At 34.9% G+C, this 99,379-nt stretch carries 102 protein-coding genes, 1 rRNA gene, 2 pseudogenes and 1 other annotated feature (1 of these 106 cut by a window edge); of the genes and pseudogenes, 77 read left to right on the top strand and 28 right to left on the bottom strand.

From position 1 onward, the window contains the following. Position 1 precedes the first annotated feature (1 nt). Positions 2 to 116, top strand: a 5S ribosomal RNA gene (rrf, locus tag ACP7BT_RS06725). A gap of 273 nt (positions 117 to 389) precedes the next feature. Here the strand turns inward: rrf and ACP7BT_RS06720 are convergent. Then, positions 390 to 1,769: a PLP-dependent aminotransferase family protein gene (locus ACP7BT_RS06720; RefSeq protein WP_041079567.1), complete on the bottom strand. Its 1,380-nt coding sequence runs from the start codon at positions 1,767 to 1,769 to the stop codon at positions 390 to 392. A 100-nt stretch (positions 1,770 to 1,869) separates the two neighbouring features. Here ACP7BT_RS06720 and pdxS point away from each other — a divergent pair, with 100 nt between their 5' ends. Both pdxS and pdxT read left to right on the top strand, forming a co-directional pair. Then, positions 1,870 to 2,757: a pyridoxal 5'-phosphate synthase lyase subunit PdxS gene (pdxS, locus tag ACP7BT_RS06715; protein ID WP_011303857.1), complete on the top strand. Its 888-nt coding sequence runs from the start codon at positions 1,870 to 1,872 to the stop codon at positions 2,755 to 2,757. 1 nt (position 2,758) lies between these two features. Next, on the top strand, positions 2,759 to 3,334 hold the full coding sequence (gene pdxT / locus ACP7BT_RS06710) for a pyridoxal 5'-phosphate synthase glutaminase subunit PdxT (RefSeq protein WP_011303856.1): 576 nt from the start codon (positions 2,759 to 2,761) through the stop codon (positions 3,332 to 3,334). A gap of 62 nt (positions 3,335 to 3,396) precedes the next feature. Here pdxT and ACP7BT_RS06705 read toward each other — a convergent pair whose 3' ends face one another. Continuing rightward, positions 3,397 to 4,611, bottom strand: a complete 1,215-nt coding sequence (locus ACP7BT_RS06705) for a NupC/NupG family nucleoside CNT transporter (protein ID WP_011303855.1) — start codon at positions 4,609 to 4,611, stop codon at positions 3,397 to 3,399. A gap of 156 nt (positions 4,612 to 4,767) precedes the next feature. Here ACP7BT_RS06705 and ACP7BT_RS06700 point away from each other — a divergent pair, with 156 nt between their 5' ends. The 29 genes from ACP7BT_RS06700 to tuf all read left to right on the top strand — a co-directional run bounded on the left by ACP7BT_RS06700 (position 4,768) and on the right by tuf (position 36,273). After that, positions 4,768 to 5,229 (top strand): CtsR family transcriptional regulator, encoded by a 462-nt coding sequence (locus tag ACP7BT_RS06700; protein ID WP_002484181.1) that lies wholly within the window; start codon positions 4,768 to 4,770, stop codon positions 5,227 to 5,229. Between the two features lie 16 nt (positions 5,230 to 5,245). Next, positions 5,246 to 5,797 carry a UvrB/UvrC motif-containing protein gene (locus tag ACP7BT_RS06695; protein WP_011303853.1) on the top strand — a complete coding sequence of 184 codons (552 nt, stop codon included), beginning with the start codon at positions 5,246 to 5,248 and terminating at the stop codon, positions 5,795 to 5,797. Continuing rightward, on the top strand, positions 5,790 to 6,800 hold the full coding sequence (locus ACP7BT_RS06690; protein ID WP_069819507.1) for a protein arginine kinase: 1,011 nt from the start codon (positions 5,790 to 5,792) through the stop codon (positions 6,798 to 6,800). The genes ACP7BT_RS06695 and ACP7BT_RS06690 overlap by 8 nt, the downstream gene beginning before the upstream one ends. A gap of 11 nt (positions 6,801 to 6,811) precedes the next feature. Further along, positions 6,812 to 9,274: an ATP-dependent Clp protease ATP-binding subunit gene (locus tag ACP7BT_RS06685; protein WP_002484178.1), complete on the top strand. Its 2,463-nt coding sequence runs from the start codon at positions 6,812 to 6,814 to the stop codon at positions 9,272 to 9,274. Positions 9,275 to 9,621: 347 nt separating this feature from the next. After that, positions 9,622 to 10,992, top strand: a complete 1,371-nt coding sequence (gene radA / locus ACP7BT_RS06680; protein ID WP_037539109.1) for a DNA repair protein RadA — start codon at positions 9,622 to 9,624, stop codon at positions 10,990 to 10,992. 61 nt (positions 10,993 to 11,053) lie between these two features. Then, a complete protein-coding gene (locus tag ACP7BT_RS06675; protein ID WP_069821684.1) occupies positions 11,054 to 12,112 on the top strand; it encodes a PIN/TRAM domain-containing protein in 1,059 nt (352 codons plus the stop codon). Positions 12,113 to 12,529: 417 nt separating this feature from the next. Continuing rightward, positions 12,530 to 13,984, top strand: a complete 1,455-nt coding sequence (gltX, locus tag ACP7BT_RS06670) for a glutamate--tRNA ligase (RefSeq protein WP_002484175.1) — start codon at positions 12,530 to 12,532, stop codon at positions 13,982 to 13,984. A gap of 346 nt (positions 13,985 to 14,330) precedes the next feature. Beyond that, on the top strand, positions 14,331 to 14,972 hold the full coding sequence (gene cysE / locus ACP7BT_RS06665; RefSeq protein ID WP_037539113.1) for a serine O-acetyltransferase: 642 nt from the start codon (positions 14,331 to 14,333) through the stop codon (positions 14,970 to 14,972). Next, entirely contained in the window at positions 14,956 to 16,356 is a 1,401-nt protein-coding gene (gene cysS, locus ACP7BT_RS06660) for a cysteine--tRNA ligase (RefSeq protein ID WP_002484173.1), read from the top strand. The genes cysE and cysS overlap by 17 nt, the downstream gene beginning before the upstream one ends. A gap of 1 nt (position 16,357) precedes the next feature. Then, complete coding sequence (locus tag ACP7BT_RS06655; protein ID WP_011303846.1) at positions 16,358 to 16,744, top strand: Mini-ribonuclease 3; 387 nt, start codon at positions 16,358 to 16,360, stop codon at positions 16,742 to 16,744. 7 nt (positions 16,745 to 16,751) lie between these two features. Beyond that, positions 16,752 to 17,501, top strand: a complete 750-nt coding sequence (rlmB, locus tag ACP7BT_RS06650) for a 23S rRNA (guanosine(2251)-2'-O)-methyltransferase RlmB (protein WP_041079562.1) — start codon at positions 16,752 to 16,754, stop codon at positions 17,499 to 17,501. Next, positions 17,498 to 18,019, top strand: a complete 522-nt coding sequence (locus tag ACP7BT_RS06645) for an NYN domain-containing protein (RefSeq protein WP_011303845.1) — start codon at positions 17,498 to 17,500, stop codon at positions 18,017 to 18,019. The genes rlmB and ACP7BT_RS06645 overlap by 4 nt, the downstream gene beginning before the upstream one ends. A gap of 74 nt (positions 18,020 to 18,093) precedes the next feature. Continuing rightward, positions 18,094 to 18,669, top strand: coding sequence for an RNA polymerase sigma factor (locus ACP7BT_RS06640; protein ID WP_002484169.1), 576 nt, complete (start codon positions 18,094 to 18,096; stop codon positions 18,667 to 18,669). 130 nt (positions 18,670 to 18,799) lie between these two features. After that, on the top strand, positions 18,800 to 18,943 hold the full coding sequence (gene rpmG / locus ACP7BT_RS06635) for a 50S ribosomal protein L33 (protein ID WP_011303843.1): 144 nt from the start codon (positions 18,800 to 18,802) through the stop codon (positions 18,941 to 18,943). A gap of 129 nt (positions 18,944 to 19,072) precedes the next feature. Beyond that, positions 19,073 to 19,252, top strand: a complete 180-nt coding sequence (secE, locus tag ACP7BT_RS06630; RefSeq protein ID WP_002484168.1) for a preprotein translocase subunit SecE — start codon at positions 19,073 to 19,075, stop codon at positions 19,250 to 19,252. Between the two features lie 14 nt (positions 19,253 to 19,266). Next, positions 19,267 to 19,815 carry a transcription termination/antitermination protein NusG gene (gene nusG, locus ACP7BT_RS06625; protein WP_041079558.1) on the top strand — a complete coding sequence of 183 codons (549 nt, stop codon included), beginning with the start codon at positions 19,267 to 19,269 and terminating at the stop codon, positions 19,813 to 19,815. Further along, the gene (locus ACP7BT_RS06620) at positions 19,802 to 19,951 is read left to right on the top strand and encodes a hypothetical protein (protein WP_160279500.1); all 150 of its coding nucleotides are present in this window, start codon (positions 19,802 to 19,804) and stop codon (positions 19,949 to 19,951) included. Before nusG ends, ACP7BT_RS06620 begins: the two co-directional genes overlap by 14 nt. 319 nt (positions 19,952 to 20,270) lie before the next feature. Continuing rightward, complete coding sequence (gene rplK, locus ACP7BT_RS06615) at positions 20,271 to 20,693, top strand: 50S ribosomal protein L11 (protein WP_002484165.1); 423 nt, start codon at positions 20,271 to 20,273, stop codon at positions 20,691 to 20,693. Between the two features lie 231 nt (positions 20,694 to 20,924). Continuing rightward, positions 20,925 to 21,620, top strand: a complete 696-nt coding sequence (rplA, locus tag ACP7BT_RS06610; protein ID WP_002484164.1) for a 50S ribosomal protein L1 — start codon at positions 20,925 to 20,927, stop codon at positions 21,618 to 21,620. A gap of 83 nt (positions 21,621 to 21,703) precedes the next feature. Then, positions 21,704 to 21,851: a sequence feature (ribosomal protein L10 leader region), on the top strand. Between the two features lie 78 nt (positions 21,852 to 21,929). Further along, the gene (gene rplJ / locus ACP7BT_RS06605) at positions 21,930 to 22,439 is read left to right on the top strand and encodes a 50S ribosomal protein L10 (RefSeq protein ID WP_002484163.1); all 510 of its coding nucleotides are present in this window, start codon (positions 21,930 to 21,932) and stop codon (positions 22,437 to 22,439) included. Between the two features lie 41 nt (positions 22,440 to 22,480). After that, a complete protein-coding gene (gene rplL / locus ACP7BT_RS06600) occupies positions 22,481 to 22,849 on the top strand; it encodes a 50S ribosomal protein L7/L12 (RefSeq protein WP_002484162.1) in 369 nt (122 codons plus the stop codon). Positions 22,850 to 23,074: 225 nt separating this feature from the next. Continuing rightward, complete coding sequence (locus ACP7BT_RS06595) at positions 23,075 to 23,683, top strand: class I SAM-dependent methyltransferase (protein WP_011303840.1); 609 nt, start codon at positions 23,075 to 23,077, stop codon at positions 23,681 to 23,683. A 198-nt stretch (positions 23,684 to 23,881) separates the two neighbouring features. Then, positions 23,882 to 27,433: a DNA-directed RNA polymerase subunit beta gene (rpoB, locus tag ACP7BT_RS06590; RefSeq protein WP_041079556.1), complete on the top strand. Its 3,552-nt coding sequence runs from the start codon at positions 23,882 to 23,884 to the stop codon at positions 27,431 to 27,433. A gap of 166 nt (positions 27,434 to 27,599) precedes the next feature. Next, positions 27,600 to 31,196 (top strand): DNA-directed RNA polymerase subunit beta', encoded by a 3,597-nt coding sequence (rpoC, locus tag ACP7BT_RS06585; RefSeq protein WP_002484158.1) that lies wholly within the window; start codon positions 27,600 to 27,602, stop codon positions 31,194 to 31,196. Between the two features lie 157 nt (positions 31,197 to 31,353). Then, positions 31,354 to 31,608 (top strand): ribosomal L7Ae/L30e/S12e/Gadd45 family protein, encoded by a 255-nt coding sequence (locus ACP7BT_RS06580; protein WP_002484157.1) that lies wholly within the window; start codon positions 31,354 to 31,356, stop codon positions 31,606 to 31,608. Positions 31,609 to 31,702: 94 nt separating this feature from the next. Beyond that, positions 31,703 to 32,116 carry a 30S ribosomal protein S12 gene (gene rpsL / locus ACP7BT_RS06575; protein ID WP_002484156.1) on the top strand — a complete coding sequence of 138 codons (414 nt, stop codon included), beginning with the start codon at positions 31,703 to 31,705 and terminating at the stop codon, positions 32,114 to 32,116. A 70-nt stretch (positions 32,117 to 32,186) separates the two neighbouring features. Next, positions 32,187 to 32,657: a 30S ribosomal protein S7 gene (gene rpsG, locus ACP7BT_RS06570; protein WP_002484155.1), complete on the top strand. Its 471-nt coding sequence runs from the start codon at positions 32,187 to 32,189 to the stop codon at positions 32,655 to 32,657. Between the two features lie 119 nt (positions 32,658 to 32,776). Next, positions 32,777 to 34,867 carry an elongation factor G gene (gene fusA, locus ACP7BT_RS06565; protein WP_002484154.1) on the top strand — a complete coding sequence of 697 codons (2,091 nt, stop codon included), beginning with the start codon at positions 32,777 to 32,779 and terminating at the stop codon, positions 34,865 to 34,867. A 218-nt stretch (positions 34,868 to 35,085) separates the two neighbouring features. Continuing rightward, on the top strand, positions 35,086 to 36,273 hold the full coding sequence (gene tuf, locus ACP7BT_RS06560; protein ID WP_002484153.1) for an elongation factor Tu: 1,188 nt from the start codon (positions 35,086 to 35,088) through the stop codon (positions 36,271 to 36,273). Positions 36,274 to 36,847: 574 nt separating this feature from the next. On the opposite strand, the gene ACP7BT_RS06555 is transcribed toward tuf, so the two are convergent. Beyond that, on the bottom strand, positions 36,848 to 38,026 hold the full coding sequence (locus ACP7BT_RS06555; RefSeq protein ID WP_206260883.1) for a M20 family metallopeptidase: 1,179 nt from the start codon (positions 38,024 to 38,026) through the stop codon (positions 36,848 to 36,850). A 192-nt stretch (positions 38,027 to 38,218) separates the two neighbouring features. On the opposite strand from ACP7BT_RS06555, the gene ACP7BT_RS06550 reads away from it, so the two are divergent. Both ACP7BT_RS06550 and ACP7BT_RS06545 read left to right on the top strand, forming a co-directional pair. Continuing rightward, the gene (locus ACP7BT_RS06550) at positions 38,219 to 39,409 is read left to right on the top strand and encodes a glycine C-acetyltransferase (protein WP_002484151.1); all 1,191 of its coding nucleotides are present in this window, start codon (positions 38,219 to 38,221) and stop codon (positions 39,407 to 39,409) included. Positions 39,410 to 39,536: 127 nt separating this feature from the next. Then, positions 39,537 to 40,025, top strand: coding sequence for a kinase (locus ACP7BT_RS06545; RefSeq protein WP_041079815.1), 489 nt, complete (start codon positions 39,537 to 39,539; stop codon positions 40,023 to 40,025). 73 nt (positions 40,026 to 40,098) lie between these two features. On the opposite strand, the gene ACP7BT_RS06540 is transcribed toward ACP7BT_RS06545, so the two are convergent. Beyond that, on the bottom strand, positions 40,099 to 40,551 hold the full coding sequence (locus tag ACP7BT_RS06540) for a hypothetical protein (RefSeq protein WP_041079814.1): 453 nt from the start codon (positions 40,549 to 40,551) through the stop codon (positions 40,099 to 40,101). A 270-nt stretch (positions 40,552 to 40,821) separates the two neighbouring features. On the opposite strand from ACP7BT_RS06540, the gene ACP7BT_RS06535 reads away from it, so the two are divergent. The 8 genes from ACP7BT_RS06535 to ACP7BT_RS06500 all read left to right on the top strand — a co-directional run bounded on the left by ACP7BT_RS06535 (position 40,822) and on the right by ACP7BT_RS06500 (position 46,749). Next, complete coding sequence (locus ACP7BT_RS06535; RefSeq protein ID WP_041079813.1) at positions 40,822 to 41,388, top strand: GNAT family N-acetyltransferase; 567 nt, start codon at positions 40,822 to 40,824, stop codon at positions 41,386 to 41,388. 30 nt (positions 41,389 to 41,418) lie between these two features. Further along, positions 41,419 to 41,925 (top strand): GNAT family N-acetyltransferase, encoded by a 507-nt coding sequence (locus ACP7BT_RS06530; protein ID WP_041079812.1) that lies wholly within the window; start codon positions 41,419 to 41,421, stop codon positions 41,923 to 41,925. Positions 41,926 to 42,104: 179 nt separating this feature from the next. After that, entirely contained in the window at positions 42,105 to 42,809 is a 705-nt protein-coding gene (locus ACP7BT_RS06525) for a CoA transferase subunit A (RefSeq protein WP_426303753.1), read from the top strand. Next, the gene (locus tag ACP7BT_RS06520; protein ID WP_426303752.1) at positions 42,802 to 43,449 is read left to right on the top strand and encodes a 3-oxoacid CoA-transferase subunit B; all 648 of its coding nucleotides are present in this window, start codon (positions 42,802 to 42,804) and stop codon (positions 43,447 to 43,449) included. The genes ACP7BT_RS06525 and ACP7BT_RS06520 overlap by 8 nt, the downstream gene beginning before the upstream one ends. 9 nt (positions 43,450 to 43,458) lie before the next feature. Beyond that, entirely contained in the window at positions 43,459 to 44,235 is a 777-nt protein-coding gene (locus tag ACP7BT_RS06515; RefSeq protein WP_002484138.1) for a 3-hydroxybutyrate dehydrogenase, read from the top strand. 103 nt (positions 44,236 to 44,338) lie between these two features. Further along, positions 44,339 to 44,755, top strand: coding sequence for a hypothetical protein (locus tag ACP7BT_RS06510; protein ID WP_041079809.1), 417 nt, complete (start codon positions 44,339 to 44,341; stop codon positions 44,753 to 44,755). A gap of 18 nt (positions 44,756 to 44,773) precedes the next feature. Beyond that, positions 44,774 to 45,727, top strand: a complete 954-nt coding sequence (locus tag ACP7BT_RS06505) for an ornithine cyclodeaminase family protein (RefSeq protein WP_041079808.1) — start codon at positions 44,774 to 44,776, stop codon at positions 45,725 to 45,727. Positions 45,728 to 45,948: 221 nt separating this feature from the next. Then, complete coding sequence (locus tag ACP7BT_RS06500) at positions 45,949 to 46,749, top strand: ABC transporter permease (RefSeq protein ID WP_041079807.1); 801 nt, start codon at positions 45,949 to 45,951, stop codon at positions 46,747 to 46,749. A 110-nt stretch (positions 46,750 to 46,859) separates the two neighbouring features. Here the strand turns inward: ACP7BT_RS06500 and ACP7BT_RS06495 are convergent, their stop codons facing one another. Then, positions 46,860 to 47,711, bottom strand: coding sequence for an NAD-dependent epimerase/dehydratase family protein (locus tag ACP7BT_RS06495; protein ID WP_041079818.1), 852 nt, complete (start codon positions 47,709 to 47,711; stop codon positions 46,860 to 46,862). 174 nt (positions 47,712 to 47,885) lie between these two features. On the opposite strand from ACP7BT_RS06495, the gene ACP7BT_RS06490 reads away from it, so the two are divergent. Together ACP7BT_RS06490 and ACP7BT_RS06485 are read left to right on the top strand one after the other, a co-directional pair. Further along, complete coding sequence (locus ACP7BT_RS06490; protein WP_041079806.1) at positions 47,886 to 48,722, top strand: sialate O-acetylesterase; 837 nt, start codon at positions 47,886 to 47,888, stop codon at positions 48,720 to 48,722. Positions 48,723 to 48,839: 117 nt separating this feature from the next. After that, positions 48,840 to 49,316, top strand: a complete 477-nt coding sequence (locus ACP7BT_RS06485; RefSeq protein ID WP_041079805.1) for a DUF1440 domain-containing protein — start codon at positions 48,840 to 48,842, stop codon at positions 49,314 to 49,316. 75 nt (positions 49,317 to 49,391) lie between these two features. On the opposite strand, the gene ACP7BT_RS06480 is transcribed toward ACP7BT_RS06485, so the two are convergent. Further along, positions 49,392 to 49,697 carry a monooxygenase gene (locus tag ACP7BT_RS06480; protein WP_041079804.1) on the bottom strand — a complete coding sequence of 102 codons (306 nt, stop codon included), beginning with the start codon at positions 49,695 to 49,697 and terminating at the stop codon, positions 49,392 to 49,394. A 205-nt stretch (positions 49,698 to 49,902) separates the two neighbouring features. Between ACP7BT_RS06480 and ACP7BT_RS06475 the strand changes: the two genes are divergently transcribed. Further along, positions 49,903 to 50,982 (top strand): aldo/keto reductase, encoded by a 1,080-nt coding sequence (locus ACP7BT_RS06475; protein ID WP_041079803.1) that lies wholly within the window; start codon positions 49,903 to 49,905, stop codon positions 50,980 to 50,982. A gap of 127 nt (positions 50,983 to 51,109) precedes the next feature. Here the strand turns inward: ACP7BT_RS06475 and ACP7BT_RS06470 are convergent. Together ACP7BT_RS06470 and ACP7BT_RS06465 are read right to left on the bottom strand one after the other, a co-directional pair. Then, positions 51,110 to 51,993, bottom strand: a pseudogene (locus tag ACP7BT_RS06470) (hypothetical protein). An 80-nt stretch (positions 51,994 to 52,073) separates the two neighbouring features. Continuing rightward, positions 52,074 to 52,490 carry an SLC13 family permease gene (locus tag ACP7BT_RS06465; protein ID WP_268747311.1) on the bottom strand — a complete coding sequence of 139 codons (417 nt, stop codon included), beginning with the start codon at positions 52,488 to 52,490 and terminating at the stop codon, positions 52,074 to 52,076. Positions 52,491 to 52,977: 487 nt separating this feature from the next. On the opposite strand from ACP7BT_RS06465, the gene isaB (ACP7BT_RS06460) reads away from it, so the two are divergent. The 3 genes from isaB (ACP7BT_RS06460) (at position 52,978) to cidR (ending at position 55,550) form a co-directional block, all read left to right on the top strand. Then, on the top strand, positions 52,978 to 53,562 hold the full coding sequence (gene isaB / locus ACP7BT_RS06460) for an immunodominant staphylococcal antigen IsaB family protein (protein WP_041079802.1): 585 nt from the start codon (positions 52,978 to 52,980) through the stop codon (positions 53,560 to 53,562). Positions 53,563 to 53,745: 183 nt separating this feature from the next. Beyond that, on the top strand, positions 53,746 to 54,618 hold the full coding sequence (gene bla / locus ACP7BT_RS06455) for a class A beta-lactamase (protein WP_115343923.1): 873 nt from the start codon (positions 53,746 to 53,748) through the stop codon (positions 54,616 to 54,618). Positions 54,619 to 54,674: 56 nt separating this feature from the next. Beyond that, positions 54,675 to 55,550, top strand: coding sequence for a cidABC operon transcriptional activator CidR (gene cidR, locus ACP7BT_RS06450; protein WP_041079801.1), 876 nt, complete (start codon positions 54,675 to 54,677; stop codon positions 55,548 to 55,550). An 845-nt stretch (positions 55,551 to 56,395) separates the two neighbouring features. Here the strand turns inward: cidR and ACP7BT_RS06445 are convergent. Further along, the gene (locus ACP7BT_RS06445) at positions 56,396 to 57,340 is read right to left on the bottom strand and encodes a LacI family DNA-binding transcriptional regulator (protein WP_041079800.1); all 945 of its coding nucleotides are present in this window, start codon (positions 57,338 to 57,340) and stop codon (positions 56,396 to 56,398) included. Between the two features lie 74 nt (positions 57,341 to 57,414). Here ACP7BT_RS06445 and ACP7BT_RS06440 point away from each other — a divergent pair, with 74 nt between their 5' ends. Then, positions 57,415 to 57,612, top strand: a complete 198-nt coding sequence (locus tag ACP7BT_RS06440) for a hypothetical protein (protein ID WP_002484124.1) — start codon at positions 57,415 to 57,417, stop codon at positions 57,610 to 57,612. Continuing rightward, positions 57,582 to 57,845 (top strand): annotated as a pseudogene (locus ACP7BT_RS06435) (transposase); the annotation flags it as partial. The gene ACP7BT_RS06440 and the pseudogene ACP7BT_RS06435, both read left to right, overlap by 31 nt. A gap of 151 nt (positions 57,846 to 57,996) precedes the next feature. Here the strand turns inward: ACP7BT_RS06435 and ACP7BT_RS06430 are convergent. From ACP7BT_RS06430 to ACP7BT_RS06420, 3 genes are read right to left on the bottom strand one after another with little or no spacing between them, the layout of a single operon-like run. Next, entirely contained in the window at positions 57,997 to 58,779 is a 783-nt protein-coding gene (locus ACP7BT_RS06430) for a DeoR/GlpR family DNA-binding transcription regulator (protein ID WP_041079799.1), read from the bottom strand. Positions 58,780 to 58,818: 39 nt separating this feature from the next. Continuing rightward, complete coding sequence (locus ACP7BT_RS06425; RefSeq protein ID WP_037539073.1) at positions 58,819 to 60,060, bottom strand: MFS transporter; 1,242 nt, start codon at positions 60,058 to 60,060, stop codon at positions 58,819 to 58,821. Between the two features lie 26 nt (positions 60,061 to 60,086). Beyond that, entirely contained in the window at positions 60,087 to 61,151 is a 1,065-nt protein-coding gene (locus ACP7BT_RS06420; RefSeq protein ID WP_041079798.1) for an alcohol dehydrogenase catalytic domain-containing protein, read from the bottom strand. A 198-nt stretch (positions 61,152 to 61,349) separates the two neighbouring features. On the opposite strand from ACP7BT_RS06420, the gene ACP7BT_RS06415 reads away from it, so the two are divergent. Then, complete coding sequence (locus tag ACP7BT_RS06415; RefSeq protein ID WP_041079797.1) at positions 61,350 to 62,978, top strand: ribulokinase; 1,629 nt, start codon at positions 61,350 to 61,352, stop codon at positions 62,976 to 62,978. A gap of 124 nt (positions 62,979 to 63,102) precedes the next feature. Continuing rightward, positions 63,103 to 63,570 carry an SRPBCC family protein gene (locus ACP7BT_RS06410; RefSeq protein WP_041079796.1) on the top strand — a complete coding sequence of 156 codons (468 nt, stop codon included), beginning with the start codon at positions 63,103 to 63,105 and terminating at the stop codon, positions 63,568 to 63,570. 132 nt (positions 63,571 to 63,702) lie between these two features. On the opposite strand, the gene ACP7BT_RS06405 is transcribed toward ACP7BT_RS06410, so the two are convergent. The 3 genes from ACP7BT_RS06405 to ACP7BT_RS06395 all read right to left on the bottom strand — a co-directional run bounded on the left by ACP7BT_RS06405 (position 63,703) and on the right by ACP7BT_RS06395 (position 67,482). Continuing rightward, positions 63,703 to 64,923: an Nramp family divalent metal transporter gene (locus ACP7BT_RS06405; RefSeq protein ID WP_041079795.1), complete on the bottom strand. Its 1,221-nt coding sequence runs from the start codon at positions 64,921 to 64,923 to the stop codon at positions 63,703 to 63,705. A gap of 17 nt (positions 64,924 to 64,940) precedes the next feature. Then, positions 64,941 to 65,885: an agmatinase family protein gene (locus ACP7BT_RS06400; protein WP_041079794.1), complete on the bottom strand. Its 945-nt coding sequence runs from the start codon at positions 65,883 to 65,885 to the stop codon at positions 64,941 to 64,943. Positions 65,886 to 66,237: 352 nt separating this feature from the next. Next, positions 66,238 to 67,482 carry a Glu/Leu/Phe/Val family dehydrogenase gene (locus tag ACP7BT_RS06395; RefSeq protein ID WP_041079793.1) on the bottom strand — a complete coding sequence of 415 codons (1,245 nt, stop codon included), beginning with the start codon at positions 67,480 to 67,482 and terminating at the stop codon, positions 66,238 to 66,240. A gap of 289 nt (positions 67,483 to 67,771) precedes the next feature. On the opposite strand from ACP7BT_RS06395, the gene ACP7BT_RS06390 reads away from it, so the two are divergent. The 4 genes from ACP7BT_RS06390 (at position 67,772) to ACP7BT_RS06375 (ending at position 72,381) form a co-directional block, all read left to right on the top strand. Continuing rightward, complete coding sequence (locus ACP7BT_RS06390) at positions 67,772 to 69,109, top strand: amino acid permease (protein WP_041079792.1); 1,338 nt, start codon at positions 67,772 to 67,774, stop codon at positions 69,107 to 69,109. Next, positions 69,110 to 70,015, top strand: a complete 906-nt coding sequence (gene mmuM, locus ACP7BT_RS06385) for a homocysteine S-methyltransferase (protein ID WP_002484113.1) — start codon at positions 69,110 to 69,112, stop codon at positions 70,013 to 70,015. Positions 70,016 to 70,432: 417 nt separating this feature from the next. Continuing rightward, the gene (locus ACP7BT_RS06380; RefSeq protein WP_041079791.1) at positions 70,433 to 71,824 is read left to right on the top strand and encodes an amino acid permease; all 1,392 of its coding nucleotides are present in this window, start codon (positions 70,433 to 70,435) and stop codon (positions 71,822 to 71,824) included. An 80-nt stretch (positions 71,825 to 71,904) separates the two neighbouring features. After that, complete coding sequence (locus ACP7BT_RS06375; protein WP_002484111.1) at positions 71,905 to 72,381, top strand: SRPBCC family protein; 477 nt, start codon at positions 71,905 to 71,907, stop codon at positions 72,379 to 72,381. 93 nt (positions 72,382 to 72,474) lie between these two features. Here ACP7BT_RS06375 and ACP7BT_RS06370 read toward each other — a convergent pair whose 3' ends face one another. Then, a complete protein-coding gene (locus tag ACP7BT_RS06370; protein WP_002484110.1) occupies positions 72,475 to 72,606 on the bottom strand; it encodes a hypothetical protein in 132 nt (43 codons plus the stop codon). A gap of 272 nt (positions 72,607 to 72,878) precedes the next feature. Here ACP7BT_RS06370 and ACP7BT_RS06365 point away from each other — a divergent pair, with 272 nt between their 5' ends. Then, positions 72,879 to 73,232, top strand: coding sequence for a zinc ribbon domain-containing protein YjdM (locus ACP7BT_RS06365; protein ID WP_011303800.1), 354 nt, complete (start codon positions 72,879 to 72,881; stop codon positions 73,230 to 73,232). A 112-nt stretch (positions 73,233 to 73,344) separates the two neighbouring features. Here ACP7BT_RS06365 and ACP7BT_RS06360 read toward each other — a convergent pair whose 3' ends face one another. After that, the gene (locus ACP7BT_RS06360; RefSeq protein WP_041079790.1) at positions 73,345 to 74,529 is read right to left on the bottom strand and encodes an MFS transporter; all 1,185 of its coding nucleotides are present in this window, start codon (positions 74,527 to 74,529) and stop codon (positions 73,345 to 73,347) included. A 124-nt stretch (positions 74,530 to 74,653) separates the two neighbouring features. On the opposite strand from ACP7BT_RS06360, the gene ACP7BT_RS06355 reads away from it, so the two are divergent. Beyond that, the gene (locus ACP7BT_RS06355) at positions 74,654 to 75,544 is read left to right on the top strand and encodes a LysR family transcriptional regulator (protein WP_041079789.1); all 891 of its coding nucleotides are present in this window, start codon (positions 74,654 to 74,656) and stop codon (positions 75,542 to 75,544) included. 279 nt (positions 75,545 to 75,823) lie between these two features. Here the strand turns inward: ACP7BT_RS06355 and ACP7BT_RS06350 are convergent, their stop codons facing one another. Beyond that, complete coding sequence (locus ACP7BT_RS06350) at positions 75,824 to 76,465, bottom strand: FusD family fusidic acid resistance EF-G-binding protein (protein WP_041079788.1); 642 nt, start codon at positions 76,463 to 76,465, stop codon at positions 75,824 to 75,826. A gap of 380 nt (positions 76,466 to 76,845) precedes the next feature. Between ACP7BT_RS06350 and ACP7BT_RS06345 the strand changes: the two genes are divergently transcribed. Both ACP7BT_RS06345 and ACP7BT_RS06340 read left to right on the top strand, forming a co-directional pair. After that, entirely contained in the window at positions 76,846 to 77,808 is a 963-nt protein-coding gene (locus ACP7BT_RS06345; RefSeq protein ID WP_002484105.1) for an NAD-dependent epimerase/dehydratase family protein, read from the top strand. A gap of 306 nt (positions 77,809 to 78,114) precedes the next feature. Then, positions 78,115 to 79,191: a branched-chain amino acid aminotransferase gene (locus ACP7BT_RS06340; RefSeq protein WP_041079787.1), complete on the top strand. Its 1,077-nt coding sequence runs from the start codon at positions 78,115 to 78,117 to the stop codon at positions 79,189 to 79,191. An 87-nt stretch (positions 79,192 to 79,278) separates the two neighbouring features. On the opposite strand, the gene ACP7BT_RS06335 is transcribed toward ACP7BT_RS06340, so the two are convergent. Then, positions 79,279 to 79,497, bottom strand: coding sequence for a hypothetical protein (locus ACP7BT_RS06335; RefSeq protein ID WP_037539066.1), 219 nt, complete (start codon positions 79,495 to 79,497; stop codon positions 79,279 to 79,281). 52 nt (positions 79,498 to 79,549) lie between these two features. Then, on the bottom strand, positions 79,550 to 79,819 hold the full coding sequence (locus tag ACP7BT_RS06330; protein WP_228481216.1) for a hypothetical protein: 270 nt from the start codon (positions 79,817 to 79,819) through the stop codon (positions 79,550 to 79,552). Positions 79,820 to 79,979: 160 nt separating this feature from the next. Here ACP7BT_RS06330 and ACP7BT_RS06325 point away from each other — a divergent pair, with 160 nt between their 5' ends. Both ACP7BT_RS06325 and ACP7BT_RS06320 read left to right on the top strand, forming a co-directional pair. Further along, the gene (locus tag ACP7BT_RS06325; protein ID WP_041079786.1) at positions 79,980 to 80,672 is read left to right on the top strand and encodes an HAD family hydrolase; all 693 of its coding nucleotides are present in this window, start codon (positions 79,980 to 79,982) and stop codon (positions 80,670 to 80,672) included. Positions 80,673 to 80,757: 85 nt separating this feature from the next. Then, positions 80,758 to 81,147 carry a hypothetical protein gene (locus ACP7BT_RS06320; RefSeq protein ID WP_041079785.1) on the top strand — a complete coding sequence of 130 codons (390 nt, stop codon included), beginning with the start codon at positions 80,758 to 80,760 and terminating at the stop codon, positions 81,145 to 81,147. 71 nt (positions 81,148 to 81,218) lie between these two features. Here ACP7BT_RS06320 and ACP7BT_RS06315 read toward each other — a convergent pair whose 3' ends face one another. After that, entirely contained in the window at positions 81,219 to 81,881 is a 663-nt protein-coding gene (locus ACP7BT_RS06315) for a deoxynucleoside kinase (protein WP_002484099.1), read from the bottom strand. Next, positions 81,874 to 82,491, bottom strand: coding sequence for a deoxynucleoside kinase (locus ACP7BT_RS06310; RefSeq protein WP_041079784.1), 618 nt, complete (start codon positions 82,489 to 82,491; stop codon positions 81,874 to 81,876). The genes ACP7BT_RS06315 and ACP7BT_RS06310 overlap by 8 nt, the downstream gene beginning before the upstream one ends. 64 nt (positions 82,492 to 82,555) lie before the next feature. Here ACP7BT_RS06310 and tadA point away from each other — a divergent pair, with 64 nt between their 5' ends. The 3 genes from tadA to ACP7BT_RS06295 all read left to right on the top strand — a co-directional run bounded on the left by tadA (position 82,556) and on the right by ACP7BT_RS06295 (position 84,605). Beyond that, positions 82,556 to 83,047, top strand: a complete 492-nt coding sequence (gene tadA, locus ACP7BT_RS06305; protein WP_041079783.1) for a tRNA adenosine(34) deaminase TadA — start codon at positions 82,556 to 82,558, stop codon at positions 83,045 to 83,047. Positions 83,048 to 83,147: 100 nt separating this feature from the next. Further along, a complete protein-coding gene (locus ACP7BT_RS06300) occupies positions 83,148 to 84,020 on the top strand; it encodes an HAD family hydrolase (RefSeq protein ID WP_041079782.1) in 873 nt (290 codons plus the stop codon). Positions 84,021 to 84,038: 18 nt separating this feature from the next. Then, a complete protein-coding gene (locus tag ACP7BT_RS06295; RefSeq protein WP_041079781.1) occupies positions 84,039 to 84,605 on the top strand; it encodes an NADPH-dependent FMN reductase in 567 nt (188 codons plus the stop codon). Positions 84,606 to 84,678: 73 nt separating this feature from the next. Here the strand turns inward: ACP7BT_RS06295 and ACP7BT_RS06290 are convergent, their stop codons facing one another. From ACP7BT_RS06290 to ACP7BT_RS06275, 4 genes are all read right to left on the bottom strand, one after another. Next, positions 84,679 to 85,017: a transcriptional regulator, SarA/Rot family gene (locus ACP7BT_RS06290; protein WP_041079780.1), complete on the bottom strand. Its 339-nt coding sequence runs from the start codon at positions 85,015 to 85,017 to the stop codon at positions 84,679 to 84,681. A gap of 427 nt (positions 85,018 to 85,444) precedes the next feature. Next, complete coding sequence (gene folE2 / locus ACP7BT_RS06285) at positions 85,445 to 86,323, bottom strand: GTP cyclohydrolase FolE2 (protein ID WP_002484093.1); 879 nt, start codon at positions 86,321 to 86,323, stop codon at positions 85,445 to 85,447. A gap of 14 nt (positions 86,324 to 86,337) precedes the next feature. Then, positions 86,338 to 87,003, bottom strand: coding sequence for a bacillithiol biosynthesis deacetylase BshB2 (gene bshB2 / locus ACP7BT_RS06280; RefSeq protein WP_002484092.1), 666 nt, complete (start codon positions 87,001 to 87,003; stop codon positions 86,338 to 86,340). A 12-nt stretch (positions 87,004 to 87,015) separates the two neighbouring features. Next, entirely contained in the window at positions 87,016 to 87,381 is a 366-nt protein-coding gene (locus ACP7BT_RS06275; RefSeq protein WP_162483072.1) for a YojF family protein, read from the bottom strand. A 371-nt stretch (positions 87,382 to 87,752) separates the two neighbouring features. Between ACP7BT_RS06275 and nagB the strand changes: the two genes are divergently transcribed. The 11 genes from nagB (at position 87,753) to ACP7BT_RS06220 (ending at position 97,553) form a co-directional block, all read left to right on the top strand. Then, entirely contained in the window at positions 87,753 to 88,481 is a 729-nt protein-coding gene (nagB, locus tag ACP7BT_RS06270) for a glucosamine-6-phosphate deaminase (protein WP_037539056.1), read from the top strand. A 119-nt stretch (positions 88,482 to 88,600) separates the two neighbouring features. Next, on the top strand, positions 88,601 to 89,233 hold the full coding sequence (gene hxlA / locus ACP7BT_RS06265) for a 3-hexulose-6-phosphate synthase (protein WP_037539054.1): 633 nt from the start codon (positions 88,601 to 88,603) through the stop codon (positions 89,231 to 89,233). Position 89,234: 1 nt separating this feature from the next. Then, positions 89,235 to 89,783, top strand: a complete 549-nt coding sequence (hxlB, locus tag ACP7BT_RS06260) for a 6-phospho-3-hexuloisomerase (RefSeq protein ID WP_002484088.1) — start codon at positions 89,235 to 89,237, stop codon at positions 89,781 to 89,783. A gap of 380 nt (positions 89,784 to 90,163) precedes the next feature. After that, positions 90,164 to 91,528, top strand: a complete 1,365-nt coding sequence (locus ACP7BT_RS06255) for an AMP-binding protein (protein ID WP_052463670.1) — start codon at positions 90,164 to 90,166, stop codon at positions 91,526 to 91,528. Between the two features lie 3 nt (positions 91,529 to 91,531). Continuing rightward, positions 91,532 to 92,674: a thiolase family protein gene (locus tag ACP7BT_RS06250; protein WP_002484086.1), complete on the top strand. Its 1,143-nt coding sequence runs from the start codon at positions 91,532 to 91,534 to the stop codon at positions 92,672 to 92,674. After that, the gene (locus ACP7BT_RS06245; protein ID WP_041079777.1) at positions 92,646 to 93,008 is read left to right on the top strand and encodes a hypothetical protein; all 363 of its coding nucleotides are present in this window, start codon (positions 92,646 to 92,648) and stop codon (positions 93,006 to 93,008) included. Before ACP7BT_RS06250 ends, ACP7BT_RS06245 begins: the two co-directional genes overlap by 29 nt. 1 nt (position 93,009) lies before the next feature. Further along, positions 93,010 to 93,273 (top strand): hypothetical protein, encoded by a 264-nt coding sequence (locus ACP7BT_RS06240; RefSeq protein ID WP_041079776.1) that lies wholly within the window; start codon positions 93,010 to 93,012, stop codon positions 93,271 to 93,273. Between the two features lie 189 nt (positions 93,274 to 93,462). Further along, complete coding sequence (locus tag ACP7BT_RS06235) at positions 93,463 to 94,875, top strand: MFS transporter (protein ID WP_002484084.1); 1,413 nt, start codon at positions 93,463 to 93,465, stop codon at positions 94,873 to 94,875. 220 nt (positions 94,876 to 95,095) lie between these two features. Continuing rightward, positions 95,096 to 95,518, top strand: coding sequence for a MarR family winged helix-turn-helix transcriptional regulator (locus ACP7BT_RS06230; RefSeq protein ID WP_041079775.1), 423 nt, complete (start codon positions 95,096 to 95,098; stop codon positions 95,516 to 95,518). 109 nt (positions 95,519 to 95,627) lie between these two features. Continuing rightward, a complete protein-coding gene (locus tag ACP7BT_RS06225; protein ID WP_041079774.1) occupies positions 95,628 to 96,983 on the top strand; it encodes an MATE family efflux transporter in 1,356 nt (451 codons plus the stop codon). A 123-nt stretch (positions 96,984 to 97,106) separates the two neighbouring features. Continuing rightward, complete coding sequence (locus tag ACP7BT_RS06220; protein ID WP_002484081.1) at positions 97,107 to 97,553, top strand: ASCH domain-containing protein; 447 nt, start codon at positions 97,107 to 97,109, stop codon at positions 97,551 to 97,553. A 254-nt stretch (positions 97,554 to 97,807) separates the two neighbouring features. Here the strand turns inward: ACP7BT_RS06220 and vraX are convergent, their stop codons facing one another. Beyond that, positions 97,808 to 97,978 carry a C1q-binding complement inhibitor VraX gene (vraX, locus tag ACP7BT_RS06215; RefSeq protein ID WP_002484080.1) on the bottom strand — a complete coding sequence of 57 codons (171 nt, stop codon included), beginning with the start codon at positions 97,976 to 97,978 and terminating at the stop codon, positions 97,808 to 97,810. 291 nt (positions 97,979 to 98,269) lie between these two features. Between vraX and isaB (ACP7BT_RS06210) the strand changes: the two genes are divergently transcribed. Then, positions 98,270 to 98,779, top strand: a complete 510-nt coding sequence (gene isaB, locus ACP7BT_RS06210; RefSeq protein ID WP_041079773.1) for an immunodominant staphylococcal antigen IsaB family protein — start codon at positions 98,270 to 98,272, stop codon at positions 98,777 to 98,779. A 72-nt stretch (positions 98,780 to 98,851) separates the two neighbouring features. Here isaB (ACP7BT_RS06210) and thiD read toward each other — a convergent pair whose 3' ends face one another. After that, positions 98,852 to 99,379, bottom strand: partial view of a bifunctional hydroxymethylpyrimidine kinase/phosphomethylpyrimidine kinase gene (gene thiD, locus ACP7BT_RS06205; RefSeq protein WP_002484078.1) — the 3' portion only. 303 nt of this gene lie beyond the right edge of the window; the window shows 528 of its 831 coding nt (coding positions 304-831); its start codon lies off the right edge, out of view; its stop codon occupies positions 98,852 to 98,854.

Below are 99,379 nucleotides of genomic sequence, written 5' to 3'. Positions count from 1 at the left end.
GTCTGGTGACAATGGCAAGGAGGTCACACCTGTTCCCATGCCGAACACAGAAGTTAAGCTCCTTAGCGCCGATGGTAGTCGGACTTACGTTCCGCAAGAGTAGGACGTTGCCAGGCAATCAGAGACCCAAGCGGGTCTCTTTTTTTATGTTAAAAAAGCTTAACTTCCAGTTCGAAGAACTGAAAAACCTAAAATAAGCTATTATGAGAAAGCGTTTGAAGCTGACGAACTGAGCAAAAGACGAAGCGAGCTACAAGTTAATTTCGAATAAACAAGTGCTAAAGCACTTGCATAAGTGTTACTAATTTCAATAAATTGAAAAGTAACACGTTATCGAAATGGTAAAAAAATGTTAGGGAAATTTGAGCAATAAAAAATTAATAATCATATTATAGACATAGACTATTTATTAATGCGTTGGTATGATCATTTAATTTTGAAAAGGGTATCCCTCCAAAACCTAAAATAAATTTCACAGATGTTTGGTTTTTATCATAGTGATAAAAAGGTAGAATTTTCAATTGGTTGTTTGCAGCGTTTTTAAGGCACTGATCCATTGAATAGCCGTTTTTTACAGTTAAAGTGAAGTGCATGCCAGCAAGTGCACCATCTATTTGTAATTGATCTTCATACGGTTTTAGTTTTTCTAGAATGAATTTTAGTTTTCTGCTATATACTTTTCTCATTTTGTTAAGATGCCTTTCGAAACTACCTGATTCCATAAAATTAGCTACTATTTTTTGTAAATGTGCAGGTACGGTGTTACCTTCTTTGTTTTTTAAATGTTCATATTGTGCTAACAATTTTTTTGGTAAAACTAAATAAGCTATTCTACAACTTGGGAAAAGGGATTTAGAAAATGTACTTATATAGATCACTTTGTCTTTGGTATCTAAACTCTGTAACGCAGGTATTGGTTTTCCGAAGTAACGAAATTCGGAATCGTAGTCATCTTCAATAATATATCTATATTCATTTTGATGTGCCCAATTTATAAGTTGGGTTCTTTTTTTTAAATTCATTACGTAGCCTGTAGGGAACTGGTGAGACGGTGTGACATAGGCAATATTATTATTGGTTTGGCTAAAATAGTTTAAGTCAATCCCTGTTTTATTAACAGGTGTCTGAAGATAAGGGATTTGCTTCTTATCGAGTACTTGTTTGATTGGTGGGTAACTTGGGTTTTCAATAATAAACTGTTCTTTACTTAACATATCTGTGAGCAAATTAATAAGCTGTTCTGTTGAGGAACCAATGATAATTTGCTCTGGATGACAAGTAACACCACGACTGTTAAAAAGGTAATGAGCGATTTCTTGACGCAATGACCACTCTCCTTTGGGATTTGTGTGTTGTAGTAAACCGAGTTGATCATCTTCAAAGACATCACGTGCATACTTTCTAAATTGTAGCATGGGAAAGTATTCGGCATCAATTTCAGATAGATTAAAAGCATATTGATATGATTGGTCATTATGACGATTGTTAGAAATCATGTCTAAAGATGGTCCATTTAACTGACTATGATTTCTTTTAATGATAGGTAATGTTTCAATATCTGAAACGAAATAACCAGAACGTGGTTTGGAATATATATAGCCTTCATCTAATAAAAATTGATACGCGTGCTCGATTGTTGTATTACTTACGGATAAATGTTGGCCAAGGGCACGTTTAGAAGGAAATTTATCACCAGATTGATATTGTCCTTCTATAATTTGTTGCTTCAAGTTTTCATATAATTCTATATATAGATGTCGTTTTTCCATAAAATCTGACCCCTTAAATTATTTTGAAATTGTACCTTTTTAAATACCAGTTTATCTCTTAAAATGAATTTAATCAACTAAGTAAAGGGGTAATACAGATATGTCTAAAGTTACTGGATCAGAGAGAGTTAAAAGAGGCATGGCAGAAATGCAAAAAGGCGGCGTCATTATGGACGTTGTAAATGCAGAGCAAGCTAAAATTGCGGAAGAAGCAGGAGCGGTTGCTGTCATGGCGTTAGAACGTGTACCATCTGACATCAGAGCAGCAGGTGGCGTAGCGCGTATGGCTAATCCAAAAATTGTAGAGGAAGTAATGAATGCTGTTTCAATACCAGTCATGGCGAAAGGACGTATCGGTCATATTACGGAGGCACGTGTACTTGAGTCTATGGGTGTAGATTATATCGATGAGTCTGAAGTATTAACACCTGCTGATGAAGAATATCATTTAAGAAAAGATACATTTACAGTACCATTTGTCTGTGGATGTCGTAATTTAGGTGAAGCAGCTCGTCGTATTGGTGAGGGTGCAGCGATGTTACGTACGAAAGGTGAACCTGGTACTGGTAATATTGTGGAAGCAGTAAGACATATGAGACAAGTTAATTCTGAAGTAAGTCGTTTAACTGTTATGAATGACGATGAGATTATGACAGAAGCTAAAAATATTGGTGCGCCATATGAAGTATTAAAAAATATTAAAGAAAATGGTAAATTACCAGTAGTTAATTTTGCAGCAGGTGGTGTTGCGACACCTCAAGATGCCGCTTTAATGATGGAATTAGGCGCAGATGGTGTGTTTGTAGGATCAGGTATTTTTAAATCTGAAGATCCAGAAAAATTTGCAAAAGCCATTGTTCAAGCAACAACACATTATCAAGATTATGAATTAATTGGTCGTTTAGCAAAAGAGCTAGGTATAGCGATGAAAGGTTTAGATATCAATGACCTGTCTTTAGAAGAACGTATGCAAGAGCGTGGTTGGTAATATGAAAATTGGTGTATTAGCACTTCAAGGTGCAGTCAGAGAGCATATACATCACATAGAATTAAGCGGTCACGAAGGCGTTGCAATTAAGCGAATTGAACAATTAGAAGAGATTGATGGTCTGATCTTACCTGGTGGAGAATCCACAACATTGCGTAGATTAATGAATTTATATGGTTTCAAAGAAGCCTTACAGCAATCAACATTACCAATGTTTGGCACATGTGCAGGTCTTATTGTAATGGCTAAACAGATTTCTGGGGAAGATGGCTACTTAGATAAACTCGATATCACAGTTCAAAGAAATTCATTTGGACGACAAGTAGATAGTTTTGAAAGTGAATTAGATGTAAAAGGCATTGCGGAAGATATCGAAGGCGTATTTATCAGAGCACCTCATATTGAAGCGACACATGGTGATGTTGATGTACTTAGTACAGTTGGTGATAAAATTGTTGCCGTTCAAGAAGGACGTTATTTAGGTGTATCATTCCATCCTGAATTGACAGATGATTATAGAGTGACACAGTATTTTATTGAAGCAATTGTCAAACCGACACTTACTGAAAAAGTTTAAAAATAAATATAGTAAAAAGCAGTCATGTATTTTAAATATACATGACTGCTTTTATGTTTAAATTAGATAAAGAATCCTGCAATAGCTGCTGAAATAAATGAAACTAAAGTTGCACCGAATAATAGTTTTAATCCGAAACGTGCAACCATGTCACCTTTTTCATTGTTCAATGATTTGATAGCGCCTGAGATGATACCGATTGAACTGAAGTTCGCAAATGAAACGACGAAGACTGAAATAACACCTTTCGCATGTTCACTCATATCTTTCACTTGGCTTAAGCTTTGCATGGCAACGAACTCGTTAGATAATAATTTTGTCGCCATAATAGAACCAGCTTGTACAGCATCGTTCCAAGGAACACCAACTAAGAAGGCAAATGGTGCAAATACGAAACCGATAAGTGTTTGGAAGTCCCAAGTAATGCTACCTCCAGAAATACCAGTGAATATTGCACTGACAAGACCGTTAAGTAACGCGATAATTGCTATGTAACCAATTAACATTGCTCCTACAATAACTGCTACTTTAAAACCGTCTAAAATATACTCGCCTAACATTTCGAAGAAAGATTGCTTCCCTGCTTCACTTTCTTGAACGATTAGTTTATCCTCTTTGGCATCTACTTTATAAGGATTAATGATAGAAGCGATAATGAAACCGCCAAATAAGTTCAATACGACTGCCGTAACAACGTAACGTGGCTCGATTAAGGTGAAATAGGCACCAATAATGGAAGCTGATACTGTAGACATCGCTGAAGCCGTCAAAGTATAAAGGCGTTGTTTAGGTATATGAGCTAATTCTTTCTTTAATGAAATAAACACTTCAGATTGTCCTAAAATGGCTGCCGCAACAGCATTGTAAGATTCTAAACGACCCATACCATTTATTTTAGAAATAGCTAAACCAAGTACATTAATAATCCATGGTAGGATTTTCGTATATTGTAAAATACCAATTAATGCAGAAATAAATACGATTGGTAATAATACATTAAAGAAGAATGGAGGGTTCTTTGGATCTACAAATTCAAAACCACCAAAAACAAAGTTTACACCTTCTGCTGCTTTTGCTAATAAATAGTTAAAGCCATCTGATATGCCGCCAATGACTGTGATACCGAATTTCGTTTTAAGTAAAATAAATGCGAATACAAGTTGTATGACTAACAATAGTCCGATATATTGCCATCGGATGTTTTTTCTATCTGAGCTAAATAGAAACGCTAATGCAAGAAACACTACTATCCCAATTAAACCGATAATTATATGCATAAGTTATTCATCCCTTTTAAATTTTCTTAACTTCTATAATACAATAAAATTGATAGCACTTACATGTTTAATTTAAAAATTTTAAAACATATTGGTTGAAAAAGGTCAAAGTTGGTCATATAATATAGTCAAAGAAGGTCAAAAGAGGTGATAATCATGCACAACATGTCCGACATCATAGAACAATACATTAAAAAATTATTTGAAGACACCAATGAAGACGTTGTTGAAATTCAACGAACCAATATTGCGCAGCGTTTTGACTGTGTGCCTTCTCAGCTTAATTATGTAATCAAAACACGTTTCACAAATGAACATGGCTATGAAATTGAAAGTAAAAGAGGTGGCGGTGGTTACATTCGAATCACTAAAATTGAAAATAGAGACGAAACAGGTTACATTAATCACTTACTTCAATTAGTAGGGCCATCTATTTCACAGCAACAGGCATATTACATTGTGGATGGTTTGTTAGATAAATCATATATTAATGAGCGAGAAGCAAAAATGATATACGCTGTAATAGATAGAGAAACATTGAAGATGGATATACTATCTAGAGATATTATCCGAGCAAATATAATTAAAAGATTGTTACATGTTATAAATTATTATTAAAGCGAGGTGTTGCGTCGTGCTATGCGAAAATTGTCATTTGAATGAAGCAGAAGTGAAATTGGCAGTGAAAGGGCAAGATGGTATAAATGAAAAATGGGTATGTTCCACGTGTGCACAAGGCGGTAATCCTTGGACACAAAATCAACAAATCCAAGCCCAAGATGATATCGAAGGTGCGTTTGTAGTCAAACAAATCTTGCAACATCTAGCTGCTAAACATGGTATCGATTTTGATGAAATTGCTTTTAAAGAAGAGAAACGCTGTCCAACTTGCCATATGACATTAAAAGATATTGCACATGTTGGTAAATTTGGTTGTGCAGACTGCTATGCGACATTTAAAGATGACATAGTCGATATTGTACGACGCGTACAAGGTGGTCAAATTGAGCACATTGGAAAAACACCGAGATCTTCACATAGAAAATTGGCTTTAAAAAAACAAATTGAGGAAAAATCTTCTTATCTAAATCAATTGATAGAAGAGCAAAATTTTGAAGAAGCTGCCGTTGTTCGTGATGAAATCAAGGCATTAAAAGAGGACAGCGAGGTGAAACATGATGAGTAAAAATGATATTAGTGCATATATGAGTGAATGGATGAGAGATAGAGAAGAAAGTCCCATCGTTATGTCATCAAGGATTCGTTTAGCACGAAATCTTGAAAACCATGTGCACCCACTCATGTTTCCGTCTGAACAAGATGGTTTTAGAATTATTAATGAAGTACAAGATGCGCTTCCCGATTTAGCTGTCCAACGATTAGACGCAATGGATCAGCAAAGTAAATATAAACTTGTCGCGAAACATCTTATTAGTCCAGAATTAATCAGACAACCTGCATCGGCAGTGCTACTGAACGAGGATGAATCGTTAAGCATTATGGTAAATGAAGAAGACCATTTGCGTATTCAAGCGATGGGAAATGATTTATCTTTATCTTCATTATATGAAAAAGCTTCAGAGATTGACGATAAACTAGACAGTGAATTAGATGTAAGTTTTGATGAAACTTTAGGCTATTTAACAACTTGTCCAACAAACATTGGTACAGGCATGCGAGCAAGTGTTATGTTGCATTTACCAGGCCTAACGATTATGAAACGAATGAATCGAATTGCACAAACAATCAATCGTTTCGGTTTTACAATTAGGGGCATTTATGGAGAAGGTTCGCAAGTTTATGGTCATATCTATCAAATTTCAAATCAACTTACATTAGGAAAAACTGAAGAAGACATCATTGAAAGTTTATCAGAAGTCGTTCAACAAATTATTAATGAAGAAATGCAGATTCGTGAACGCTTAAACCGACATAACTATACTGAAACATTAGATAGAGTGTATCGTTCGTTAGGTATATTAAAATATAGTAGACTGATATCTATGGAGGAAGCTTCACTAAGATTAAGTGAGGTCAAACTGGGTATTGATTTAGAATACATTGAATTAGAAGACTTCAAGTTTAATGAACTGATGGTTGCGATACAATCACCATTTTTATTAGATGATGAAGATGATAGAACTGTTAATGAAAAAAGAGCAGATATATTAAGAGAACATATAAATTAGGAGGTTGCGCTATGCTATTTGGAAGACTTACAGAAAGAGCACAACGTGTATTAGCACATGCTCAAGAAGAAGCAATTCGTTTAAACCATTCAAATATAGGAACAGAACATCTACTTTTAGGTTTAATGAAAGAACCTGAAGGTATTGCTGCCAAAGTTTTAGAAACTTTTGAGATTACTGAAGAAAAAGTTGTTGAAGAAGTAGAAAAATTAATTGGCCATGGTCAAGAACAAATGGGTGCATTGCACTACACACCTCGTGCGAAAAAAGTTATAGAATTATCAATGGATGAAGCAAGAAAATTACATCATAACTTTGTTGGAACAGAGCATATTTTGCTTGGTCTAATCAGAGAAAATGAAGGTGTCGCAGCACGCGTATTTGCAAACTTAGATTTAAATATAACAAAAGCACGTGCACAAGTTGTTAAAGCGTTAGGTAGCCCTGAAATGAGCAACAAAAATGCACAAGCAAACAAATCAAATAACACACCAACATTGGATAGTCTTGCACGTGACTTAACTGTTATCGCTAAAGACGGTACGTTAGATCCAGTGATTGGCAGAGATAAAGAAATAACAAGAGTCATTGAAGTGTTAAGTCGTCGTACTAAGAACAACCCTGTATTAATTGGTGAACCAGGTGTTGGTAAAACAGCAATTGCGGAAGGTTTAGCACTAGCAATTGTTAATAATGAAGTACCTGAAACATTAAAAGGAAAACGTGTAATGTCATTAGATATGGGAACAGTAGTGGCTGGAACGAAATATCGTGGTGAATTTGAAGAACGTTTGAAAAAAGTTATGGAAGAAATACACCAAGCAGGTAATGTGATATTATTCATTGATGAATTACACACACTAGTTGGTGCTGGTGGCGCAGAAGGTGCGATTGATGCTTCAAATATTCTTAAACCAGCCTTAGCACGTGGCGAGCTACAATGTATCGGTGCGACAACATTGGATGAATATCGTAATAATATTGAAAAAGATGCAGCACTTGAACGTCGTTTCCAACCTGTTCAAGTAGATGAACCTACAGTAGAAGACACTATTGAAATCTTAAAAGGTTTACGTGATCGCTATGAAGCACATCACCGTATCAATATTTCTGATGAAGCATTGGTATCAGCTGCTAAATTGAGTCATCGCTATGTTTCAGACCGTTTCTTACCAGATAAAGCGATTGATTTAATTGATGAAGCTAGTTCAAAAGTAAGACTGAAAAGTCATACAACACCACCAAACTTAAAAGAAATTGAACAACAAATTGAACAAGTCAAAAATGAAAAAGATGCTGCAGTACATGCTCAAGAATTCGAAAATGCGGCAAATCTTCGTGATAAACAAACTAAATTAGAAAAACAATATGAAGAAGCTAATACGAATTGGAAGAATACTCAAAACGGTGATAACACATCATTATCTGAAGAAGATATCGGTGAAGTGATCGCTGGTTGGACAGGTATTCCATTGACTAAGATTAATGAAACAGAATCAGATCGTCTGCTTAACTTAGAGGATACACTACACAATAGAGTGATTGGACAAAAAGACGCAGTGACATCCATTAGTAAAGCAGTGAGACGTGCAAGAGCTGGATTGAAAGATCCTAAACGTCCAATCGGTAGCTTTATTTTCTTAGGACCTACGGGTGTAGGTAAGACTGAGTTAGCACGTGCGTTAGCAGAGTCTATGTTCGGTGAAGACGATGCTATGATCCGCGTTGACATGAGTGAGTTCATGGAAAAACATGCTGTCAGCCGTTTAGTTGGTGCTCCTCCAGGCTATGTAGGACATGACGATGGTGGACAATTAACTGAAAAAGTAAGACGTAAACCTTATTCTGTTATTTTATTTGATGAAATCGAAAAAGCACATCCAGATGTATTTAACATCTTGCTACAAGTGTTAGACGATGGTCATCTAACAGATACCAAAGGTCGTCGTGTTGACTTCCGTAATACGGTAATTATTATGACATCAAATGTTGGCGCGCAAGAATTACAAGATCAACGTTTTGCTGGTTTTGGTGGCGCTACAGAAGGTCAAGATTATGAATCAATTCGCAAGACAATGATGAAAGAATTGAAAAATGCTTTCCGTCCAGAGTTCTTAAACCGTGTTGATGATATCATTGTATTCCACAAACTTTCTAAAGATGAGTTGAAACAAATTGTGACAATGATGGTTAACAAACTTACTAATCGACTTTCTGAACAAGATATTAATATATCGGTTACAGAAGCGGCTAAAGAGAAAATTGCCGAAGAAGGTTACGATCCAGAGTATGGTGCAAGACCACTTATTCGTGCTATTCAAAAAACAGTTGAAGATAACTTGAGTGAATTGATTTTAGACGGTAACCAAATTGAAGGTAAAGAAGTTAAAATTGATCACGATGGTAAAGAATTCAAATATGATATTACGGAAAGACAAGATTCAGCTAAAGATAAAGAAACATCTGAATCATAATATCAATAAAGTTAATGTTAGGACCTAGGACATCATCGCATGTCCTAGGTTCTTTTTCTGTATAAAGGGTTAAATTATCAAATTATCATTGGAAACTAACTTACAACATGATGCATTCATACTATTATTTGTAAATTCAAGCTATAATATGATTGGTACTTAAACGTTAGACGTGGTATTTTATAAAAATAGCTTATATCAATATGAGAAACGTTGAAATGATACATAATTTTAATTTAAGAAATATACATATTAATTGAGAGAATTATTATTGCTGAGAATAAAATTTGTTTTTAAATAGTCAGAGGTTTAAAATAGATTTGTTCAATGAAAGGTGGAGGTGCTGTTTGGCTAAAAAGAAAGTGATTTTTGAATGTATGGCATGTGGTTATCAGTCACCGAAATGGATGGGGAAATGCCCAAACTGTGGCGGTTGGAATCAAATGGAAGAAATTGTCGAACAAAAGGCAGCCAGTCCAAAACATGGCGTACGCAGTCGAGACAATGTATCTAAAGTACAAAAATTAAATGAAATTAAACATGAAACAACACCTAGGGTTAAAACAAATTCAAACGAATTTAACCGCGTACTAGGTGGAGGTATTGTTAATGGTTCACTTGTCTTAATTGGTGGTGATCCTGGTATTGGGAAATCGACATTACTATTACAAATTTGTGCATCATTATCCCAATCTAAAAACGTATTATATATCACTGGTGAAGAATCATTGAGTCAAACGAAATTAAGAGCGGAAAGATTAGATGAAGATTCTAGTGAATTAAATGTATTTGCCGAAACAGATTTAGAAGTAATCCATGAAACGGTTAAACAAATTAAACCAGATTTACTTGTTGTGGATTCTATACAAACAATATTCCACCCTGAAATCAGCTCGGCACCAGGCTCGGTGTCACAAGTTAGAGAAAGTACGCAGAGCTTAATGAATATAGCTAAACAGATGAATATTGCGACGTTTATTGTCGGACATGTAACAAAAGAAGGTCAAATCGCTGGGCCGCGTTTACTTGAACATATGGTGGACACAGTGCTTTACTTCGAAGGTGATGAACACCACGCATATCGTATTTTAAGAGCTGTGAAAAACCGTTTTGGTTCTACAAATGAAATGGGTATCTTTGAGATGAAGCAAACAGGTTTGAAAGGCGTTAAAAACCCTTCGGAAATGTTTCTTGAAGAACGTTCAGCCAATGTACCAGGTTCTACGATTGTTTCTACCATGGAAGGTACGAGACCTTTATTGATTGAAGTACAAGCATTAGTGACACCGACAACTTTTAATAATCCGAGACGTATGGCAACGGGCATAGATCATAATCGATTGAGTTTGCTCATGGCCGTATTAGAAAAGAAAGAAAATTATCTCCTTCAGCAGCAAGATGCTTATATCAAAGTTGCGGGTGGTGTGAGACTTACTGAGCCAGCAGTAGATTTAGGTATCATTATTGCGACGGCTTCAAGCTTTAAAGATTTAACGGTGGACGGCTTGGACTGTTTCATCGGTGAAGTAGGTCTTACTGGAGAAGTCAGACGTGTTTCTCGAATAGAACAACGTGTCCAAGAAGCTGAAAAATTAGGGTTCAAACGTGTGATTATCCCTGAGTCCAATATCGGGGGATGGCAATTTCCTGAAGGTATAAAAGTAATTGGGGTTAAAAGTGTTCATGAAGCTTTAAAATACGCATTAACAAAACATTAAAAATAATTATGCTTTAATAATATAAGGTTGAATAATTGTCGGAAGAAAGGAGCGTTAACTTGTGAACATGATAAGACTTATTGTTATCTTGTGCTATATCATTTTAGGTGCAAGTATAGGTGTATACCTTTTGCCAGAAATCTTTGATGATATAGGGCTAGGTAATATATCATTATTAACTAATACGTATTTTAATGGACTACTAGGTATTATAATTTTCTTTTTAATATTTGGTTGGTTTATTAAAAAAGCAACACTTGCTTTAAAAGAATTAGAACGAACAATTATGCGTCAAAGCGCAGTAGAAATTTTATTTGCTACAATTGGACTAATGATAGGCTTACTGATTTCAGTTATGATATCTTTTATATTCCAAATTATCGGCAACAACATCATCAATCATTTTGTACCAATCATTATTACAATTATTTTAGGTTATTTCGGCTTCCAATTTGGTTTGCGAAAACGTGACGAAATGTTGCTATTTTTACCAGAAAATATGGCGCGTTCTATGTCTATCAATGCACGAAACGCAGTGCCAAAGATTATAGATACAAGTGCAATTATAGATGGCCGAATTTTAGACATTATTGAATGTGGATTTATTGATGGTGAAATATTAATTCCTCAAGGTGTAATCAACGAACTTCAAGTCGTTGCGGACGCCAATGATAGTGTGAAACGTGAGAAAGGTCAACGTGGTTTAGATATATTAAACTCTTTATATGATACAAATCATCCGACTAGAATTATTCATCCGACGAAAACGCATAGCGATATTGATGCATTGTTAATTAAATTAGCGCAACATTATAGAGCGCACATTATAACGACAGATTTTAATTTAAATAAAGTATGTCATGTGCAAGGAATCCAAGCACTTAATGTGAATGATTTATCTGAAGCAATCAAGCCCTCTGTACATCAAGGTGACCGATTCAGTCTATTACTTACAAAAATGGGTAAAGAGTCTGGGCAAGCAGTTGGTTATTTAGACGATGGAACGATGGTTGTTGTGGATAACGCTAAAAAACACATTGGCGAACATATCGATTTAGAAGTGATTAGCTTATTACAAACTTCATCGGGTAGAATTATTTTTGCGAAAAAATTAAATTAAAATGTAGGGTTTCATGTGAAACTGTAGCAAATGTTGTTACAGTTTCGTGTGGAGCCTTTTTTATATTTAAAAATATAGACAAAGTCATGGTTAATTTAAGCACAGCAATATCATATTAGCGGTTAAAGTGCTACAATAGATAGCGAAATTGTATTTCTAAAAAAGGAATGTCACATAATCAATTATTGTGTGATGCTTGGAGCAGACTTTGGTAAGAGATACTTTAAAAAATAATAAGCTATGGTATGATTAATAAGCGATAAATAATAAACTTATTAATGGTTGAGCGGTATTTTTTTATAAATGATAAGTAGATAAAAGATATGCGTTCGGCTTATTTATTGCGTTTGTGAAACGCATTTTACATTAATAACGTATGTTGAAAATAATTAATATGATAAAACGGGAGTGAACATAATGAGTGATCGTGTAAGAGTGAGATACGCACCAAGTCCAACTGGATATTTGCATATCGGTAATGCAAGAACTGCATTATTTAACTATTTATTTGCTAAACATTATGATGGTGATTTTGTAATTCGTATTGAAGATACGGATAGTAAGCGTAATTTAGTTGATGGAGAATCATCGCAATTTGATAACTTAAAATGGTTAGGTATCGAATGGGATGAATCTGTTGATAAAGATAAAGGTTATGGACCGTATCGTCAGTCTGAACGTGCAGAAATTTATAATCCGCTGATTCAACAATTATTGGATGAAGACAAAGCTTACAAATGTTATATGACTGAAGACGAATTAGAAGAAGAGCGTCAACAGCAAATTGAACGTGGTGAAATGCCGCGTTATGGTGGTAAACATGCACATTTAACTGAAGAAGAACGTCAACAATTTGAAGCGGAAGGTCGCAAACCTTCAATTCGTTTCCGTGTACCTAAAGATACGACATATTCATTTGATGATATGGTTAAAGGTGAAATTTCATTTGATTCAAATAACATGGGTGACTGGGTCATTGTTAAAAAAGATGGTATCCCAACGTATAACTTTGCGGTAGCTATCGATGACCATTACATGGAAATTTCAGATGTTATTCGTGGTGATGACCATATTTCAAACACACCAAAACAATTAATGATTTATGAAACATTTGGTTGGGAAGCACCAAGATTTGCACATATGTCACTTATCGTAAACGAAGAACGTAAAAAATTAAGTAAACGTGACGGTCAAATCCTACAGTTTATCGAACAATATCGTGATTTAGGATATTTACCTGAAGCATTATTTAACTTTATTACATTGTTAGGTTGGTCACCAGAAGGCGAAGATGAAATTTATTCTAAAGAAGACTTTATTAAAATCTTTGATGAAAAACGCCTATCTAAATCGCCAGCATTTTTCGATAAACAGAAACTTGCATGGGTTAATAATCAATATATGAAACAAAAAGATACTGAAACAGTATTTGAATTAGCTTTACCTCACTTAATTAAAGCTGAATTGTTACCGGAAAATCCAAGTGAAGCGGACCTAGATTGGGGACGTAAACTTGTTTCACTTTATCAAAAAGAAATGAGCTATGCTGGAGAAATTGTACCGTTATCGGAATTATTCTTCCGTGATGAACAAACATTAGGTGACGATGAGCAAGAAGTTATTGCAGGTGAGCAAGTACCAGAATTGATGAACCATTTATATAGTAAATTAGAAGCACTTGAACCATTTGAAGCTGCTGAAATTAAAAAAACGATTAAAGAAGTTCAAAAAGAAACGGGTATCAAAGGTAAACAATTATTTATGCCTATCCGTGTTGCTGTTACTGGTCAAATGCATGGCCCAGAATTACCAAATACAATTGAAGTATTAGGTAAAGATAAAGTATTATCACGTTTGAAAAAATATGTATAAATAAGCGTTGAATATTGTAAAGGTTGTGTTAAATAGATAACACTTGAAAAATTACAATAAACAACCTATGATTAACATTGAAATCAGCAAAGGATTAGTATGTGATGGACGGTGTCAAGAGAGTGTGCGGTAGCTGTGAGCACATCACTTAAATTACAGAATGCACCTTTGTGCAAATAAAGTGAATAACTTAAATGAGAATTATAAGGAATAGACTTGATATCAATCAGTACAAAGTTTGATTTAGGCAATTGCTTATATAAAATGAGAGTGGAACCGTGCAAAAGCACCTCTAACAATAAAGTTAGGGGTGCTTTTTTATAAGGAGGTAGCAACCTTGTTTAAGATGTTGAAAAGAATAAAAGACGATGTAAATATGGTGTTTGAACAAGATCCTGCAGCACGTACAACTTTAGAAGTTGTTACTTCATATGCAGGCGTGCATGCGGTCTGGAGTCATTTGATTGCACATGGACTATATAAAAAGAAAAAATATGTCTTAGCGAGATTAATTTCACAAATTACACGCTTTTTTACAGGTATTGAAATTCACCCAGGCGCTCAAATCGGTAGACGTTTATTCATTGACCATGGCATGGGCGTAGTGATTGGAGAAACTTGTCGAATTGGAGATAATGTAACGATTTATCAAGGCGTTACATTAGGCGGTACGGGTAAAGAAAAGGGAAAACGCCATCCAGATATAGGGGATAATGTACTTATTGCTGCGGGAGCAAAAGTGCTTGGTAATATTACGATTAATTCAAATGTGAATATCGGTGCGAACTCAGTCGTACTTAATACTGTACCTAGTTATTCAACTGTAGTCGGTATTCCAGGACACATTGTAAAACAAGATGGCAGACGTATTGGCAAAACATTTGATCACCGTAATTTACCTGACCCAATCTACGAGCAATTAAAAGAACTTGAAAAACAACTTGAGAAAACAAGAAATGGAGAGATACAAGATGATTACATTATATAATACATTAACGCGTCAAAAAGAGACGTTTGAACCAATTGAACCAGGTAAAGTTAAAATGTATGTTTGTGGACCAACTGTATATAATTATATTCATATCGGAAATGCACGACCAGCTATCAATTACGATGTAGTAAGAAGATATTTTGAATATCAAGGCTATGAAGTCGTATTTGTTTCAAATTTTACAGATGTAGATGACAAATTAATTAAACGCTCAAAAGAATTGGACGAATCAGTTGAAACGATTGCTGATCGCTACATTGATGCATTCTACGAAGATGTAGGTGCGTTAAATGTAAAAAAAGCAACGTCTAATCCACGTGTTATGAATCATATGGATGACATCATTAACTTTATAAAAGACCTCGTTGATGAAGGTTATGCTTATGAAAGTGGCGGCGATGTTTATTTTAGAACACGAAAATTCCAAGATTACGGTAAATTAAGCCATCAATCTTTAAATGATTTAAAAGTAGGCGCACGTATTGAACAGGGTGAACAGAAGGAAGATGCATTAGATTTTACGTTATGGAAGCAAGCTAAACCAGGTGAAATCAGTTGGGAAAGCCCATTTGGTGAAGGTAGACCTGGCTGGCATATTGAATGTTCAGTAATGGCTTATCATGAATTGGGTGCCACAATTGATATTCATGCGGGTGGTACAGATTTACAGTTCCCACACCATGAAAATGAAATTGCGCAATCAGAGGCGCATAACCACGCGCCGTTTGCGAACTACTGGATGCATAATGGTTTCATCAATATAGATAATGAAAAAATGAGTAAATCATTAGGGAACTTTGTTTTAGTACACGACATTATCAAACAAATTGATCCAGATGTATTACGCTTTTTCATGATTAGTGTACATTATAGAAGCCCTATTAATTATAACATGGAACTTGTCGAAGCGGCTAAAAGCGGTTTGGAACGTGTGCGTAACAGCTATCAAGCGATTGAAGAACGTGAAGCAATTGCTACAGATATTGAAGCGCAAAGTGATTATATTGCTGAAATAGATAAAATTTTAGAGCAATTTGAAACCGTTATGAATGATGATTTTAATACAGCGAATGCTATTACTGCTTGGTATGATTTGGCTAAATTAGCAAATAAATACGTGCTAGAAAACACAACGTCTACGAAAGTACTTGGACGTTTTAAAGAAGTTTATCAAATCTTTAGTGATGTACTAGGAGTGCCTTTGAAAGGCAAAGATAGTGATGAACTACTAGATGAAGAAGTCGAAGCGCTGATTGAAGAAAGAAACAATGCAAGAAAAGATAAAGATTTCGCTCGAGCAGATGAAATACGTGATCAACTAAAAGAACAAAATATTATATTAGAAGACACGCCTCAAGGTGTGAGATTTAAACGTGGCTAATATGAATAATAAATTATTAAATCCGTTGACACTTGCTTACATGGGTGACGCTGTCTTAGATCAACACGTGAGAGCATATATCGTTTTAAAATTAAAAGCAAAGCCTAATCGTTTACATCAAGAAGCTAAACGCTACGTTTCAGCTAAGAGTCAAGCGCTGACGCTAGAGTCATTAATGGAAAATGAATGGTTTTCAGAAGAAGAATTAGATATCGTGCGTCGAGGTAGAAACGCTAAAAGTTATACCAAAGCAAAAAATACAGATATTCAAACATATAGAAAAAGTTCTGGGCTAGAGGCAATCATTGGTTATTTATATTTAGAAAAAGAAGATGCACGTTTAGCGGCACTATTAGAACAAATTGTACAAATCGTAGACGAAAGGTAGTGATACTATGGAAGAGATTGTAATTGTTGGTCGACATGCAGTAAAAGAAGCTATTGTCTCAGGACATACTATTAATAAAATTCTGATTCAAGATACTATCAAAAAAGGCCAAATCAACGAAATTTTAAAATTAGCGAATAGTAATAAAATTATAGTTCAATCTGTACCGAAATCTAAAATAGATGGATTGTCAGATTCACCTCACCAGGGTGTTGCTGCTTACATTGCTCCATATGAATATGCGGACTTTGATGCATTTGTTGCGCAACAAAAAGCACAAGATAAATTATCAACAGTATTAATTTTAGATGGTTTAGAAGACCCACATAACCTAGGATCAATCTTAAGAACCGCAGATGCTTCAGGTGTTGATGGTGTCATAATTCCTAAGAGACGTTCAGTTGCTTTAACACAAACGGTTGCCAAAGCATCGACGGGCGCTATTCAGCATATACCAGTAATGAGGGTGACTAATTTGGCTAACACGATTGAAACGCTAAAGGATAACGGCTATTGGATTGTTGGTACTGAAGCTGAAAATTCAACGGACTATAGAGAAATGGATGCTGGCATGCCACTAGGTATTGTGATAGGTAGTGAAGGTCAAGGTATGAGCCGTTTAGTTAAAGAAAAATGCGATTTCTATATCAATATTCCAATGGTAGGTCATGTTAACAGTCTAAATGCATCAGTAGCGGCAAGTTTAATGATGTATGAAGTTTTCCGCAAACGTAATCATATCGGAGATAAAGCATGAAAGATCGTTATTTAATCATTGATGGATATAATATGATTGGACAATCGCAGGAATTAAGTCGTATTGCACAAGATAACCTTGAAGAAGCACGTGAACAATTGCTCATTGCTATAGCGAACTATAACGCAGTCATTGCGGATGAAGTTGTCTGCGTATTCGATGCTTATGAACAATCCGGAGCGCCTACAGAATATATGTATCATGGTGTTAAAACGATTTTTACAAAAGAAAAAGAAACTGCAGATAGCTACATTGAACGTTATGTATATGACTTATATGACAAACATACAAGACATATTACAGTGGTTACGAGCGATATGAGTGAGCAACATGCTATTTTTGGTGCAGGTGCATATCGTGTGTCTTCAAGAGAAATGTGGAGAGATTTAAGAGAAAATGAAATTTCTGTATCGAAAAAGCTAGATGGATTTAATGAACAGAAACCCAGAACGCGTATCGAACTTTCAAATGAAATTCTTGAAGAATTTGAAAAATTAAGACGCGGCGATAATCATTAATTATTATAGCGGAGTTTGATTTTTTCAGTCCAACTGCTGTAATCTTTCTTTACTTCAAGGAAAGGATAACAGTAATGACAAGAAATAACCGCATTCCAACTAACACTTTAATTAATGGAGAAAAGAGAACCAAACCAATCGATGTGCCTGAAATTTTTAAAGTCTTAAGCCCAATGATTCGTAGACGTTTATATCACTTTGCTATACATCCAAACGACCAAGAAGATTTGTGTCAAGATGTGCTCGTAAGATTATACTGTGCATTTAAAAAATTTGATTTCACTGATGACACACCTATTGAGCATTATATAAACCGTGTGATTAAAAATGTAAAAAATGATTATATCCGTAAAAAATGCTATGGCAACCAACGACAAGAAATGCTGGTCAATGAATTTATAGTCAATTATCAAAATAGTAAAACAGAACACCCACTTGATAAACATATATTAGCTTTAGAGATAGGAAGTCAATTACAACAGGGATTAATGAAACTGACGGTCTTAGAAAAAAGTATCGTAATCTGTTTACTAAATGACTTTAAGCCGAAAGAAATTGCTGAAACACTAAATATACAAATCAAAGTGGTTTACAATGCGATACATCGTTGTAAAATGAAATTAAGACGCTATTTAGAAAATGAGAAATAGCGCGTGTTTAATTTAATTGTAACGGTCTGAATATATAGCATATCACGTACAAAGACGTTATTGCCGATTGACAATTGACTTAGAAATTATGTATAGTAGATTGGTATTATAATGAGTAAGGGGAAGACGAATGAAAAAAGTACCATTGAATTGTGAAGTGTGTGGTAATCGAAATTATAACGTTCCCAAACAGAGTAATCTTGCATCTAGACTGGAATTGAAGAAATATTGTCCGAGATGTAATGCACATACGTTGCATAAAGAATCGAAATAACAAACGACATATTAAATTTACAATTGAGTGAATATGCCCTTCCATTTTAAGTTGAGTGTATTGTATTTGCTTGATTTGTTGCATGGAATAAGCAAATAAGGAATAACGAAATATACGGAGGTCTTATAAATGGCTAAAAAAGAGAATTTCTTCCAAGGCGTAAAGTCAGAAATGGAAAAGACAAGTTGGCCAACGAAAGAAGAATTATTTAAATACACAGTCATTGTTGTAGCTACAGTAGTATTTTTCTTAGTATTCTTCTATGCCTTAGACTTAGGAATTGGTAGAATTATAGAGTTAATTAAATAGATAGGAGTGACGACATGTCTGAAGAAGTTGGCGCAAAGCGTTGGTATGCTGTGCATACTTATTCTGGTTATGAGAATAAAGTGAAAAAGAATTTAGAAAAACGTGTTGAATCTATGAATATGACTGAACAAATATTCAGAGTTGTTATACCAGAAGAAGAAGAAACACAAGTTAAAGATGGCAAAGCCAAAACATTAACTAAAAAAACATTCCCAGGATACGTGCTAGTCGAGTTAGTAATGACTGACGAATCGTGGTATATCGTAAGAAATACACCTGGTGTAACAGGGTTTGTTGGTTCAGCTGGTGCTGGATCAAAACCAAATCCATTACTTCCTGAAGAAGCACGCTTCATCCTTAAACAAATGGGCATGAAAGAAAAAACAATCGATGTTCAAATTGACTTAGGTGAACAAGTAAGAATTAAATCAGGTCCATTTGCAAATCAAGTTGGTGAAGTTCAAGAAATTGAAGCGGATAAATTCAAACTTACTGTTCTTGTAGACATGTTTGGTAGAGAAACGCCAGTAGAACTAGAATTTGATCAAGTTGAAAAACTGTAAGGCATATCAGAACGATGGTACTGGTAGAGGTCATACACAACTTGCAAAAGTTAGAAGTATGACTTTATATACATTATGTACAGCTGATTACAGAATTAATTTAGAAGAAAAAGATGAATTTGGCCTCACGTATTAACAGAAGCTAAAAGCTATAGCATTTTTGGTCTTTGCTAATAGTTAAGGAGGCAGTTGCTGGCTAGTTTAAAAAGCCTTTAAAATTAGGGCTCATTAACACTAGTCATCTTTCTCATGTGGGATACGGGCTTTATTGTAGTGATATTAGATTTATGTTCCGTTCCCAAAATTTTACAAATTACCATTGCTTTATGTAATGGGTTAATGTTATAATACTGTGGTCGCGCTCATAGAGCGTTCATTTCGTCACGAAATGTAGAAGAGTGGGAGGACAAAACTGAGTCCTGTGACCACATCACGATATCAAGGAGGTGCACATCGTGGCTAAAAAAGTAGAAAAAGTTGTTAAATTACAAATTCCTGCAGGTAAAGCAAATCCAGCACCACCAGTTGGTCCAGCATTAGGTCAAGCAGGTGTGAATATTATGGGATTCTGTAAGGAATTCAACGCACGTACACAAGAAGACGCAGGTTTAATTATTCCGGTAGAAATCAGTGTTTATGAAGACCGTTCATTTACATTTATTACAAAAACTCCACCGGCGCCAGTACTACTTAAAAAAGCAGCAGGCGTTGAAAAAGGTTCAGGCGAACCTAACAAAACAAAAGTTGCTACAGTAACTAAAGATCAAGTACGTGAAATTGCAAACCAAAAAATGCAAGATTTAAATGCTGCAGACGAAGAAGCAGCTATGCGTATTATCGAAGGTACTGCTCGTAGTATGGGTATCACAGTTCAATAATATAAATTAGTAATGAAAACATAGATTGACGATAGAAGCAGATGACAGAAATGACAAACATGATGACAGCGTTCAATATTGTCGTAATATGAGGAGAAATGTCATTTATTAAGGAATGTTAATTCCTAAGATAAAATACAATTTTGACCTCACTGTTATCTGCTCTTAACTTGTGAAAGCAAGTAAATGTGGGAGGAAATTCCGCTAAAACCACTAAAGGAGGAACATGAAATGGCTAAAAAAAGCAAAAGATATCAAGAAGCAGCTAGCAAAATCGATCGCTTAAAACACTATAATGTTGAAGAAGCTGTTGAACTAGCTAAAGAAACAAACATCGCTAACTTTGATGCATCAGTTGAAGTAGCATTCCGTTTAGGTATTGATACTCGTAAAAATGATCAACAAATCCGTGGAGCAGTAGTGCTTCCAAACGGTACTGGTAAATCACAACGTGTATTAGTGTTCGCAAAAGGAGACAAAGCAGCAGAAGCTGAAGCAGCAGGTGCTGATTTCGTTGGCGAAGGCGAATATGTAGAAAAAATCCAACAAGGTTGGTTTGACTTTGACGTAGTAGTAGCTACACCAGACATGATGGGCGAAGTTGGTAAACTTGGTCGCGTATTAGGACCTAAAGGTTTAATGCCTAACCCTAAAACTGGAACAGTAACTATGGACGTTAAAAAAGCTGTTGAAGAAATCAAAGCTGGTAAAGTAGAATATCGTGCTGAGAAATCAGGTATTGTTCATGCATCAATTGGTAAAACATCATTTGATACTGACAAACTTGTTGAAAACTTCAAAACTTTACAAGACGTATTAACTAAAGCAAAACCTGCTTCAGCTAAAGGTACGTACTTCAAATCTGTTGCTGTAACTACAACAATGGGTCCTGGAGTTAAAGTTGATACTTCAAGCTTCAAACTATAATCTATAAATAAATGAAAAAGGCTGAAAGGTTTACTTTCAGTCTTTAAAAAAATATTGACATTGTACATTAATTTAGTTATATTGGTTAATGTATTATTTTACCTAAGACAGTAGGAGTTAGTAATAACTTAAAATTTGATCCTACCGAGGCTAAAATTGACTTGAACGTGAAGATTTTAGATCTTTCAAGCACTTTTTGCCGTGGGTAGAAAGTGCTTTTTTTATTGGATAATCTGAGGAACTGACGAACGTCAATCAACAGAACTTCAAAATTAAAAGCACCAAACTAAAATCTATGGAGGTGTCTAAATGTCTGCAATCATCGATGCAAAAAAACAAGAAGTTGATATTATTGCTGAACAACTTAAAAACTCAGTATCTACAGTTATCGTTGACTATCGTGGTCTAAGCGTTGCTGAAGTAACTGAATTACGTTCACAATTACGTGAAGCTGGTGTTGAATACAAAGTATTGAAAAACACTATGGTTCGTCGTGCAGCTCAACAAGCTGGTATTGACGGTTTAGATGAATTCTTAGTAGGTCCTACTGCAGTTGCTACTTCAACAGAAGATGTTGTTGCTCCAGCAAAAGTTATCGCAGGATTTGCAAAAGAACATCAAGCATTAGAAATTAAAACAGGTGTTATGGAAGGCAATGTTATTTCTGCTGAAGAAGTTAACACTGTTGGTACATTACCATCACACGACGGTCTTGTTTCTATGCTTTTATCAGTATTACAAGCTCCAGTACGCAACTTCGCTTATGCAGTTAAAGCTGTTGGAGAAGACAAAGAATCAAAAGAAGAAAGCGCTGAATAATTGCGCATAAACTAATTAAAATTAATGGAGGAATATTAAAAATGGCTAATCAAGAACAAATCATTGAAGCAATTAAAGAAATGTCAGTTTTAGAATTAAACGACTTAGTAAAAGCAATTGAAGAAGAATTTGGTGTAACTGCAGCAGCTCCAGTAGCAGCAGCAGGCGCAGCAGCAGGCGGAGACGCTGAAGCTGAAAAAACTGATTTCGATGTTGAATTAACTTCAGCTGGATCATCTAAAATCAAAGTCGTTAAAGCTGTTAAAGAAGCTACTGGCTTAGGATTAAAAGATGCTAAAGAATTAGTTGACGGAGCTCCTAAAGTAATCAAAGAAGCTTTACCTAAAGAAGAAGCTGAAAAACTTAAAGAAGCATTAGAAGAAGTTGGCGCTACAGTAGAATTAAAATAATTCTAGCTTGCTAACAATTCATAATTATATATTGAGGCTTATCTGCGTTGCTTAATGCGACAACTACTTCGGTACGTTGGGATTGAGTGCGCTATAGATAGGCTGATATCTTTGAGAAATGAAAACCCCGTTATCCATATAACGGGGTTTTATCTTATTTGATCAATATCCAATCAAACGGGTATAGTATTAATCTAAGAAGAATTAGATTAAAGAGGTGTAGTCATGAATCATTACTATGATGAAAATCCTGAAGTAGAAAGTGATGAGTTGCTTTTTACGTACTCCTACGATAACCATGATTTAGAACTAATAACAGATTCAGGTGTATTTTCTAAAGGGAAAATAGACTTCGGCTCTGATTTATTAGTGACAACATTTTTGAAAGCATATCCCCCTGGTCCCACGAAGAAAATTATAGACGTTGGTTGTGGCTATGGCCCTATCGGTTTAATGATTGCAAAAGTTTCCCCACATCACGAAGTGACAATGGTTGATATTAACCAAAGAGCACTATCATTATCAAGAAAAAATAAAAAAAGAAACCGTATAGACAATGCTGAGATTATTGAAAGTAATGGTTTATCACAAGTAGAAGATAACACTTATGATTTTGTACTGACTAATCCGCCGATTAGAGCAGGGAAGCAAGTCGTTCACAGTATTTTAGAAGATGCTTTTAATAAATTGAAACAAGGCGGCGCCTTGTATGTAGTAATTCAGAAAAAGCAAGGTATGCCGTCAGCAAAGAAAAAAATGCAAGAAACATTCGATAACGTGGAAGTATTAGAAAAGAGCAAAGGCTACTACATTTTAAGAAGTGTAAAAGGTTGATTAAACAGCTGTATTCTGATATAGTAATAGAATGTAAAAAATTATGTTCAATAAGTGTGTACTTTTACGTATAAATTAACAATGTATATAAAGTGAAATAGAAAATGGTGTCATGAGTATGCTACCGTTTTCTTTTTGTCTAATTATATTGGGTGATTTAGTAAAAGTAAACACGCAATTTTTGAGGGGTGAATCTGTTTGGCAGGTCAATTTGTCCAATATGGAAGACATCGTAAACGTAGAAACTATGCGAGAATTTCAGAGGTATTAGAATTACCGAATTTAATTGAGATTCAAACTAAGTCTTACGATTGGTTCTTAGAAGAAGGTTTATTAGAAATGTTTAGAGACATTTCTCCGATTGAAGATTTCACAGGCAATCTATCTTTAGAGTTTGTAGATTACAGACTTGGAGAACCGAAATATGATTTAGAAGAATCTAAAAACCGTGATACAACGTATTCTGCACCTCTACGTGTTAAAGTGCGTTTGATTATCAAGGAAACTGGCGAAGTAAAAGAACAAGAAGTGTTTATGGGTGATTTCCCATTAATGACAGATACAGGTACATTCGTAATTAACGGTGCTGAACGTGTTATCGTTTCACAATTAGTTCGTTCACCATCCGTATACTTCAATGAAAAACTAGATAAAAATGGTCGTACCAACTTCGATGCTACAATTATTCCAAACCGTGGTGCTTGGTTAGAATATGAAACAGATGCAAAAGATGTTGTTTACGTACGTATTGATAGAACTAGAAAATTACCATTAACAGTATTATTACGTGCTTTAGGTTTCTCTACAGATCAAGAAATCGTTGATCTTTTAGGTGACAATGAGTACTTACGTAATACTTTAGAAAAAGATGGTACAGAAACAACAGATCAAGCGCTATTAGAAATCTATGAGCGTTTACGCCCTGGTGAACCACCTACAGTAGAAAATGCTAAGAGTCTTTTATATTCTCGTTTCTTCGATCCGAAACGTTATGACTTAGCAAGCGTAGGTCGTTACAAAGCAAACAAAAAACTTCATTTAAAACACCGCTTGTTTAATCAAAAATTAGCAGAACCTATTGTTAATACTGAAACAGGTGAAATTGTTGCTGAAGAAGGTACTGTGCTTGATCGTCGTAATCTCGATGAAATCATGGATGTACTGGAAGCAAATGCTAACAGTGAAGTCTTTGAGTTAGAAGGTACAGTGATTGATGAACCTGTTGAAATTCAATCTATTAAAGTTTATGTTCCTAACGATGAAGAAGGACGTACAACGACAGTGATTGGTAATGCATTCCCTGATTCAGAAGTGAAATGTATTACACCAGCAGATATTATTGCATCAATGTCTTACTTCTTTAACTTATTTAGTGGTATTGGCTTCACAGATGATATTGACCACCTTGGTAACCGTCGTCTACGTTCAGTAGGTGAATTGTTACAAAACCAATTCCGTATTGGTTTATCAAGAATGGAACGTGTTGTACGTGAAAGAATGTCTATCCAAGACACTGATTCTGTAACGCCACAACAATTAATCAATATTCGTCCAGTGATTGCATCTATCAAAGAATTCTTTGGTAGTTCACAATTATCACAATTCATGGACCAAGCGAATCCGTTAGCTGAGTTAACGCATAAACGTCGTTTATCAGCTCTAGGACCTGGTGGTTTAACGCGTGAACGTGCTCAAATGGAAGTACGTGACGTTCACTATTCTCACTATGGCCGTATGTGTCCAATTGAAACGCCAGAGGGTCCAAACATCGGACTTATTAACTCGTTATCTAGTTATGCGCGTGTAAATGAATTCGGCTTTATTGAAACACCTTACCGTAAAGTGGATTTTGAAACGAATTCAATCACGGATCAAATTGACTATTTAACAGCTGATGAAGAAGATAGCTATGTTGTAGCACAAGCAAACTCAACATTAGACGAAAATGGCCGTTTCACAGCAGACGAAGTTGTTTGTCGTTTCCGTGGTAATAATACAGTTATGGCCAAAGAAAAAATGGATTATATGGATGTCTCACCTAAACAAGTTGTTTCTGCAGCGACAGCATGTATTCCTTTCTTAGAAAACGATGACTCTAACCGTGCATTGATGGGTGCGAACATGCAACGTCAAGCAGTGCCATTGATGAATCCAGAATCACCATTTGTAGGTACAGGTATGGAGCACGTGGCAGCACGTGACTCTGGTGCAGCAATTGTTGCAAAACGTAAAGGTCGCGTTGAGCACGTTGAATCTAATGAAATTCTTGTTCGTCAACTTATCGAAGAAGACGGTCAAGAATACGAAGGCGAATTAGATCGCTATCCATTAGCTAAATTCAAACGTTCAAATACGGGTACTTGTTATAACCAAAGACCTATCGTTGCTTCTGGTGACGTAGTAACTAAAGGTGAAATTTTAGCCGATGGTCCTTCAATGGAACTTGGTGAAATGGCATTAGGTAGAAACGTAGTTGTTGGTTTCATGACTTGGGACGGTTACAACTATGAGGATGCTGTTATTATGAGTGAACGCCTAGTTAAAGATGACGTATATACGTCTATTCATATTGAAGAGTATGAATCAGAAGCGCGTGATACGAAACTAGGACCTGAAGAAATCACTCGCGATATTCCTAACGTTTCTGACAGTGCACTTAAAAACTTAGATGACCGTGGTATTGTATACGTCGGCGCTGAAGTTAATGATGGTGACATCTTAGTAGGTAAAGTAACGCCTAAAGGTGTAACAGAATTAACTGCAGAAGAACGTTTACTACACGCTATCTTTGGTGAAAAAGCACGTGAAGTTCGCGATACATCATTACGCGTACCTCATGGTGCAGGTGGTATTGTTCTAGATGTTAAAGTCTTTAACCGTGAAGAAGGAGACGATACATTATCTCCAGGTGTTAACCAATTAGTGCGTGTTTATATCGTTCAAAAACGTAAAATTCACGTAGGAGATAAAATGTGTGGTCGTCATGGTAACAAAGGTGTTATTTCTAAACTTGTTCCTGAAGAAGATATGCCATATCTTCCAGACGGCACACCAATCGATATCATGTTGAACCCACTTGGTGTTCCTTCACGTATGAATATCGGACAAGTATTAGAGCTACACTTAGGTATGGCTGCTAAAAACTTAGGTATTCACGTTGCATCACCAGTATTTGATGGTGCAAGTGATGAAGACGTTTGGTCAACAATTGAAGAAGCTGGTATGGCTCGTGATGGTAAGACAGTATTATACGATGGACGTACGGGTGAACCATTCGATAACAGAATTTCAGTCGGCGTTATGTACATGCTGAAACTTGCACACATGGTTGATGACAAACTACACGCACGTTCAACTGGACCATATTCACTTGTAACGCAACAACCACTTGGTGGTAAAGCACAATTTGGTGGGCAACGTTTCGGTGAAATGGAAGTATGGGCACTTGAAGCTTACGGTGCTGCATATACACTTCAAGAAATTTTAACTTACAAATCCGATGATACAGTAGGTCGTGTGAAAACATATGAATCTATTGTTAAAGGTGAAAATATTACTAAACCAGGTGTTCCTGAATCATTCCGAGTATTGATGAAAGAATTACAAAGTTTAGGACTAGATGTTAAAATCATGGACGAGCATGACAATGAAATTGACATGCAAGATAATGAAGAAGAAGATGTCGTTGAACGTAAAGTGGATCTTCAACAAAAAGATGCTCCACAATCACAAAAAGAAGTTACAGACTAATTGCATTTAAGTTTATAAATGAATATGCCGTGAAGAGCTGTGTGCTTAATTAGTGCACACTCTAAGCGGGCATTTCATTATTGATATAGAGCGATCAATCAATTTGCACAGCTAATCTAAATTGAAGGAGGTAGGCTCCTTGATTGATGTAAATAATTTCCATTATATGAAAATAGGACTTGCTTCACCTGAAAAAATCCGTTCATGGTCTTTTGGTGAGGTTAAAAAGCCAGAAACAATAAACTATCGTACTTTAAAACCAGAAAAAGATGGTCTATTCTGTGAAAGAATATTTGGACCTACAAAAGACTGGGAATGTAGTTGTGGTAAATACAAACGCGTACGTTACAAAGGTATGGTTTGTGATAGATGTGGCGTAGAAGTAACTAAATCTAAAGTGCGCCGTGAAAGAATGGGGCACATTGAATTAGCTGCACCTGTATCACACATTTGGTATTTCAAAGGTATTCCAAGCCGTATGGGTCTATTATTAGACATGTCACCAAGAGCGTTAGAAGAAGTTATTTACTTTGCTTCATACGTTGTTGTTAATCCAGGACCAACTGGATTAGAGAAAAAGACATTATTATCTGAAGCTGAATTCAGAGAATACTATGATAAATTCCCTGGTAAATTCACAGCTAAAATGGGTGCTGAAGGTATCAAAGAATTACTTGAAGAAATTGATTTAGATGCTGAACTCAAGCACTTACGTGATGAGTTAGAATCAGCTACTGGTCAAAGACTTACTCGTGCAATTAAACGTTTAGAAGTTGTTGAATCATTCAGACATTCTGGTAACAACCCAGCATGGATGATCTTAGACGTACTTCCAATTATCCCACCAGAAATCAGACCAATGGTTCAATTAGATGGTGGACGTTTTGCGACAAGTGATTTAAATGATTTATACCGCCGTGTTATCAACCGTAACAACCGTTTGAAACGTTTATTAGACTTAGGTGCTCCTGGCATCATCGTACAAAATGAAAAACGTATGTTACAAGAGGCTGTTGACGCACTTATTGATAATGGTCGTCGTGGCCGTCCAGTAACTGGTCCAGGTAACCGTCCATTAAAATCACTTTCACACATGTTAAAAGGTAAACAAGGTCGTTTCCGTCAAAACTTATTAGGTAAACGTGTTGACTATTCAGGTCGTTCAGTTATTGCAGTTGGACCTAGCTTGAAAATGTATCAATGTGGACTACCTAAAGAAATGGCACTTGAATTGTTCAAACCTTTCATTATGAAAGAATTAGTTCAACGTGAAATTGCGACAAACATCAAAAACGCGAAAAGTAAAATTGAGCGCATGGATGATGAAGTATGGGATGTATTAGAAGATGTTATTAAAGAACACCCAGTTCTTTTAAACCGTGCACCTACACTTCACAGATTAGGTATCCAAGCATTTGAACCTACACTTGTTGAAGGTCGTGCGATCCGTCTACATCCACTTGCTACAACAGCTTATAATGCCGACTTTGATGGTGACCAAATGGCTGTTCACGTACCATTATCTAAAGAAGCTCAAGCTGAAGCGCGTATGTTAATGTTAGCAGCGCAAAACATCTTGAACCCTAAAGATGGTAAACCAGTTGTTACACCATCACAAGATATGGTATTAGGTAACTATTACCTTACATTAGAGCGTAAAGAAGCAGTGAATACAGGTACGATTTATAATGATACGAACGAAGTACTAAAAGCTTATGCAAATGGCTACGTTCACTTGCATACAAGAATTGGTGTACACGCAGCATCATTCAATAATCCTACTTTCACTGAAGAACAAAACAAAAAAATCTTACTCACGTCTGTTGGTAAAGTAATATTTAATGAAATCATTCCTGATTCATTTGCATATATCAATGAACCAACACAAACGAACTTGGAAAATAAAACACCTGAGAAATATTTCATTGCACCAACTGAAATTGGTGAAGAAGGCTTGAAAGCTTACTTTGATGAACAACCGTTAATCAAACCTTTCAATAAGAATTTCCTAGGAAATGTTATTGCAGAAGTGTTCAACCGTTTCAGCATCACTGATACGTCAATGATGTTAGATAGAATGAAAGACTTAGGATTCAAGTTCTCATCTAAAGCAGGTATCACTGTTGGTGTATCTGATATTGTGGTACTACCAGACAAACAAGATATCTTAGATGAACATGAAAAACTCGTTGAAAAAGTAACGAAACAATTTAATCGTGGTTTAATCACTGATTTTGAACGTTACAACGCAGTAATCGAAATTTGGACAGATGCCAAAGATCAAATTCAAAACGAATTGATGGGCTCACTAGAAGAAACAAACCCTATCTTTATGATGAGTGACTCTGGTGCCCGTGGTAACGCGTCTAACTTTACACAGTTAGCAGGTATGCGTGGACTTATGGCTGCGCCTTCTGGTGAAATTATCGAATTGCCAATCACGTCTTCATTCCGTGAAGGTTTAACAGTGTTAGAATACTTCATCTCTACTCACGGTGCGCGTAAAGGTCTTGCGGATACAGCACTTAAAACAGCCGATTCTGGTTATCTTACTCGTCGACTTGTTGACGTTGCTCAAGATGTTATTGTACGTGAGGAAGATTGTGGTACTGACCGTGGTTTACTTGTTTCAGATATCAAAGAAGGTACTGAAATGATTGAACCATTCATCGAACGTATTGAAGGTCGTTATTCTAAAGAAACAATTCGTCATCCAGAAACAAATGAAGTAATTGTTAATCCTGACGAATTAGTAACTGCAGAAATCGCTAAGAAAATTACTGATGCTGGTATTGAGGAAATGTATATCCGTTCAGCATTTACATGTAACACACGTCATGGTGTATGTGAAAAATGTTACGGTAAAAACCTTGCAACTGGTGAAAAAGTTGAAGTTGGTGAAGCAGTTGGTACAATTGCTGCCCAATCAATTGGTGAACCAGGTACACAGCTTACAATGCGTACATTCCATACAGGTGGTGTAGCAGGTAGCGATATCACACAAGGTCTTCCTCGTATCCAAGAGATCTTCGAAGCACGTAATCCTAAAGGTCAAGCCGTGATTACTGAAATCGAAGGTGTTGTTGATGACATCAAATTAGCGAAAGATCGCCAACAAGAAATTGTAATTAAAGGCGCTAATGAAACGAAATCTTATCTAGCTTCTGGTACTTCAAGATTGAAAGTAGAAGTTGGACAAAGTGTTGAACGTGGTGAAGTTCTAACAGAAGGTTCAATTGAGCCTAAGAACTATTTATCTGTATCAGGTTTAAATGCAACAGAAAGTTATTTACTAAAAGAAGTTCAAAAAGTTTACCGTATGCAAGGTGTTGAAATCGATGATAAACACGTTGAGGTTATGGTTAGACAAATGTTACGTAAAGTACGTATCATTGAAGCTGGAGATACTAAGTTACTTCCAGGTTCATTAGTAGATATTCATAACTTTACTGATGCCAACCGTGAAGCATTTAAAGAACGTAAACGTCCTGCAACAGCTAAACCAGTATTACTAGGTATTACGAAAGCGTCTCTTGAAACTGAAAGCTTCTTATCAGCGGCTTCATTCCAAGAAACAACACGTGTACTTACTGATGCTGCAATTAAAGGTAAACGTGATAACTTACTCGGTCTTAAAGAGAATGTTATTATCGGTAAATTAATTCCAGCTGGTACAGGTATGAGACGTTATAGAGATGTTGAATACGATAAAGCTGCACCAGAAACTGAAATTGTAGAAGAAGTGCAAACTACTGAAATATAATTTTGAGTTAAATAAACAAGGTGGTCGGAATGCGATTTTCGATCACTTTGTTTTTTAATTATTTTTGCAAAATTATTGGATTTAAAGTTGACTCAGCAGTAATGAAAATGTTATTATTATTAAGGTTGATGCAAGCAGAACTTTGGAGGATATTTATATGTCTAATGAAAAAGTTGCACGCTTTAACAAACAACATTTTGTTATTGGTCTTAAACAAACGCTCAAAGCTTTGAATAAAGATCAAGTTACATCATTGATTATCGCTGAAGACGTAGAAGTTCATCTTATGACTCGCGTGTTGAGCCAAATCAATCACAAACACATACCTGTTTCATTTTTCGAAAGCAAACAAGCTTTAGGGAAATATGTAGGTATAAACGTTAATGTAGCTATTGTTGCATTATTAAAATGAGATTAGTAAGAATGATTCTTACTAAATTTTATTTACCCTTAAAATGAACCACCTGGATGTGTGGGATTATAAATGAGGAAAGGAGGAACTAATCATGCCAACTATTAATCAATTGGTACGCAAACCAAGACAAAGTAAATCAAAAAAATCTGATTCACCAGCATTAAACAGAAATTTTAACAGTAAAAAGAAAAAATTTACTGATTTAAATTCACCACAAAAACGTGGGGTTTGTACTCGTGTCGGTACTATGACACCTAAAAAACCTAACTCAGCGTTACGTAAATATGCGCGTGTTCGTTTGTCTAACAACATTGAAATCAATGCGTATATCCCTGGTATCGGACATAACTTACAAGAACACAGTGTTGTACTTGTACGTGGTGGACGTGTAAAAGACTTACCTGGTGTACGTTACCATATCGTACGTGGTGCACTTGATACTTCAGGTGTTGATGGACGTAGACAAGGCCGTTCATTATACGGAACTAAAAAACCTAAAAAATAAGTTTAAGATTGCGTAAATTTTCGCTATAAAATTTAAAATTATACTATAATAGGAAGGGAGGATTTACATTATGCCTCGTAAAGGATCAGTACCAAAAAGAGACGTATTACCAGATCCAATTCACAACTCTAAATTAGTTACAAAATTGATCAACAAAATTATGTTAGATGGTAAACGTGGAACAGCACAAAGAATTCTTTATTCTGCATTCGACTTAGTTAAAGAACGTAGTGGTCGTGAAGCAGTTGAAGTTTTCGAAGAAGCTATCGATAACATCATGCCAGTATTAGAAGTTAAAGCTCGCCGTGTAGGTGGTTCTAACTATCAAGTACCAGTAGAAGTTCGTCCAGAGCGTCGTACTACATTAGGTCTTCGTTGGTTAGTTAACTATTCGCGTCTTCGTGGTGAAAAAACTATGGAAGAACGTTTAGCTAACGAAATCTTAGATGCTGCTAACAACACTGGTGGAGCAGTTAAGAAACGTGAAGACACACATAAAATGGCTGAAGCTAACAAAGCATTCGCTCACTATCGTTGGTAGGATAGTAGCTTTTTCCCTGAGCATGTTCCACAAAGATAGTTTACTATCACCGGTGCGTGTTTAGGGCATCGCCATATTTAAAGTATTTATTCGCAGTTATACTGGAAGGAGAAAAATACATGGCTAGAGATTTTAGTTTAGATAGAACTCGTAATATCGGTATCATGGCTCACATCGATGCTGGTAAAACAACTACGACTGAACGTATTCTTTACTATACTGGACGTATCCATAAAATTGGTGAAACACACGAAGGTGCTTCACAAATGGACTGGATGGAACAAGAGCAAGACCGCGGTATCACTATCACATCAGCTGCAACGACAGCAGAATGGGATAACCACCGTGTAAACATCATCGATACACCTGGACACGTAGACTTCACTGTTGAAGTTGAACGTTCATTACGTGTACTTGATGGCGCAGTAACAGTATTAGATGCACAATCAGGTGTTGAACCTCAAACTGAAACAGTTTGGCGTCAGGCAACAACTTATGGTGTACCTCGTATTGTTTTCGTTAACAAAATGGACAAATTAGGTGCTAACTTTGAATACTCAGTAAGCACAATTCATGACCGTTTACAAGCTAACGCGCAACCAATTCAGTTACCTATCGGTGCTGAAGATGAATTTGAAGCAATCATCGACTTAGTTGAAATGACATGTTTCAAATACACAAATGACTTAGGAACTGAAATTGAAGAAATTGAAATTCCTGAAGATCATAAAGAAAGAGCTGAAGAAGCTCGTGCAGCATTAGTTGAAGCAGTTGCTGAAACTGACGACGAATTAATGGAAAAATATCTTGGTGATGAAGAAATTTCAATCCCTGAATTGAAAGCTGCTATCCGTAAAGCAACTACTGATGTAGAATTCTACCCAGTTCTTGTTGGTACAGCATTCAAAAACAAAGGTGTTCAATTGATGCTTAATGCAGTAATTGATTATTTACCTTCACCATTAGATGTTAAACCAATTATTGGTCACCGTGCTGATAATCCAGATGAAGAAGTTATCGCAAAAGCTGATGACAATGCTGAGTTCGCTGCTTTAGCGTTCAAAGTAATGACTGACCCTTATGTTGGTAAATTAACATTCTTCCGTGTTTATTCAGGTACATTATCATCAGGTTCATATGTTAAAAACTCTACGAAGAACAAACGTGAACGTGTAGGTCGTTTACTACAAATGCACGCTAACTCTCGTCAAGAGTTAAACACAGTATATTCAGGAGATATCGCTGCTGCGGTAGGTCTTAAAGATACTGGTACTGGTGATACTTTATGTGGTGAGAAAAATGACATCATCTTGGAATCTATGGATTTCCCAGAGCCTGTTATTCACTTATCAGTTGAACCAAAATCTAAAGCGGACCAAGACAAAATGACTACTGCTTTAGTTAAGTTACAAGAAGAAGATCCTACATTCCATGCACACACAGACGATGAAACTGGACAAGTTATCATTGGTGGTATGGGTGAGCTTCACTTAGATATCTTAGTAGACCGTATGAAGAAAGAATTTAACGTTGAATGTAACGTTGGTGCGCCAATGGTTTCATACCGTGAAACATTTAAATCATCAGCTGAAGTTCAAGGTAAATTCGCTCGTCAATCAGGTGGTCGTGGTCAATATGGTGACGTTAAAATTGAATTCTCACCTAATGAAACAGGTGCCGGTTTCGAATTCGAAAACGCTATCGTTGGTGGTGTAATTCCACGTGAATACATTCCATCAGTTGAAGCAGGTCTTAAAGATTCAATGGAAAACGGTGTATTAGCTGGATATCCTTTAATCGATATTAAAGCTAGATTATTTGATGGTTCATACCATGATGTCGATTCATCAGAAATGGCCTTCAAAGTCGCTGCATCATTAGCACTTAAAGAAGCTGCTAAAAAATGTGATCCAGTTATCTTAGAACCAATGATGAAAGTAACAATCGAAATGCCTGAAGAGTACATGGGTGACATCATGGGTGACGTAACATCTCGTCGTGGACGTGTTGATGGTATGGAACCTCGTGGTAATGCACAAGTTGTAAATGCTTATGTACCACTTTCAGAAATGTTCGGTTATGCAACATCATTACGTTCAAACACTCAAGGTCGTGGTACTTACACTATGTACTTTGATCACTATGCTGAAGTTCCAAAATCAATTGCTGAAGACATTATCAAGAAAAACAGTGGTAATAAAGCTGAATAATTAAACTTGTTTTGTAGGACAACTGTCTGTACAATACATGTAAAGCTTAATTATGTGGCTTGTAGTTTTATTAATTGATTTTTTGGGAAAAATGCATTATAAAGGTACTGTATGGTCCTTTATACCAAAAAATAAAACAATCTTCTCATGATGGTGAGAAACTGTCATGAGAGATAATTTTAAAAATTTATTTTCTAACGAATAGGAGAGATTTTATAATGGCTAAAGAAAAATTTGACCGCTCAAAAGAACATGCCAATATTGGTACTATTGGTCACGTTGACCATGGTAAAACTACTTTAACAGCTGCTATCGCAACTGTATTAGCAAAAAATGGTGACTCTGTAGCACAATCATATGACATGATTGACAACGCTCCAGAAGAAAAAGAACGTGGTATTACAATCAATACTTCACACATCGAGTATACTACTGACAAACGTCACTATGCTCACGTTGACTGCCCAGGTCACGCTGACTATGTTAAAAACATGATCACTGGTGCTGCACAAATGGACGGAGCTATCTTAGTAGTATCTGCTGCTGATGGCCCAATGCCTCAAACTCGTGAACACATTCTTTTATCACGTAACGTTGGTGTTCCAGCATTAGTTGTATTCTTAAACAAAGTTGACATGGTTGACGATGAAGAATTATTAGAATTAGTAGAAATGGAAGTTCGTGACTTATTAAGCGAATATGACTTCCCAGGTGACGATGTACCTGTAATCTCTGGTTCTGCATTAAAAGCTTTAGAAGGCGACGCTGACTATGAGCAAAAAATCTTAGACTTAATGCAAGCTGTTGATGACTTCATTCCAACACCAGAACGTGATTCTGACAAACCATTCATGATGCCAGTTGAGGACGTATTCTCAATCACTGGTCGTGGTACTGTTGCTACAGGCCGTGTTGAACGTGGTCAAATCAAAGTCGGTGAAGAAATCGAAATCATCGGTATGCAAGAAGAATCAAGCAAAACAACTGTTACTGGTGTAGAAATGTTCCGTAAATTATTAGACTACGCTGAAGCTGGTGACAACATTGGTGCATTATTACGTGGTGTTTCACGTGATGACGTACAACGTGGTCAAGTTTTAGCTGCTCCTGGTACTATTACGCCACATACAAAATTCAAAGCGGATGTTTACGTTTTATCTAAAGATGAAGGTGGTCGTCATACACCATTCTTCACTAACTACCGCCCACAATTCTATTTCCGTACTACTGACGTAACTGGTGTTGTTAACTTACCAGAAGGTACTGAAATGGTTATGCCTGGTGATAACGTTGAAATGGATGTTGAATTAATTTCTCCAATCGCTATTGAAGACGGTACTCGTTTCTCTATCCGTGAAGGTGGACGTACTGTTGGATCAGGCGTTGTTACTGTAATCAACGAATAATATAATTTTCTATCTTTGATAGATTTTTAAGAGGCTCCTTAGGGAGTCTCTTTTTTCATAGAACCCCTTATTCAGTTTCTGAATTAGGGGTTCTTAGTGCATTAGCTGTTAGCTAATGTAAACAAAATCAATTCAGTTTCAGAATTAAGGGGCTTAATGCATTAGTTGGTAGTTAATGTAAAAACAGGCGACGTCACTTAATAGTGACATCGCCTGTTTTGATTTATCTTTATATAATGGAATACATTTGCTTATGCGAATGCATAAGTCTTACTAATTCAGTACAGCTGAAAAGTAAGACTATAAAGTCATGTAATGACTAAGCTAGTAAGGTTTACTTGAGCTAAAGCTCATGCATAAAAGCACCTAAGTCATGCAATGACTAAGGCTAGTAAGGTTTACTTGAGCTAAAGCTCATGCATAAAAGCACCTAAGTCATGTAATGACTAAGGCTAGTAAGGTTTACTTGAGCTAAAGCTCATGCATAAAAGCACCTAAGTCATGTAATGACTAAGGCTAGTAAGGTTTACTTGAGCTCAAGCTCATGCATAAAAGCACCTAAGTCATGCAATGACTAAGGTGCTTTAACAATTACGTTTTCGAGTTCAAGGATTTTTAGGAATTCGCATGCTGCATATTTCATTGCCTTTTCATCAATATTGAAGTTCGGGCTATGATGTGGGTGTGTAGTCTCTTTTTCTGGATTACCACAACCAGTTAAAAAGAATGCGCCAGGGCGAACTTTTAAATAGTGTGAGAAATCTTCACCAATCATCATTAACTCAGATTCATAGAAACGTAAATTCATCTCATTTGCAGCTTGTTTAACAATTTCATAATTATTTGGATGATTGTGTACAGGTAGGTAGCCTTTAACATAATCCAATGTATAAGTAATATCATTTGCTAGAGCAAGACCTTGCAATAATTTGTCCATTTTAGTGATAATATGACTTTGGACTTCTGTATCAAAGGTACGAACGGTGCCTTTACAGAAAGCAGAGTCAGGAATAATATTGTCGGCTGAACCTGCTTGAACCATACCATAGCTTATTACAGCTTGTTTAACTGGATCAATTGTTCGTGAGACAATCTTCTGAGCACTCATAATGAATTCTGCCATAATAACTACTGGATCAACCGTTTCATGAGGTTTAGCACCATGGCCGCCTTTACCTTGAATGGTGATATTAAATTCATCGGGAGATGCCATCATAGCACCAGGACGTGAATAAATCATACCTGTTGGATAACCTGTCCATAAATGATTACCATAAATTTTGTCTACGTTGCTGAGACAACCATCATCAATCATTTCTTGTGAGCCGCCTGGCATAATTTCTTCACCATATTGAAAGATTAATACAACATCACCATTTAGTGAGGATAAATGATTCTCAATAATTTCTGCCACACCAAGTAAGATTGCTGTATGACCGTCATGGCCACATGCATGCATGGCACCTGGATTTTTAGATTTATATGATACGTCTGTTAATTCATCTATTGGTAAGGCATCGAAGTCGGCACGTAAGGCAACTGTAGGGCCATCACCCTGTCCTTTGAATGTTGCAACAATACCATTTCTACCAACTGGTGTACGTATCTCGCAAGATAATTGACTTAATTGATTCATGATAAAGTCATGTGTGTGATGTTCTTCAAATGATAATTCAGGATATTGGTGTAGATAACGACGTACTTGCACCATCCTACTTTCTTTTTGTTGTGCTAGTTGAAACCAATCAAACAACTTCAACCCTTCTTCCTTCAGCATTTTCATCCATTATATCATTTTACGTGTAGCAACTGTAGGTACAAATAATTAACAATGCTATTAAATTGTAGAAAACGCTTTCTAATATATCATTATTCTACTTTCCACAATTTAAAAAATAGGTTATGATTAACTTGAAAACTAAGATAACTCAAAGGGGGACTTGCAGTGGTTCAATCACTACATGGCTTTTTAGATGAAAATATTCAATATTTAAAAGATAATGGTTTATATAATGAGATAGATACAATTGAAGGCGCCAACGGACCTGAAATTACTATCAATGGGAAAAATTATGTTAACTTATCTTCAAACAATTATTTAGGACTAGCAACAAACGAAGATTTGAAACAAGCAGCAAAAGATGCAATTGATACACATGGTGTAGGTGCTGGTGCTGTGCGTTCAATCAACGGGACATTAGATGTACATGATGAATTAGAGAAAACACTTGCTGAATTTAAAGGTACTGAAGCAGCAATTGCATATCAATCTGGATTCAACTGTAATATGGCTGCCATTTCAGCAGTTATGAATAAAAATGATGCAATTCTTTCTGACGAATTAAATCATGCATCTATTATTGATGGTTGTCGTTTATCTAAAGCGAAGATTATTCGTGTAAACCATTCAGATATGGAAGATTTACGCGCTAAAGCAAAAGAAGCCGTTGAATCAGGACAATACAATAAAGTAATGTACATTACTGATGGTGTTTTCAGTATGGATGGTGATGTTGCTAAATTACCAGAAATCGTAGAAATTGCTGAAGAATTTGGCTTAATCACATATGTTGATGATGCACATGGTTCTGGTGTCATGGGTAAAGGTGCTGGTACGGTTAAACATTTTGGCTTACAAGACAAGATTGATTTCCAAATTGGTACATTATCAAAAGCGATTGGTGTCGTTGGCGGTTATGTAGCAGGTACGCAATCATTAATCGACTGGTTAAAAGCACAATCAAGACCTTTCTTATTCTCAACTTCTTTAGCACCTGGAGATACGAAAGCCATCACAGAAGCAGTTAAAAAACTAATGGCTTCTACAGAATTACATGATAAACTTTGGGAAAATGGCAATTATCTTAAAGATGGTTTGAAAAAATTAGGCTTTGATATAGGTAATTCGGAATCTCCAATCACACCTGTTATTATTGGTGATGAAAAAGAAACACAAGCCTTTAGCCGTCGTTTGAAAGAAGAAGGCGTATATGTAAAATCCATCGTATTCCCAACTGTTCCTAAAGGTACAGGTCGAGTGCGTAATATGCCAACAGCTGCACATACAAAAGAAATGTTAGATCAAGCATTAGCAGCATTTGAAAAAGTTGGTAAAGAATTAGGTACAATTAAATAAATATAACCGTTCATGTATAGCAGCGTGAATATAGTACAAAATTAAGTTTAAAACGTTTGGAGATGGTATGTCTTCAAGCGTTTTTACTATATAATGGCAACACATTATTGTATGGAGTGTGATAAATATGACAAAGTTAATCATCATTAGAGGTAACTCTGGCAGTGGAAAGACAACGATCGCACAGAAATTACAACATACATTAGGCACAGGTGTGATGTTAGTAGGGCAAGATGACATACGTCGCAATATGTTGAATGTACCTGACCAACCTAATAATTTAGCCATTCAACTTATAGATGACATTGTGAATTATGGCATCGCACATTGCGATTATGTTATTTTAGAAGGTATTTTAAATAGTGCTAAATACGGTTCAATGATTGAGCGCTTAATGAATCAAATTAACGTAGACGCATACGCTTATTATTTCAAACTACCATTTCATGAAACAGTAAGAAGACACCATTTGAAAGATGAAACAGATTTTGGTGAAGAAGCAATGATGCGTTGGTTTGTTGAAAATGACATATTAAAGGTAAACCAAGAAACGTATCTATACCAAGAAATGTCTGAAAATGAAATAATAAGGAAGATTCTAGAAGATATCATTTAATATAAAAATTTGAACATAATTAAACTAGCCTGTGATACGGTATCAATACGTAATCACAGACTAGGAGTCATTATTATTTGAAAGGATTTTTAGATTTTTGCGCAGCTTCATGATTTTCTTTATTTTGCATAAATGGTATAGCAAACCATAAGATGTGTAACATACTTGCTAAAATAATAAGTACAATAGGTATAAAGATTTCAATAATACTTATATCTACGACAAATGATGCAAGCACAAAAGCAGTAATGGACGGTATGGCACAAACGATTACGACAGTTAACAATACAAATTGTATGACTTGTGTCGTTAAGGGACTATAAATATCCATAATCAAGATGGCGATATAAAATAGTGTAATAAATGCGAGTAACACCACAACCCAACCGGTCGACATACCACCTTGTGTTTTAATATAGTCTTGATAAGGTGATAGCGTCGGTAAAATAAATAGAATGACGGTGGATAACCACGATAAGATTCCGAAAAAGATAAAGAAAATTTTTGAAGTATTATTGTTATTCATAAAAACACCTCCTAAGATACAAAATCTCTGTTGGCTTATATTTGATTTATTTAATAGTTGGTATTGTATAATATACTCGTATTTTATTGGTAACGCTTACATTTATATGTATACCCGTTAAATAAAGTTTTAAAGCATCATAAAAAAGGTATTAAATAGGTATAAGCATGTTATTGCATACATCAGTGATGTTGTGATAACAATAAAACACAAAGCTATTCATTATATAATAGATAAAGTGTGCGAGTGAACATGATAAGGGGATTTTAAATGCATAAAAATTTGGGGTTGCATTTCACTACACAACGTCTTATCATTAGACCGTTGGAAGAAAATGATTATGAATCATGGTTAAGTGGATTTGTAAATAGAAAGCCATCACAATATAGGCATGACAAAGGTCAAGTAGATATGTTAGATGCTACAGAACCTTGGTTCGCGGCAATGGTGACTAGACAGCAACAAGCGATTGAAGCGGATGATTTATATATATTTGGTATTTTTGATAAAGCGCATCAACATATAGGTATGCTCAATATTAAGAACTTAAGTAGAGATCAATTCCAATGGGCTGAAATTGGCTACTTTATTCATAATCAATATTGGCATCAAGGATTTGCTTACGAAGCTTTGACTGAATTAGTAAAACAAACACGAGACACATTACATTTTCATAGAATTGAAGCGCATATTAATTTGGATAATAATCCATCTATCCAATTGATTGAAAAGTTAGGCTTTCAATTCGAATGTGTGCGCAAAGGTTTTATTTTTGAAAATGAACAATGGACAGATCATTATGTGTATTATATCAACACACATGATAATCATTTATAAACGTAGGTCGAGAAAGGAAGGAGTGTCAACATGGTTGAATTTAGAGAGTTAACAATGGGTGACGAATTAATGTATTGTGATTATATGAGAGAGTGGATTGATCATGATGAAAAAATTGTCCCTACAATTACAAATATTACAAAATATAGTAATTTTGAAGAGTTAGTACATGAATTAGCTGATAATAAGTCACATGATGAATCAGTGGATAATACCACATTATTCTTAATAGAGGATGATGAAATTATCGGTGCGGCGAACATTCGTCACAATTTAAATGAACAACTTAAAAAAATAGGCGGCCATGTTGGCTACGGTATCCGTAAGAAACATCGTGGTAAAGGATTTGGTAATAAAATCCTGAAAAAATCATTGGATTACCTATCAAGAATCGGTGTTCAAGAAGCATTAGTGACATGTACGGAAGATAATGAAGCGTCTGTAGCAGTCATTAAGCATAACGGTGGCGAAGAAATTGAATCATCGACACTGGAAGATGGCACAGTTGTCCGTCGTTTCCAAATTGAAATAGCGTAATTAAACGAGAGGTTGATAATCTTAAAAGATTATCGCCTCTTTTTTTATTTAAATGTTTCAAAATTTATAAATGATGAGTCTACTATAAAACCGCAAACATAAATAAAGGACTTCATTATAATTTTCAAGTATAATTAGTACTAGGTATTAAAAACAAATGTTAGAAATGAGGTTTAATAATGTCGAAAGTAATTAAAGATATACATACAGCTTTTGAGGGCTTGGAAGATGGAATGACAGTACTTGCTGGGGGCTTTGGGTTATGTGGTATTCCTGAGCATAGTATCGAAGCAATTCGTACAAAAGGTACAAAAGGCTTAACTGTTGTGAGTAACAACTGCGGCGTAGATGACTTCGGCTTAGGCCGTTTATTAGAATATAAGCAAATAGATAAAATGATTAGTTCCTATGTAGGAGAAAATAAAATATTTGAACAACAACTGATTAATGGTGAATTAGATGTTGAATTGACACCGCAAGGCACATTAGCTGAAAAGTTACGTTCTGGAGGCGCGGGTATACCGGCTTTTTATACAAAAACAGGTGTCGGTACACCCATTGCGGAAGGTAAAGAAACGCGTGAATTTGATGGAGAAACTTATTTAATGGAACGCACACTAACAGGTGACCTTGGTATTGTCAAAGCACAAAAAGCAGATACATTCGGGAATTTAGTGTTTGAAAAAACAGCACGGAACTTCAATCCATTATGTGCGATGGCAGCTAAAACAACGGTCGTTGAAGTAGAAGAACTTGTAGAGGTAGGAGAAATTGATCCGGATGCCGTTCATATGTCAGGTGTGTATGTAGATTTCATCTATGTCGGCGAACATTTTGAGAAGCGTATTGAAAAGCGTACAGTGAAGGAGGCCAATCATGGATAAAAAAGTACAACGTCAAAAAATTATCCAACGTGCTGCTAAAGAAATTAAAAGTGATATGGTAATTAATCTAGGTATTGGTATGCCTACATTGGTTGCGAATGAAATGAATGACCATGTTGAAAATGTGTACTTTCAATCTGAAAATGGCTTACTTGGTATCGGACCATATCCGACTGAAAATGAAGTGGATCCAGACTTAATCAATGCGGGTAAAGAAACTGTAACAGCTGCTAAAGGGGCGTCTTACTTTGACAATGCAGAATCATTTGCGATGATTCGAGGCGGACATATCGATTTAGCCATACTTGGTGGCATGGAAGTCTCAGAAACAGGGGACTTAGCGAATTATATGATCCCAAGCAAACTTGTTAAAGGTATGGGCGGCGCGATGGATTTAGTAGTCGGAGCACAAAAAGTAGTTGTCATTATGGATCATATGAATAAACATGGTGAGTCCAAAATAAAATCACAATGTGAATTACCGTTAACAGGTGATAGTGTAGTCAATACGTTGATTACAGATTTAGCTGTTTTTCAATTTGAAGCGGGTGTCATGAAACTCGTTGAATTACAATCTGACACAACTTTAGAAGACGTTAAAGCACATACGGATGCACATTTCGAAAATCATTTAAAGTAGGTGGCGTAATTGGTAAAAGATAAAGTAACAATTATTACAGGCGCAGCGAGTGGTATTGGGCTAGCGATAGCAAAAGTATTTTTAGAAAATGGTGCCAAAGTGGTGCTTGCTGATTTGAATGAAGATAAATTAATTCAAGAAACAGATGCATTGAAATCCCAGGGATATGACTGTATGCCAATAAAAGTGAATGTCACAGATGAACAAGCTGTCAAAGCTATGATCGATCAAACAGTTGAACAATATGGACGCTTAGATATTTTATTTAATAATGCAGGGTTACAGCATGTTGAAAGTATCGAATCATTCCCAACAGAAAAGTTCAGACAGATGATTGATATTATGTTGACGGGTAGTTTTATAGGTACAAAATATGCGTTGCCTATTATGAAACAACAACAATCAGGACGTATTTTAAATATGGCATCAATTAATGGTGTGATTGGCTTTGCTGGTAAGGCGGCTTATAATAGCGCGAAACACGGGATTATTGGTTTAACAAAAGTAACCGCATTAGAGACCGCTACAGAAGGTATTACAGTGAATGCTATCTGTCCAGGTTATATTGATACACCGTTAGTGCGTAATCAAATGGATGATTTAGCTAAAGAACGTGGTGTGGCAGTAGAACAAGTACTTGAAGACGTTTTATATCCTTTAATTCCTCAAAAACGCTTGTTAGATATTAAAGATATAGCTGATTATGCTTTATTCTTGTGTAGCGATAGTGCGAAAAGTGTCACGGGACAAGCGATTTTGATAGATGGTGGTTATACGGTTCAATAGTTTAAATATATTGTGCAATTAAATTTTAATTTCTAATTCATTTTCAATGAAAATATGTTACGTTGAAATTAACGGAATATAGACAAATTGAAGGTGATTGCTAATGAAAAATACTAACGCCAAAAATGCAGATTGGTTGCCTATCGTAACTAGTTTAGGGCTAACGATACTTTCAGATTTTTTGGATGACCCGTTATATACAAAAATAATGACAGCGATTATGATTTTAGTATTGATATATGCGATTATTAGAGGCGTCATCACCACGAGGTACAGCATTAAAACGGAAGACCCAAATATAAAACCGTGGTTTAGTATTAAAGTAGACTACTGGTTGCTATTTGTTCGTAATATGATATTTTATGGATTTTTAGCAACACTATTTTTTGTTTCTATATATTTGGATGGTCAAACCATGTGGAAATATTTGTTAGTCATAGTAATCATTTTTGTTTTATTTTTAGTAATGATATCTAAGTTGGAAAAGAAAACAGAAATTATAGATCATGAAGACGATTAAGATGAATAGGGGTGGCTTATGCGTTATATAGATGCACAAGAACAAGCACAATTATTAAATATGGAAGAAATCGTGGAAGTGGTGGCAGACTCACTTAAAGCATATTCTGAAGGTGAAACAGATACACCATTGCGGTATTCTTTACCATTCAATGAAGCCAATCGGTATCTGGTCATGCCTGCACTTTCTGATACGCTGAAAGTAGCTGGTGTTAAGACGGTCACCGTGGCTCCAAATAATTCAAAAATAGGTAAGCCTACCATTGTTGGTTCTGTAACACTTTCAGACTATGAAACAGGTGAAACGTTGGCAGTGTTAGAAGGTTCTTACTTAACAAAAATACGTACAGGTGCAATCTCGGGTGTTGCTACAAAATATTTAGCACGTGAACAAGCTAAGACGCTATGTGTAATTGGAACGGGTGATCAAGCAGAAGGACTGATAGAAGCGGTACTTGCTGTTAGAGATATTGAACGTATTCAATTTTATAATCGTACTTATGACAAAGCACTTAAATTTTCAAAAGATGTCGAGCATCAACATCGTGATTTAGAGTTATATGTATATGAAGATGTTGAATCAGCAATGACTGATGCAGATATAATTGTGACTGCAACGAATGCGACAACACCAGTATTTCAGAAACATTTATCACCAGGGGTACATGTTAATGCAGTTGGTTCTTTTAAACCTGATATGCAAGAACTCCCATCTCAAGCTATTGCAGAGGCAGATAAAGTCGTAGTGGAGGCTCATAAAGCGGCTATGGCTGAAACAGGTGATTTAATCAATCCAGTTAATGAAGGTGTGTTTGCTAAAGATGGATTACATGGTGAATTAGGACATATCGTTGCCGGGAAATTAGCAGGACGGTTGTCAGATGAGGAAATAACCATTTTCAAATCTGTTGGTGTCGCAATTGTAGATATCGTTGTGGCGAATTACTTTTATCAAAAAGCAGTAAAACAATAAATACAGCTATATTAGAGAGACAGTCTTAAAAATTCAATTAAGCTCAATAACTATGACAAGATATTTGTATTTTACAGGTGTCTTGTCTTTTTTTGTACTTTCAATATATTGTTTTTAAATCTTTAATGTTGTAACCTATTAAAAGTTGCTTCTATCTTTATTTATAGCATTTATTTTGTAGATATTATTGGCATATCTCTTGAAAGAGTGGTTGGATTTTTATGAAATCAACGTATTTTGTAATGAAAGAACAATTGACTAATTTATACTTAATAAGAAGATTAGCTGAATTTCAGTTAAGAATTTCTAATAAGAACAATTATCTAGGCATGGTATGGGAATTAATTAATCCGATTATGCAAATTGCGGTTTTTTGGTTTATCTTTGGTTTGGCACTTAGAAGTAATAAGATGATGGAAGGTGTTCCATTTATTTACTGGCTAATTGTTGGTATTAGTATGTGGTTTTTTATAAACGAAGGTGTCTTAGAAGGTAGTAAATCTATCATATCAAAGTTTAATCAAGTAGCTAAAATGAATTTTCCACTTTCGATAATTCCAAGTTATGTCGTTTTCAGTAAATTTTATGGGCATCTATTTTTATTAATCATTGTTATGATTATTTGTTTTATTGGAGGATATCATCCCTCTATATATACGTTACAATTACTTCTATACTTAGTTTATGCACTTATTTTAACAAATGCTATTGCATTAGTAGCATCCACATTAAGTATATTAGTTCGAGACATCCATTTAATTTTACAAGCTTTAATGAGAATGGTTTTCTTTGTTTCTTCGATATTATATTTACCTAATAACGACATAGTGATGTTCGTTATGAAATTAAATCCCATTTATTTTCTAGCAGAAGGATATAGAGCAGCAATATTACATCATGAATGGTATTTTATTACCCACTGGCATTTAACAATATATAATATTGTGTTTGTTATTTTGCTTTATATATTGGGTTCAATCATACATATGCATTTTAGAGATAGATTTGCTGATTTTATGTGATTAAAAAAGTAATAATGAAATGGATGATAAAATCTTAAATCCCCCCTAGAGTTGAAATTAACATTCAACTTTAGGGGGGATTCATCATCAAAACTTAATTGTTACTATCTTTATTTAATTGGAGCCATGCCTTGTTTCCAAGAAGGATAGATTAGTTTACCGCCTTGAGCGCGGAATTTAGCGTTCGAAGCACCTCTTTCATGAGTTTCAGCTGGTTGGATATTGAGTTGTGGATTAACGTTTAATAAGTCAGCGTACCATGCTGCCCAAACGTCACCTTTAACTGGTTCATCATCCGCTACATTATAGATACCTGATTCAAAGTTAAGTGCCTGAATTGCTACTTCAACAGCATCATCGATATGGATAAATGATTGAACGCCATCTGTCATTGTGACAGTATCTTCTTTAAATGAGTTATAAATCATACCATCTTTGCCATACCATGTGCCTGGTCCATAAAGTAAGCCATAACGAAGCACAACACTATTTTCGATTCGTGCAGTTTCATTTTCTAAACCTTCTACACCGTCCACTGTAATCTTGCGGTCGCCAGTTGATTGAGTATCCAGTGGTGTTTCCTCTGTAGCTAGAGTATCGCCACCTTCATAAGTAAAGGCAATACTTTGGGATTGCATTTGTTTTACATTGTTTTTTAACGCTGCTTCAACAAGGTTTTTCGTACCTTCAATTCTTACTTTTGTATTTGCGGACATGTCTACATTTTTTAAATCTGTAATTTCATTCATGATAATGTCTGGTTTATAATCTGAAATTGCAGCTTCGACAGTATCATATTTTAAAATATCTCCAATGTAAGCTTCGACGCCTGCATCTACAAGTTTCGCTTTACCTTGTTGCGAAGTTGTAAAGCCATCGACCTCATAACCTTCTTGTAATAATCTTTGTGTTAATTTAGTGCCAATTAATCCAGTGGCACCAGTTACGAATACTTTTGTGATAGTAAAGTCCTCCAATTTTTTACTTTCTATAATTATTTTCCGTTTTAGGTATATATCAAACGTAATAAATGTGAACATTCATAGGAGTTTTCATAGAGTAATTATATTTTCAACGAATTTAAGGATATAGTATGATACTTATATTAAATAAATATCGATATAAGGAAGTTATATATGAAATCAATTCTACTGGTAGGTCAATCAAATATGGCGGGACGTGGATTTATAGATGAAATACCGCCCATCATTGATGAACGGATGATGATGTTAAGAAATGGTAAGTGGCAGATGATGGAGGAGCCGATTCACAGTGATCGCTCAGTCGCTGGCATTGGTCCGGCTGCTTCTTTTGCAAAATTGTGGTTGGATAAACACCCAAATGAAACGATTGGTTTAATTCCGTGCGCTGACGGTGGTACAACCATTGATGATTGGGCGCCGGATCAAATACTGACACGACACGCACTCTCAGAGGCGACATTTGCTCAAGAAACGAGTGAAATCATTGGGATATTATGGCATCAAGGTGAGAGTGACAGCTTAAATCAACGCTACCAAGACTATGACAAGAAATTGGAAACGTTAATCAATTATTTTAGAGAACAGTTGAATATTTCTGAAGTACCATTTATTGTTGGGTTATTACCTGACTTTTTAGGCAAAGCAGCATTTGGTCAAAGTGCAGTAGAATATTTACAAATCAATGAGGCACTCAAACGTGTTACGCAATTAACAACCAATTGTTATTACGTCACGGCAGAAGATATTACGGCTAACCCAGATGCCATTCATATCAATGCCAACTCACAACGTTTATTGGGCATGCGTTATTTTGCCGCTTTCTCGAGACAAACACACATCAATCAGCCATTACCGGAAGAAAAAGAGGCAGAGACTATACTCTATAAAACGCAATATACAAAAAATGAAAAAATGTATATGCTTGTTTCGAAGTTTTCAAAGAATGAAATCACATATGAAGCATTTATTGAGGGCATGGGTAAACTTTAATCATAATGCATTTCCTGGGAAATGATCTAATTCTAAGGCTTCACAGATTAAAATCACTAACTTATTTCCGTTTAGGGTAAATAGAGTAGTGGATAATAATCTAGTGAGGTGAAGAAAATGTCTAATATTTCAATCAAACGTGTAGCAATCACTGGTGTTATTGGTGGACTGTTAGCTGGTGCTGTTAAAATGGGCTGGGAAGGCTTGCTACCGCCACGTACACCTGAACGAGATGAAGAACCACCGCCTGTCACAATGATGAAGGTATTCAATGTACCAGATAAAATACGGCATGCATCATATGTATATAATGATAATGAAGTGCCATTAGCGGTGATGGGTATCCATTATGGATTTTCTGTTACAAATGCGACACTGTATGCGTTATTAAGCGAGCAATCTGAATCTGTTACGGCTTGGAAAGGTAGCTTGTTTGGCATAGGTGTGCATGTGTTATTCCATGAATTTGTCTTACCGAAACTTAAACTTACGCCAGAACGTGACGAACTGCCACCCGAAGAACATTTCTCCGAATTGCTAGGTCATATGGTATGGATGTATACAATTGACTTGGTGAGAACATCAGTAAAATAATTTAAAATATAAAACAACGTCCCCCTTAATGAGACACGATTACGTGCATGTTTAAGGGGGATATTATTTGTGAAATCAATCGATGCGTCCGTTCGTAATTGTTGTAAGGCCTTTGTTAATATCAAAGTATTTAGCATTAACTTTTGAAACACCCATTGAGTTTAAACGATGACGATGCATGTTTAAATATTGTTGCGCATTGTCGTAACTGTCGAAAGCGTAAATACCGCCAGCTTCTTGTTCAGATTCATTTTCTGTCCAAATTTTCCACAAAAATCGTGGTTCATCATTAATCGACTTTGCTAAATCTTCAAATTGTTGTGCCATGGCTTCTCCAAAAGGACCTTCTAATGGAAAATCAACTTGTAAAATAGTGACCATACTTCAACATCCTTCCAATGTTTATATTTATAGATCTATCATACGCGCAATTTTAAAAGGAAGGTACCGACAAACATTGAAAAGTGTTGGATAAATCTTATCCATGTTCATTGGGATAACCAGCATTGTGAGATAGTGGCTTTGGATTTAATTCACGAATAAAAGGGAACATAAAGTGTAGTAAGCAAATGTGAGGAGGAAAATAATGGATTATACACAATTAGGTAATTCAGGATTATCAGTATCTAAATATGCACTAGGCAGTATTCCATTTACAGGTACAAATGGATTTGAAAATGCAGGCGGTATGTCTCAAGACATGACCAATCATATGATTGATTATGCTTTGGATCAAGGTATTAATCAGTTTGATACTGCGAATTTGTATTCTAAAGGCGATTCCGAAATTGCATTAGGCAAAGCGATTAGAGATAAACGACATCAGATGGTGATTAGTAGTAAGACTGGATTTCAATTAACGGATAATCCTAACGATGGTGGTGCAGGGCGTGTAAATATTGAGCGTTCTATAGATGAATCCTTACAGCGCTTGAACACGGACTACATTGATTTGTATTATACACATTTATGGGATGGTCAGACACCTGTAGAAGAGACGATTCAAGTGATGAATGATTTAATTCAAAAAGGTAAGATTCGTTATTGGGGTGTATCTAATTATAGCGGATGGGCTTTAGCGAAGACGCACACCTTGGCAGTTGCCAATCATATGTCGCCACCTATTGCGCAACAAATATATTACACACCTGAATCTAGAGAAGCGGAATACGAGTTACTACCAGCCGGTAAGGAATTAGGTGTCGGTAACAGTATTTGGTCTCCGTTAGGTGAAGGGCTTTTAACTGGAAAGATTAACCGACAACAGGCTGGTGAACCGGGTACTAGACAAGGTGACGGTTGGGCAGAACCATACGTCAAAGATACAGCGTTGTTTTATGATTTGATAGATACGTTACAAGAAATTGCAACGCAACATCAAGTGTCAGTTGCTCAAGTCACATTGGCATGGTTAAGAGATCGACCTAATGTTGATTCACTAGTACTAGCTGCGAGAACGAAAGCGCAGTTGCAAGATAATATTGCTTCTTATCATTTACAACTGACAAGCAATGAAATTAAGACAATTACGGAATTAACTACACCAGAACCGATTTATCCATTATGGCATCGTGCGATGAATGCATATGACAAAGCTTCAGAGTCTGAAAAGACTTATTTAGAAGGGTATAATCGTTTGATGGAAAGAAAAGACACGTTGCTGTAATTTGAAGTGAACACGGTTTTTAAGGCTATTGAACATAAATTAAAATGTAAAAAAACTGCCAACAAAGTCTGAGACTTTATTGACAGCCTGAAGCAATTATCTCTATTTTGATAATTGCTTTTTATTATTAAAACAAACCCATAATAGCATTCAAAAGTAGTACCATAATCAGACCACAAATACCGACAATGGATTGTACAATCGTAATCGTTTTAAATGTTTCTCCCATGGACATACCAAAGGATTCTTTGACTAACCAGAAGCCGCCATGATTTACATAGTTAAAGAATAAAGAGCCAGAACCAATAGCAATCGTTAATAATTCTTTGTTAATACTTGGATCTGCTTGAATCAATGGGTAAAGTAAATTGGTTGCGCCAACAATACCAACGGTTGCGGAACCTGTTGATATAGATAATAATGCAGCCACTACCCATCCCATTAATAACGCAGATAATGAGAAATTGTCGGCAAGGTGAACGATTGCCGTACCTACGCCAGAATCTTCAAGGACTTGACCGAATGCGCCACCACCCGCAATGATTAGCATGATACCGGCGATAGGTTTCAAACTGCTACCTAAAGCATCTCGAATTTTTTGTGTGTCGCGATGTTTTAAATAGCCGAGAACGATAATGGCATAAAGGACACCCACAAACATAGCGATGATTGGGCTTCCGAAGAATTCGAAAATCTTGTATTGTAATGTTTTTTCTCCAAAAAAGATACCAGCAATGGCATGTAATAACATCATAATCACTGGAACTAATATAGTAGAAAAGGCTATGAATGTTGATGGTGCTTGAGTGTTTTCGTTGTTGTCATTCGTATATTGATTTAACAAATCTTGATTTGGCTTCACAGATAATCGCGGTGTGATAAATTTACCGTAAAGTGGACCAGCGATGATAATGGTTGGAATCGCACATATGACACCAAGTACCATAGTTATCCCAATATTCGACCAAATTGGTTCACTGAAATTAGTGGTCCATGGTGTGGTGGCACCATACCATGCATCGTTGCTAATGCCGCTATAACAGGCACACCGATGGCTACATAGGCTGATCCTTTCATTTTATGTTCATCTTCTAATTTTTAGCAATTGTAAAAATCAGTGGCAGTAGCATAATTAAACCAACTTCGAAAAACATTGGAATCCCAATAATAAACGTAGCTAACGCCATCATCCATGGTAATTTTTTGTAAGACGCATTGTGTAGTATCGAAGATGCAATTTTGTCGCTGGCACCTGAATCAGAAAGTATCTTACCTAGCATGGCACCTAACGCGATGGTTACGCCCGTTTCACCGAGTGTTGAACCAGCCCCAGTTTCTATAGATTCAACAATTCTATCAATGTCTAATCCAGAAGTGAAACCGACAAAGATTGCGGTTAGTAGTAGTGCAAGTAGTGGATGGAATTTTAATTTTGAAGTGATTAAAAAGATGAGAAATAAAATACTTATCACTGTAATAATCAATAGTTGATAGTCTTGTGTTGTCACTTGAAGCTCCGCTTTATGTATAGTATCGATATAGAGCGATTTGTGTTTATCGATAAAATATATATAAATATGATTTATTAAAAAAATTAATTCAGACTATGAGATTCATTTTAAAACAAATTAATCATAATGACAATAAATCGCTTTCATTATAATAATAGGAAAGGTGAATGAGTTGATTAAATATCTTATATATTCTTGCAATTATATATATTTGGTGTATGATTAAAGTGAATTATTACACTTTTGTCAATAGGGAAATACAAACTAAGGGGTGATTTAGAAATAATTAATTTATTTTCTTATAGAAATCGTATCCATTGTATGTGTCTATATCATATGTAAATGTAACTTTGCTTAGGGTTTCTTTCTCGTAATATGAAAGTTAACTTGCTAATAGGGATGAATTGATGTACTAGTGTTTGAATGCATTATGTATTGCTCATGTTTCGCCAAAAGGGATTCAAAAAATGAGGAGTGATTTATTATGCGTAAAGTAGGAAAATTACTTTCAGCAACCGTCGTTGTATCAACACTTGTCGTCGGATCTTCAGCAGCTTATATTTCAACGAATAGTACGGATACACAAGCAGCAGAGCAAGTACAAAAATGGGGCCATGGTGAAGGTGGCGCAAGCGGTGCAAGTGCACAAGGTACTGCAGATATAAAAGCACAAACACCTTGGTATAACTATGAAGGTTATACGACTTATGATCCGTCCTTCACACAAGATTATAACTTTGTGCGTGCATTAAAATATGACAACGTGACAATTAATGGCTACAAGGTTAATCCACATACAGATAGAGAACCTGTTCGAAGTGAACAAGTTTATGATACAACTGTTGATTTCAATGGTAGCGATGAAGTAGTCGGTATTACATTTTTAACAAAACCTAATACAATATCTAAGGATACATTTAAAGAAGCACATGTCTCTAATCAAATTGTTAATAAAGGTGAAGCAGACGAAGGCACATTCTTAGAATATCAAACCAATGCAGGTATATACACAGCATATTTTGATAAAAATGATAAATTAATGAAGATAATGATTAATTTTGAAGATTAATGATTGTAACGGAAAGGCCAAGTCACATACGAGTCATTTAAGTATTTGTTTATGAGCGAGATTGAGAAATCAAATGTGAATGTTTGGTTTCTTTCTCGCTTTTTATGATTTTCTTAATAAAGATATTAAAGTTATAATTATAAATAGATAAAAATTTTTAAATTTAAAAAAAGGGGATTTTCAATGATAAATCAATATATAAAGAAATGGTTTATTGCGTTTGTTTTGAGTGGTGTATGTTTAATAGGCTTATCATCGATGCATAATACAACTTTTGCTAAAGACATAGATCAAATAGAAAATGAATACAATACTAAAGTAGGGATTTATGGGATTAATACGGAAAATGGCAAAGCATATCAACATAATGCGGATGAGCGATTTGCTTTTGCGTCAACATATAAGGCTATAGCCAGTGGTATATTATTGAATAAAGTGGCTCCATCAGAATTGAATAAAAAAGTTGAAATCAATGAATCAGAGATTGTGGCAAATTCACCAGTGACTGAACAATACATAGGTAAAACAATGTCATTAAAGGCTTTAATTAAAGCATCTATGTTGCAGAGTGATAACACGGCAAATAATAAAATTATGCAAGAATTGGGTGGTGTCAACGGTTTAAAACATGAGTTGGTGCAATTAGGTGATGATGTTTCGGAACCACAAAGATTGGAGCCAGAATTAAATTATTTTGATCCAAATAGCAAGGCAGACACAACGACACCACGAGCTGCCGCACAAACGTTAAATAGTATTTTAACTAGTAATGAAATGAATGGATCTAACTTATCATTGTTAAAACAAACAATGATAGAAAATAAGACAGGTGATACTTTGATTAAAGCGGGCATGCCTAACAGTTATACAGTTGGTGACAAAAGCGGACAAGCTTTAACATATGCAACACGTAATGACCTCGCTTTTATTTATCCTAAAGGACAGGATAAGCCAATTATTTTAGCAATTTATTCCAAACAAGATCAAAAAGATGCGAAACCTAATGATAAAGTAATTTCAGATTCTGCCAGAGAAGTGATTAAGTATTTAAAGTAGCGCAATAAAAGCGTATAATTATAAGTTAAACAAAGGGTAATTCAGAGGAGATTAAAATGGAAATTAAGCAAATGAAATATTTTGTTGAAGTTGTAAAAAATGGTGGCATGACTCGGGCTTCAAAACATTTATATATTGCACAGTCTACAATTAGTAAAAATATTAAAAGTATTGAAGACGAATTTAATGTCACGTTGTTTGATAGAAGAAAGAAACATATTATTTTAACCGATATCGGTCAAATATTTTACGATAAGTGCGTAGAAGCATTAGCGATATTAGATGATTTATCACTTGAAATGGATGATGTCACAAACATAGAGCGTGGTCATATCAGGCTAGGTATCTCAGCAATTATGGATGTACGTTTGTTCACAGAAAGTTTGAATCAATTTCACAGTATGTATCCGAATGTGACGTATGAAGTAGTTGAAGGCGGCGGTAAAGCGGTTGAATTTTATTTAAATAATGATGAAATTGACGTTGGTATTACAACATTGCCAGTCGACGATGACATTTATCACGCAGTTCCTTTATATAAGGAGAAATTAATGCTCGTAGTTGATAAAAATTCTAAGTATGCAAAGCAATCCTCCGTATATTTAGGAGATTTGAAGAATGAACGTTTTATCATGTTTCATGATGATTATTATATTAAAGATCAAATTATTGAAAGCTGTCGAAAAGTAGGCTTCCATCCAAAAGTGGTAGCGAAAATGGCACAAATCACGTTTATTGAAAATATGATTTTAGATGGTATCGGAGTGAGTATCTTACCTGAGAGTATTGTGAGTATTTTAAATAAGGATATCACTGGTATCGAAATAACGGGTGCAGATGTGAATTGGAACTTAGGTATCATTTGGAAAAAGGAAAGTTATATCAATTATGTCACGCGCGAATGGATTAACTTTTTAAAAAGTTATAGATAATGCCATATAATTAACGTGATATGAAATCATCAAAAATTACGTATGCTGATAGGGAATCTTCATTATTCCAACTATGTATTTTGCGCATAGGTCGTGGCGTATTATAATAGGGTTTGTAGAGGGTTATGTGCACTGATTACCTAAGCAGACAAATACTTTAACGTAAGTCTTCACGAAGTGTTTATGACGTCAAACAGCATAGATACACAGTATATAAAACGCACGTGATACATGTCAGACTCCATAACTTAAAAAAGATACTAAGTAAGCTTGTAAGCATATGATGAAACGGATGAATGTTGCATGACACAGAGACGGTGTGATGGCATTAAATTTGATATTGCTTTGTAACCCCTTATGCGAAGAAATTATCGAGGTCTGGATAATGTTTGTTAATATCATGTTCACGAAATATAAGTTGAAACCAAATAACCTAAGTTTTCTCCCAAAATTAAAACTTAAACCCCCTCAACCAAAACGATCATTGGTGGCTATGTTTCGATACAATCTTTAGTCTTTAACATGATAGGATCTACAAATGTTATCTTTCATATGTATACAGACAGCTTTTATTTTAATATTTATATGTAAAAAAACAATATTTGGTTATGTGACGGTTATCCATCTAGTTATTGCTACACACATCGATTGATGTCTCATACGTACTTTAACCAAAATGAAGTTAGGCATGTAAATATTTTAAAACTTATATTTTTGTTGCGATAAAAAAGAAATAACCCTCTAGATATGATAAATATTTCTTAAATAAATGAGCCCATCACTACACTGTCCATGTAGTATTGGGCTCATTTATTTATGAGTGATGTTAGCAATGGTAAACTCAATTATTGATTATGACTTAGTGATGGGTGTAGGTGATAGGTATTTTCTATCGGTTCCCCTTTAATTACTTTATCTAAGATAGCAACAACTTGTTGTGCAATTTCGGCAGTAGGTACACCAATTGCCTGTACAGGATAATCAATTTTTTTAATTTGTGGAATATTATCGTAAGAGTATATGATTGGCTGTTCATCAGATTCCATAGCGTTGATCGTCCCTACTGTGATATCGTAGCTCCCACATATAACGCCAGGTGCCAACGATGATTCTTGAAGAAAGTGTTTAACTGAGGTCTCGGCTTCAATCGCATTTAATCCGCTCGAATCAATCATGCGATATTGGATGCGATGCTGTTCACAATAATTTGCAATGGCATCTTTTTTAGTAATTTGGCGCGCGTCATTGGTGCGAATATCACCGATATAATCTATACGATCAATACCTTTTGCGAGTAATTCCTTAATGGCGATAATCATTGCTTCTGCGTGATTTACATTAACAATTGGATAAGGAATATCACGATCAACGCCATATGCTACGACAGGTACATTGTTGTAAATTTCTGGAGGTAAGTTCGTTGTTTCACCTTCATCAAAAATGACAATGCCATCACAGCCAAATTCGACAAATTTTTTCGAAGCGGCAGCAACATCATCAATCGACACAAACATGACATAGCCTAAGGATTTAATGGCTAAATTAATTTCAGTGATGAGGTGAGTTACGGCAACACGGTCGACAGATGGCCATATCAATCCAATCGTACCACTTTTCTTAGAAACGAGTGCTCTTGCGGAGTGATTGGGAATATAATTCATTTCAAGCGCTTTTTGTTGAATCATTTGTTTTGTATTTGGTTTAACAAGTTGGGAATTTTTTAATGCTTTACTAACTGTGGAATAGCTTACGCCACAGGCTTCGGCAACATCTTTTAACGTTACTGCCATAAAATTTCTCCTTGAAATAGATTGATTTAAGTTAGAATTAATTATACCATAGAGGTAAGCGTTACAATATTTTTTTGAACATTAATAACAACGTTGTTATTTTCAAAAAATTAAAATTCTATCAAGGCGATGACAAGATGAAATCCACAGAGACAATGAAAGAAATTCAACAAGGGCAACATATCACAGTCATGCGTGCAGATGATGCAGCATCATTTTTAGATATTGCCAATACGATTAAGGTTGGCATTATCAAAATGCGAAATACGTAAATATTTTAAAAGAAAATAAAGTGTTTCAAAGTATGTCAAAAAAGGGAAATTGTCTCGATAATTCAGTTATGGAAAACTTTTTTGGATTATTGAAGCAAGAAATGTTTTATGGAGAAAAATTTGATCATTTTTATCAATTGGAGCAAGCTATTCAAAACTATATTATTTTTTATAATGATGAAAGAATTAAATCAAAATTAAAAGGCTTGTCTCCTAAAAATTTTAGGAAATAAACCTTTGAAATATTACACTAAACCAAAGTACAACTTTTGGGGTTCAGTACATTTAAAATTATGGATGAGTCCTTTTTATGATGAACCTAGATATTTATACCTTATGCGTTCAATTTTTATAAAATACTTTATTAATTATGCTTCAGCAAAATTACTCAGGATGTGCTTCTGCATGAACCGTAATTAAATGTTTGAAGTGGTTATCGTAAGCTTGCCAATCTATGTTCTTGTTGGTTTGATCAGTGATTAGGACATCAATTGTATCGCTAGAACAAACATTGTAAAGTGATACTTTATCAAATTTAGAGCTATCAGTGAGCACATAAACGGCTTTAGCTTGTTTCACCATTTGTATTTTAGTAGAAGCAAGTGTGTCATTAAAATGTGTAATCCCTTTTTCTAAATCAATTGCAGGCGTCGCTAAAAATAATTTAGAAGGGTTAAATAATTTTAATGTTTCGTTTGTAATCATGCCATTAAGTAAATAATTATCTTGATATAAAATGCCTCCAGTGACGATAATCTGATTGGCAGTTGATTTTAAAATCGAAGCGATGTGAATGTCGTTCGTGATGATTGTTAAATTACTTTTTTGTGTAAGCGCACGCGCAAAGTGAATAGTCGTCGATCCCGAATCAATGAAGAGGGTGTCGCCATTTTCAACGAATTCCGCTGCTTTAAGACCAATTGCTACTTTTTCATCATAATAACTTGTTTCACGATCCTCAAAATTCAATTCATCCCATACTTCTGAATCGTTCAACACGACGCCACCATGCGTGCGCTTGATCTGGTTGTATTGCTCTAACTTATTTAAATCACGACGAATGGTCGCTTCATGTACATTGAATTCAAGCGCTAGATCATGAATGGTCGCTTTTTTATTGGTTTTTAAAAAAGTAATGATAAATTGTTCGCGTTCAGCTGGCAACATCGACGACGCCTCCTAAATGATGATTAAATTTTCAAATAGCTATGCTGTTTCATGTTCGCCACTTTGCATATGCTTTGGCATTTTAATAAAGTAAGTCAGAATCGTACTAATAAAGTATAGAATTGCGAGTACCCAAATCACACCAATTGCTTGTATACTGCCAATGAATAAATAGACAATCATCGGTCCGACAAATACAGGTAATCCTGCACCTAAATTAAGTACAGACAAAGCCGCACCCTTGTCTTGTTTAACAAGTGATGGGATCAATGCGGATAATGGTACATAAGCAGCGATAAATGCACCCCAACAGAATCCGACTACAGTTAATAGGACAATGTTACCATCTGTCCAAATAGGGACATAACCCATTAATAAAACAGAAATACCACTGCCAATACCACCGAAATACATCACGGTATTACGCCAACCAATTTTATCTCCGACGATACCAAAGATTAAGTTAAAGATAATGTTACCAACGAAGATCGTTGACCATACCGCAAGCCATTTCGAAGTGGGTATGCCAAATGATGAAAGATAGATTGGTAAAAAGACTGGAAAGGCAAACTGTGCCGTCGTATTAATCACACGAACGATACCACCTAATAATACTTTCGGTTCATCTTTCATAATCGTTATGCCTTTAAGTATTTCTTTTAATTTTTCTTTTGAACTTCCTTGATTAGATGGTAATTTGTCTTTGTTCAAAACTAAAGTGAAGAATCCACCGAGTACCACCCAGAATAATGAGCTCCATAATGTATTGATATGACCGAGATACTCAATTGCCCAAATAGAATAAAGCGCACCTAATACATTTAAGCCACCGGTAAATACAAACCAGAACCAACCAACGGCTGCACCGAGTGTCTTTTGTTCTGAACGGTAAGAAATCCATACCAAGAAGGAATAAGCAAACAACGGATAACCTAAACCTCTAAGTGCGTATGCAGGTAACATGAGTGCAAGATTTTGTGATGGAATCGCAAATCCGACAAAGAATATTGTACCAATAATATAGAAGGTTAAACCTAGCACCATTGTTCGTTTACCGCCGAGTGCTTCGGCAAATACACCACTAAGCCAACTTGCTAATGCAACTGTTACACCATATGCAGAAAAGAGTAAACTTGTTTCTTGAACCGAAAAGCCGTGACCGTGTAGCCATGGACTTAGCCATCCAATTTCTAAACCATCACCCATCATGAAGATGATAATACCAATATAGCCCCATACAATTTGTCGAGGCATGCCTAAAATCGAATTCGAATGATTCATTTATATACCACCTTTTCAGTCATTGTTTACCAATGATATTGTAAATAAGTTTTTTTCCATCCTTTGTGTGCTGCAGTATCATCCATGGCTTCTTTTAAATCTGAAGTATCATGAATATGATAGTAAGCCTCTGGAATCAATTGTCTCAATGCTTGTTGGTAATGTTTATTACTAAAGGCATGAATGAGTTGCTCGAATTCACGTTTTGTACTACGTGAACTACCTGAAAATGTCAGACCTTTTTCAAGAACATCTCTGGTGTTAATACCAACGCGTTCTTCCGTGACACCCATTAATACAATATGCCCCTGTCTATCGATCAAGTCGATGGCTTGGTTAATTGCAGATTCTGAAAATTTACCACCTGTACATTCAAAAACGGTATGTACGCCTCGATACTGATTGAAATCGAAGTCAAATACGAGATGTGTTGTGGCAAAGTCTTCAAAGGCAGGTAGTTTTTCTTGAACTGCACCAAATACAATTAAATTTGCTTTATCAATACCATAAATATAATGTAAGGCAGTTGCTGCTAAATAACCGACTGGACCATCTCCAAAGATCGCAACTTTTGGGGACGTTTCAGTTGTTATCTCGTCAAGTTGATTGATTGGAAACAGTGATACTGAACATAACTCAGCAAGTAATGCGACATCTTCATCTAAATCTGTTGGAACTTTTACGACATTATCGCCAGGCACCACCATGCGATCTTGGCATATACCATCAAATCCACTGCCCATAAATACGGCATTTTCATCATAATTATCTTGGAATGAAGTCGTTTGATATGTTCCTTTACGTAAGTGAGAAGGGATATTTGGTACAATGACAACTTTATCTCCTTGTTGAAAATCAGGATGTTTAGAATCTTCTACGATACCGATACCTTCGTGAAAGAGTGCCATAGGTAATTTCTTTGTGAGTGCTTCTGGACGACGATTGCCAGTATAATAACGTAAATCTGCATGACAGACACTTGCTTTTGTAGGTTTGACGATAATATCTTTCTCTTCGAAATCATGCGTAAGGGTATCTTTTTTGAATACGCCAGGTTCGATTAAGCGAAAAGCGTTCGATTCGATTTTCATATTTGCGCAACTCCTTTATATTTATGTTCATTTGTGTTTGTACGGCCAATAGTAAACGCTTACATAATGCTTTGTCAATGATTATAATGCTTTTTTGTGTTTCTTTATGTATTTTTTTGAATGTTTATGTTGATTTTTATAACTATCTTCATTATGATTTAGGAAAGCGTTTTCTTATAGCGAACTGGAGGATAAATTATGACTTACAGTATAGGGATAGATTTTGGAACTGGCTCAGGAAGAGTGTTCTTGGTGAACACTGAGAATGGAGAAATCATAGGTCAATATGTACAAACATATGCCCATGGCACAATTGAAGGTGAACTCAATGGACACAAGCTGCCACAAAGTTATGCATTACAAAATGCGAATGATTATATGGAAGTCATTGAAACAGGGATACCAGAAATTTTGTCAAAAACAAATATAAATGCAAAGGACATTGTTGGTATAGGTATAGACTTCACTTCTTCCACAGTCATATTTGTAGATGACCAGATGGAACCAATGCATAACAATCCTAAATTTTATAACAATCCTCATGCTTATGTGAAATTATGGAAGCATCATGGCGCTCAGGCAGAAGCAGATCTATTGTTTAATACTGCGATAGAAGAGAAGAATCGCTGGTTAGGATACTATGGCTTTAATGTGAGTAGCGAATGGATGATTCCTAAGATCATGGAAGTGAACGATAAAGCGCCAGAAGTCATGACAGAAACGGCTGATATTATGGAAGCTGGGGATTGGATTGTGAATCGACTAACTGGTGAAAATGTTCGATCTAACTGTGGTTTGGGCTTTAAGTCTTTTTGGGAATCATCTACAGGCTTTCATTATGATTTATTTGATAAAGTGGATGACAATCTATCAGATATTGTACGCATGAAAGTTGAAGCGCCCATCGTTAGTATAGGTGAAAGTGTCGGTACAGTGAGTACAGAGATGGCACATAAATTAGGGATTTCACCCGAAACAGTGGTAAGTCCGTTCATTATAGATGCGCACTCAAGTTTACTAGGTATTGGTGCTGAAAAAGATAAGGAAATGACAATGGTTATGGGAACAAGCACGTGTCATTTAATGCTAAATAAAGAGCAACATAAAGTACCTGGTATCTCGGGGTCAGTTAAAGGTGCCATTATACCAGATTTATATGCATACGAAGCAGGACAAACAGCAGTTGGTGATTTGTTTGAATATGTAGCTAATCAATCCCCATATGAATATGTAAAAACGGCAGAAGATAGAGGGATTTCAATTTTTGAATTACTTAATGAAAAAGCAAGTCAGCGTTATCCTGGAGAAAGTGGTCTGATCGCTTTGGACTGGCATAATGGAAATCGGAGTGTGTTAAGTGATAGTAATTTGAAAGGGAGTCTATTTGGCTTAAGTTTACAGACGAAACATGAAGATATATATCGGGCATATATGGAAGCAACAGCATTTGGAACAAAAATGATTATGCAGCAATATCAAGGTTGGCAAATGGAAGTGGAGCGCGTTTTTGCTTGTGGTGGTATACCTAAAAAGAATCATTTATTAATGGAAATTTACGCAAACGTATTGAACAAGAAGATTACAGTTATTGATAGTGAGTATGCACCAGCTATCGGAGCCGCCATTTTAGGTGCGATTTGTGGCGGTGCGCATCCTAATTTTTCTTCAGCTATCCAAGCAATGAAAGAACCTGTTTTATATCAAGTAGAACCAGATCATGCACAGGTCTTAATTTATAAAAAATTATTCAATGCCTATAAAGAATTACATGATTTACTGGGGTATAAAAAAGCACGCATTATGCGTAATGTGAGCGCATTAATGTAAGTTTTTATAAGAGTGATATGACTAAAATCAACGACCGCAATCATAATGGAAAATCATTTTGTTTTGTGCACTGAAAAAGAGGTGATTAAATAATAACGTATTACACTTGAAGGAGATGTTGATAATGGAATGGGAAATTGTAAATTTAGACATGACGTTTAAAGTAGATGCACCGGTAGAAGAAGTGTTTCGTGCCTGGACTAAGCCGAGTCTTTTTAAACAGTGGTTTATGACAACAGAAGAAACGAATAAAGTTGCCAAGAATCAATTTGAAATCAATGGAGACTGGGAAATTATCGATGTCAGAGAGGGCGTTGAATATAGAGCAATTGGCACGTATATAGATATTGTCAGTCCTTATAAATTGACGTTTTTATTTAAAATGCCTCAATTTAGTGAGTTAGAAGATATCATCACTGTTGAATTTGTTGATTTAACAGGAGCAACAGAAGTTAAATTTAACCAAGGCATCAAAGTTCCTTTTGAAGGCGACACAAACGATTTCGAAGCGGATAAGACAGAAGTCAAAAAAGAAATGGAAACAGGCTATAACTTGATGTTTGAGCGATTAAAACAGCTATGTGAAGGTTAATATTTACAGTGAAGTCACTTTTAGAAAGTACTTATAAGTAGTGACAAAGTTGAAGGTAATAGGTTTTGCCTAATTTGAGATTTAAAAGCCCAAGTTAAGTTTTCAATAACTTAACTTGGGCTTTTTGAATATTTAAGACATAAAACTCGAAATCGCATCTATTAAGCTATAAAGGCCCAAGAATGTAACGACAAGTACCACAATACCCCCGATTATATTAAGCCATAGCGTATTTACGTAATGACCCATCAAGTTTTTCTTATTAATTATGATGAAAATAAGAATGGCCACAATAGGTAAGATAATACCATTTAATGCTTGGGCCACAAGTAGTACTTGAAGCGGTTCAAAGCCTAAAGCTGAAGTAATAATACCGATAATGATGATGATCGTAAAAACAGTCTTATATTTCTTACTTTGCATACCGCCTTGCCAACTTAACAAACTACTGATCGTTGCAGCGGCGCCTGCAGGTGATGCAATAGCTGAAGAGAGTCCAGCTGCAAATAATCCGATACTGATGGCGAATGGTGCTGCATCTCCAAGTACAGGTTCAAGTGGACCAGCGAGTTGAATCACACTTGTCACTTTTTTACCTTGTATTAAAGTAGCAGCAGCAATTAATATAGCTGCTGAAATAATACCACCAATAGAAATTGAAATGACGGTGTCCCAACGTGCATATTTTAATTCTTTAATATTGCCAAAACGTTCATGTACTGCAGTTGAATGTATAAAGAAATTGTATGGAACCACAGTAGTTCCGATCAGTGCGATGATTGTGATAATGGATCCGTTTGGAATTGTAGGCACAAACACACCTTTTAAAATACCAACAATATCTGGTTGAATTACTATCATCGTGGTAATAAAGATAATGCCCATAATAACCATAAGTACAAGCATAATTTTTTCTAAAAAACGATAGTTGCCAAATAACCCAATGAGTAAAATGATGATACCGATGACAGGTGCTACCCAATGCTCTGGTAAATTTAATAAATAAGAAGCACCTAACGAAGTCCCGATTAAGTCACCACTGATATAGGCAGCACAACCAATTGTAACTGCTATTAATGTAAACCATACAATGATAAGTTTACCGATTCTATGTTTAAATAATTCCTGTATTGCTTCACCTAAACCCTCACGTGTGACGAGAGATAAGCGAATGATCATTTCCTGCAGCACAATTGTGGCTACAATAGAAAATACAATGGCCCACAATAAACTATAACCGAAACCGGCACCACCTTGTGTCATTGTGGTCACTGTACCTGGACCGATAAAAGAGGCAGTGATAATCATTCCGGGACCGAGTGATCTTAAAATCTTTCCAGCTTCTTTAAACAATAGCATCACTCCTCGAATTATTTTGTTTGATTTAAATAAGCGACGTGGCCAGCAAGTACATATAACACTGCTGTAGATACAAAATGAGCTGAGTTTTGATTGGCATCCATCATAGGATATACTTCCACGTAGTCCATGCCACAAAGGCCTAGTTTTCCGAATTCATGAATCATCGTAAGGAGTTCATAAGAAGATAACCCATTACCATCGACAGGACCACCAGGATTAAAGGCGAAGTCAAGTACATCACTACAGATAGTTAGGTAGACAACATCTACATCCTTGCTCGCTTGCGCGTAGATTTCTTGTGCATATGTTTTCAAGTCTTTAGCCGCTCGAATATCATTAATAGTTAAAGTTACTGCACCAGCTTCTTGTGCGAAGCGACCAGTTTCAGGCTTATTTCTAGGACCGTGTATACCAGTGTGAATAATACTTTCGTTGCGTATACCATCCGTTTCATAAAGTCTCATAAAAGGGGTGTTACGCGCATAAGGTTCACCTTCGTAATCAGGCATGTTGTCATAGTGCGCATCTAAATGAATGATGCCTACTTTTTTGCCTGTTTCCGTTAGTGCTTTCAGTATTGGATATGTCACACCATGCTCTCCACCAAAGCCAACTAAGAATTTACCACTATCCCAAAGCTTTTTAGCAAAATCACTAATATTATCGTAACTTTGCTTATTATCGTGTGCTACAAAGGGCACATCACCAACGTCTCCCATCGTTAGGTGTTCACTGATATCAATGTGATTGAGCTCAGGTAAATATTGACTATAGCGAGCTGAACAAACACGAATTTGTTTCGGACCTAGTTCTACCCCCGTATAGTCGCCCCAAGTACTTTCACCTTCAAATGGTGCGCCATAAACGATGACGTCTGTATCTAATGTATTTGTCTGATTGAGATTCTTACTATTTAAAAAACACGGTACATTACCGTAAATATTGTTCTTCATAATTGTACATCCTCCCTTTTGTTGTAAATAAGTATATAGATTATTAATTTGTATTTCAAATAAATCAGAAAATTCTAATTTTTGAAAAGTGAAGATATACTTAAATATTAAGAGGATAGCAATGAAGTTGTGATGGAGCAGCTTAAAATAAAAAAGTGAACCTCAGACATAACAATGAAGCGCAATAAATACATCGAATATGGAAAACACTTAGATGCTATAACAAAAAAGCTATGAAGTCATCTCGCGTCATAGATTACTTCATAGCTAAGTTAAGTATATTATGAAAATTTGATTGATAACAATACATCATTTGATTATTAGTCGGATATAGTCCCTAAATATATAGGAATTACGCCCAACCACGGAAACGAGATGCTTCAGCAGTTCGTTTGATACCTAAGACATAGGCAGCTAAACGCATATCCATTTTTCTATCTTCTGCTAAATCATATATCGTATTAAACGCTTCAACCATTTTATCGCGTAATTTTGTGTTTACTTCTTCTTCTGACCAATAATAACCTTGATTATTTTGTACCCATTCGAAATAAGATACTGTCACACCACCAGCACTCGCAAGCACATCTGGAATAATTAAGACGCCTCGCTCAGTTAAAATACGTGTTGCTTCTGGTGTTGTTGGGCCATTTGCGGCTTCTGCTATAATTTTTGCTTTAATATGATGTGCATTCACTTCGTTAATTTGATTTGAAAGTGCGGCAGGAACTAAAATATCGCAATCGACTTCAAATAATTGTTCATTAGGAATTACGTTGTCATACAAATGTGTAACGCGGCCGTGTTGTTCCTTTAATTCAACGAGTCGATCTACATCTAACCCATTAGGGTCATGTAGTGCACCAAAACTTTCAGAAATAGCTACAATTTTAGCGCCCATATCGTGTAAAATTTTTGCGATAAAGCTACCCGCATTACCGAAACCTTGAATTGCTACACGAGACCCTTTAATGTCAATGTTTTTACGCTTGGTCGCTTCTTCAATTGTGATTACTGCACCTAATGCAGTTGCACGATTTCGTCCTTGTGAACCGCCTAATGAAAGTGGTTTACCTGTAATAAATGCAAACGCATTTGAACGATTAATCTTACTATATTCATCCATCATCCAAGACATAATTTGGGGATTTGTATAAACGTCTGGTGCTGGAATATCACTTTCGGGACCAACAAATTGCGAAATTGCACGAACATAGCCACGAGATAAACGCTCTAGTTCTTGGTTACTCATTTGTCGTGGATCGCAAATAATACCCCCTTTACCGCCACCAAATGGGAGGTTAGTGATACCACATTTCATAGTCATCCACATAGATAGTGCTTTGACTTCTTCCTTATTAACATCAGGATGGAAACGAATACCCCCTTTAGTAGGGCCCACAGCATGATTGTGTTGGGCACGATAGCCCGTAAAAGTTTTTACAGTACCGTCATCCATGCGAATAGGGATGCGGACTTCTAAAAATCTTAAAGGTTCTTTTATAAGTTCATACATACCTTCATCAAAACCTAATTTATGTAAAGCTTCTTTGGTAATCTCTTGAGTAGAAGTTACTAAGTCATTATATTCTGTCATTATAAAACTCCTCTATTTATTACTTAGATATTTTAAGTGATACATAGTTTATGTTAATAGCGTTAAGAATGAAAAGCAATATAAAAAACTGAACTTTTATAAAAGTTTGAAAATTCAGTTAATATGATACCGATTTCTTTTAAGCTGGATGAATAAACTCAATTAATAATTTAGCAGTGGGATATCAAAGATACTATAACTTACTATTGACTAAATTTTCAGAAATCAATAAAATGTTTAATTATATCAAAAATCTATATTGAGTACTTAAAGATAAGGAGCACATTCAATGGAACAAACATCATTTAAACGTGCCATGAAACAGCGCCATCTCATGTTATTAAGCTTTGGTGGTGTTATTGGTACAGGATTATTTTTAAGTTCTGGGTATACTTTACAACAAGCTGGACCTCTAGGGACTGTCTTATCTTATATAGTAGGTTCAATACTTGTTTATCTCGTCATGCTTTGTTTAGGACAATTGGCTATTAAACACCCTGTGACAGGTGGTTTTCATACATATGCGAGTAAATATATACATCCATCTATTGGCTACATTGTTGCGTGGTTTTATTGGTTGACCTGGACAGTAGCATTAGGTTCTGAATTTACAGCAGTGGGTATTTTGATGCAAAGGTGGTTTCCAGAAATACCTGAATATATCTTTGCTGCAAGTGCAATTATATTAGTATTAATTTTTAATATCATATCGACACGCTTTTATGCAGAAGTTGAATTTTATTTTTCTTTAGTTAAAGTGGTTACTATTATTGTATTTATTATCTTAGGCATATGCGTCATTTTAGGTTTGATACATTACAATGGTTATGAAGGAATACATACAGTGACTAACAGATATACGAATCCTACTTTTCCTAACGGTATAGGTGCGGTGGTCTTAACGATGTTAGCAGTGAATTACGCATTTAGTGGCACGGAATTGATCGGTATTGCTGCGGGAGAAACTGAATATCCTAAACAAGTCATTCCTAAAGCGATACGTGCAACTTTATGGCGCTTAATTATCTTTTTTATCGGTACAATGGTTATTATTTCTATTTTAATTCCAAGTTATCAAGGGAAATCTTTGGAAAGTCCATTTGTAGTCATCTTTCAAAAAATGGGGATACCATACGCTGGAGATATCATGAATCTAGTCATTATCACAGCCTTATTATCTGCCGCTAATTCTGGATTATATGCTGCAAGTAGAATGATATGGAGTTTAGCCAATGAAGGGGTATTTCCAAAATGGTTCGGACAGTTGAATAAATATCGCATGCCTATCAACGCAACATTATTTAGTATGGTAGGTGGTCTGTTGGCTTTATTATCAAGCATCTATGCAGCGGATTCACTCTATGTTGTGCTGGTGTCCATTGCAGGACTCGCTGTAGTCATCGTGTGGATGAGTATATGTGTTGCTTATTTCAATGCTAAAAGGTATGATCCTAGCCTTAAAATTCATCAATCTATACCTATTATAGGATTTATTTTATGTTTAGTTTCATGTATAGGAATGGTTTTTGATTCTAATCAGGCACCTGCACTTTATTTCGGTGTACCATTCGCTGTCATAGCACTCATATATTATTTCATTAAGTATCATAAGAAAAGAGGTAATTAAATGCGGTTATTAGAAAAATTGAAAGCTCAATCGCCATTGGTACTAGATGGCGGTTTGGCAACAACATTAGAACAAGCAGGCTGTAGTTTGAAAACTTCATTATGGTCCAGTGAAGTTTTAAAAAATAACCCTACACAAATTAAACAAGCACATCAAGCATTTACGGATGTGGGGGCAGACATATTGCTTACAAGTACGTATCAAGCGAGTTACCAAACTTTTTCTGATATTGGGATGAAGGCAACTGAAATAGATCAGCTATATAATACTGCAGTAAATCAAATTATGGAAGCCACGACGGATACACAAGTTATCGTGGGTAGCTTAGGGCCATACGGTGCCTATTTAAGTGATGGTTCTGAGTACACAGGTGCATACGATTTAAGTAAGGAAGATTATTTTCAATTCCATAAAACGCGTATAGAAGCATTGGTTAAAAGAGGTATCAATGATTTTGTATTTGAGACCGTGCCTAATTTCGAGGAAATTAAAGCGATTGTTGAATATATTGTGCCACATTATACAAATCAGACATTTTGGTTATCTGTCACAGTTAATGAAGACGGTGATTTATCTGATGACACAGAATTTGAAAAGTTATGTGCTTATATTAAGCAATATGCTGAACGCATACCGGTGTTTGGTATTAATTGTTCATCCGTCGCGGGTATAAATAAAGCTATAAGCAAAGGACTGAAAAATGTACCTCAAACAATAGCGCTTTATCCTAATGGCGGTGCACAGTACAATGCAGTGGAGAAAGAATGGGAAAGTGTAGGTAATCAAGGTTTAATTGTTGAACAAATACCTGATTGGTTAGACCAAGGCGTCAAGATTATTGGAGGGTGTTGTCAAACAACACCAGAGAACATTAAATCTATTAAAGAGGCTATAGAAACGCAATAAGTGCTTATAAAATATTTGTTCAAAGGTACGTTCATCGTATGTGAAATCAGCGCACACTTTTATTTATTTTAACGATGTCGTTAAGTAATAAAAGTGTGCTATTTTTTTATTTCATCAAGGCACATGATATTTAATGACAAAAAAAGAATTTCAAATATTAAAAAAAAAGAGATTATAGTTTAGTGTTTTAATCAATTAAAGAGTAAAAAAATCAAAAATGTAAAAATACAAAATTATAAAAATTGATTTATATCATTAGTTGTAATTTTCAGAAAAAAAGAATATTATACAACCAAGCATTATTGAGATATATGCATGTAATCATTACATTAGTTTATTAATTGATAACAAAGGGGCTAATAAGCTAAGGCGATATATTAATGATGCTTTAAAACAATTGGAATTGGGGCAAGATTTATGACAAATACTTTGAATAGAGAGTTGAGTAATAGACATATTCAACTTATTGCGATTGGTGGAGCTATCGGAACTGGCTTATTTTTAGGGGCTGGTCAGTCCATTAGTTTAACGGGGCCATCGATTTTACTCACGTATATTATTGTCGGTTTTGTATTGTTTATGTTTATGCGTGCAATGGGTGAGATGTTACTTTCTAATACAGAATATAAAACATTTGCAGATATTGCGCACGATCAGATTGGTCCGTTTGCAGGATTTGTAACCGGGTGGACGTATTGGTTAACTTGGATTACTTCAGGGATGGCAGAAATTACTGCAGTTGCAAAATATGTAGAATTTTGGATACCCGATTTACCAAATTGGATCACATCTTTGTCTTGTATATTGATTCTTATGGCTTTTAATTTAACAAGTACAAAAATGTTTGGTGAATTAGAATTTTGGTTTGCAATTATAAAAGTTGTAACAATCATTGCATTGATAGTTATTGGTATAGTCATGATTGTATTTGCAATTCAAACACCTTTTGGTAAGACGGGGGTCTCTAATGTTTATAATAATGGTGGTTGGTTCCCTCATGGTGCATCTGGCTTTTTCATGTCATTCCAAATGGTTGTCTTTTCATTTACAGGTATTGAAATATTAGGTATAACAGCTGGAGAAACAAAAAACCCTGAAAAAACGATACCGAAAGCAATTAACAGTGTACCAATCAGAATATTATTATTTTATGTTGGTGCATTAGCGGTGATGATGTCCATTATTCCATGGCAAGATATTGATCCAAATAATAGTCCATTTGTAAGTTTATTTGCACTTATTGGTGTGCCATTTGCAGCGGGGTTAATAAACTTTGTGGTATTAACTGCAGCATCATCGGCATGTAATAGTGGTATATTTGCAAATAGTAGAATCTTATTTGGGTTATCTGAGAAAAAACAAACACATCATTTATTAATGAAAACAAATAAAAAAGGTGTGCCTTATATAGCAATATTGGTAACATGCGCTTTGTTATCTATTACGGTGTTATTAAATTATTTAATACCGAACGCAACACAAGTGTTCTTTTATGTCACAGCAATTTCAACAATTTTATTAGTCGCTGTATGGATGTTTATTGTTCATGCCTATGCAAAATACGTTAAAACACATCCTGAATTACATAAAAAGAGTGACTTTAAATTGCCCGGTGGTATTCATATGGCAAGAATGGTACAGCTATTCTTTGTATTCGTATTGATTATCTTACTTGTTGTACCAGAAACAAGAATGGGGGTTGTATTATCACCACTGTGGTTTATCTTACTTGGCTTGATTTATTTAAGATATACAAGAAAAGCGCGAAAATTAGAAGTGAATAACCAATCAGACCTAGGATTAAAATAAAATAAGATGGGAATAGCAGTATTATCAATTCATATGTGTTTCAAATTGAGGCGATTGTAAATCGAAAGGGGCATATTCATATGGAAGCTGTATATTCTAAAGATGAACAAGGTGCATATCAAACATTAAAAATAATCATTGAACAAGATGTAGCGACAGTGTTTAAACTTTTAAGCACAACGGAAGGTATTCAACAATGGTTTCCACAATTATCATTTGAAGACCGTCAAGTTGGTGGTAAAATGAAATTCCAAATGGATGGGCAAGACGACGAGGAAATGGAAATTACAGCCTTTGAAGAAAATGAAACAATTGGCTATACATGGGATATTGGTACAGTAAGGTTTGATTTACATGATACTGGTAAAGAAACGGTATTGATTTTCGATGAATGTTTACCGTTTGCATTTCCACATATTATACTTGATTTTGCAGGCTGGCAGTTCCAAATGGAAAACATTAAGCAGGTTGCTGAAACTGGATCATCTATAGATCAACAAGCATTAGACTTTGATAGTAAAAAGCAAGAAATTGCAGAAAAATTAAATTTAAAATAATTCTTAAATATACAAAAAAGCATCTGTCAGTACAATTAATGTACTGACAGATGCTTTTTTAACAGTATTTAGATTCAAGATAATTTAGAAAGCTTAAAATTTATCTTTTAAGTCTTTTGCTTTATCTTGAGCTTGATCTTTAACTTCTTTTTGTTTATCTTTGTCGTTTTTCACTTCGTCTACTTTGTCTTTTGCTTGGTCTTTAAAATCATCAAATTTACTCATTATAAAAGCCTCCTTTATGATTTGTGACACAGGTAATTTTCCACTTATATTATTAAATAAACATTTTTCTGATTATTTTTTGGGAATTTAAAAAATAAAAATTGAATTTGAATTTATTTTTAGCATGAAATAAGCTTTGTAGCGGTTGTGGATGGCTGAAGAAAAAATAAAAAAACAGATCAAACTTTAATAAAAAAAGTGGAGAAAATAGAGTTTATATTTTATAATATGGTAGATTATCAGCTAAATAATAACTTATCGGAGGTTTAATTATGGAATATACTTTACCTAATTGCCCAAAATGTGAATCTAGTTACACATATGAAGATGGTAACCTACTTGTTTGCCCAATGTGTGGTCACGAATGGTCTGAAACTGAAAATAAAGAAAATATGGAAGCGCAAATTACAAGAGATGTGAATGGTCATGAACTAGTAGATGGTGATTCGGTCACTGTGATTAAAGATTTGAAAGTAAAAGGCACTTCATTTGTCATAAAACAAGGTACTAAAGTGAAAAGTATCCGTATCGTAGAACCTGAAGATGGTCACGATATTGATGCTAAAGTGGATAAGATTGGTCTAGTTGGATTGAAATCGTCACTTGTTAAAAAATTAAAAAACTAATATTGGATAAAAATAGGGAGTGCCGCAGAAATGTTATTTTGTGGCACTCCATTGTTATATGTTACTTTTAATCATTTGATTTCTGTTGGATGTATTAATGATTATAAGTTTATCAATTGCTGGTGCTTGTGTAATGTATCGCTTTTCTACCATGCATAAAGTAGTAAAGGATAATGGATGCAATGACTACAATAGCCATCGTGATATATAGATAACGATATCCCATGATTGGCACCATGATGCCTAATACGAATGGACCAATACCAGCGCCAAAGTCAGCAAACATGTAGAATGTTGAGGTTGCTAAACCAATTTTATCAACAGGTGATTGTTGAATGGCAATGGCTTGCGCACTTGGGACAATCGTTCCATAACCGATACCTACAAATATAGCTGAAATAAGTAACAATAGACTTGTGTGTGTGATTGCTAACAGTACTAAGCCAATTGCAAAGCTACATAAGACAGGGTACATGACTTTATTTTCACCATAGGCATCATAAATTTTTCCTGTAAATGGACGTGTAACAAAGGTACTGACTGCATAAACAATAAAGAAGAAACTAGATGCAGTCGCTAAATATATTTGTTCCGTATAAACAGTTAAGAAAGACAATACACTTGAATAAGCAATGCCGACGAATATAACGACAAATGAAATAGGTAGTGCTTCTTTTTGAATATATGCACGAATTCCTTTATTTTCTCTTTCATTGTTGTTCTCAACAGGTGGTTTTGGTAGTCCTTTAATAAATAGTGCAGCAATGAATGCAATGATGATGATAACTAAACTAACAATGAAAATAGATTCGAAACCGAATCGTTGGTTTAATACAATGCCACAAAAAGGACCAATTGCTGATGCTGTGGTAACACTGAGGGCGTAGTAACCGATGCCCTCGCCTTTACGTTTTTCAGGAATAATTCTTGATGAAATTGTTCCAGTTGCTGTCGAAGCCAAACCAAACGCTATCCCATGTAAGAGACGGACAAGCATTAATAAAAATAGACTGCTAATAAGGAAATATAAGCCAACAGTAATAATTGAAAAGATAATGCCGAAGAGCAATACTTTTTTAGGTTGTAGATTGTCAATTACGCGCCCGGATGCTAAACGACCGAAAAGCATACCGATGATAAAGATACCTGCAGCTAAGCCACCCATACTTTCGGATGCATGGAATTTATCAATGGTAAATATAGTTACGGTAACAATTAATGTATAATGAATTAAATACATTAAAAAATTCACAAAGGTAATAGAGATAAAATCTTTAGACCAGAGTTTATCATACATAAGAAGACCGTCCTTTAATTAATTTTTTCATGCACTATTTATTATAATGATTAATGTGTGCTAATGTAAAATTAGTATTTTTAATATTTATATAAGAAACACTTATGTAAAAAGGGGTGAAGGTATGAATTTTGAACAATTAGCTTATGTTAAAAAAATTTATGAAACGGAATCCATCGTTCATGCTTCGGAAGCGATGCATATTAGTCAATCTGCAATGAGTCAATCGATCGCAAATTTAGAAGCAGAACTTGGCTATAAACTGTTTGATCGATCTCGAAAAGGCACGTTGCCAACTGAGGTAGGTAAAAAATTAATCCCTTTAATCATTGATATTTTAGAAGCAAAAGCACATTTAATATCAGAGGTTGATGCCATGCATTCAAATATTGTAGGCTCACTTAAAATTGCGACGATACCGACATTATTTAACAAAATCATACCGAAAGCATTGTCTACCTTTAAAAAGGATTATCCACACATTGAGGTTGAAGTGATTGAAAGTGACAGAGACAAAATTATGAAAATGGTAAAGGACAATGAGGTGGATATTGGCTTGATTGGGAAGACTGAAAGTGAAACATTCGGGCAGACCATCGTCTCTAATTCGCTTAATATATCTACAAATTTCAGATTGATTGTACCTAAAAAATCTAAATTATCATTACAAGATACGGTTGAAATGGAAGCTATTCAACAATATCCATTTGTATTATATGACCGCAATTTTTATCATCATAATTTTAAGCAATTTGAAGATGAAAATGGTCCGCTGAAAATTGTTTTTCGTACAAATAATCCTAGCGTTTTGATAAAAACAGTATCTGAAGGGTTAGGTGTCAGTATTGTTTCTAGTTTGATGCTTGAAGATGATCCGTTTCTTTTAAATGGTCTTATTGAAATGTTACCTATTGGCGCGCCTTTTGACTATTATATTTATTTTACTGCTATCACCCATTCAGATAGAACAAATGAACAAACGATTCGAACGTTTATTGATTATTTAAGAAAGTGAGTATGGAGGCCTAATAAAAACTGACTTTGTCGGCAGTTTTTTGTGCACGCTTTCCACTGGCACCGCCTTAGCCTGTAATCTTCGGTTAGCGTTTTTTCCAGAAGTCGTCCCTAAAAACTACCTTTATGATATGAAAAACATGATACGCCATAAATTAAAAGGTATTGATAGTTATTTTAAGTAATAACATAAATATAACAATAGACAAATCTGCCACAAATGAATAGGTGGGGTTGTCTATATCAAAAAAAGGCCCTAATAATAGGGCCCGTTTTTGGTTTATTGAATCTTATTCAAAAAATGATGGAAGTGCGATAAATCGGATATTTGGTGATTACATAAGGTGCTATCAAAACAAATGTAGTCACCTTTTTTGGTATATTGACCATCATTGCCAGTACGTGTTTTTCGCATAAATAGAGCAACACGGGATTCTTTATTGCAAATAGAGCAGAAACCTTTGACAGTTTGGTTAGAAATGTCTCCGTATACACCGTTTAATTTTCCAAAGTTATCATAATAAATGATGAATTTTCTATTTGAAGCAATATCATTCCAACCGATATACGTACTTGTTTGTAGCACTTCATCACTGATAAGTGGTGTTTTTAGCTTTTTAACTTTTTTAAAAAGGTTAGTGACTTGTTTATTACTCGGATGTTCAAATGGCTTAACATACATTTGTATGGTCGTTAAAATTTTTTGAGCTTGTTCTTTGGTAAGTTGTACATTCATGAGCTTTTCAACGTTTGAACGAATGGTAGTGTCTCTTGAGTTAAATGTACTAAGTATTTCATCACGTGTGACATCTTTGATTGAAGCGATTGTATTGGGATCGTTGACCGAATTATAAGCATTGACTAAATGTGCAACGCGTTCTTTTATATAGTTAAATTGATAAGGGTAAAGTTGTTTTTCCATTTTTATTAGTTCCTCTCACATAAATATAGCTTACATGCATAAGTTAGATGCCTTGTGATAAGGAATTAAATTACAAAGCATCGACTACGTTAATCGAACACTTTGTATTAATAATGTAGCATTTTTGTGCAACATATCATCATCTCCATATATGTTTAATAATTATCTTATAACAGGCTATCGTTTATGTGTCAAATCCGGTTTAATAATATAATATTGAAATCGCAATCAATTATTGTGTGGACTATATATTTTTAAAATAAATGTTCTTTCGATATATACAATAAAGCGTTTTTATAATATAATATAGGTGAAAATAAGGTTATTGTCCACGAGGGAAATACATTACAGTTTCTGTAATATACAAGGGAGATAGAAATATGAAAAAAATTATGATTACTGGTGCATTAGGACAAATTGGAACTGAGTTAGTTGTAAAATGTAGAACATTATATGGAAATGACAATGTCTTAGCCACTGACATTAGAGAACCTGAAGAAGGCTCTGCATTGAAAGATGGTCCATTTGAAATTTTAGATGTAACAGACAAAGCACGTATGGATGAATTAGTCGAATCATTCAAACCAGACACAATGATGCATATGGCTGCATTATTATCAGCAACTGCTGAAAAAAATCCATTATTCGCGTGGGACTTAAATATGGGTGGTTTAATGAATGCATTAGAAGTAGCACGTGAATATAAATTACAATTCTTCACACCAAGTTCTATTGGTGCTTTTGGTCCATCAACACCTAAAGTTAATACACCCCAAGTAACGATTCAACGTCCTACATCAATGTATGGTGTGAATAAAGTTGCTGGAGAATTACTATGCCAATATTACTTTGAAAAATTTGGTGTAGATACACGCAGCGTTAGATTCCCAGGTTTGATTTCACATATTAAAGAACCAGGTGGCGGTACGACAGATTATGCTGTAGATATTTATTTTAAAGCAGTTAGAGAAGGGCAATACTCAAGCTTTATCGCGAAAGATACATTTATGGATATGATGTTTATGGAAGATGCCATTAATGCGATTATCCAACTAATGGAAGCAGACGGCGTTAAATTAATTAATCGAAATGCTTATAATTTAAGTGCGATGAGTATTGAACCAGAAATGGTTAAAGAAGCGATTCAAGAATATTATCCAGACTTTAAATTAGACTACGATGTAGATCCAGTTAGACAATCCATCGCAGATAGTTGGCCTAATAGTATTGATGTAAGTTGTGCGAGAGCAGAATGGGGCTTCAATCCTCAATATGACTTAAGTGCAATGACTAAAGTGATGCTAGATGCTATTGAAGGCAAAGAGAAAGCAGAAGTAAAATAAATCATCTATTTTTTGAAGATAGAACTTCGTTCGATATACGGTTGTTAAGCATTTCACTATTTTAGGTGATGACATTAACGAAGTGTATGTCGACTATAGGTTCGGCTTCTTTTTTGTTTAAATAACAGCGATTTTAATACAAAATGCGAGCAATTAAACCATAAATTAATGTACGAACAGTGGTTTGATTATCCAAGATACATATTGTTGGTTTATTTGAAATTTTTTGAAAATTATTGAACACAGACTAGTGGATTGGTATAATTTAATATAATACTTAAGAATAAACATTGGGAGGAAGCAATCATGTCAGAAAAAATTAAATTTGTACAGCGTGAAACACTTAAAGAAAAACCGGATCCAAGTGAATTAGGTTTCGGGAAATACTTCACTGATTATATGTTGAGTTTCGACTATGATATCGATCAAGGATGGCATGATTTAAAAATTGTACCTTATGGTCCAATAGAAATTTCTCCAGCAGCACAAGGTATTCATTATGGTCAATCTGTATTTGAAGGCTTAAAAGCTTATAAACATAATGGAGAAGTTGATTTATTCCGTCCATCAGAGAACTTCAAGCGTATTAATAAATCGTTGGCACGCTTGGATATGCCACAAGTAGACGAAGAAGTGGTATTAGAAGGTTTAAAACAACTTGTAGATGTTGAACGTGATTGGGTACCGGAAGGTGAAGGACAATCATTATATATTCGTCCATATGTTTTTGCGACAGAAGGTATTTTAGGTGTACGTCCTTCATACTCTTATAAATTATTAATTATATTATCTCCATCGGGTTCATATTATGGTGGTGCATCACTCAACCCAACTAAAATTTATGTCGAAGATCAATATGTGCGTGCCGTACGCGGCGGTGTAGGTTATGCTAAAGTTGCAGGTAACTATGCAGCAAGCTTATTAGCGCAATCTAACGCTTCAGCTCAAGGTTATGATCAAGTACTTTGGTTAGATGGTGTTGAACAAAAATACGTGGAAGAAGTCGGAAGTATGAATATCTTCTTCGTTGAAAATGGTAAATTGGTAACACCAGAATTAAATGGTAGTATTTTACCGGGTATCACACGTAAGACGGTGATTGAATTAGCTCAAAATTTAGGCTATGAAGTGGAAGAACGCAAAGTATCTATCGATGAATTGATTGAAGCGCACAATAAGGGCGAATTAACAGAAGTATTCGGTACAGGTACAGCAGCAGTCATTTCTCCAGTAGGCCAATTAAAATACGGTGAGACAGAAATCGTAATTAATAATAATGAAACTGGTGAAATCACACAAAACTTATATGATCATTATACAGGCATTCAAAGTGGTAAACTTAATGATCCACAAGGATGGAGAGTCGTAGTACCAAGATATTAAAATTAATCCTAAAAAGGTTGGTAACGCATGCGCGTTACCAACCTTTTTTATGATGATATTTATTTGAATGACAGCCGCTGAACGATGTTAATCTTTTGAAATGTCATTAAAGACATCTTCGTTGATGCCTTCTTTAAAACCTTGTTTTACTGCATCAAAACTATCAAAAAAGCTAACAACAAATAAGGATAAGATAATGACGGCAATGCCTTTATACCAACTCGATGGTGACATCGGTTTTTGTCGTTTTGAAAAATAAACGCCGATTAGAATGCTAACGATAATAAAAGTAATTGCATAAATCATGATACGCTTACCCCTTTATTAATATGTATGAAATGATTTTAACTTTTTATTTTTAAATTTTTTCTTCATTTTTTGCTTTATGCTCGCCATTTTCTCCACCTTGCTTAATGTCATCTACATGATAGAATCCACTGACAATGACCATGGCAAATGCAATGACACCGATGCCTTTAAACCAACTGGATGGTGACATTGGCTTATCTCTTTTTGAAAAATAGATACCAATACATACTGCAATAATTACAAATACTATAAAGTAACCTATTTTAAAAACCCCCCTTGTAACATTTAAATGTTTTGCAGAATTTATATTTGTCGTCATTATGATAACATAATACGTATAGAACGCAAATTAAGTTAAGTATCAGATACATGCAATTAAATCAAATTCAGTTACAATATTTGTTTCGTGTGACATTTTTGTACTAAAATATAAAGCATGAATTATTTTAATTAAGCGAAATTATAGGAGCTGTTCAAGCATGAAATGGATTTTATTTGATAAAGATGGCACGATTATATATTTTGATCGTAGTTGGATGAAGATTGGTCTACAATTAGTAGATGATTTTATGGAAGCGTATGATCAAGATATTGATGATAAGTCAGCAGCATATGCACATTTAGGTGTGGTTGACGGTGAAATACAGCCGGGTACAATCATGGCTTCAGGTGCACTGGATGAAATGGTGCAAGCGTTTTGTGATATTGCTGGTCAAGATGTCACGAAATGGGCACAAGCACGCAGTCAAACCTTAGTAGATAATAGAGTGCCTGAAAATGTATTGGTTGAAGGTATCGAGGATACGTTAAAAACATTACAGAATCAAGGATATAAAATGGGCATTGTTACAAGTGATTCGAAGAAAGGTGTCGAGCAATTTTTAGAGATTACTCAATTTAATCACTTTTTTGATGTCGTTATTTCAACCGAAGCGAATGCAGTCGAAAAACCAAATCCAGAAGTATTAAATCCATTATTTAATCAATATGATGTTGCTCCTGAAGACGTCGCTATTGTTGGTGACACTGCAAATGATATGCAAACCGGTGTTAATGCACAGCTCGGATTAAAAGTTGCGGTGTTAACTGGTGTAGGATTAGCAGAGGAATTTACCCAAGCGGATTATACTGTAGAAACAGCAAATGATATCGTAAATATATTAAAAAAATAGGCGCAGTGTCTAAATTATGTCATAATATGCTTAACGTATATTATGACTTTTTTAATATTTAATTTTAAATATTGAGGTGATCAAAATGATTGATGGGAAGTATGCAGATTATCATGGCGAGACGTTTAAAGTTGTGGAAATGATAAGTAATGATGTGGTGTTGGTTACTGAAGATGAACGAGCGTTAGATTTAGGGTTTGAAGCTAAAACAATAAAACATTCTAAACATACATTATATTTTAAACAAGTAGCACGTGATGATATCGATGAGCTTTACGCATTATATCAAGAAGCGCGATACGGTGGCGCAATTTTTGATTTGTATCAAGATACGGAAGGACAACTATATATCGGAACCGAAGACCAAGATAAGGCAAGTACCTTTGGTTTAGTACAAACGGATGAACATTATTACAGTAAATATGTGACAGACGATGAAATTGAAAAAATTATTTACCGTAGCCATATTGAGTAATTTACGGCTATACACATAAAAAGTCACTCCGACCAAAACTTAGTGGAGTGACTTTTTTTAATATATTGAATTTAACGTTGATCGACTTTACGATATGTTTCGATGACGTTGCGAATTTTGTCAATAACTGGGTTGAGTGTTTCAGGATCTTCGTGCAGATCATATTCATTAATATTGACTCGAACAACTGGACAAGCATTAAACTCGCTAATCCAATCTTCATAACGTTGATATAATTTTTGCCAGTATGCGGTATCCGTTTCAATTTCCATTTGACGGCCACGTTGTTTAATACGATTGATGACATCGTCATAATCGCACTCTAAATAAATTAATACATCTGGTTTAGGGAAGTAAGGTGTCATGACCATTGCGTTAAACAATTCAGAATAAGTTTCAAAGTCTTCAGGACTCATCGTACCTTGTTCTTGATGCATTTTCGCAAAAATATCGACATCTTCATAAATAGAACGGTCTTGAATAAAACCGCCACCATATTCAAACATTCGTTTTTGTTCTTTGAAACGTTCTGCTAAAAAATAAATTTGTAAATGAAAACTCCAACGCTCAAAATCATTATAAAACTTATCCAGATAAGGGTTGTGGTCTACGTTTTCAAATGAAGTTCTAAAATTAAAGCGCTCTGCTAAAGCTTTTGTTAATGTTGATTTACCAACGCCTACAGTTCCGGCGATAGTAATGACAGCATCTTGCGGGATACCGTAATTATTCATGCTCATGTCCTCCAATCAGTGGCTTCACTAATTCTAAAATATAATTATAATCGTTTTCATACTTCATAAAATCAAGGTGTGTCGTATCAATACGTATAACACGTTCACCATCGTTCTTTAAAGATTCGTAATAGTCATTGTAATCACGTTTTAAATTTAATAAATAATCATCTGCAATTTGATGTTCAAAGCTCCGATTACGGTGCGCAATACGTGATTTTAGTGTCGCCAAATCAGCGTCTAAAAAGATAATCATATTAGGCATTTCTAAATCTTCGGTTAAAATATCATAGATTCTTGAAAATTTATTGTATTCCGTTGTAGTTAGGGTATTATTTGCAAAAATTTTATTTTTATAAATATGGTAATCACTGACAATACCGTTTTTAATTAATGCGAGATCTTGAAATTGTTTATATCGATTACATAAAAAGAACATTTCTGTTTGAAAGCTCCATTTGGAAATATCTTCATAAAAATCTGATAAAAATGGGTTTTCTGTGATGATTTCTTTTTCTTCGTAATATTTATAAGTTTGACTAAGTTTATGTGCTAAAGAAGATTTTCCGACTCCAATCGGACCTTCCACAGCAATAAATTGTTTTTTCATATTTACCGCTCCAATGTTAAAATAGACAATAAATATTGTACCATATGTGAGGTGTGTGAGATACATGACAAATCATGAATTTTATATGGAAGTTGCGATTGAAGAAGCAAAAAAAGCTGGCAATATAGGTGAAGTACCTATCGGTGCAATTATTGTAAAAAATGATGAAATTATTGCTAGAGCGCATAATTTACGTGAATCTGAACAAAATCCAACTGCACATGCTGAACATATTGCGATTCAACGCGCCGCAGCTGCTTTAGGAAGTTGGAGACTAGAAGGCTGTACTCTTTATGTAACTTTAGAACCGTGCGTGATGTGTGCGGGGAGTATAGTGATGAGTCGTATTCCTTCTGTGATATATGGAGCTAAGGACCCCAAAGGTGGGTGTGCCGGTAGTCTAATGAATCTGTTGCAAGAACCAAGATTTAATCATCGGGCAACAGTAGAATTTGGTATTTTAGAAGAATCATGTAGTCAGTTATTAACTGCGTTTTTTAAAAATATAAGAAAAAATAAAAAAAACATTCGAACAGCCGATAATACAAAAAAGTAAACATTTGATAGAATATGAATATGTTACAAAATTATGGCAAATGAGAATCATATATAATTGATTTTGTGTTATCGATCTTAGAAGGGAAAGAGGTAAACAAATGATAAATTTAATTGCTACAGATATGGATGGGACCTTACTAAATGCTGCACATGAAATATCGGAAGAAAATATAAAAGCTATAAAGTATGCACAATCCCAAGGTATTACAGTTGTTATAGCAACAGGACGTGCTTTTTATGAGGCGAATTCACCGGTAAATCAAACAGATTTAAAACTACCTTATATTTGCTTGAATGGTGCCGAAGTTAGAGATGAATCATTTAATATTATGAGTACATCCAATTTAAATCGTGAATTGATTAATCGAATTACAAATGAGTTAAAGTCAGAAGATATATATTATCAAGTATATACAAATTTAGGTATTTATACTGAAAACCCTCAACGAGATTTAGAAATCTATATCGATATTGCAGAACGTGCAGGTCAAAAAGCGGATGTTGAAAAGATTAAAGCAGGTATTCAAAAGCGTATTGATAATGGCACATTAAAAGTTGTAGATAATTACGACAAAATTGAGGATACACCGGGTGAAATTGTGATGAAAATATTGGCATTTGATAGTGATTTAGCAAAGATTGATCGTGTGAGTGAAAAATTAGCACAATCAGAAAGTCTTGCCATCTCATCCTCATCTAGAGGTAATATTGAAATCACACATTCAGATGCTCAAAAGGGCATTGCATTGGAAACAATTGCTGAGCGATTAAATATTGATATGGAAAACGTAATGGCCATTGGAGATAACATGAATGATATTTCTATGTTAGAGCGAGTAGGTTATTCGGTATCTATGGCAAATGCAGCACCAGAAGTAAAAGCAGTCGCGACGTACACAACGGATTCAAATGAAGAAAGTGGTGTCGGTAAAGCGATTATGAAACTACTTCAAGAAAATAACAAAAAATAGTATGAGGTGAAGTAATAAATGAAAGGTTTAATTATAGTTGGTAGTGCTAAAGTGGGGTCACATACAACAGCACTATCTCAATATTTGAAAGGTCATTTTGAAGAACATGACTTTGATGTTGAAATTTTTGATTTGGCGGAGCAACCTATCCACCAACTTGATGTTTCTGGAGCATCTAATCCAAGTGAAAGTTATAAAAATAATTTACAAACATTAAAAACTAAAGCAAGAGAAGCTGATTTTTTCGTACTAGGTAGTCCTAATTATCACGGTTCTTACTCAGGTATTTTAAAAAATGCTTTAGACCATTTAACAATGGATGATTTTAAAATGAAACCAGTAGGATTAATAGGTAATAGTGGTGGTATTGTCAGTTCTGAACCATTGTCACACTTACGTTTAATTGTACGTTCGTTATTAGGTATTGCAGTACCTACACAAATTGCTACACATGATACGGATTTTAAAAAATTAGATGATGGTACATATTATTTAGCTAATGAAGAATTTCAATTACGTGCGCGTTTATTTGTAGATCAAATTATTTCATTTGTAAAAAACAGTCCATATGAACATTTAAAATAAGCCAGTTCAATAAGCAAGAAAGAAGCGCTTATAGGTTATCTATCAGATATAGGTAATCTATAGGCGCTTTTGATTAACTGTTTGTTTTTAAGATATTAGAAACAATCGAATGATACTGTCGTATAATTTTAGTGATTTTGTCAAAATCAATATTATGTAAATAGATACGTCGTTCATCATGTTCATGGCGTGATTTTGTAAATAAACCGAAGTTACTCAGGTTATTTATTTGAATCGAAATCGGTGTATTGTCAATGTTTAAATGTCTTTTAAGTTCTACTGCATCAATTTTGTCTTTATTTAAGTATTTCAATTGTTCTAAAATAATAATTTCTAAAAATGTTAAACCTAAATCTTTCTTGATTGCCTTTTTTATGATGTTTCTGTTTTTTTCATATAAAATTGTATTCATATCTAACCTCTCATTTCTTTTTAAACCCGCTAATGAATGTATAGAGTCATAACGCATTTGCTTTCATAAGTAATTTTAGGAAAATGGATTAGTTTTCCTAGAAAAGGAGATGCCATGTTTGGTCATAATCCATTTTATTATTATCAACAATTTGTATGATTAAATTGAGATAGAAATACTGCCATAATAATTTTAATATGTAAATTGTCTATAGAACATCAGCGAAATTTAATTATTAATATCTATTGTTTTAATATTAATAGATTATTGCAAAATTTAGGGTGTAAATTTTAGCATAACACATTAAAATTTTACTTTGATAAAAAATTGAGATGAATTTAGAATGAAAATAAATTAAATGAAAAATGACAAAAAAGCATATGCGCAACCGAATCAAGAGGGTTACACATATGCTAAGTCATAATGATTATTTTCTATATTTTAATTTTGCGAATGCATCGTGTTGATGAATAGATTCTTCATTACGGCATTCAATATCGAAGCCATCGAGCCAATCAAAATCGACTAAATCTGCTGCGATTAAGCGAATGAGGTCTTCAACAAATCTAGGATTTTCATATGCACGTTCCGTTACGCTCTTTTCATCCGGTCTTTTCAAGATAGGGTATAATATAGAGCTTGCATTGGCTTCCATGGCATCTAAAATCACATCTTTGTAATTATCAATCAGCTCAATGTCTTTATTAATGTATGCCTTCACAGTTACAATACCACGTTGATTGTGTGCAGAATATTCACTGATTTCCTTAGAGCAAGGACATAGTGTCGTTACCGCTGCTTCAATCGTAATTTCTTTACGTGTCACATTTTGTTTATCAATTGCTAAACCATAAGTGACGTCCGCATGTCCAACTGCTTTAATTTGTGTTATTGGGCTAAAACGGTCAAAAAACCATTTTGCTGATACGTCTAATCCTGCAGCATTTTGATTCATACGTTCTTGTAGGCTGCGTAATAATTGGTATAGTGCATCAAAATCTAATTCAATACCGTTATGGTAATGTTTTTCAACACTTTCTAAAATACGGCTCATGTTAATCCCTTTTTCGTCTAGGTTTAAACTAGTTGAAAAGCTAAAATTACCAGCAGTCTGGAAACGATCAACAAGTACTGGATAAACCAGATTCTTAATACCGACTTCTTCTATTTCAAATAAGAAGTTTTTATGGGTGCTTTGTAAATCTTTCATTTCTTCTTTTATTGTTGGTTTCGTACCTTCTATTGGGTCGACGGATCCAAAATGTTTCCAACGACCTTCACGTGTAGATAAGTCAAATTCTGTCATGCTATTGCCTCCACTTAAGATTCAAAGTTATAAGTCCAATAAGGTTCTACTTCTAAGAAACTTTGTGCTTCTCCAGATACTTCAGGTGTGGCTAATTGTTTTAAAAAAGGACCTGTCTGAGATGAATGGGCTTCAAATGCGCGAAGTTTTACCTCTTTATAATCACTGATCTCATTTAGTATATCAGGGGCACCTAGTTTTTCTGGTGCATCATTACTAAATGCTACGAGTTGTAAACGTGGTCTTTCAGATGCTGGCATGCGACCAACTGTTCTAACGACAGCCTCTGCAGTCGCTTCATGGTCTGGGTGCACAGCAAATTGCGGGTAGAATGAGATGATAACAGATGGGTGTAATTCATCGATTAGCGATTGAACCATTGCGTCCATCTCATCATGGGGTTCGAATTCCACCGTTTTATCTCTTAATCCCATTTTACGCAAGTCAGTTATGCCAATGGCTTCCATTGCGTTTTCTAATTCTTTTTCACGAATATCCGGAAGTGTTTCGCGTGTTGCAAAAGGCGGATTACCTAAATTACGGCCCATTTGACCTAATGTTAAACATGCATACGTAACCGGTACGCCATGATCAATATATCGTGCTAATGTGCCTGCAGATGAGAATGACTCATCATCTGGATGCGGAAAAATGACTAATACTTGGCTTTCCTCTGACATGGTATGCCCTCCTTACGCTTTAAATGGTGTTGTACTGATTTCTAAGGCAGCGGCTAATTGTCCTTCATAATTAAATCCAGCTAATAGAAATTCATCATTTTCATTGACTTCGAAATGCGTTAATCCTTGTACATAAACCCAACCATTATCTTTTAGTTTGAGTCCAACACGATAAGGGTCTTTGTTACCACCTTTGAGTTGCGCATGTTCATAAGTAACTTGAATATTTCTTAAAAAAGTACCGGCATTAAATACGCGTTGGTCGAAGTGGGCAGCATATGCACCATTTGTCGTTTCAACGTGAATGTATACAGGTTTATGCTCATATGATGAAAGTAAAGTTTGTACTTTGTCATAATCGATCTCTTCCAAATTCATTGCCTCCTTGCTTTCAGAACCTAATTTTACAAAATTCATTTATTGAAATCATTTTTCGGTATCGTATTCATTAATAAATCAGTCCATATCTTAGTGTAAACCGACTTTTATACATTTTCTACCTGAAAAGTAAATTTTATAGATAAGATTGTATTTTTTGATTATCTTTCCATTCTACTAAAAAGTACATCATAAATGTATCTCTATGCTCAATAAATCGTAAGTATTTTATAATTTTTTGTTAAGTATGATGTAGGAATTCGATTTCTGTCAAAAATAAGATAATCACGTATAATAAGTAAGTGTAAGTATATGTAAGTATATGGATAGATTAGAGTCGTTTTGTATTTATTTACGGGGAGGGCACGTATATGAAAATAACAAATCTTGGTACAAGCGGATATGCTTCATTTTATGTGGCGTGTGAATTATATAAACAAATGAGCCAACAAAATCATAGTAAATTAGGACTAGCTACAGGTGGCACGATGGTAGACGTATATCGTTTTTTGGTGCAATTATTAAGAAAAAACAAATTAGATGTTAGTGAAATTGAAACGTTTAATTTGGATGAATACGTCGGACTCGATGCACAGCATGAGCAAAGTTACCATACTTATATGAATGAGATGCTATTTAAACAATATCCTTATTTTAATCCATCATTACTTCATATACCAAACGGGAATGCCGACAATTTAAACGATGAAACGAAACGCTATGAACAATTGATTAATCAAAAAGGTCCAGTAGATATTCAAATTCTAGGTATTGGTGAAAATGGTCATATTGGTTTTAATGAACCAGGCACAGATATTAATAGCGCAACGCATGTCGTTGATTTAACAGAAAGTACAATTAATGCAAATAGTCGTTATTTCGATAACGAAGTAGATGTGCCCAAACAAGCAGTTTCTATGGGATTATCTACCATATTAAAAGCGCATAGAATTATTTTATTAGCTTTTGGTGAGAAAAAAAGAGCTGCTATTGAAAAATTAGCAGAAAATGAAGTGAACAGCGATGTGCCCGCTACGATATTACATGCACATCCAAATGTAGAAATATATGTTGATGACGAAGCGGCACCTCGATTATAGAAATTCGTTTTAAATTTTATGAAACGGGTAGACATTTTAAGTAAATGATTTTAATGAGTAATCAGTAAGTTTAGCCATGTTATGGCTTTGATAATTTAATTCAAGAAGGGATGATCATTTTGGAATTACAACTAGCAATTGATTTATTAAATAAAGAAGAAGCGGCAGAGCTTGCAAATAAAGTAAAAGATTATGTAGATATCGTAGAAATTGGTACACCTATTGTGATTAACGAAGGTTTACCAGCAGTACAATATCTAAACGATAATATTGATGGCGTAAAAGTTTTAGCAGATTTAAAAATTATGGACGCAGCAGATTATGAAGTAAGCCAAGCAGTTAAATTTGGTGCTGATGTAGTAACAATCTTAGGTGTTGCTGAAGATGCATCTATCAAAGGTGCAATTGAAGAGGCGCATAAAAATGGCAAAGAGCTATTAGTGGATATGATTGCAGTACAAGATTTACAAAAACGTGCTAAAGAATTAGATGAATTAGGTGCAGATTATATCGCTGTACACACTGGCTATGATTTACAAGCTGAAGGTGAATCACCATTAGAAAGCTTACGCCAAGTTAAATCAGTTATTAATAATTCTAAGGTAGCTGTTATTGGTGGTATCAAACCAGATACAATTAAAGAGGTTGTAGCAGAAGAACCAGATTTAGTTGTCGTAGGTGGCGGTATTGCTAATGCAGATGATCCAGTAGCAGCTGCAAAAGCATGTAAAGATGCGATTGAAGGCAGATAATATGACTGAAATTACAAATTATCGATTAATTTTAGATGAATTAGACCATACACTATCGCATGTCAGAGATAATGAGGCGGAAGCTTTTTTAGCACAAGTAGTCAAAGCGAATCAAGTTTTTGTAGCGGGTAAAGGTCGCTCTGGATTTGTAGCGAATAGTTTTGCTATGCGTTTAAATCAATTAGGCAAATATGCGCATGTGGTCGGAGAGTCAACAACACCATCGATTACGAAAGATGATTTATTTGTTGTTATTTCTGGCTCTGGTTCTACAGAGCACTTGCGTATCTTAACTGAAAAGGCTAAAAGTGTTGGAGCTGAAGTTGTATTACTAACGACAAGTCCTAATTCAGCGATTGGTAAACTTGCAAATGCAGTGATTGAGTTACCAGCTGGCACGAAATATGATGCTGAGGGATCAACGCAACCTTTAGGTAGTCTTTTTGAACAGGCATCACAGATATTATTAGATAGTATTGTTTTAGATTTAATGTCTGAACTGAACGTGGATGAAGAAACAATGCAACAAAATCACGCTAATTTAGAATAATTGAGTAGCGATTAAACATTTAAGCAGTGTTGCTTAGATTTTCGAGAGTCGACAAAGTTATAAATGCTTTGTCGACTTTTTTATGCTCAGGTTTAAACAATTTTTAATTACTATTTTGTATTTAATCGTTTTGCAAGTTAGTGACACAAATGCAACGGTTTAGAGTGGTTATTTTAGGTTGATTACCAAAATGGGATGACTCCCCATAATTAATGAAATGTAATTCGAATATTGACTTATCATTACCCAAATGAACGCTTAATTGAGGTGAAAATGGAAAATATAAGTTCATATTTACCACAAGGAAAGATTCATGCTATTTAGCAGTTTTAATGTTAACATATTTGTTGTGAAGGTTAACAAATAGTGGGGGAATCATAGTGGAATTATTAAAGAAAATGGATGATTATGCGAAAAAACAACCCAATCAATATGCTTTAGACTTTGGACGAGATAAACAAACGTATGCAGGGTTAGTACAAAATATGAAATGGTATAAACAACAGTTTCAGCATATACCACAATATAGTTATGTGGGGTTACTAATTGAAGATCCTTTAACCACCATAGAATTATATTTAACCATGCTTCATCATCAATGTATTCCTTGTATATTGGACTATCGTTGGTCAGAAGAACAGATTAAAACACTGATAGATCATTATGGCATCCCATTTTTAATAAATAGTGAATTAGAAGTGATAAAAACGCAAAATGAACAGGGACAACTCAAGTGGCACGAAGATGTATTACATATTGGCTTTACTTCTGGAACGACAGGTTTGCCTAAAGCTTATTATAGAAATGAATTATCTTGGATATATTCTTATGAAGAAACAGAAAAATTAATGAAAACTGAAATAGATACTATGATTGCACCTGGCCCCTTGTCACATTCATTATCTTTATTTGTGTGTGTCTTTGCGCTATACACAGGACGAACGTTTATTGGACAACAGCAATTTGATGCTCAGACATTAGCGGACATGATGCACAATGATCATACAATCCATCATTGTGCTTTGTTTGTAGTTCCAACAATGTTAGATGCCTATGTATCTGGACAATTGGAAATACAACAAATTAAATATATTTTTTCTACTGGTGATAAATTACCTTATAGTTTGAGAAATCGTGTTGCTACGCATTTTCCTAATGCAACGTTAATAGAATTCTTTGGAACATCGGAAGCAAGTTTTATAAGTTATAACTATGATAATGAAGCCCCTAGCCATTCAGTGGGTAAGCTATTTCCAAATGTGAAAATTGATCTTGAGCAGCCTGACGACAAAGGTATTGGTAAATTAAAAGTTAAGAGTAACATGGTCTTTAGTGGATATGTTGATGATGCACATCAAAGTGATTGTTGGATAGGCATAGGTGATTTTGCATCTATGGATGCCCATAACTATCTATATTTACACGGTCGTGAGCATGACCGCATGATTATTGGTGGGAGAAATGTTTATCCAATAGAGGTTGAACGTGCTGTACAAGATTTCGAAAGTTTTCATGAGGTTTTAGTGATTAGTGCACCGCATACAAAATTTGGAGAAATTGCTGTTTTATTATATACAGGCACAGAACACGTGACTTACAGCGAACTAAGAGCATTTTTATCGAAGCGATTAGCGAGATATCAAATACCTTCCAAACTGTTAAAAATAGAAAAAATGGAACATACCCAAAGTGGGAAAATTGCACGTGAAACTATGAAACAGCGTTATATGAAAGGAGCACTTTAAACTATGACAGAAGTTGTTATTGTGGCTGCGAAACGTACGGCATTTGGTAAATATGGCGGTTCATTAAAACATTTGGAACCTGAAGCATTATTAAAACCATTATTTCGTCATTTAACTGAAACCTATTCAGAAGCGATGGCTCATATTGATGATGTAATCCTTGGAAATGTAGTAGGTAATGGTGGAAATATTGCTAGAAAAGCTTTGCTTGAAGCAGGGTTAAGTGAACATATACCAGGTTTAACGATAGATAGACAGTGTGGTTCAGGATTAGAAGCGGTCATTCATGCATGTAGAATGATACAAGCGGGTGCAGGTCATATTTATATTGCAGGTGGTGTAGAAAGTACGAGTAGAGCACCATGGAAAATTAAAAGACCACAATCGGTTTATGATACACATTTACCGGAATTCTTTGAACGTGCTTCGTTTGCACCAGATGGACAAGACCCATCAATGATTGAAGCAGCAGAAAATGTTGCTAAAACCTATGGAATTACAAGAGAAGAACAAGATCAATACGCTTTAAATAGTCATAAAAAAACAATAGAAGCCTATGAAAACAATATCATTCAACAAGAAATTATAAATTTAAGTGCTAAAGGTGAAATATTTAATAGAGATGATAGCATCAAAGAAAGATTAAACGTACGTACATTAAGCCGTTTAAAACCTTTATTGTCAGAGGGGACAGTTACTGCTGGAAATTGTTGTATGAAAAATGATGGGGCAGTATTACTTATGATTATGGATAAAAAAACTGCTTTAGCACATAAATTTAAGGAAGGCTTAATATTTAAAGATAGCATTACAATAGGTGTAGAACCGACATTGCTGGGTATGGGTCCAGTACTTGCAGTTTCTAAGTTACTTCGCAAAAACAAGATGACGATAGAAGACATCAACGCAATAGAATTAAATGAAGCATTCGCGTCTCAAGTAGTAGCCAGTCAAAGATGTTTGGATATTCCAGCACATAAGTTGAACAAATATGGTGGTGCTATTGCTACTGGTCATCCGTATGGTGCAAGTGGGGCTGCACTTGTAACTCGCTTATTTCACATGAAAAATGATAAACGTACTATTGCAACAATGGGTATTGGAGGAGGAATGGGCAATGCAGCCTTATTTGAAAGATGGTTATGAGACAAAAGTAATCATATTTAATGCTGAAGCAGTACGGCAATATAATGCGTTTTTTAATATTTCGGAAGAAGATGTCGTTCAACCACTTTATTGCGCCAAGTTATGGCCCGAATTTACGTTATTTCAACCGTTTCAAAAAAAAGAAATCATACTTAGAGAAACCCAAGTTACTCAAATACACGATATAAAGGTGAATATACACTATTTAGCACAAATGTGCGTGATAGAGCAGAAAAAGGTACGCCAATTTATGAAATATGTCTTGGAATTGCAAATTAATAAAAATAAATCTAAATGTATAACTATCAGACAAACGTTTATGGAGAAATTTTAAAATGTTAAGTATAAACGCTAAAGAAATAAACACCTATTTAAAATTAATCAATGACCAAAATCCGATTCATGCACATATTGTACCTGGACAAATGATTGTGCAAATGGCACTTCAAAGTCAACGATTACAGTGGACATCATATCGCGTTAAATACATTGAAACTGTTGGTATAAATGAGTTGATACAATTCCAAATGATTTCCGAAAGTATCGTAGTTATTTTAAATCAACATGATGAAACCCTAATTAAAATAATTAAAGTTTAAAATAATAATCCATTAATTTTAGTTTTATTTATTTGTAAAAATCAAATGCATATGATGAATTTTTGCAATCATCAATATACATTTTTTGTATAAATATGATTTAGAAATCCTTTGTAAAACTTAATTCAATTTGACAATATTAATTAACTACGTATAATTATATAACATGTTAAGGGAGTGGACACATTCATGGATTATGAAAAGGATTTTGATAAAAGTAATATAAATAAGGTTGATCCTAAAGCAGCTAAAAAAACTGTGTTTGCCACAGGTATCGGAAACGCGATGGAATGGTTTGACTTTGGTTTGTATTCTTATTTAGCGGTCATACTAGGGCAAAATTTTTTCAGTTCGGTTGAAAATGATCAACTCAAGACTATTTTTACATTTGCGACATTTGCGATTGCATTTTTACTTAGACCCGTTGGTGGTATTATCTTCGGTATTATTGGAGATAAATATGGTCGGAAAGTCGTATTAACGACAACTATTATTATGATGGCGTTCTCAACGTTACTCATTGGATTATTACCTACATACGATCAAATTGGCGTTTGGGCACCGATATTACTCTTACTAGGTAGGGTATTACAAGGTTTCTCAACTGGTGGAGAGTACGCAGGTGCTATGGTTTATGTAGCAGAATCATCACCAGATAGAAAACGAAATACATTAGGTTGTGGCTTAGAAATCGGTACATTATCCGGTTATATTGCAGCGTCTGTTTTAAGTGGACTATTATTCTTCTTCTTAAGTGATGACCAAATGGCAACATGGGGTTGGAGAATTCCATTTATCTTAGGTTTATTCTTAGGTATATTTGGTTTTTATTTAAGAAGAAAATTAGAAGAGTCACCTGTTTATGAAAATGAACTTGCATCGAAACCGAAGAGAGATAATATTGGTTTCTTAACAATTGTCAGATACTACTATAAAGACATCATTGTTTGTTTTGTGGCAGTTGCGTTCTTTAACTGTACAAACTATATGTTAACTTCATATATGCCATCATATTTACAAGAAATTGTGAAATTAGATAGTACAACAGTATCCGTATTAATTACTGTAGTCATGGCAGTGATGATTCCATTAGCATTAATGTTTGGACGCGTTGCAGATAGAATCGGTGAGAAGAAAGTATTCTTAATTGGTCTTATCGGTACAGCTGTATTGAGTATTGGTGCCTTTGCATTAATTCAAACAACAACAATTATCTTTGTAATCGTTGGTATCTTCGTTTTAGGTTTCTTCTTATCAACTTACGAAGCAACGATGCCAGGTTCTTTACCTACAATGTTCTATACACATATAAGATATAGAACACTAGCAGTAACATTTAATGTATCTGTATCACTATTTGGTGGTACAACGCCATTAATTGCATCATCACTTGTAGCGAAGACAGGAGATCCATTATCTCCAGCATATTATCTAACAGCAGTAAGTATTGTTGGTATTATCGTTATCTCATTATTACATGTAAGTACCTCTGGTAAATCACTTAAAGGTTCTTATCCTAATGTTGAAAGTGATGAAGAGTACGAGTATTATGCCAATAATCCTGATAAAGCAATGTGGTGGGCAAAAGACAAACGTGTTTAATTAAATAAATATTTTTAAATTAAAAAATTGAATTTTAAGCTGTCATCAAGTTTAGCGACTTTATGGCAGCTTTTTTGTATAAATGCCGCTTGAGTCAATATTTTTAAATCAAAGTGATGATAGTATTGTTCTTAAATTAAAAAATATCAAAATAACAATTGACACTAGAAAAAAACAGTGTATTATTATCGTTAGATATCTAATTAAATGAGGTGCTTGTTTGGAACAGTCATATGGATATTTATTTAGAATGATAAGCCATGAGATGAAACGCAAGGCAGATCAGCGTTTGAAAATGTATGATATTACAAACGAACAAGGTCACGCGCTAGGTTACTTGTATGCACACCAAGCGGATGGACTTACACAGAACGACATTGTGAATGCCTTACAACGTAAAGGTTCAACAGTAAGTAATTTACTTAAGAACTTAGAAAGTAAGAAGCTCATATACCGTTATGTAGACGCGGATGATACTAGGCGAAAAAATTTAGGTCTAACTGCATCAGGTAGGAAATTAGTTGAAGGGTTTACAGGTGTATTTGACGAGATTGAAGCACTCATGTGTGCGCAGTTATCAGAAGCAGAGAATGAAACAATGAAACAAAATCTATCTAAAATGCTTAGCAGTTTAGAAGATTAGTTACTATAAGTGGCTGTTATAAATTGAAAAATTAACAGCCACCATATTTTTGAATATATAGTTAGATATCTAATTATTAGGTGTCTAAATAAAAAGGAGTAATATAGAAATGAAAGACGAACAGTTATATTATTTTGAAAAATCTTCAGTATTTAAAGCGATGATGCATTTTTCAATTCCTATGATGATAGGAAGTTTATTAAGTGTAATTTATGGTATTTTAAACATTTATTTTATTGGATTTTTAGGTGATAGTCACATGATATCAGCCATTTCACTCACTTTACCTATATTTGCAGTGTTAATGGGTTTAGGTAATTTATTTGGTATCGGTGGAGGAACTTATATTTCCCGGTTATTAGGTGCGAAAGATTATGTGAAAACGAAATTTGTGAGTAGTTTTTCTATTTATGGCGGCCTTATATTAGGAGTTATTGTTATTTTAATGACTATTTTCGCTACTGAACAAATTGCTCATTTATTAGGTGCACGTGGTGAAACACTTGGTTTTACAAGTGCATATTTAAAAGTAATGTTCCTAAGCGCACCATTTGTCATATTGTTCTTTATCTTAGAACAATTCGCTCGATCCATTGGTGCACCAATTATCTCAATGATTGGTATGTTGGCTAGTGTGGTTTTGAATATCATTTTAGATCCTATTTTAATATTTGGTTTTGATTTAAATGTAGTAGGTGCTGCTTTAGGTACAGCTATTTCAAACGTTGTTGCGTCGCTATTTTTTATCATTTATTTTTTGAGAAAAAGTGACATAATTACAATGAGTTTGAACTATGTAAGACCGACGAAAGAAATATTAGTAGAAATTTTTAAAGTAGGCTTTCCAGCATTTCTAATGAGTATTTTAATGGGCGTTACAGGATTAGTTTTAAATTTATTTTTAGCTGGCTATGGTAACTTTGCCATTGCGGGTTATGGTATTTCATTTAGATTAGTACAGTTTCCTGAATTGATTATTATGGGGCTATGTGAAGGTGTAGTGCCATTAATTGCTTACAATTTTATGTCTGATAAAGCACGTATGAAAAATATTATTAAAGTCGTAATTATGACAATCGTTGTGATTTTTGCAGTGTGCATGGTCATTGTGTTTACGACAGGTCATCAATTGATACGTATTTTCTCTAATGATGCGGCTAGTGGAGGAATGGCGACATTTATGTTGAAAGTAACAATCACCTCATTATTATTAAATGGCATTGGTTTCTTATTTACTGGTATGTTGCAAGCGACTGGTCAAGGACGTGGTGCAACGATCATGGCTATTTTACAAGGTGTAGTCATTATCCCAGTTCTATTTGTATTGAATGGATTATTCGGTTTAACTGGCATCGTATGGTCATTATTAATTGCAGAAACAATTTGTGCTTTGGCTGCGATGCTCATTGTTTACTTATTACGAGATAGATTGACAGTAGATAAAGCAGAATTATTAGAAGGTTAATCTTTCTAATTTAATATAATAATACAAAAATCTTTGTACATTCAAAATGTCTGCGCGAAGATTTTTTCGTTTTGTGTTATTTTTAAATAGTAACGAACTATTTATAAATATGGGGGATTTTATATGGCTTTGACAGTAGAGCAGTATTGGCGCAAATTTATTGAAGCATTTCCAAAATACAAAGGTGTACAATTTGAAGCATGGTCTTTTGGTGTTGATGAAGATGAATTAGCTAATTTAGTAAAACAAGGTGAAAAAACAGCAACAACCAGTGGTTATGAGACATACAAAGTAGAAGGTGAACCGCTACCGGAAGTAGGAGATGTCAGTGTTGTATTAAATGAGAAAGGTCATCCACAATGTGTGATTGAGACGACACGTGTATACCAAACGCCGTTCAATGAGGTGACAGAACATCATGCTTTCTTGGAAGGTGAAGGAGATAAATCGTTAACATATTGGCGTGAAGCGCACACAGCATTCTTTAAACCGTATTATGAATCATTAGAAATCGATTTTAATGAAACTTCAATGATGGTTTGTGAAGAGTTTAAGCTACTGTATGTATAAAAAGAGTGGTACATCAGTTAGAACTGCTTCGAGGTTGCTCTCCAAGCAAACAAAGGGGACAATCTTTGTCTAACTGTGTACCACTTAGGGTGTGTGTTTATAGGGATGTGTTATTCAAAGTATGTTTAAGGGGACAACTTAGACATACTTTTTTTAATTTCATATTTCTTAATAAGGGGAGTTAATTGTATATCGTTTCTTCTAATTTCAATTTATTGCATCTTCTGTGTTGTCTTCGATGAGTCGAAAATAACTTAATAACTTAATTTCATGTTATCAACATCATTTTCTAGTAGAGAGAGTAACTTATATAATTCATTCGTGTTGAAGCTTTCATCGAACTTAACAGAAATCGTTTTGAAAGTCTTGGTGATAATTTCATATATTGGGTTACCATTTTCAAAAGCCTGTTTGTAGATAATCATGTTGAGTTTCCCTCCTTCATCTCTCTACACTACATATAATAATAGAAATTCATGCGAAATACATGAGTCTACAGTATCAACTTTTTATCAGTCTAACGTCGTATAACATCAGAAAGGCTGATGTAAAGCGTTTTCTGATGATTTGTTAGACAATTACAAAAGTTAGGTTATCTAATAATCAAAATAATAAATCGTATATTTAGTTTAAATTTGCACTTTTAGTAATGTTTCTGTAACATTGTAATCGAATCGTAATTTGATTCAAAAAATCTTTAAATGGAGTGATACCAAATGAATAAGATAGCAAAGACTTTTGTAGCTGGTAGCATTGTATTTGGGACTGCATTAGGCATAAGCGTTTCTAATGAAGGTGTATCACAAACCGAAGCACAAGCAGCAACGACGCAACCTTGGTATGAATATAGTGGTTATACTTCAAAAGGTGGGGATTTTGTACTAGATCAATCATTTTATAATGGTTTAAAAGCAGGTAATGTTGAATTTAATGGTATTAAAGTGAATAGTCAATATACTTCTGATACAGCGACTAAAACAATATATGATCAAACATTCCAACAAATTAATGGAAATAAAGCGAATAGTGTAACTTTTGATATACAAAATAAAGCAGTAAGTTTTAAAGATATACGTGTGCAATATGGTCAAAATTATGAATATCAAGAACCCATAAATGGTGAGAAAAAAGCAAGTGGCGATGGCTTATACGGATATGATGTAGGCAAAGGTCATATTGTATTTTATGTAAGTAATGGTTACGTGAAAAGTGCAACGCTTTCATAACCCATAAATAGAATTTGGAATATAAAAGCCCATCGTTAACATTACAAGTTAACGATGGGCTTTTTAAATTATTTAAACTTCTGTCACTTCTACGTCTATGTGTTCAACACGATTATAGGCACCGTGGTCTACTGGACCGACAAAGTCATTCATTTTCCAACCGTTCTTAATTGCAGAGGCAACAAATGCTTTAGCTGCGATAACGGCTTCTCTCGGTGATTTGCCATTTGCTAAATAAGCTGTAGTAGCGGCAGCAAATGTACAACCAGCACCGTGGTTATAACTTTGTTGGAACATGTCTGTTGTTAATTGATAGAATTTTTGACCATCATAGTATAAGTCATAAGATTTATCTTGATCTAATGCTTTGCCACCTTTAATGATAACGTGCTTAGCACCTTGCTCATGAATTACTTCAGCAGCTTTTTTCATATCTTCAATTGATTTTAATGTTCCTAAATTAGCGAGTTGACCAGCTTCAAATAAATTTGGTGTGACCACTGTCGCTTTTGGTAGTAAGTATTCAATCATAGCGTCCGTATTTCCTGGGTTAAGTACTTCATTTTCCCCTTTACATACCATGACTGGGTCTACGACAAA

It is taken from the genome of Staphylococcus sp. Y174-1 (genome assembly GCF_049897865.1).
GTDB classification, from domain to species: Bacteria; Bacillota; Bacilli; order Staphylococcales; family Staphylococcaceae; genus Staphylococcus; species Staphylococcus saprophyticus.
This window is presented reverse-complemented; position numbering and strand designations above follow the sequence as displayed.

Coding starts and splice junctions, on each gene's coding strand:
- ACP7BT_RS06700 (WP_002484181.1), top strand. CDS start 4,768: ATGCACAACATGTCCGACATCATAGAACAATACATTAAAAAATTATTT.
- ACP7BT_RS06545 (WP_041079815.1), top strand. CDS start 39,537: ATGACAAAGTTAATCATCATTAGAGGTAACTCTGGCAGTGGAAAGACA.
- ACP7BT_RS06655 (WP_011303846.1), top strand. CDS start 16,358: ATGAATAATAAATTATTAAATCCGTTGACACTTGCTTACATGGGTGAC.
- secE (WP_002484168.1), top strand. CDS start 19,073: ATGGCTAAAAAAGAGAATTTCTTCCAAGGCGTAAAGTCAGAAATGGAA.
- cidR (WP_041079801.1), top strand. CDS start 54,675: ATGGAAATTAAGCAAATGAAATATTTTGTTGAAGTTGTAAAAAATGGT.
- ACP7BT_RS06395 (WP_041079793.1), bottom strand. CDS start 67,482: ATGACAGAATATAATGACTTAGTAACTTCTACTCAAGAGATTACCAAA.
- ACP7BT_RS06445 (WP_041079800.1), bottom strand. CDS start 57,340: ATGGCAGTAACGTTAAAAGATGTTGCCGAAGCCTGTGGCGTAAGCTAT.
- nusG (WP_041079558.1), top strand. CDS start 19,267: ATGTCTGAAGAAGTTGGCGCAAAGCGTTGGTATGCTGTGCATACTTAT.
- rplA (WP_002484164.1), top strand. CDS start 20,925: ATGGCTAAAAAAAGCAAAAGATATCAAGAAGCAGCTAGCAAAATCGAT.
- ACP7BT_RS06720 (WP_041079567.1), bottom strand. CDS start 1,769: ATGGAAAAACGACATCTATATATAGAATTATATGAAAACTTGAAGCAA.
- ACP7BT_RS06290 (WP_041079780.1), bottom strand. CDS start 85,017: ATGAATACAATTTTATATGAAAAAAACAGAAACATCATAAAAAAGGCA.
- ACP7BT_RS06425 (WP_037539073.1), bottom strand. CDS start 60,060: ATGAATCATTCGAATTCGATTTTAGGCATGCCTCGACAAATTGTATGG.
- ACP7BT_RS06345 (WP_002484105.1), top strand. CDS start 76,846: ATGAAAAAAATTATGATTACTGGTGCATTAGGACAAATTGGAACTGAG.
- ACP7BT_RS06300 (WP_041079782.1), top strand. CDS start 83,148: ATGATAAATTTAATTGCTACAGATATGGATGGGACCTTACTAAATGCT.
- ACP7BT_RS06365 (WP_011303800.1), top strand. CDS start 72,879: ATGGAATATACTTTACCTAATTGCCCAAAATGTGAATCTAGTTACACA.
- ACP7BT_RS06480 (WP_041079804.1), bottom strand. CDS start 49,697: ATGGTCACTATTTTACAAGTTGATTTTCCATTAGAAGGTCCTTTTGGA.
- tadA (WP_041079783.1), top strand. CDS start 82,556: ATGACAAATCATGAATTTTATATGGAAGTTGCGATTGAAGAAGCAAAA.
- pdxS (WP_011303857.1), top strand. CDS start 1,870: ATGTCTAAAGTTACTGGATCAGAGAGAGTTAAAAGAGGCATGGCAGAA.
- ACP7BT_RS06310 (WP_041079784.1), bottom strand. CDS start 82,491: ATGAAAAAACAATTTATTGCTGTGGAAGGTCCGATTGGAGTCGGAAAA.
- ACP7BT_RS06690 (WP_069819507.1), top strand. CDS start 5,790: ATGAGTAAAAATGATATTAGTGCATATATGAGTGAATGGATGAGAGAT.
- ACP7BT_RS06225 (WP_041079774.1), top strand. CDS start 95,628: ATGAAAGACGAACAGTTATATTATTTTGAAAAATCTTCAGTATTTAAA.
- ACP7BT_RS06410 (WP_041079796.1), top strand. CDS start 63,103: ATGGAATGGGAAATTGTAAATTTAGACATGACGTTTAAAGTAGATGCA.
- vraX (WP_002484080.1), bottom strand. CDS start 97,978: ATGATTATCTACAAACAGGCTTTTGAAAATGGTAACCCAATATATGAA.
- ACP7BT_RS06640 (WP_002484169.1), top strand. CDS start 18,094: ATGACAAGAAATAACCGCATTCCAACTAACACTTTAATTAATGGAGAA.
- ACP7BT_RS06320 (WP_041079785.1), top strand. CDS start 80,758: ATGATTGATGGGAAGTATGCAGATTATCATGGCGAGACGTTTAAAGTT.
- ACP7BT_RS06415 (WP_041079797.1), top strand. CDS start 61,350: ATGACTTACAGTATAGGGATAGATTTTGGAACTGGCTCAGGAAGAGTG.
- bshB2 (WP_002484092.1), bottom strand. CDS start 87,003: ATGTCAGAGGAAAGCCAAGTATTAGTCATTTTTCCGCATCCAGATGAT.
- ACP7BT_RS06315 (WP_002484099.1), bottom strand. CDS start 81,881: ATGAATAATTACGGTATCCCGCAAGATGCTGTCATTACTATCGCCGGA.
- ACP7BT_RS06535 (WP_041079813.1), top strand. CDS start 40,822: ATGCATAAAAATTTGGGGTTGCATTTCACTACACAACGTCTTATCATT.
- gltX (WP_002484175.1), top strand. CDS start 12,530: ATGAGTGATCGTGTAAGAGTGAGATACGCACCAAGTCCAACTGGATAT.
- ACP7BT_RS06580 (WP_002484157.1), top strand. CDS start 31,354: ATGTCTAATGAAAAAGTTGCACGCTTTAACAAACAACATTTTGTTATT.
- ACP7BT_RS06350 (WP_041079788.1), bottom strand. CDS start 76,465: ATGGAAAAACAACTTTACCCTTATCAATTTAACTATATAAAAGAACGC.
- ACP7BT_RS06500 (WP_041079807.1), top strand. CDS start 45,949: ATGAAATCAACGTATTTTGTAATGAAAGAACAATTGACTAATTTATAC.
- ACP7BT_RS06490 (WP_041079806.1), top strand. CDS start 47,886: ATGAAATCAATTCTACTGGTAGGTCAATCAAATATGGCGGGACGTGGA.
- bla (WP_115343923.1), top strand. CDS start 53,746: ATGATAAATCAATATATAAAGAAATGGTTTATTGCGTTTGTTTTGAGT.
- ACP7BT_RS06250 (WP_002484086.1), top strand. CDS start 91,532: ATGACAGAAGTTGTTATTGTGGCTGCGAAACGTACGGCATTTGGTAAA.
- ACP7BT_RS06330 (WP_228481216.1), bottom strand. CDS start 79,819: ATGACGACAAATATAAATTCTGCAAAACATTTAAATGTTACAAGGGGG.
- isaB (WP_041079773.1), top strand. CDS start 98,270: ATGAATAAGATAGCAAAGACTTTTGTAGCTGGTAGCATTGTATTTGGG.
- ACP7BT_RS06325 (WP_041079786.1), top strand. CDS start 79,980: ATGAAATGGATTTTATTTGATAAAGATGGCACGATTATATATTTTGAT.
- cysE (WP_037539113.1), top strand. CDS start 14,331: ATGTTGAAAAGAATAAAAGACGATGTAAATATGGTGTTTGAACAAGAT.
- ACP7BT_RS06430 (WP_041079799.1), bottom strand. CDS start 58,779: ATGTTGCCAGCTGAACGCGAACAATTTATCATTACTTTTTTAAAAACC.
- rpoC (WP_002484158.1), top strand. CDS start 27,600: ATGAAAATAGGACTTGCTTCACCTGAAAAAATCCGTTCATGGTCTTTT.
- rpmG (WP_011303843.1), top strand. CDS start 18,800: ATGAAAAAAGTACCATTGAATTGTGAAGTGTGTGGTAATCGAAATTAT.
- ACP7BT_RS06530 (WP_041079812.1), top strand. CDS start 41,419: ATGGTTGAATTTAGAGAGTTAACAATGGGTGACGAATTAATGTATTGT.
- ACP7BT_RS06505 (WP_041079808.1), top strand. CDS start 44,774: ATGCGTTATATAGATGCACAAGAACAAGCACAATTATTAAATATGGAA.
- ACP7BT_RS06335 (WP_037539066.1), bottom strand. CDS start 79,497: ATGATTTATGCAATTACTTTTATTATCGTTAGCATTCTAATCGGCGTT.
- rplJ (WP_002484163.1), top strand. CDS start 21,930: ATGTCTGCAATCATCGATGCAAAAAAACAAGAAGTTGATATTATTGCT.
- ACP7BT_RS06595 (WP_011303840.1), top strand. CDS start 23,075: ATGAATCATTACTATGATGAAAATCCTGAAGTAGAAAGTGATGAGTTG.
- ACP7BT_RS06510 (WP_041079809.1), top strand. CDS start 44,339: ATGAAAAATACTAACGCCAAAAATGCAGATTGGTTGCCTATCGTAACT.
- rlmB (WP_041079562.1), top strand. CDS start 16,752: ATGGAAGAGATTGTAATTGTTGGTCGACATGCAGTAAAAGAAGCTATT.
- hxlB (WP_002484088.1), top strand. CDS start 89,235: ATGACTGAAATTACAAATTATCGATTAATTTTAGATGAATTAGACCAT.
- ACP7BT_RS06355 (WP_041079789.1), top strand. CDS start 74,654: ATGAATTTTGAACAATTAGCTTATGTTAAAAAAATTTATGAAACGGAA.
- ACP7BT_RS06420 (WP_041079798.1), bottom strand. CDS start 61,151: ATGAAAATCGAATCGAACGCTTTTCGCTTAATCGAACCTGGCGTATTC.
- rpsG (WP_002484155.1), top strand. CDS start 32,187: ATGCCTCGTAAAGGATCAGTACCAAAAAGAGACGTATTACCAGATCCA.
- rplL (WP_002484162.1), top strand. CDS start 22,481: ATGGCTAATCAAGAACAAATCATTGAAGCAATTAAAGAAATGTCAGTT.
- ACP7BT_RS06245 (WP_041079777.1), top strand. CDS start 92,646: ATGCAGCCTTATTTGAAAGATGGTTATGAGACAAAAGTAATCATATTT.
- ACP7BT_RS06380 (WP_041079791.1), top strand. CDS start 70,433: ATGACAAATACTTTGAATAGAGAGTTGAGTAATAGACATATTCAACTT.
- nagB (WP_037539056.1), top strand. CDS start 87,753: ATGAAAATAACAAATCTTGGTACAAGCGGATATGCTTCATTTTATGTG.
- ACP7BT_RS06685 (WP_002484178.1), top strand. CDS start 6,812: ATGCTATTTGGAAGACTTACAGAAAGAGCACAACGTGTATTAGCACAT.
- rpsL (WP_002484156.1), top strand. CDS start 31,703: ATGCCAACTATTAATCAATTGGTACGCAAACCAAGACAAAGTAAATCA.
- ACP7BT_RS06645 (WP_011303845.1), top strand. CDS start 17,498: ATGAAAGATCGTTATTTAATCATTGATGGATATAATATGATTGGACAA.
- ACP7BT_RS06520 (WP_426303752.1), top strand. CDS start 42,802: ATGGATAAAAAAGTACAACGTCAAAAAATTATCCAACGTGCTGCTAAA.
- ACP7BT_RS06705 (WP_011303855.1), bottom strand. CDS start 4,611: ATGCATATAATTATCGGTTTAATTGGGATAGTAGTGTTTCTTGCATTA.
- mmuM (WP_002484113.1), top strand. CDS start 69,110: ATGCGGTTATTAGAAAAATTGAAAGCTCAATCGCCATTGGTACTAGAT.
- ACP7BT_RS06220 (WP_002484081.1), top strand. CDS start 97,107: ATGGCTTTGACAGTAGAGCAGTATTGGCGCAAATTTATTGAAGCATTT.
- ACP7BT_RS06240 (WP_041079776.1), top strand. CDS start 93,010: ATGTTAAGTATAAACGCTAAAGAAATAAACACCTATTTAAAATTAATC.
- ACP7BT_RS06485 (WP_041079805.1), top strand. CDS start 48,840: ATGTCTAATATTTCAATCAAACGTGTAGCAATCACTGGTGTTATTGGT.
- ACP7BT_RS06340 (WP_041079787.1), top strand. CDS start 78,115: ATGTCAGAAAAAATTAAATTTGTACAGCGTGAAACACTTAAAGAAAAA.
- cysS (WP_002484173.1), top strand. CDS start 14,956: ATGATTACATTATATAATACATTAACGCGTCAAAAAGAGACGTTTGAA.
- ACP7BT_RS06525 (WP_426303753.1), top strand. CDS start 42,105: ATGTCGAAAGTAATTAAAGATATACATACAGCTTTTGAGGGCTTGGAA.
- fusA (WP_002484154.1), top strand. CDS start 32,777: ATGGCTAGAGATTTTAGTTTAGATAGAACTCGTAATATCGGTATCATG.
- pdxT (WP_011303856.1), top strand. CDS start 2,759: ATGAAAATTGGTGTATTAGCACTTCAAGGTGCAGTCAGAGAGCATATA.
- ACP7BT_RS06295 (WP_041079781.1), top strand. CDS start 84,039: ATGAAAGGTTTAATTATAGTTGGTAGTGCTAAAGTGGGGTCACATACA.
- isaB (WP_041079802.1), top strand. CDS start 52,978: ATGCGTAAAGTAGGAAAATTACTTTCAGCAACCGTCGTTGTATCAACA.
- ACP7BT_RS06540 (WP_041079814.1), bottom strand. CDS start 40,551: ATGAATAACAATAATACTTCAAAAATTTTCTTTATCTTTTTCGGAATC.
- tuf (WP_002484153.1), top strand. CDS start 35,086: ATGGCTAAAGAAAAATTTGACCGCTCAAAAGAACATGCCAATATTGGT.
- ACP7BT_RS06475 (WP_041079803.1), top strand. CDS start 49,903: ATGGATTATACACAATTAGGTAATTCAGGATTATCAGTATCTAAATAT.
- ACP7BT_RS06360 (WP_041079790.1), bottom strand. CDS start 74,529: ATGTATGATAAACTCTGGTCTAAAGATTTTATCTCTATTACCTTTGTG.
- ACP7BT_RS06275 (WP_162483072.1), bottom strand. CDS start 87,381: ATGAATTTGGAAGAGATCGATTATGACAAAGTACAAACTTTACTTTCA.
- folE2 (WP_002484093.1), bottom strand. CDS start 86,323: ATGACAGAATTTGACTTATCTACACGTGAAGGTCGTTGGAAACATTTT.
- ACP7BT_RS06370 (WP_002484110.1), bottom strand. CDS start 72,606: ATGAGTAAATTTGATGATTTTAAAGACCAAGCAAAAGACAAAGTAGAC.
- ACP7BT_RS06235 (WP_002484084.1), top strand. CDS start 93,463: ATGGATTATGAAAAGGATTTTGATAAAAGTAATATAAATAAGGTTGAT.
- ACP7BT_RS06375 (WP_002484111.1), top strand. CDS start 71,905: ATGGAAGCTGTATATTCTAAAGATGAACAAGGTGCATATCAAACATTA.
- ACP7BT_RS06400 (WP_041079794.1), bottom strand. CDS start 65,885: ATGAAGAACAATATTTACGGTAATGTACCGTGTTTTTTAAATAGTAAG.
- ACP7BT_RS06390 (WP_041079792.1), top strand. CDS start 67,772: ATGGAACAAACATCATTTAAACGTGCCATGAAACAGCGCCATCTCATG.